Annotated in this window: 70 protein-coding genes, 1 tRNA gene and 1 pseudogene (1 of these 72 only partly in view); 43 read left to right on the forward strand and 29 right to left on the reverse strand. The window is 72.4% G+C overall.

The features are described from left to right. The 5 genes in view from OG403_RS28400 to OG403_RS28420 are tightly spaced (at most 22 nt apart) and all read right to left on the reverse strand, a layout consistent with a single transcriptional unit that may run on beyond the window. Positions 1-774 carry the 5' portion of a thiopeptide maturation pyridine synthase gene (locus OG403_RS28400; RefSeq protein ID WP_329569215.1) on the reverse strand. The gene continues 393 nt to the left of window position 1, outside the view, so the window shows 774 of its 1,167 coding nt (coding positions 1-774); its start codon is at positions 772-774; its stop codon lies beyond the left edge, outside the window. A gap of 22 nt (positions 775-796) precedes the next feature. Next, on the reverse strand, positions 797-1,687 hold the full coding sequence (locus OG403_RS28405; protein WP_329569217.1) for a lantibiotic dehydratase C-terminal domain-containing protein: 891 nt from the start codon (positions 1,685-1,687) through the stop codon (positions 797-799). Beyond that, positions 1,680-4,496: a lantibiotic dehydratase gene (locus tag OG403_RS28410; RefSeq protein WP_329569219.1), complete on the reverse strand. Its 2,817-nt coding sequence runs from the start codon at positions 4,494-4,496 to the stop codon at positions 1,680-1,682. The genes OG403_RS28405 and OG403_RS28410 overlap by 8 nt, the downstream gene beginning before the upstream one ends. Further along, positions 4,496-5,800 carry a hypothetical protein gene (locus OG403_RS28415; RefSeq protein ID WP_329569221.1) on the reverse strand — a complete coding sequence of 435 codons (1,305 nt, stop codon included), beginning with the start codon at positions 5,798-5,800 and terminating at the stop codon, positions 4,496-4,498. The genes OG403_RS28410 and OG403_RS28415 overlap by 1 nt, the downstream gene beginning before the upstream one ends. Then, the gene (locus OG403_RS28420; RefSeq protein ID WP_329569222.1) at positions 5,797-6,795 is read right to left on the reverse strand and encodes a hypothetical protein; all 999 of its coding nucleotides are present in this window, start codon (positions 6,793-6,795) and stop codon (positions 5,797-5,799) included. Before OG403_RS28420 ends, OG403_RS28415 begins: the two co-directional genes overlap by 4 nt. A 195-nt stretch (positions 6,796-6,990) precedes the next feature. Here OG403_RS28420 and OG403_RS28425 point away from each other — a divergent pair, with 195 nt between their 5' ends. Continuing rightward, positions 6,991-7,176: a thiomuracin/GE37468 family thiazolyl RiPP peptide gene (locus OG403_RS28425; RefSeq protein WP_329569224.1), complete on the forward strand. Its 186-nt coding sequence runs from the start codon at positions 6,991-6,993 to the stop codon at positions 7,174-7,176. 525 nt (positions 7,177-7,701) lie between these two features. Here OG403_RS28425 and OG403_RS28430 read toward each other — a convergent pair. Then, positions 7,702-8,256: a YybH family protein gene (locus OG403_RS28430; RefSeq protein ID WP_329569226.1), complete on the reverse strand. Its 555-nt coding sequence runs from the start codon at positions 8,254-8,256 to the stop codon at positions 7,702-7,704. A 670-nt stretch (positions 8,257-8,926) separates the two neighbouring features. Here OG403_RS28430 and OG403_RS28435 point away from each other — a divergent pair. The 4 genes from OG403_RS28435 to OG403_RS28450 all read left to right on the forward strand — a co-directional run bounded on the left by OG403_RS28435 (position 8,927) and on the right by OG403_RS28450 (position 13,059). Continuing rightward, entirely contained in the window at positions 8,927-9,379 is a 453-nt protein-coding gene (locus OG403_RS28435) for a DUF7144 family membrane protein (protein ID WP_329569228.1), read from the forward strand. 148 nt (positions 9,380-9,527) lie between these two features. Then, positions 9,528-9,767: a LapA family protein gene (locus OG403_RS28440; RefSeq protein ID WP_329569230.1), complete on the forward strand. Its 240-nt coding sequence runs from the start codon at positions 9,528-9,530 to the stop codon at positions 9,765-9,767. Between the two features lie 207 nt (positions 9,768-9,974). After that, positions 9,975-12,758, forward strand: a complete 2,784-nt coding sequence (locus OG403_RS28445; RefSeq protein WP_329569232.1) for a LuxR C-terminal-related transcriptional regulator — start codon at positions 9,975-9,977, stop codon at positions 12,756-12,758. Positions 12,759-12,858: 100 nt separating this feature from the next. Next, a complete protein-coding gene (locus tag OG403_RS28450) occupies positions 12,859-13,059 on the forward strand; it encodes a hypothetical protein (RefSeq protein ID WP_329569233.1) in 201 nt (66 codons plus the stop codon). Between the two features lie 236 nt (positions 13,060-13,295). Here the strand turns inward: OG403_RS28450 and OG403_RS28455 are convergent, their stop codons facing one another. Continuing rightward, entirely contained in the window at positions 13,296-14,660 is a 1,365-nt protein-coding gene (locus OG403_RS28455) for a hypothetical protein (RefSeq protein ID WP_329569235.1), read from the reverse strand. A 267-nt stretch (positions 14,661-14,927) separates the two neighbouring features. Here OG403_RS28455 and OG403_RS28460 point away from each other — a divergent pair, with 267 nt between their 5' ends. Both OG403_RS28460 and OG403_RS28465 read left to right on the forward strand, forming a co-directional pair. Further along, positions 14,928-16,280: a PP2C family protein-serine/threonine phosphatase gene (locus OG403_RS28460; RefSeq protein ID WP_442911003.1), complete on the forward strand. Its 1,353-nt coding sequence runs from the start codon at positions 14,928-14,930 to the stop codon at positions 16,278-16,280. A 69-nt stretch (positions 16,281-16,349) separates the two neighbouring features. Beyond that, positions 16,350-16,433, forward strand: a tRNA-Leu gene (locus OG403_RS28465). Between the two features lie 235 nt (positions 16,434-16,668). On the opposite strand, the gene OG403_RS28470 is transcribed toward OG403_RS28465, so the two are convergent. Beyond that, positions 16,669-17,238 carry a peptide deformylase gene (locus OG403_RS28470; RefSeq protein ID WP_329569237.1) on the reverse strand — a complete coding sequence of 190 codons (570 nt, stop codon included), beginning with the start codon at positions 17,236-17,238 and terminating at the stop codon, positions 16,669-16,671. Between the two features lie 394 nt (positions 17,239-17,632). On the opposite strand from OG403_RS28470, the gene OG403_RS28475 reads away from it, so the two are divergent. Next, positions 17,633-17,755, forward strand: coding sequence for a hypothetical protein (locus OG403_RS28475; protein ID WP_329569238.1), 123 nt, complete (start codon positions 17,633-17,635; stop codon positions 17,753-17,755). Positions 17,756-17,876: 121 nt separating this feature from the next. Here the strand turns inward: OG403_RS28475 and OG403_RS28480 are convergent, their stop codons facing one another. The 4 genes from OG403_RS28480 to eccCa all read right to left on the reverse strand — a co-directional run bounded on the left by OG403_RS28480 (position 17,877) and on the right by eccCa (position 25,838). Next, positions 17,877-18,464 (reverse strand): hypothetical protein, encoded by a 588-nt coding sequence (locus OG403_RS28480; RefSeq protein WP_329569240.1) that lies wholly within the window; start codon positions 18,462-18,464, stop codon positions 17,877-17,879. A 198-nt stretch (positions 18,465-18,662) separates the two neighbouring features. After that, positions 18,663-19,286, reverse strand: coding sequence for a hypothetical protein (locus OG403_RS28485; RefSeq protein WP_329569242.1), 624 nt, complete (start codon positions 19,284-19,286; stop codon positions 18,663-18,665). A 75-nt stretch (positions 19,287-19,361) separates the two neighbouring features. After that, positions 19,362-21,821, reverse strand: coding sequence for a hypothetical protein (locus OG403_RS28490; RefSeq protein WP_329569243.1), 2,460 nt, complete (start codon positions 21,819-21,821; stop codon positions 19,362-19,364). 39 nt (positions 21,822-21,860) lie between these two features. Continuing rightward, entirely contained in the window at positions 21,861-25,838 is a 3,978-nt protein-coding gene (eccCa, locus tag OG403_RS28495; RefSeq protein WP_442911004.1) for a type VII secretion protein EccCa, read from the reverse strand. A gap of 136 nt (positions 25,839-25,974) precedes the next feature. On the opposite strand from eccCa, the gene eccD reads away from it, so the two are divergent. The 13 genes from eccD (at position 25,975) to OG403_RS28560 (ending at position 69,272) form a co-directional block, all read left to right on the forward strand. After that, on the forward strand, positions 25,975-27,357 hold the full coding sequence (gene eccD, locus OG403_RS28500) for a type VII secretion integral membrane protein EccD (protein WP_329569245.1): 1,383 nt from the start codon (positions 25,975-25,977) through the stop codon (positions 27,355-27,357). Between the two features lie 53 nt (positions 27,358-27,410). Continuing rightward, positions 27,411-28,859, forward strand: a complete 1,449-nt coding sequence (eccB, locus tag OG403_RS28505) for a type VII secretion protein EccB (RefSeq protein ID WP_329569248.1) — start codon at positions 27,411-27,413, stop codon at positions 28,857-28,859. 84 nt (positions 28,860-28,943) lie between these two features. Next, a complete protein-coding gene (locus tag OG403_RS28510; RefSeq protein ID WP_329569250.1) occupies positions 28,944-29,294 on the forward strand; it encodes a hypothetical protein in 351 nt (116 codons plus the stop codon). Between the two features lie 28 nt (positions 29,295-29,322). Next, on the forward strand, positions 29,323-29,640 hold the full coding sequence (locus OG403_RS28515; protein WP_329569252.1) for a WXG100 family type VII secretion target: 318 nt from the start codon (positions 29,323-29,325) through the stop codon (positions 29,638-29,640). Positions 29,641-29,655: 15 nt separating this feature from the next. Continuing rightward, on the forward strand, positions 29,656-30,087 hold the full coding sequence (locus tag OG403_RS28520; RefSeq protein WP_329569253.1) for a hypothetical protein: 432 nt from the start codon (positions 29,656-29,658) through the stop codon (positions 30,085-30,087). A gap of 351 nt (positions 30,088-30,438) precedes the next feature. Then, positions 30,439-32,460 carry a hypothetical protein gene (locus OG403_RS28525; RefSeq protein WP_329569255.1) on the forward strand — a complete coding sequence of 674 codons (2,022 nt, stop codon included), beginning with the start codon at positions 30,439-30,441 and terminating at the stop codon, positions 32,458-32,460. A 159-nt stretch (positions 32,461-32,619) separates the two neighbouring features. Then, positions 32,620-33,060: a YbaB/EbfC family nucleoid-associated protein gene (locus OG403_RS28530; RefSeq protein ID WP_329569257.1), complete on the forward strand. Its 441-nt coding sequence runs from the start codon at positions 32,620-32,622 to the stop codon at positions 33,058-33,060. Then, positions 33,053-33,355, forward strand: a complete 303-nt coding sequence (locus OG403_RS28535; protein WP_329569259.1) for a hypothetical protein — start codon at positions 33,053-33,055, stop codon at positions 33,353-33,355. Before OG403_RS28530 ends, OG403_RS28535 begins: the two co-directional genes overlap by 8 nt. A 47-nt stretch (positions 33,356-33,402) precedes the next feature. Then, the gene (locus tag OG403_RS28540; protein WP_329569261.1) at positions 33,403-62,289 is read left to right on the forward strand and encodes an ADP-ribosyltransferase; all 28,887 of its coding nucleotides are present in this window, start codon (positions 33,403-33,405) and stop codon (positions 62,287-62,289) included. 128 nt (positions 62,290-62,417) lie between these two features. Beyond that, positions 62,418-62,852: a hypothetical protein gene (locus OG403_RS28545; RefSeq protein ID WP_329569263.1), complete on the forward strand. Its 435-nt coding sequence runs from the start codon at positions 62,418-62,420 to the stop codon at positions 62,850-62,852. Positions 62,853-62,924: 72 nt separating this feature from the next. Continuing rightward, positions 62,925-64,451 carry a hypothetical protein gene (locus OG403_RS28550; RefSeq protein WP_329569265.1) on the forward strand — a complete coding sequence of 509 codons (1,527 nt, stop codon included), beginning with the start codon at positions 62,925-62,927 and terminating at the stop codon, positions 64,449-64,451. A gap of 67 nt (positions 64,452-64,518) precedes the next feature. Then, positions 64,519-67,884 (forward strand): right-handed parallel beta-helix repeat-containing protein, encoded by a 3,366-nt coding sequence (locus OG403_RS28555; RefSeq protein ID WP_329569267.1) that lies wholly within the window; start codon positions 64,519-64,521, stop codon positions 67,882-67,884. After that, on the forward strand, positions 67,881-69,272 hold the full coding sequence (locus OG403_RS28560; RefSeq protein WP_329569268.1) for a S8 family serine peptidase: 1,392 nt from the start codon (positions 67,881-67,883) through the stop codon (positions 69,270-69,272). Before OG403_RS28555 ends, OG403_RS28560 begins: the two co-directional genes overlap by 4 nt. A 49-nt stretch (positions 69,273-69,321) precedes the next feature. On the opposite strand, the gene OG403_RS28565 is transcribed toward OG403_RS28560, so the two are convergent. Beyond that, on the reverse strand, positions 69,322-70,632 hold the full coding sequence (locus tag OG403_RS28565) for a MinD/ParA family ATP-binding protein (protein WP_329569269.1): 1,311 nt from the start codon (positions 70,630-70,632) through the stop codon (positions 69,322-69,324). A 245-nt stretch (positions 70,633-70,877) separates the two neighbouring features. Between OG403_RS28565 and OG403_RS28570 the strand changes: the two genes are divergently transcribed. After that, on the forward strand, positions 70,878-71,243 hold the full coding sequence (locus OG403_RS28570; protein ID WP_329569270.1) for a hypothetical protein: 366 nt from the start codon (positions 70,878-70,880) through the stop codon (positions 71,241-71,243). Positions 71,244-71,464: 221 nt separating this feature from the next. Beyond that, the gene (locus tag OG403_RS28575; protein WP_329569272.1) at positions 71,465-72,127 is read left to right on the forward strand and encodes a sigma-70 family RNA polymerase sigma factor; all 663 of its coding nucleotides are present in this window, start codon (positions 71,465-71,467) and stop codon (positions 72,125-72,127) included. Positions 72,128-72,207: 80 nt separating this feature from the next. Here the strand turns inward: OG403_RS28575 and OG403_RS28580 are convergent, their stop codons facing one another. Next, the gene (locus tag OG403_RS28580; RefSeq protein WP_329569274.1) at positions 72,208-75,078 is read right to left on the reverse strand and encodes an AfsR/SARP family transcriptional regulator; all 2,871 of its coding nucleotides are present in this window, start codon (positions 75,076-75,078) and stop codon (positions 72,208-72,210) included. A gap of 216 nt (positions 75,079-75,294) precedes the next feature. On the opposite strand from OG403_RS28580, the gene OG403_RS28585 reads away from it, so the two are divergent. The 8 genes from OG403_RS28585 to OG403_RS28620 all read left to right on the forward strand — a co-directional run bounded on the left by OG403_RS28585 (position 75,295) and on the right by OG403_RS28620 (position 86,480). Next, positions 75,295-78,312, forward strand: coding sequence for an AfsR/SARP family transcriptional regulator (locus OG403_RS28585; RefSeq protein ID WP_329569276.1), 3,018 nt, complete (start codon positions 75,295-75,297; stop codon positions 78,310-78,312). 241 nt (positions 78,313-78,553) lie between these two features. Next, complete coding sequence (locus OG403_RS28590; protein ID WP_329569278.1) at positions 78,554-80,947, forward strand: ATP-binding protein; 2,394 nt, start codon at positions 78,554-78,556, stop codon at positions 80,945-80,947. A gap of 176 nt (positions 80,948-81,123) precedes the next feature. After that, on the forward strand, positions 81,124-83,940 hold the full coding sequence (lanL, locus tag OG403_RS28595; RefSeq protein ID WP_329569280.1) for a class IV lanthionine synthetase LanL: 2,817 nt from the start codon (positions 81,124-81,126) through the stop codon (positions 83,938-83,940). Beyond that, a complete protein-coding gene (locus OG403_RS28600; RefSeq protein ID WP_329569282.1) occupies positions 83,934-85,805 on the forward strand; it encodes an alpha/beta hydrolase family protein in 1,872 nt (623 codons plus the stop codon). The genes lanL and OG403_RS28600 overlap by 7 nt, the downstream gene beginning before the upstream one ends. A gap of 77 nt (positions 85,806-85,882) precedes the next feature. Beyond that, positions 85,883-85,987: an ALQxL family class IV lanthipeptide gene (locus OG403_RS28605; RefSeq protein WP_329569284.1), complete on the forward strand. Its 105-nt coding sequence runs from the start codon at positions 85,883-85,885 to the stop codon at positions 85,985-85,987. Between the two features lie 53 nt (positions 85,988-86,040). After that, positions 86,041-86,151, forward strand: a complete 111-nt coding sequence (locus OG403_RS28610) for an ALQxL family class IV lanthipeptide (protein WP_329569286.1) — start codon at positions 86,041-86,043, stop codon at positions 86,149-86,151. Positions 86,152-86,203: 52 nt separating this feature from the next. Further along, positions 86,204-86,314 (forward strand): ALQxL family class IV lanthipeptide, encoded by a 111-nt coding sequence (locus OG403_RS28615; protein ID WP_329569286.1) that lies wholly within the window; start codon positions 86,204-86,206, stop codon positions 86,312-86,314. A 52-nt stretch (positions 86,315-86,366) separates the two neighbouring features. Next, complete coding sequence (locus OG403_RS28620) at positions 86,367-86,480, forward strand: ALQxL family class IV lanthipeptide (RefSeq protein WP_329569288.1); 114 nt, start codon at positions 86,367-86,369, stop codon at positions 86,478-86,480. Positions 86,481-86,575: 95 nt separating this feature from the next. Here OG403_RS28620 and OG403_RS28625 read toward each other — a convergent pair whose 3' ends face one another. The 4 genes from OG403_RS28625 to OG403_RS28640 form a co-directional block, all read right to left on the reverse strand. Next, positions 86,576-89,509, reverse strand: coding sequence for a helix-turn-helix transcriptional regulator (locus tag OG403_RS28625; RefSeq protein WP_329569290.1), 2,934 nt, complete (start codon positions 89,507-89,509; stop codon positions 86,576-86,578). A 77-nt stretch (positions 89,510-89,586) separates the two neighbouring features. Next, positions 89,587-89,796, reverse strand: a complete 210-nt coding sequence (locus OG403_RS28630) for a hypothetical protein (RefSeq protein ID WP_329569292.1) — start codon at positions 89,794-89,796, stop codon at positions 89,587-89,589. Between the two features lie 54 nt (positions 89,797-89,850). Continuing rightward, positions 89,851-92,811 (reverse strand): type 2 lanthipeptide synthetase LanM family protein, encoded by a 2,961-nt coding sequence (locus OG403_RS28635; protein ID WP_329569294.1) that lies wholly within the window; start codon positions 92,809-92,811, stop codon positions 89,851-89,853. A gap of 190 nt (positions 92,812-93,001) precedes the next feature. Then, positions 93,002-95,032, reverse strand: a complete 2,031-nt coding sequence (locus OG403_RS28640; RefSeq protein WP_329569296.1) for a S53 family peptidase — start codon at positions 95,030-95,032, stop codon at positions 93,002-93,004. Positions 95,033-95,312: 280 nt separating this feature from the next. Here OG403_RS28640 and OG403_RS28645 point away from each other — a divergent pair, with 280 nt between their 5' ends. From OG403_RS28645 to OG403_RS28655, 3 genes are all read left to right on the forward strand, one after another. Next, a complete protein-coding gene (locus tag OG403_RS28645) occupies positions 95,313-96,035 on the forward strand; it encodes a hypothetical protein (RefSeq protein WP_329569297.1) in 723 nt (240 codons plus the stop codon). Positions 96,036-96,195: 160 nt separating this feature from the next. Next, complete coding sequence (locus OG403_RS28650; protein ID WP_329572624.1) at positions 96,196-98,874, forward strand: ATP-binding protein; 2,679 nt, start codon at positions 96,196-96,198, stop codon at positions 98,872-98,874. 131 nt (positions 98,875-99,005) lie between these two features. After that, positions 99,006-99,827: an SAM-dependent methyltransferase gene (locus OG403_RS28655; protein WP_329569298.1), complete on the forward strand. Its 822-nt coding sequence runs from the start codon at positions 99,006-99,008 to the stop codon at positions 99,825-99,827. 91 nt (positions 99,828-99,918) lie between these two features. On the opposite strand, the gene OG403_RS28660 is transcribed toward OG403_RS28655, so the two are convergent. Then, a complete protein-coding gene (locus tag OG403_RS28660; RefSeq protein ID WP_329569300.1) occupies positions 99,919-100,368 on the reverse strand; it encodes a cold shock domain-containing protein in 450 nt (149 codons plus the stop codon). 290 nt (positions 100,369-100,658) lie between these two features. Between OG403_RS28660 and OG403_RS28665 the strand changes: the two genes are divergently transcribed. Continuing rightward, positions 100,659-100,862: a cold-shock protein gene (locus OG403_RS28665; protein WP_184941582.1), complete on the forward strand. Its 204-nt coding sequence runs from the start codon at positions 100,659-100,661 to the stop codon at positions 100,860-100,862. Positions 100,863-100,932: 70 nt separating this feature from the next. Here the strand turns inward: OG403_RS28665 and OG403_RS28670 are convergent, their stop codons facing one another. Continuing rightward, positions 100,933-101,619, reverse strand: coding sequence for a DUF2306 domain-containing protein (locus tag OG403_RS28670; protein WP_329569306.1), 687 nt, complete (start codon positions 101,617-101,619; stop codon positions 100,933-100,935). Between the two features lie 297 nt (positions 101,620-101,916). Between OG403_RS28670 and OG403_RS28675 the strand changes: the two genes are divergently transcribed. Continuing rightward, positions 101,917-103,056, forward strand: coding sequence for a sensor histidine kinase (locus OG403_RS28675; protein ID WP_329569308.1), 1,140 nt, complete (start codon positions 101,917-101,919; stop codon positions 103,054-103,056). Further along, positions 103,053-103,778 (forward strand): response regulator transcription factor, encoded by a 726-nt coding sequence (locus tag OG403_RS28680; protein ID WP_329569309.1) that lies wholly within the window; start codon positions 103,053-103,055, stop codon positions 103,776-103,778. The genes OG403_RS28675 and OG403_RS28680 overlap by 4 nt, the downstream gene beginning before the upstream one ends. Positions 103,779-103,806: 28 nt before the next feature. Here the strand turns inward: OG403_RS28680 and OG403_RS28685 are convergent, their stop codons facing one another. Continuing rightward, positions 103,807-104,316, reverse strand: a complete 510-nt coding sequence (locus OG403_RS28685; protein WP_329569310.1) for a DUF4188 domain-containing protein — start codon at positions 104,314-104,316, stop codon at positions 103,807-103,809. A gap of 92 nt (positions 104,317-104,408) precedes the next feature. Here OG403_RS28685 and OG403_RS28690 point away from each other — a divergent pair, with 92 nt between their 5' ends. Then, on the forward strand, positions 104,409-105,065 hold the full coding sequence (locus tag OG403_RS28690; protein WP_329572626.1) for a MerR family transcriptional regulator: 657 nt from the start codon (positions 104,409-104,411) through the stop codon (positions 105,063-105,065). Between the two features lie 69 nt (positions 105,066-105,134). Here OG403_RS28690 and OG403_RS28695 read toward each other — a convergent pair whose 3' ends face one another. The 5 genes from OG403_RS28695 to OG403_RS28715 all read right to left on the reverse strand — a co-directional run bounded on the left by OG403_RS28695 (position 105,135) and on the right by OG403_RS28715 (position 108,890). Continuing rightward, positions 105,135-106,469 carry a DUF5685 family protein gene (locus tag OG403_RS28695; protein WP_329569312.1) on the reverse strand — a complete coding sequence of 445 codons (1,335 nt, stop codon included), beginning with the start codon at positions 106,467-106,469 and terminating at the stop codon, positions 105,135-105,137. Positions 106,470-106,584: 115 nt separating this feature from the next. Continuing rightward, positions 106,585-107,544 carry a DUF4190 domain-containing protein gene (locus OG403_RS28700; RefSeq protein ID WP_329569313.1) on the reverse strand — a complete coding sequence of 320 codons (960 nt, stop codon included), beginning with the start codon at positions 107,542-107,544 and terminating at the stop codon, positions 106,585-106,587. A gap of 98 nt (positions 107,545-107,642) precedes the next feature. Then, positions 107,643-108,029, reverse strand: a complete 387-nt coding sequence (locus tag OG403_RS28705) for a DUF4258 domain-containing protein (RefSeq protein ID WP_329569460.1) — start codon at positions 108,027-108,029, stop codon at positions 107,643-107,645. A 181-nt stretch (positions 108,030-108,210) separates the two neighbouring features. Then, entirely contained in the window at positions 108,211-108,450 is a 240-nt protein-coding gene (locus tag OG403_RS28710) for a hypothetical protein (protein ID WP_329569462.1), read from the reverse strand. After that, the gene (locus OG403_RS28715; RefSeq protein WP_329569464.1) at positions 108,447-108,890 is read right to left on the reverse strand and encodes an ATP-binding protein; all 444 of its coding nucleotides are present in this window, start codon (positions 108,888-108,890) and stop codon (positions 108,447-108,449) included. The genes OG403_RS28710 and OG403_RS28715 overlap by 4 nt, the downstream gene beginning before the upstream one ends. 237 nt (positions 108,891-109,127) lie before the next feature. On the opposite strand from OG403_RS28715, the gene OG403_RS28720 reads away from it, so the two are divergent. From OG403_RS28720 to OG403_RS28740, 5 genes and pseudogenes are all read left to right on the forward strand, one after another. After that, positions 109,128-109,982: a DUF5753 domain-containing protein gene (locus tag OG403_RS28720; protein WP_329569465.1), complete on the forward strand. Its 855-nt coding sequence runs from the start codon at positions 109,128-109,130 to the stop codon at positions 109,980-109,982. After that, positions 109,979-110,182, forward strand: coding sequence for a DUF397 domain-containing protein (locus OG403_RS28725; protein ID WP_329569467.1), 204 nt, complete (start codon positions 109,979-109,981; stop codon positions 110,180-110,182). Before OG403_RS28720 ends, OG403_RS28725 begins: the two co-directional genes overlap by 4 nt. A gap of 57 nt (positions 110,183-110,239) precedes the next feature. Further along, positions 110,240-110,326: pseudogene (locus tag OG403_RS28730) on the forward strand (hypothetical protein); the annotation flags it as partial. Continuing rightward, entirely contained in the window at positions 110,293-110,559 is a 267-nt protein-coding gene (locus OG403_RS28735) for a DUF397 domain-containing protein (RefSeq protein ID WP_329569468.1), read from the forward strand. The pseudogene OG403_RS28730 and the gene OG403_RS28735, both read left to right, overlap by 34 nt. 144 nt (positions 110,560-110,703) lie before the next feature. Continuing rightward, positions 110,704-110,913, forward strand: a complete 210-nt coding sequence (locus tag OG403_RS28740; RefSeq protein WP_329569470.1) for a DUF397 domain-containing protein — start codon at positions 110,704-110,706, stop codon at positions 110,911-110,913. A gap of 54 nt (positions 110,914-110,967) precedes the next feature. On the opposite strand, the gene OG403_RS28745 is transcribed toward OG403_RS28740, so the two are convergent. The 3 genes from OG403_RS28745 to OG403_RS28755 form a co-directional block, all read right to left on the reverse strand. After that, positions 110,968-112,860, reverse strand: coding sequence for a DUF2075 domain-containing protein (locus OG403_RS28745; RefSeq protein ID WP_329569472.1), 1,893 nt, complete (start codon positions 112,858-112,860; stop codon positions 110,968-110,970). 196 nt (positions 112,861-113,056) lie between these two features. Beyond that, positions 113,057-113,836, reverse strand: coding sequence for a flavodoxin family protein (locus tag OG403_RS28750; RefSeq protein ID WP_442911095.1), 780 nt, complete (start codon positions 113,834-113,836; stop codon positions 113,057-113,059). Between the two features lie 206 nt (positions 113,837-114,042). Next, a complete protein-coding gene (locus OG403_RS28755) occupies positions 114,043-115,227 on the reverse strand; it encodes a hypothetical protein (RefSeq protein WP_329569475.1) in 1,185 nt (394 codons plus the stop codon). Between the last annotated feature and the right edge of the window lie 116 nt (positions 115,228-115,343).

Genomic DNA, 115,343 nt, shown 5'->3' on the forward strand with positions numbered 1-115,343 from the left:
CAGTGGCAGCCCGCCCGCAGCGTCCGACTCGCCTGCACCGCCGGTCGATTCGCCCGCCCGGTCGAAGGTGTCGACCACCGCGTGCACCTGCGCGATCAGCAACTCACGGTTGGCGGCGAACCGTTGATCGAACGCGGTGCGCACCGAGGGGTCGACGGTGCTCAGGAACCCGTCCGCGTGCGAGCGGAAGGAGATGAAGCCGCGCCGCACGGTCGGGTCGTCGGGGTGCCGGCACAGGGTGTGCGCGGTGGCCAGCATCAGCCGCAGGGCCAGCAACTCCCGGTTCTGCCCGGCCGCGACGGCCGCCAGGTGCGTGAAGACCAGCTCGTTGGTCCGGGTGTAGAAGGCGGCGAGTTCGTCGGCCGCCGTCTCGCTGCCCAGCACCTCGGTACGCCGGTCGTGCGCGGCCCAGCTGATCGCGTTGTCCGGGTAGAACGGCGTCAGCGACCCCTGCTCCGCCTCGCTCTCGGCCAACTTGCGGTGCACCGGAAGCAGTTCGGCCTCACTCGGTACCGGTCCGGCCGACGGGCAGCGCCGCAGGTACTCCCCGACCAGCTCCTCGACGGCGGGCTCGACGACCTCGCGGAACGCCTCGGTGGTGGCCTCGAAGACCACGCGCAGGTGCGGCCCGCGCCGCCAGTGCCGGACGAAGTACGCGGTGTCGACGTCGGGCGCCACCCGGGCCAGCAGCGGTCGCACCGCGCCGAGGATCAGCGCGTCGCGGTCCTCCTGGTAGTAGGAGATGTGGACGGCGCGCCATTCACGTGGGGTCATCTTCTCTGTCCGTTCCGCTCGTTCAGGGGTGTGCCGGGCCGTCCAGCTCGGCCACGGCGAAGGCGGCCAGCTCGCGCAGCAGCGCCTCCTGCGCGGGGGCGACGCCCAGCCGGTTGCAGGCCAGGTGCGCGCAGTGGTTCCCGACCAGGTTCGGCCCGGGGGCCGATTCGCCCGGCAGGCAGCTGAGTTGGCTCCCGAGGTGGCGCACCGACTCGGCCCAGCGGGCGGCCGGCGATCCGTCGGACGGCCCGCGGACGGCCGCCGCCACCGGCAGCAGGCGGGAGCGGTGCTCCTGGTACAGCCGCGCCGCCGGTGTCCCGGCCGGCGCACCCCGGGCAGCGGCGCCGGCCGCCACCAGCAGGGCGAAGCAGTAGGCCTGCCGGTCGGCGGCGGACCACCGGTCGGCGAGGGCCGCGAGGGCGAGTTCGCTGCACCGGACGAAGTGCTCCTCGACCTCGGCCAGGGCCCGCCCGGTGCCGTACTTGGCGTGCTCGGGCTGGTACCGGACGAAGCGGAGGCTGTCGTTGGGTGCCAGGGCAAGGGCTGCGGACTCCGGCTCCAGCGCGCTCAACCGCTCGGCGGTCTCCTGGTACTCGGCCTCGGTGAAGGGCCGGACCGAGGGACGGCGGCGGAACTGCGCGGCTCCGTGCCGGGCGAGCGCCGCCTGCACGGCCTGCACAGCGCGGCCGGTCCGGATGGCCCGGATGTGTTCGGGCGCGGCGATCCGCAGCCGCAGGCGCAGATGGGGCCCGGCCTGCCAGTGCCGGAGGAAGAAGAACCCGTCGATCAGTTCGGCGTCCCGCAGTTCGGCCAGCAACTCCGGGAGCAGCTCGGGGATCACCAGGTCGAGCGGGGCCGAGGTGAACAGGTGCGCGCTCACCCAGCGGCGGTCGGTGAGGACGGCGTCAGTCACGGGCGGCCGCCACTTCGACGATGAACTCCGCCACCCGCCGCTCGCCCGCCCCGCTTGTCCCGCCCGCCCTGCTTGTCCCGCCCGGCCCGCTTGTCCCGACCGTCTCGTCCGGCCCGACCATCGGGGCGTCGGACAGCTCGGGCAGCAGCTCGGTGAGCACCAGCGGGTGGCCGTGCGCGGTCATCTGCTCGAACACGCGCAGCAGATGGCGGCTGGTGAAGTCGAGGTAGACGGGCTTGCGGTTCTTCAGGTGCAGCAGGCCGCCGGCCGGGGCGGGCGGCTCGATGACCCGCAGGAAGCAGCGCTCGGGCAGGCCGTGCTCGCCGCGCCAACCCTGCACCCGCAGGAAGAACCCGGCCTCCGGTTCGCCCGCCCGCCGGACCGGTGCCGCGCCGGGCGCCACCGTCCAACTGCCGCGCCGCAGCACCACGGAGCCGATCTCGATCCGGGGCAGCCGGTGCACGGCTGCCCCGGTGGGACTCGGTGGCCGGAACCGTGGCCAGTCCGACCAGAGCAGGTAGGAGGTCTGTCCGAAGGCCTCGACCAGGAACCGGGGGAGCTGCGGGAGCAGCGGCGTGGCGAGCAACCCCAGGTGCAGCGGCCGCACTTCGCGGCCCAGCGCCGTGGAGTACAGCCGCAGGCGCGGCTGATCGGGCTCGGCGATCACGACCAGGTCGTCGAGTGCGATCCGCCGCTCGACCGGCCGCTCGGTGACCGAGCCGGGCAGCTCGATCGCGTACCAGGTGGCCGGCTCCCGCTGGTTGAGCGTGCCGCCGAAGCAGCCCTCGAACTCGGCGAGGACGACCGGTGCGCCCGGCTCGCCCGCCACATCTGACGTGGCGTCAGACCGACTGGCGCCGTCGGCGTCGGCGTCGGCGTCGGCCTCGGCGTCGGCGAGCAGCCGGGCGATCCTGGTCCGGCCGGTGCCGGTGCCGCAGGTCACGGTGTTGAGGACGAGGGAGAGCCCGGCCGGGCCGGGCCGGGGCTGGACGTAGCAGGCGTAGCCGTCCGCCGCCGTGGCCGGATCCAGCCAGCCACGGGTGAGTTCGCGCACCCGCGCGGCCGGGATCCGGACCACGCCGTCGGCTTCGGCCGGGCTCTCGGCGAACAGTCGCAGCACGGCGGCGCGCCGGGTGGTGACCGCTGCCGGGTCGACCGGGGCGGCGGCCCGCCACTGCTCGTCGTGGTCCGCCACGAACCGGGTGAGCGGCACCCGGAAGACCGGGCCGCGACGGGCCACCGCCAGCTCGTACAGCGCCTGTTGGGCGCCGACCGCCCGGTCGAACGGTGCCAGCAGCCGGGGCAGCAGCGCCAGCTCGGCCAGCGCGCCCTGCCAGGCGCGCGGATCCGGCCGGACGGTGTCGCGGGTCAGCACGGTGCTGTGGAAGAGCAGGTTGCGCCGGGACAGTTCGGCGCTCGGTCCGAGAATGCCGCCGTGGCCGGCCAGTTCGCCAACTGCCTGGTCCAGCAAGGCCGTCGCCTCGGTGATCTGCTCGGGCGTGCCGGTCGTGCGGCTGGCGGCGTCCAGGCAGCCGACGACCGTGCGCAGGCAGGCGCGGATCCGCCGGAGCACGTCTCCCTCGCCGTCCCCGGTGGTACCTGGCTGGGCGTCGAGCCAGGCCAGCAGCGTGCGTGCGTTCAGCCGCTGGTCCGGGACGGGGACGCGCACCTCGAACAGGCCGACCGCGACGAGCTGTTCGACCAGCCGCCAGGTCCGCTCGCTCTGCGCCTGGTCGGCGCTCTGGGCGCGCAGCGCCGCGCGCAGTCGGCCCGGGGTGCCGGCGGCCCGCACCTGGGCCAGCAGGGCCTGGAGCGCGGGGGAGTCCGGCAGCGACCGGACGGTGCCGAGCAGGTCGGACCCGCTGAACCAGAGCGCCGCGCCATCGCCGACGATGGACGGGTTCGCCCGCAGCTCGACCACGGCGGCCAGCTCGGGGCAGCGGGCCAGCGCCCTGGTGAGGTCCCGGAGCAGCAGCAGGCTCAGCTCGGCCAGCTGCCGTGGCGGCGAGGGCAGCAGCCACGCGGTCCGGGAGGCGGTGGACTCCCCGGTCGCCCAGTCGCCGAGGCCGCCGGCGGCGAACGTGGTCAGCGGGGTCGGCTTGGCGACGATCCGGGCCGCGTACTTGGCCAGCCGCACGGCGGCCGGGTCCAGCGGCCGGGTGACCGGACCGCCTCGGGCCCGCCAGCGCCGCAGGTCGGCGCTCAGGTCCGGACTGGCGTGGGCGAGGCCGACCGCGACCGGGGGCGACTCCAGCAGCCGGGCGAGATGCTCGGCGGCCTCGGCGCTCTCCTCGGCCAGTCGCTGCGCCAGCGCGGCGAAGGCCGCTTCGCGCCGTCGGCGCAGCGCCTCGACCTCGGCCAGCCGCTCGGGCAACTCCTTGCCCAGCGCCGCACGGAGGGCCGGGTCGGCCAGATAGGCGGCGATCGGCGCGGCGCGGAAGACCGCCCGGCGCAGCCCGACCAGCCGGGGCCGCAGCGCGGTGTTCCCGGCGTTCCCGGTGCTCCCGGTGCTTCCAGTGCTTCCAGTGCTTCCAGTGCCCCCGGTGTTCCCGTTGCTCCCGACACTGCCGACCGTGCCGATCAGCTCGTGGAGTCGCGCCGACAGCGCCTCGACCTGTTCGGCGATCTCGGCGTCCAGTGCGAGGACGGTCGCGGCCTGGGCCGCGCTCCGCTCCAGGCGCAGCCCGTCGAGCAGGTCGGCCGACAGGCCCGCGACCCGCACGCCGATGGCGGGCAGGGCGCGTGGCGCGAGGGCGGGCGCTTGGGCGTCGGCGAGGGCGGCGGTGGTGGGTGGCTGGGTCCTGGTCATCAGAACAGCACCGGGAGCTGGAAGGTCGGTGCCGGTGCGGCGAAGCCGATCGCGAGCTGGAAGACCACCGTGCTGCCGGTGCCCGCCAGCCCGAGCAACTCCTCGGCCCGGTGCGCCCGGTAGCCGTTGTGGATCCTGGTGGCCAGCCCGTGCCGCGCGCCGGCCACGCTGATCCGGTGCGCGGCGGTGCCGGCCGCGATGTGCAGGCGGCGGAAACTGTCGCCGCCGTCGGCCAGTTCGGCCTGCTCGCGCGGCACCGCGAGGTACGCCACCAGGCCGGCGGCGGCGTAGTTCATCGAGACCCGGCCGTCGATCTCCCCCACGTGCTGGAGTGCCGCGACCACTGGCCCCTCGCGCAGCGGCTCCAGCGCGCCGCTGGCCGGGTCGATGCGGTGGATGCCCTGCGCCAGGCCCGCCACCGCGCGCACCGCCACGAAGCAGCTGCTGTCCAGCGGTGTGGCCGCCACGGCCTGGGCGATGTCGTCCAGTGCGGCGCGCGGGGCGGGGCGCGGCTGCGGATCGAACAGCCAGCCACCGGAGTTGCGGGACCGCAGGACCTGCGCCAGCTCCACCGCCCCGGTGTCCGTACCGCCGCTGTCGCTGTCCGCCAGCCGCAGCACGGCCATCACCTGCTCCCCGACGGGCTCCAACAGCTCCGCCAGGTCCACCTGTTCGGGCCCCAGCGCGCTTGCCGCGTCGGTCCGTTCGTCCACGCTGACCCGCAGCCCCAGTGCGCGGCCGACCAGCTCGACGGAGCCGGCGACCATGCCCGCCTCCTGCGCGCAGAGCCGGGGCGCGTAGCGGCCGTAGCGGTGGCCGGTCTTCTCGAACCGACTGGTGAGCACTGCCATTGCTTCGGTCGCCGGACCGGACTGCTCGCGCAGCAGCACGAGTTGGTGATGCATCGGATCGAAGTAGTAGACCCCGGACGGGCGTTGTCGCCCGGCCGGCAGGCAGAGGTAGAGCTCGGTCGGGTAGAAGCAGCGCGCCGAGGCGACCGCGCGGTGGAACGGCCAGGAACGCGGGCCGAGGTCGTGGCGCACCAGCCCGAAGGAGTAGTGCAGCAGAGTGGCCAGCAGTTCACCGTCCAGGCCGTCCGCGCCGTGGGCCGTCCGCTCGAGCAGCAGGGCCGGTGCGGCCAGGTCGAACCGGGGCCGCCCCGGGTAACTCTTCACCGGTGCGGGCTGGGTGGCGTGGTCGGCGGGACGGGCGGTGCCCAGGTCGGCGGGCAGCAGGGTTTCCGGCCGGTAGAGCGCGGCCTGCCAGAACGCCGTGTCATAGGGAGTGGTGCCGGCGCGGGTCACCGGACGGCCTCCTGGGGCACGCCGGCGCCGCGCTCGCTGTCGTCCTCGACCCGGCTCGCACTGAGCAGGTCCAGGACCACCCGCGTGCTGCGGGCCCCGGTGCCGCCGCTCGTGTCGACCTCGTCCAGCCCGGCGAACTGCCGCAGCGCGTGCAGGCAGAGCTGGTTGGCCGCCAGCGCGGCGGTCGGGCCGCCGAGGTAGCGGCTCACCGGTCCGCTCCGCACGTCCGGCACGTCCGGCACGTCCGCCCGCTCGCCCGCCACCGGGACCGCGACCGGGCTGACCACCGCCCGGTCGCCGTCGACCACCACGCTGCCGAAGGCGATCCCCGCCCGCTGTGCTCGCGCACGCAGCCGCTGCGCCTGTGCGCGGTCCGGCGCGTCGCAGGCGTAGAGGACCAGCCGCGACCCCAACTCCGTGACGTCATCGGGTTCGTCGAGCAACTGGTCGACCCGGCTCTCCGGGTCGCGGGCCAACAGCGGTGCCACGCAGGCCCGCAGCCGGTCGAGGTCGGTCACCACTGCTGGCGAACCCCCGGTCGTCGGACTCACCCACAACCGCCGCACCCCGGAAGCCAGCAGTGCGGTCGTCACCGCCGCGAACAGCCGGCCCGCGCCCACGACGACCGGGGCGCACTCGCGGTAGGCCTGGAACCGGTACTCGGGAGAGTCGGCGCCCAGGCCGATGAAGGCGATCAGCCGGGCGTGCTCCCGCCGTACGGCCGGGGAGAGTTGGTGCGGCAGGTCGTCGGCCGCGTCCCGGACGTACGTCTCCCGGTGCAGCAGGGTGACCAGTGAGACGACGCTGCTGCGCTGGGCCGGTGCGAGCGGTGCGACCAGCTCGTCGAGTTCGTGGTGACCGTCCAGGTACGGACGGATCCGCTCCAGCCAGGGGTGCGCGGCGGCCGGCAGCACCAGGGATCGCTCGCCCGCCAGCACCGCCACGCCCTGCGGCGATGGGAGGAAATGGACGTCGTCGCGCAGTCTGGGTCGCACCCGAGCCCCTCTCGGCATGGTCAGGGAAAACGCCGGTCGCGCTATCGGAATCCGAACCGGCGACGGGCTTGGTGCCCCGACAGTAGAGCGGGATATCTGGTCTAGTCCAGTGGTTCACAGCGGCGAAATATTGGACTATCGTCGCCATCGGCTGCCGGTCCGGCAGTCATCCCAACCCTGTGAAAGGAGACCCGTATGCGTAATGACGGGCTGTCCGAGACGTCGCTCGCCGACGCGCTCGAGGGTCTTTCCCTCGACCTCGCCCCGCTCATCGGCGAGGGCGTCGACGAGTCGCTCACCTCGGGGCACGGCATGACCGAGGCCGGTGCCTCGTTCTGCTGCGCGCCGCCGCCCAACTGCTGCAACTGCAGCTGCTCCTGAGTTGACGCGGCTCGCGCCGGGCGAGGCTAAGACGCCCGGCGCGAGCCGCCCTCAGTATGCCATCCCGGGTGGGTCCCGACGGTGCCTTTCCGCTGCCCCGCGCCACGCGGCCGCTGTCCTTTCGGAGAGCCGGTTGCACCTTTGGGCAATTCATTGGTCCTGTTCGGGCGAGCCCCGGCCGCAGTCGGTCATTATGGCGGTCCGCCGAATTGGACGTTCTTATAAACCGGTGAGTATTGCGTTCGTCCTTTCGCTGCCGCAGTCGGGTCGATCGCCCGGCCGAAGCGACCGGCCGCCCCGGGGAATTGCCGCCGAAATCGCCGCAGCCCGCTGCGCGGCCGCCCGGAGCCGACGGTCCGCTCTTCGATGTCCGCCGCCCCCTCTCCGGTGACCGGGCACTGTCCGGTGACCGGTCACGCGTCGAGCCCATGGCCGCTCCTTGCGGAGTGGCCATGGGCTCGACGTTTTTCGCGGGATCGCCGTGGGGGTGGCTCACCCGAACTGCCGTCCGCAGTGGTGGACGGCTCAGCGGCGGCCCCAGCCGGCGGGCGGGTCGATCTTCCCGGTGAGGATCCGCGAGTACTCGATGTTGCGGGAACAGAGCGTGGGGGTAGCGAACTTGAGGACGTTCGTCTCGATCAGGGTGACCCACCCCATGGTTCCGTCGGTGTCGGACGGGACCTGCATGGTCACCCAGATCTCGATGTCCGCACGGTCGCCGGAGACCAGCGGCGTGCCGTACCGGCCCGACATCCCGGCCTGCGGAGCGGTGACGCCCGTCCAGTAGTCATGGATCTGGTCGTGGCCGTTGAAGGTCTGGTCGGCCACTCCCGGGACGGACTCGTAGAGGGCGTCAGGGGTGAAGAGCTTGACGACGGCGTCCGCGTCCTTGGTCTGCCAGGCCTTGAGGTAGGCGGCCATCCAGCGGGTCACGTCCTGTTCCCGGAGCGCGGGGGTGCGCGCTTCGGCCGAGGTGCTCGCTTCAGCCGGGCCTGCCACGCCGGCGACCATCGCCGCAGCGGGTATCGCGGTCGCCAGTCCCACGCGTAGCACGGCACGGCGGTCGGGGAGAGTGGGCATGTCGTGGTCCCTCCTGATAGGTGATCAACTCTCTGGAGCGGCAAGGCCGGAAGTCGGTGGGGCGGCGTCTTCCTGCGCCGTCGGTGGTCGCCCCGAGGCCGTCTTCGGTGCCCCGTGGCTCATCAACTCGCCACTCCCAGAGGATCGTTGAGCTGTCGCGCGGTGCGCTGGAACAGCCTAGGGAGGCGCCTGCCCCAGCTGAAGGGGCAACTTGGATCAGTAGGCATCGGTATTTTCTGACTGACAGTCAGTGGTGTCCGACCGTGAGGCCCCAGGAGAGCGTGCGGACCGGTACGGATGAGGCGAGCCACCCTCGGCCCGCACGGCTGCGGGGAGCCGGTCCGATCGTGCGTCCGCCACGACGTGGTGGACGCTGCGGCTCCCCGCCACGGGCGCCACGGGTGCCACGGGTGCCACGGGTGCCACGGTGCCGGGCAGCGCAGCCGCCTGGAAACGGGCCGGGCCGGGCACTGTTCACCCGCTTCGGGTGGTGCCACGCCCGCCACCCCGACGGAGCCTGGCCGGGTAGCAGGTTCCGCCCGGCCGTCGAGGCGTGTCCGTTGAGGCGTGTCCGTCGAGACGGGTCCGTGGCGGTGTGCCTGTGCAGGGCTGCCCGGCGAGGTCTGCTCGCGGAGCAGCTGTTCAGCAGCCCCAGCACGAAGGAGTCGTCATGTCCCAGGGAGTCGGGTCGAGCAGTTCGGCCAGCAGAGCCGGCGGCGGTTCCGCGCCGCCGGTCGAATCGCACCCCGTCGCCGGCGGTCTCACGCTGCTCGCCGGCGTGCTGCTGATCATCGGAGGCCTGCTGAACCTGTTCAACGGCATCGCGGCCGTGGCCAAGGACAAGCTGTACGTGGTCACCCCGAACTACGTCTTCAAGTACAGCCTCACCGGCTGGGGTTGGGTCCACCTGATCCTCGGCATCGTGGTGATCCTCGCCGGGATCGGGCTGATGATGGGCGCGTTCTGGGCCCGGGTGGTCGGCGTGCTGGTCGCCTCCCTCGGCATCATCGCGAACTTCATGTTCCTGCCGTACTACCCGCTGTGGGCGCTGGTCATCATCGCCGCCTACCTGCTGGTCATCTGGGCGATCTGCACCGCCGGGGTCCGCGACGAACGCGTGTGAGGCGGCCGGCTGCTGTCGGAGCCGGCCGCCCCGAACCGGTCACCCGCCGCCGCTCACCCGTGGCGGGTGATGGGCCGGCCCGCCCGATGGACTGGACTGGGACCGGGCGGCGACCGAAGCCGCCCGGGCGGAGCCGAGGAGCGTCGCGATGACGGAGCACAGCACCGAACAACGGCATGCGGGCAGGAAGCCGCAGTGGTGGCGCGCCGGTTGGTTCGTGCCGGCCGTGCTGGTGGCCCTGGCGGTCATCCTCATCGCGGAGAACACGGCGAGCGTGCGCATCCGGCTCTTCATCCCGGTCGTCACGATGCCGCTCTGGACGGCGTTGCTGATCGTCTGGGTGATCGGCGTGCTCACCGGCCTGTTCGTCGCCCGGCGGCGGCGCTGACCGGCCGGCTGCGGCGCTGACCAGCTGGCCGCCGATGCCGACCACCACGCGCCGGTGCTGACCACCACGCGCCGCCGGCGGCACCGGTCGGTCCTGGCGGCGGCTGTCCCGGCGGCTTGCAGCGCTCCCGGGGGCGCGCGAAGATCGAACGGGACCCGGTCCGGCGCGTAACAGGCGCGCCCGGTCCCCTCTCCCCGGGTGGGCGCGATGCCCCACAGCACGGCCGACCTGCCGCCGACGCCCGTGGTCGGCGGCAGTGGGACCACCACTTCCACACCGTCGCGGGCACTCATCCCGAACGGGGACCCGGTCCTCGCCGCCCGGTTCGCGGTGCCGACGCTCCCCACCACCTTCGTCCACCGGCCGCGCCTGACCGAGCGGCTCTCGCGGGCCCGCCAGGATCCGCTGCTGCTGGTGAACGGTCCCGCCGGCGCCGGCAAGACGCTGCTGGTGGCGGACTGGATCGCCGGCACGCCGCACCCAGGCCCGGTGGCCTGGCTCACCGTGGAGCGCGAGGACAACGCCCCGGGCGTCTTCTGGGCCTACGTGCTGGAGGCGCTGCGGCACCACGGCGTCGAACTGCCCGCCGACATCGGCCGGCCGGTGCGCGCGGAGAGCGTGGACCCCTCGCTGCTGGCCCGGCTCGCGGACCACCTCGGCCGGCTGCCCACGCCGGTGCTGCTGGTGCTCGACGAGTTCGAGCGGGTCGGTGCCGTGGCGGTGGCCGACGCGCTGCACAGCGTGCTGCGGCACGCGGGACCCGGCCTGCGGCTGCTCGTCATCAGCCGGACCGAACCGCTGCTCCCGCTGCACCGCTACCGCGCCGCCGGGCAGATCACCGACATCCGTGGCGCCGACCTGGCCTTCACCACCGAGGAGGCGCAGCTCCTGCTGGGCCGCCACCGGCTCTGCCTGCCCGGCGAGGCCGTCCGCACGCTGACCGAGCACACCGAGGGCTGGGCCGCCGGACTGCGGCTGAGCGCCCTGGCGATCCAGCAGGCGGCCGATCCGGAGGTGTTCCTCAAGGAGTTCGAGGCGGGCCACAGCACCATCGCCGACTTCCTGCTCGCGGAAGTCCTCGACACCCAGCCCACCGAGACCCAGGACCTGCTGCTGCGGACCAGCATCCTGGAGCGGATCCACCCCGCGCTGGCGGACGCCCTCACCGGGCGCCAGGACGCCGAGCCGATCCTGGAACGGCTGCAGCACGCGAACGCCTTCGTCGAGCCGATCGGACGCTCCTGGTACCGGCTCCACCCCCTGTTCGCCGAGATCCTCCAGGTCCACCTGCACGCCCGCCACCCCGGACTGGACGCCGAGCTGCACCGCCGAGCGGCCCGCTGGCTCGCCGAGGCCGGCCGGCTCACCGAGGCGCTGGCGCACGCCGCCGCGGCCGGCGACTGGGCGCACGCGGCGGACCGGTTCGTCGACGAGCCAGCGATCGGGCAGCTCTTCACCGGTCTCGACGCGGGGCGACTGGACGACCTCTTCGCGGCGATGCCCGCCGAGGTCGCCGGTCCCGCGCCGGACCTGGTCCGGGCCGCGCGGGCGCTGGCCCGGTACGACGTCGAGGGCGGACTGACGCACCTGCGGTCGGCGGAGCGGCACCTGGCGCGGCACGGCGCGCCGGCCGCCCGATTGAGCTGCGCCTTCCTGCGGGTGCTCGCCGCCCGGTTGCAGGGCGCCGCGGAGCCGGCGCAGACCGCCGCCGCACAGGCCGAGCGCCTGCAACGGGAGATCCCGCCCGAGCGGCTCGCGGCGCATCCGGAACTGCCCGCGCTGCTGCTGGGCAATCTGGGCTCGGTGCTGCTCTGGGCCGGTCGCTTCGATGCCGCCCGGACTGCCCTGAAGGCCGCTCTCCAGGCCTGCGAGGGTGCGACGACGGCCGCGCCGAGATACGACGCCCTCAGTCGGCTGGCCCTGATCGACTACCTGGGCGGCCGACCCGGCCGGGCGGCCGGGCTCGCTCGGCAGGCGCTGGCCGGGGCCACGCGGTGCGGCCTGGCCCCGGCCGCGCGGGCCGGCATCGGGCAGCTCGTCCTGGCCGCCGTCGCCATCGACCGCGACGAGCTGCCCGAAGCGCGCAATGCCCTGGAGCAGGCCGCGGTGTCCGCCGCCGCGCAGCACGAGCCGACCATGACCGTCGGGCTCGCCGTCGTTCGCTCCCGGCTGCTGCTGGCCGAGGGCGATCCCGCGGCGGCACTCGGTGCCCTCCCCTCGGTGGACCAGATGGCGGTGGGCCGGATGCCGGTGGCTGCCGCTGCCTCACCCTGGGCGGGTGATCTCGTCGCGCTGGCCGCAGCCGCCGCGCAGCTGGCCGGCGGCGACCCCGGGAGCGCCGTGCGGCTCCTGGAGCAACGCGGGGCCGGTGGGCCGCAGTGCGCCATCGCCGTTGCCATCGCGGTCGCCACGGCCCAGGCCCAGCTGGCCGCCGGGGACAGCCAGGCAGCGCTGCGGATCCTGGACTCGCTGTCCGGCGGCGGACCGGGCACCGCCGGTCACGGTCCGGCGCCCGGTCCGGCCGGTGCGGTCCTGGTGCTGCTGGCCAAGGCCCAGCTCGCCGACACCCTGGGCGACGAGGCCGCCGCGTACCGGCTGCTCGTCCGCGCCCTCGCCACCGCCCGCCCCGAGCAGCTGCGCCGCCCCTTCCAGCAGGCCGGACCGTGGCTGCGCCGCGTCCTGCGCCGCCGACCGGCGCTCGCCCACGCGCATGACTGGCTGCCGACCGAGCTGCTGGCCGAGCTGCCGAAGCCGGAGCAGGGACCGGGTCCGGGGCAGGCCGCCGAGGCGCTCCCCGTCGAGCCGCTCAGCGACCGCGAGCACGACGTGCTGGAACGCGCGGCCCAGCTGATGTCCACCGGGGAGATCGCCGCTGACCTCTGCCTGTCGGTCAACACGGTCAAGACCCACCTGAAGAGCATCAACCGCAAGCTCGCGGCCAGCCGCCGCGGCGAGGCCGTCCGCCGAGCGAGACAACTGCACCTGCTCTGACCACACCAGGTCACCTTGGCCGGGTGATGGCGTCCCGGCCACGAGCGGGCAGCATGAACGGCAGGGGGCGGTCGCCCCCGGTTGCGAGAGAAGCCTGCCCATGCGGTACGAGATCCGGGTCGCCGGGGTCATGTCGGACATGACACTGCGCGAGGCGTTCCCCGAGCTGGAGAGCTTCGCCATGGTCAACCAGACCGTGCTCTTCGGCCCGGTCACCGACGAGGCGCACCTCTACGGCCTGCTCGCCCGCTTCCAGTCCCTCGGGCTGCGGGTCGTCGAACTGCGTCAGCTGCCCGAGTGAGCGTGCGGGAGACCGGATGAACGAGATGCCCTCGCCGGGGTCGGGGTCGAAGGGGCGGCTGGTGCTGCCGACTCGGGGTGGCCTCGGCTGCTCGTCGCTCACACCGGCCGTCCGGGTCACCAGGACCCGGCGCCACAAGGTCCGGCGGCGGTCTGCGGCGGCCGATCGCGGGGCACTGTGGGTCATCCGGCACAGCCGCTGAAGACCACCTCACCCCGCACCGTCCGGCATGGTGATCATGCATCGCTGGTTCCGGAACCAGAACCGGAACCAGCTCCGGAACCGCCCTCGAGCTGCGCCAGCCCCGGCCCGGGCGCCAGGAACTCGCGGATCGCGAACGCGCCCAGTACCGCGACGGCGAACCAGAAGACGACCGTCCCCGTCGGGTGGTCCACGGTGACGAAGATGGCCGAGGCGATCAGCAGGATCGCGATCCCGATCCAGTGCTTGTGCCGGCGGACGAACGGCTCCACCGGTCCGGCCCGGAAGCCGACCGACTCCGCGACCGAGCGCACGCCCCCGATCCCAGTGCTGCCCGCGGTCCGCACGGTGGTCGCGACGCGGGACGGGCCGAGGAAGAAGGCACCGAGCGCCACCAGCACCGCCAGCACGCCGACTGACCGCACGGCCTGTCGCAGGAAGTGCACCAGCGCGTCGAAGACGGCCCCCGCCGCACTGGGCGAGGCATCGGCGGGCAGCTGGTCCAGGAAGTAGGAGCGGAAGACGGTCAGCACGACACCGAGCAGCAGCATCGCCGCCGCGACTCCGAGGGCGGCGCCGATCAGCGCTCGGCGACGGTTCGAGGCGAGGTAGACGCCGCCGGCCGCGACCAGCACCGCGATCAGCGGCAGCCAGTTGCCGAGGAGCTGCAGCAGCCGGAAGTACGTCCTGATCTTGCCGATCTCCGGCGACGCGAAGACGGTGAACTGGGTGTGGACGGTCGGGATGTTGGCGGCCAGGGCGAAACCCGAGTTGACCAGCTGGGCCTTCACCTGGTCGATCACCGGCCCCAGATCGATGGTCACCTCGTTGTTGGTGAGCTGGACGGTGCCGCCGCCCTCGCCGGTGAGCGCCTTCTCCATGGAGGAGTGGGCGGCCCGGATGGCGTTGGCCCAGATGGTGGCGAACGCGTCACTGGTGACGATCTTGTCGACCGCGCCGCCGACGAGACTGGTCAGGCCGCTGCCGATCGGCCCGCTGAGCCCTTTGATCAGGTTGGCCGCCGCCGGGGGGACCCCGTTCTGCGCGGCGGCCTGGGAGAGCTGGTTCACCAGGGCGGGAACGTTGATCTGCTGCACGACCGCGGTGGTGACCCGGTCGGAGACCGCGGCCTGCACCCGGGGATCGTGCGCCAGCGGTGCCATGGTGGCTACGAACCGGTTGGTGTCCGTCAGCTCGTCCCGGGCCCAGACGGAGAGCACGGCCAGCAGCGAGAGCACCGACGCGATGACGATCAGCAGCACCGCCCCGGTGGTCCGCAGCCGGTGGTGCTCGCGCGCCGGCGGTGCGTTCGTCGTCTCCAACTGGGCGACCCGCCGGCGCAGCTCCGCCAGTTCGTCGTCCTCCGGGCGGTCGGACGGCTGGTCACCCGTGGGCGGCATGGCGGACTCCCTGTTCTGGCTGCGCGCACTTCTCGCTGCGTGGACCGCTCGCTCGGCCGATCCGACCTGCGCCGTCCCGACCTGCGCCGATCCGACCTGCGCCGACCCGGTCTCCGCCCACCAAGCAAAGCCGTGCGGCCGATCAGCCACGACCGGTGCTACCCCAGCCGGGTGGAGCGGCGGCGCGTCCGGGGGCGAACTAGCGTGGATTGCGAGTTCGCCAGGGCCCAAGGGCCGAGGGCGGCCCGAGCGGTGCGGAGGCGACAGATGGACCCGCAGGACAGGCCGGACCAGGCCGCGACCGAGGACCGGCCGTCGGCGCACCCGGCGCCGCTGCACTCCATCGGCGATTCCGGCCTGACGGAGATGGCGGCGGAGCTCGCGGAGCTGACCCGCGCCCAGGCCCGGCTCCAGGGCCTGCTGGACGCGGTGCTGGCGATCAGCCGGGAGATGGAGCTGCCGGGCGTGCTGCGGCGGATCGTGACCGCCGCGATGGAGCTGGTGGGTGCCCGGTACGGCGCGCTCGGCGTGCTGGACCGGGACCGCGAGGGCCTGGCCGACTTCATCCCGGTGGGCCTGTCGGACCAGCAGATCGTCGACCTGGCCGGCGTGGAGCTGCCGCAGGGGCGCGGCCTGCTCGGGCACCTGATCCAGCACCCCGAGCCACTGCGGGTCACCGACATCCAGGCGCACCCGGGCTCCTCCGGCTTCCCGCCCGGCCACCCGCCCATGCGCAGCCTGCTCGGCATCGCGGTGACCGTGCGCGGCCAGGTGTACGGGAACCTGTACCTCACCGACAAACACGACGGCCGGCCCTTCGACAGGCATGACGAGGCGGTGGTCGCCGCGCTGGCCGGCGCGGCCGGCGTCGCGATCGAGAACGCCCGCCTGTACGAGCAGGTGCGCACCAGCGCCGAGCAGTTCCAGCGCCTGCTGCTGCCCCGGCTGCCCGACCTGGCCCCCTTCGCGGCCGCCGCCATCTACCGTCCGGCCACCGCGCCGCACCACCTCGGCGGGGACTGGTACGACGTGCTGCTGCTGCCCGACGGCGCCCGCGCGATGATCATCGGTGACGTGATCGGTCACGACCTGCCCGCCGCGGCGGCCATGGCCCAGGTCCGCAACATGCTGCGCGCCCTGGTCTACGACGAGCGGCGCACCCCGCCCAGCGCCGTGCTCACCCAGCTCGACCACACCCTGCGGGCGATCACCGAGGAACTCATGATCACCGTCTGCCTGGCCCGGATCGAGCCCGACCACGGCGCCTGGCGGCTGCACTGGAGCAGCGCCGGCCACCCGCCGCCCCTGCTGCTGACCACCGACGGCCAGGCCCACTACCTGGACGCCGACCCGGGCCTGCCGCTCGGCGTCGACCCCGACCAGCCCCGCCCCGACCAGACGCACCCGCTCCCGGCGGGCGCCACCGTGATCCTCTACACCGACGGCCTGGTCGAGCACCCCCACCGCCCGATCGACGAAGGCCTCGCCGCCCTGGCCGCCACCGCCGCCGCCCAGGCCGGCCAACCCCTGGACCGCCTCTGCCAGGCACTGGCCGACGGCCACCCCAGCGACGGGCACGACGACATGGCGATCCTCGCCGTGCGGCTGCCCGGCGGCTGATCGCGCCGAGCCGGACCGGGGTGGTGCGGAGCACCCCGGGAGATCGGCTAGAGTATGTCCTGCACTCATGCGCGGGTGGCGGAATAGGCAGACGCGCTGGATTCAGGTTCCAGTGCCCGAAAGGGCGTGGGGGTTCAACTCCCCCCTCGCGCACAGCGGGAGACCGATGAATTCGGTCTCCTAGAAGTGACGGAACGAGCTCCACCTAGATCATCTGGGTGGAGCTCGTTCCTTTTGTGCGCTCGTTGCGTGCCGTTCAGCGGTGGCTGGATGTCGGGATGGCGAGTCTGTCGAGCCAGTTGTCGATCTTCTGCCCGTTGACGTGTGCCAACTGGAAGGCCGGAAACCGGCGCTGGGCGGTGATGCCGCGGATCCTGTGGCGGCGCTGCTACTGCTCGTAGGCCCAGGCGCTCCCGGTCTGGCGGTACTCCTCGACAGGGATCGGATCGATGCCGGCTCGCATCCGCGCGACGTAGAGAAGCCCGTCGAGGTGGTCGATCTCATGGTGGACCAGTCGGGCGAGCCCGCGTTCGTAGGTGGTGGTTACGGTTGGGCCGTCCAGTGTCGTGGTCTCCACGGTGATCCGCAGCGGGCGCGGCACCAGGCCACGGACGTCGAAGAAGGACAGGCAGCCCTCGTACTGCTCATCCGTCTCCTCGGAGCCTTCGGTGATGCGGGGGTTCAGGAGGATGATCGCCGGCGCATCGGGTTCGGCTGGTTGGACGATGGCGGCGGCACGGCCGATTCCGATCTGTGGTGCGGCGATCCCCATACCCTTGGCGAAGGGGTGGACTTGCCCGACGCGGTCCATCGAGGCGAACAGCTTCTCGATGACCTGCTCGGCGGCTTCCCGCTCGGTGGGCAGGACGAAGGGGCGGGCTGGCTCGGCGAGAACGGGGGCGCCTTGCTGTACGACGCCGAGGTCACGCATCTTCTCGCTGGGCCGCACCTGGATCACCTGAACTCCCCTAGGGTCGTGTCGCGTTCGGGTTGTGCCCGAAAACGCCATTCCAGACGGTACCGGGCATGGAGTGCTGGCGTGGAGGTGGTGGTGAGGGGCCGGTGGCGTTCGGCGTTTGTGTGCGGGCGCCGTCGGTGGGGGGAGCGTGCTGCTCAGCCGAGGAAGTCGACGCGGTCGATCAGGCCTTCGCGCACCCGGTAGGCGACCAGGGTGCGGATCGGATCGTCGGTCACACCGTGGGCGAGTTCGTGGTCGACCACCCAGTCGCCTTCGCTGACCCGCCCCAGGATCTCGGCCCGGCAGCGGCCCTATCCTCTCCGTCTGGCAGCGCTCCCTCGCCGACGTTCAGCGGCTGGAAGCCGCTCTCGCCCGCAGGTTCCCCGACCTGCGGGTGGCCGAGCGCCGCGTCTCGCTGCGCACCGTGAAACGGATGGGCCGGATCCTCGACGCGGACGGACGCGCGGTCCGCGCCGTTCCGATGGACATCTGGCGGGACCCGGTTCCGGCCTCCTGACGGTGGGTGGCCTGCGCCCACCAGGGGTCGGCCCGCTTCCCCTCCGGACAAGCCGCGAGCGGTGGTGCGGGGGCCCTGCCCCCGCACCACCGCTCAGTTTCGGTCGGCCGACCGGTGCTGCTTACATCGTGTCCCAGTCGTTGTTGCCGGGGCTGTTGAGGGTCTCGATCCGCTCGCCCTGGCTGATGTCGAAGCTGTCGGTGCCGACCAGGAAGTCGCGGCCACCCGAGCTTCCATGGATCGCGACGTGGGCGGTGCCGTGCCCGTAAAGGGGGAACCAGCTGCACTTGTGCGGGGCGACATCGGCGGTTGTGGCCTTGTTGATGATCACGTAGGACGTGTACGTGCCGTGCGAGCAGAGTTCGAGGTAGCTCGTCGGGGACGCGCCGCCCGAGGCGGGCACGCCAGTGGTGGGGGTCCGCGGGACGGTGCCGGGGATGGTCGGCTGCAGGGGCGAGCCAGTGGAGGGGATCGCCGGGACGGTGCCGGGGGTGACCGGCTGCAGCGGCACGCCCGGGGTGACGGGGATCTCCGGGACGGTGCCGGGGACACCGGGGTTGTACGGCTGGCCGACGATCACGCCGGGGACCGTGCGGGCGACGGTGGCGGCCTGTGCGGCGGTGGCGCCGGTGGCGCCGAGGGCGAGGCCGGCGGCCACCAGGACGCCGGCGGCCCGCATCGTGCGGGCACGGGTGGTGATGGTGTGCAAGTCGTCCTCCAGGGGAGTCTCGGGCGGCTTTCCGCCCTGCCCCGGACAACGGCCTTGCCCTGAAGGCTGGTTCAGCCCGCCGACGGGTGGAGGTGAGTCCTGCCCGAAGGGGCAGCGGGGCGCGTCGCGCTGATCGGTGTGGTTGGCCGGGCAAGGCTGTCCTGTCCGACAGCGTTGTCCGGACCGTGCTCCGGCGGATCAGGCGTGCGGCAGTTCGCTGACGGCCCGCCGGCCTCCGTAGGAGGCGACCAACGCGTCTGCCACGATGGCCGCGTCTGCCTCGGCCACGTCCGCCGGGTACTCCGGCAGCAGGTCGTCCCAGATGGGCATCCACGACCCGTACAGCTGGGCCTGCCCCTCGGGACGGGCGAAGAACCAGACGTGCAGATGGGCGCCGCCGTCTCCGATGCGGTAGACGTGGGCCCGGGCGATGTGCGGCAGTGCTTGCACATGGCGGGCGATGTGCGTGGTGAGCACCCCCAACTCGGCTGCCAGTTCGTCGGACAGGTCCGCCAGGTCGAAGTGATCGCGTGGATGCAGCATCAGCACCAGCGGCACGCCGACTCCCGTGATCAGGGTGAGCCGCCAGCGCTCGTTGATCCAGATCCCTTCGTCCCGGTTGCGGCAACTGTCGCAGTCCGACGGGTCCTCGCCGTGCCGCGCGGGTTCGGGTATGACCGGCGGGCGCAGCGGCGCGACGCGCAGGCCGTCCGGCTCGAACGGACTGATCTCCCACCCCGTCATACGGGCCAGTGGGAGCCGTCGTTCACCATCCGCGGCGGTTCGGGCGTGGGCGTAGAAATCGTCAGGTCGCAGAGCCATGGCGGAAGACTACCTTTGGGCGTGGTGCTGTCCGCCGGCCCCGACGGCAGCCGAATCCCCGCTGGACGCACGGGGTCAGCTGCCGGTCCGGCCCGAGGTGGCGCCCAGGTCGAGGCGGAAGTGGGCGGGGTTCGCGAGGGAGATGCGGTCCGCCGGGATGATGGTGTCGCGGCGCTCCAGCCAACTGCGCAGGCGGCTGGGGGTCGGCCGGGCGCTGACCCGTTCGTGCAGCAGGACGCGGGCCGGGCGGCCGGTCTCGGGGTCGGGCGGGTCGACCTCCAGCACCTCGAAGCCGGTGCCCGGGGCGAAGACCACGGTGGGCGGGTCCCCGGGCTCGCCGAAGGCCGAGGTGCGGCGCCCGGTGACGGACCAGATGGCGAACTCCAGCTCGACGTCGGTGCCGAAGTCGGCGGTCAGCGTGCTGAGTCCGCCGACCGGTGCGGGCTCGGTGAGCACCGTGCCCGGGGTGAACCGGGCCAGGTCGGCCAGGCCCGGCGGCGCCGCGAGCAGCACGGCGCCGTGGTGGCTGGGCAGTCGGCGCAGGCCGGCGGTGAGGCAGCGCAGGTACGGGCGCAGCGGACCGTGCGCGTCGCGCCGGGCCGCGGTGACGAGCTCGGCGCGGGAGGCCGGGAGCGCGGCGTCGGCGTGGTGGAGCAGCACGGCGACCAGTTCGGGGCGCGGGTCGTCGCCCGCCGCCGCGCGCAGGCCGGGCAGCCGGGTGGCGACCTGGTCGGCGCGGCTGGCCCAGCGCTGGTACACGGGACCGAGCAGCGCGACCATGTTGGCGCGGTCCTGGTCGGGGTTGCTGGGGCCGGCGGGGGCTGCGGGCGCGACAGGGGTCGGCGGGGTGGGCGGAGTCGGCGGGGTCGGCGGGGTGACCGGCACGGGCGGGGTCGGCGGGGCGACCGGTACGGGCGGGGCGACCGGACCACCGGAGGAGACCGAGGCGATGGGGGCGGGCGGAGCGATGGGCAGTGGTTCAGGCAGTTCCACCTCGGGCGCAGGCAGTTCCGCCTCGGGCACAGGCAGTTCCAGCTCGGGCGCAGGCAGTTCTGGGTCCGGCGCAGGCAGTTCCAGCTCGCACTCAGGCAGTTTCAGCTCATTCTCAGACTCGGACTCGGACTCGGACTCGGACTCGGACTCGCGGACGGTCGCAGGCTCAGCCGCCGGCTCGACCGGTCCCGCCATGACGGCCACCCGGGTCGCCGCCGGAACCGGCAGCTCCTCGACCACCGGTGCTTCCTCGAGCACCGGAGCCGCCGGAGCCACCGCCTGCGCCTCCGGCTCCCGCTCCGCCCCCAGCCAGCCGAGCTGGTGGATCCGTGCGCTGAACCGCCCCACCGCCCGCGACTCCACGTCCATCGTCCCCGCCACCACGAGCGTGAGCCGCGGCGTCCTGGCGGGGTCGGTGCCGAGCGGCGGCAGCCCGGCGAGCAGCACGCCCAGGTGCTCCCAGACCTCCTGGGTCACCGGCACCCCCCGGGCCCCGATCACCAGCACCGGCTGCACCGGGTCCGGACGGCGCAGCCGGGGCGCGCGGTCCACCGTGGCGGCGGCCGGGCGCAGCCAGAGGCCGGCCGAGATCGCCTCCAGCTCCCAGCCGGGGAGCGCGTGGAAGCGGGCCGGTCCGGCGGGCGTCCAGCCGCCGGGGTGGCTGCGCCAGCCGACGGCGGTCACCGAGCGGGCGACCGGGCAGGCGACCAGTTCGGTCAGGTAGGGCTCCCAGCCGGGCGCGCCGTCGGGGCCCAGGTGCACGCTGCCGCGACCGGTCGCGCCGTGCAGCGGCAGCCCGATGGCGGCGTGCACCTGACGGGCCAGCGAGGCCGCCAGCACGGCGGCGAGTTCGACCAGTTCGAGCGGGTCGGCCCAGGGCGCGCTGAGCAGCAGCCGCCCCTCGCCGGCGGTGCTGAGCACCAGGGAGGCCGCGGCGGCGAGTTGCACGGCGGTGGGCAGCGGGCCGCCGGGCTCGCCGAGCACCAGCAGCAGGGTGCCGAGCGGGCCGGCCGCCAGCTCGAGCACCGGTGGCACGGCGGCCGGTGCGGTGGGCGTCACCCAGAAGCCGCCACCGCGCAGCGAGCTGATCGCCGGGCCGCCCGGCCAGCGTTCGCCGACCGGCTCGGTGCGGCCGTCCGGTCGGCAGCGCCACCAGGAGCCGCCGGGCGCCAGCAGCGTCCCGTCCGCCTCGACGGACACCACCGCGTCCGGCGCGATCACGGCCAGCCCCAGGCGGCGGGCCAGCAGTTCGGCGGGCCGCCGGCCGTCGGCCGCGGCGGCGGCCAGTCCGGAGGCGGCCAGCACCAGGGTGTCGGCGCCCCGCTCGTCCGCGATCCGGGCCAGCTCGCCCAGCGAGGCCCGCAGCACGGGTGCGGCGTCCGGCGCGGCGGCGAGCAGCACCAGGGTCCGCGGCTCGACCCGCACCGGGTCCAGTGCGGCGGCCAGTCCCGCCTGCTCCGCGCCGGGCGGCGCGATGACCAGGTGCGGGCCCACCGCGCGCAGCGTGGCACGCTCGCTGTCCGGGAATACTGCCAAGTCCATGGCCCGGCCTCCGATCTGATGGGTGGGCCCCCGTCGGGACTACGGGCCCGTCAGCTCCGGCGGTTCACCGCCCTTGCCCAGGTGCCCGGTCTGCACCTGCACGGTGCGCCGCCGGGTGATGTAGAGGCCGCGTCCGGTGGGCAGCTGGCGCGGTTTGATGTTGCCGAACAGGTGCCCCTCCGAGGGCGGGCAGGAGAGCAGCAGTGCGGGCGAGTTGACCTCCTGGAGCTTGCGCAGCAGCGGGTCGTTCAGCGCCCGGCCGATCCCGTTGGCGCCGCGTGCCACGATCAGGTGCAGGCCGATCTCGGCGCCCTGGGCCAGGTCGTCGAGGACCGGTGCGAACGGGTGGCTGCCCGAGCCGGCCGCGACCAGGTCGTAGTCGTCGACCAGGATGAACAGTTCGGGTCCCTCCCACCAGTCGCGCAGCTTGAGCCTGGCGGGGCTGATGTCGGCGGCCGGGATCCGGTTCTTCATCGCGCGCGCCGCACCGTCCACGATCTGGCGCAGCATGTCGACGGCGACCGCGTAGCCGAGCTGGTACTCCTTGGGCACCACGTCGTACAGCTCGCGCCGGTAGTCGACCACCATGATCCGGGCCTCGGCGGGTGTGTAGCCCCGGGTGATGGACTGGACCATCAGCTTCATCAGGTTGGTCTTGCCGGACTCGCTGTCGCCGACCACCAGCAGGTGCGGGTTCTCCTCGAAGTCGTGCCAGAGCGGCGCGATCTCGGCGTCGTCCACGCCGATCGGCACCCGCAGTCGCCCTTCGGGGGACGGCAGTTCGGCGGCGTCCAGGGTGAGCGGCAGCATCCGCACCACGGGCGCGCGCGGCCCGGTCCAGTGCGCGGCCACGACGTCCACCAGGTCGGCGATGCCCTCGGCGAGGTCGTCGGTGCGGCCCGAGCCGTCCAGCCGTGGGAGCGCGGTCAGGAAGTGCAGTTGCTCGTCGGTCAGACCGCGGCCCGGCACCTTGGGCACCTTGCCGGCCGCCCGCATGTTGATCACCGAGTCGACCGGGTCGCCCAGCCGCAGCTCGAACCGGGTCTGCAACTGGTCGCGCAGGCCGCCGGCGATCTCGCCCCAGCGGGTGGTGGCGATCATCAGGTGCACGCCGTAGTTGATGCCGCGCTGGGAGATCAGGGTGAGGTGCGGCACCAGGTCGGTGAACTCCTGGCGCAGCGTGTTCCAGCCGTCGATCACCAGGAAGACGTCGCCGTGCGGGTCCTCGGTCAGTTCGCCGGCGGCCTTGCGGCGGCGGAAGTTGGACACCGAGTCGATGCCCAGCTCGGCGAAGTACTTCTCCCGCCGGGTGATGATGCCGTTGACCTCGGCGACGGTGCGCAGCACCCGCTCGCCGTCGTGCCGGCCGGTGACCCCGCCCAGATGCGGCAGGCCACGCAGGGTGGAGAGCGTGCCACCGCCGAAGTCCAGGCAGTAGAACTGGACTTCGCGCGGGGTGTGGGTGAGCGCGAGGCCGGTGATCAGGGTCCGCAGCAGGGTGCTCTTACCGCTCTGCGGGGCGCCCGCGATGCCGACGTGACCGCCGGCCCCCGACAGGTCGGCGGTCATCAGGTCGCGCAGCTGCTGGAACGGGCGGTCCACCACGCCGACCGGGACGGTGAGCGAACCGTGCGCCCCCGACTCGGTGGTCAGGCCGCGCTCGGGGTGCGGGGTGAGCGGTGGCAGCAACTCGTCCAGCGTGGGCGGCACGTCCAGCGGCGGCAGCCAGACCCGGTAGGCCGGCGGGCCGACGTCGTAGAGCTTGGCGGCGGCGATCGCCAGCAGCGAGCCGGCCGACTCCTCCTCGACCGGTTCCTCGACCACGGCCGGGAGTTGACGCGGCGTCACGTATCCGGTGCCGTAGGCCACCACCTGCCCGGCCACGACGGCCTGCTGGGTGGCGCGGCGCTTGGGCCGGTAGGGGCCGGAGACGTAGGCGGCCTTGAACCGGGTCAGGGTGGAGGTGTCACTGCGCAGGAAGCCGTTGCCGGGCTGCGAGGGCAGCTGGTAGGCGTCCGGGACGCCCAGCACGCCGCGGCTCTCCATCGCGGAGAAGGTGCGCAGACCGATCCGGTAGGACAGGTGGGACTCCAGGGCGTTCATCCGGCCCTCGTCCAACCGCTGCGAGGCCAGCAGCAGATGGACCCCGAGCGAGCGGCCGAGCCGCCCGATCATGACGAACAGTTCCATGAAGTCGCGGTGCGCGGCCAGCAGTTCACTGAACTCGTCGACCACCACGAAGAGCACCGGCATCGGTTGCAGCGGGGTGCCGGCCTCCCGGGCGGTCTCGTAGTCGAGCAGGGAGGAGTAGTTGCCGGCCGCGCGCAGCAGCTCCTGGCGGCGGACCATCTCGCCGTGCAGCGCGTCGCGCATCCGGTCCACCAGCGCCGCCTCGTCGGCCAGGTTGGTGATCACGGCGGAGGTGTGCGGCAGCGCGTCCAGGCCGAGGAAGGTCGCGCCGCCCTTGAAGTCGACCAGCACGAAGTTGAGCACCTCGGAGGAGTGCGTCATGGCCAGCGCCAGCACCAGGGTGCGCAGCAGCTCGGACTTGCCGGAGCCGGTGGCGCCGATCAGCATGCCGTGCGGGCCCATGCCGCCCTGCGCGGACTCCTTGAGGTCCAGGTCCACCGGACGCCCGTCCGGCCCCAGGCCCAGCGGCACCCGCAGCCGCTGCGGGATGCCGCGCTGCGCCCAGAGCGCGGGCACGTCCAGCGCGTTGAGGTCCGGGATGCCGAGCAGCGCGGTCAGGTCGAAGTCGGTGGCCAGCGGCTCGGCGGCCTCCACCGCGTCGCTGATCCGGTAGCGGGCCAGCCGCACGGCCAGCCGGTCGGCCTCGCGCACGGTCAGCGCGTCCGGGCGGCCCAGATCGGTGACCACGTCCTTGCGGTTGCGGTCCGCGCCGATCATCGCCAGCTTCCCCTCGGCGATCCGCAGCCGCAGGGTGGCACGGGACGGGCGCCACTCCAGGCTCTCGGCGAGGTCGATCAGCACGGTGTTGCGGTAGCCGGTCAGCGCGGCCCGGCTGCCCGGGTGCGCCCCGGGGCCGTCCAGCACCAGGACGGTGAACGGCTCGTCGCGGTCCGGCACGGCGTCCGGCTCGTAGGGCGGGCGGCCGGTGAACTCCTCGCCGAGCAGCTGCTCGGCCTCGACCAGGCTGCTCGCCACCAGCCGGACCGGTCCGGCGCCGTCGCTCTCGGTGGGGTGCAGCGCGTGCGGCAGCCACTTGGCCCACTCCCACTCACCGCGCCGCTCGGGGTCCACCACGATCGCGACCCGCAGCTCGTCCGGGCCGTGCACCACCGCGAGTTGGGCCAGCATCGCCCGCACCAGGGCCCGGCCCTGCGCCAGCTCGTCGGCACGCAGCAGCAGTTGGGCGAAGCCGCGCAGGTGGATCGCGATCGGCAGGGCGTCCACGGTGCCGTAGGCGTGGATGAAGCGGCGCAGCGCGTGCGCGCAGAGCGGCTCCAGGTCCTCCACCGGCTTGGTGGCCAGCGGCGCGAGCGGGGTGGACAGCCGCTGCGGGCCCAGGCCGAGCCGCACGTCGCTGAAGTCCGGGTGGGTGGCCCGCCGCTCCCAGAGCCGGGTGGTGCCCACCAGCGAGGCCAGCTCGCCCGGCTCCGGGTGCCGCCAGGCCAGCGCCGCCTGCTGCTTGACGATCGACTTGCGCACCTGGCGGCGGACCTGCGCGAGGTAGCGCAGGTAGTCGCGGCGCTCGGCGCGCAGCAACTGCTTGCGGTCGCTGGAGCCGCGGATCAGCTGGGTGACCAGCATGCCGATGGAGGAGAGCGCCATCATGCCGATGCCGACGTAGCTCATCGCACCGCCGCCCTCGCCACCCGGGCGCAGGAACATGAAGACCATGGAGAGCGAGCCGAGCGCCATCGGCGCCATGCTGATCACGCTCGCCATGCCGCTCTGCTTCTCCGGCAGCACCGGCGGCTCCTGCAGCTGGACCTCGCCGTCCGGCATCTCGGGCCCCGGGCGCCGCGGCGTTCGGTTGACCAGGACCACGCTCACCTAAGGGCTCCTCACTCACGCCTGCGTCCCTTCGGGGTGACGGACGGTGGGGCGGGACGGGTTCAGCCGACCGGTGAACGCTTTCGGCGGCCGGGTCCGTAGACCGGGAAGAGGCCGATCGTGGATGGGGAGTCGCGTGAACAGCAGTGCCGTCGCCGGGCTGTGCCGGTTGAGGTTCAACGCACCGGGCACAGCGTTCGAACTGGCCGTCCCGTCCGACGTGCCGCTGGCCGACCTGCTGCCGGCCGTGCTCGGCCACGCGGGCGAGGAACTGGCGGAGGCAGGCCTGGAGCACGGCGGCTGGGTGCTCCAGCGGCTCGGCGGGGAGCCGCTGGACGAGGAGCAGAGCACCGAGGCGCTCAAGCTGCACGACGGCGACACGCTCTACCTGCGCCCGCGCCGCGAGGCCCTGCCGCCGGTGCACTTCGACGACCTGGTGGACGGCGTGGCCACCGGCATGAACGAGCGCGGCGACAGCTGGCGGCCCGCGCTGACCCACCGGCTGGCGCTCGCGCTGACCATGCTGGCGCTGGCCGGCGGCTGGGTGCTGCTGGCCCTGCCCGGCGCGACCGGTCCGCGCGTGGCGGCGGCCGCCGCCACGGCGGTGCTGCTGCTGCTCGGGGCCGCCAGCGCCGCCCGGGCGATGGCCGACCCGGGCGCGGGCACCGCGCTGGGCGCCGCCGCCGTTCCCTACCTGGCGCTGGCCGGGCTGCTGCTGCCCGGCGGGCCGAGCGGCGACGTGCTGCTCGGTGCCCGGGTGCTGGCGGCGGCCTCGGCGGCGGCGGGTGCGGCGGTGCTGGCCCTGGCGGCGGTCGGCGGCTCGGCGCCGCTCTTCCTCGGGCTGGTGCTGGTCGCGGTGCTGGGGGTGCTGGGCGGCGCGCTGGTGCTGGGCGGACTGGCACTGGATCAGCTGGTGGCCGTGATCGCGGTGGCCGCCGTGCTGATCGGCTCGTTCGTCCCCTCACTGGCCTTCCGGCTCTCCGGCCTGCGGCTGCCGATGCTGCCGCGCAACGCCGACGAACTGCAGGAGAACATCGAGCCGTTCGCGGCCCCCGCGGTGCTGAGCCGCAGCCTGATCGCGGACGACTACCTGATGGCGCTGTACGCGGCGATCAGCGTGGTCTGCGCCCTCTGCCTGAGCCTGCTCGCCTTCACCCGCGGCTGGGCGGCTCCGGCGCAGGCAACCGCGCTGAGCGTGCTGCTCCTGCTGCACGGCCGGGCGATCGGCAGCATCCGCCAACGGCTGACCGTGCTGCTGCCGGGGGTGTACGGCGTGGCGCTGCTGCTCGCCAGGCTGGCCGTTGCCCAGCAGGCCGGCGGTCACCTGCTGCTGCTGGGCGCGCTGCTGGCGCTGAGCGCGGCGCTGCTGGTGGTGGCGTGGACGGTGCCGGGGCGGCGGCTGCTGCCGTACTGGGGGCGGTTGGCGGACATCCTGCACACCCTGAGCGCGATCGCGCTGCTGCCGCTGGCGCTGCTCGCCTGCGGTCTGTACCACGCCCTGCGGGCGATGAACGGCTGAGCTCCACCGGTTGGTTGAGCGTTGAGTAGGGCCGAACCAGGAGGAGAAGCAGGATGCAGTCCCGACGCGACCAGGTGCAGGCGCACCTGTTCGTGATGAGCAGGCTCGCCTCCGGCATGCTGCGGGCCGAGCCCGACACGCCGGACACCCCCACCGGGCGTACCACCAGAGGCGCCATGACCGGCCTTCTGCTCGGCGTGCTGATCGCCCTGGTGGTGACCGTCTACGGGCTGATGAAGCCCGGTGGCAGCGTCGGCTGGCAGAAGCCGGGCGCGCTGGTGATGGTCAAGGAGAGCGGCGCGCGCTACCTCTACGCGGGCGGGCAACTGCACCCGGTGCTCAACGAGGCCAGCGCCAAGCTGCTGGCGGGTGACCAGATGTCGCTCCAGCAGGTCAGCGAGGCCTCGCTGAGCGGCGCCCGGCGCGGCGCCCCGGTGGGCCTGGTCGGCGCGCCGGACGCGCTGCCGACGGCGGACGAACTGGTCCGGGGCGCCTGGCTGGCCTGCGGGGTGCAGCAGCCCGCGGTGGCCCCCGCGACCGGCGGCAAGCCCCAACTCGCCCTCAGCATCGCCCCGGTGGACCAGGGCACCGCGCTGACGGCCGATCAGGGGACGCTGGTCGCCGCCCCGGACGGCAACAGCTACCTGCTCTGGCAGGGCCGCCGGCTGCGGGTGGACCGCCAGAACGACGCGCTGCAGGCGCTCGGCTACCCGACCGCGGCCGCGTTCCCGGTCACCGCCGCCCTGCTCGACACGCTGCCGGTCGGCCCCGACCTGGCCGCCCCCGACATCCCGGGGCGCGGCACCCCGGGCCCGACGCTGGCGGCCAGGCCCACCCGGCTCGGCCAGCTCTTCACCGACCCCAGCGGCGGCCACTACGTGCTGATGTCCGCCGGCCTGACACCGCTCACCACGCTCCAGTACGACCTGTTGCGCGGTGACCCGCGCACCCAGAGCCAGGCCTACGCCGGCGCGGCGGGCGACCCCGCGCCGATCGGCCCCGACGACCTCGCGGCGCACACCGCCCCCGGCCCCGGCCTGCCCACCGGCCTGCCCAGCACGCCGCCCGCGCTGGTCAACCCGGGCCCGGCGCAGGCGGTCTGCGCCGACCTGCTGCCGGGCACCGGCGGCAACCCGGTCACCACCGTCACCGTGCTGTCCGCCGCCGCCCTCGGCGGCCTGGCCCCGGACGCCGAGCCCGGGGTCGCTCCCGGCTGCGCGCCCGCCGACCTGGTCGCGGTGCGCCCCGGCGCGGGCGCGCTGGTCCGCGCGCTGTCGGGGGCCGGCACCGGGACGAGCGAGTACCTGGTGGCCGAGAACGGTGTGAAGTACCCGCTGCCGTCGGCCGCGGCCGTCAAACAGCTCGGGTACACGGGTGCGCCGGCCCAACCGGTGCCGCAGGCGCTGCTGGCCCTGCTGCCCAGCGGGCCGGGGCTGGACCCGGCGGCGCTGACCGGCGGCGGCGTGGTGGGACCGGCCGCAGCCGCCTCGCCGTGCGGCTGAACCCCGCCGCGGAGCAGGGACGTTGAACCGAGTAACGCGTCTCCGGGCCAACCGCGGTCCGGCGGATCGAAGGGAGGAGCAGCGGTGAGCACACCGATGCTGAGCAAGGACAGTGGGGCGTTCCAGCAGGCGATCGCCACGCTGGAGGACTACACGACGCAGATGCGGCTCGACTACCTGCTGGTCGAGCGGATCAACGAGGAGGTCCAGAAGGGCTGGATCGCCGGGGCCAGTACCGCCTTCCAGGGTCGGATCTCGGACTGGCTCACGGGCTACAACGCCATCATGACGGCCTTCCGGGCCTTCACCGAGAGCACCTCCAGCACCGCCCAGATCCTCGACAAGGCCAACGAGGACGCGCTCGCGGAGGTGCACGGGGGCGGCGGCGCTTCCAACGACATCGCCAACATCCTGTCCGGCAAGTCCGGCAGCTGACCGGCAGACAGAACGAAGGAGAAATTCCATGGGATCCAGTGACGGTCTGCCGTCGGACATCCAGCTCCAGCACGAGTCGATCGACCAGGCCGCTGACGAACTGAACAGGGCGGCGGCCAACATGGACAGCAACCTGACCGAACTGTCGGGAAAGCTGCAGCAGTTCGTCAACAGCGACGCCTTCCAGGGTGCGGCCGCCACCGCCTGCCAGGAGGTCATCAAGGTCATCCAGCAGCGGCAGAGCGGCATGCTCTCCGACCTCCAGGGCAGCGCGGCCACGCTCAACTCGATGCACGAGACGATGAAGCGGGCCGACGGCGCGGCAGCGGCGGGCTACGGCCAGTAAGGGAGTTGAGCGCTGATGAGCGAGGCCAAGCTGGTAGCGACGGACGCGGGCTTCACGAGCTTCGTGGTGAACTTCCAGGCGTTCATCAACGATACGACCGGCGGCAATCGCGACATCGCCAACCTCCAGACCATCGCCACCGGTGACGCGAAGGCGGGCAAGGAGTCGGACCCGACTCGATTCGACGCCCTGCTGCCGGGCAGCGGAGTGGTCGGAACGGCGCTGGCCGCGAAGTACAAGTCCTTCTGCGGCGATCTCTACGGCGCGATCTCCGGCATGGGGAAGACCTTGAACGGGATCTCGGCGGACATGATCGACGCGAAGGGGAAGCTGCACAACGGTGAGACGGACGCGCTCACTGCAGCCCAGGTGATGTCGCTCCTGAGCGACGTCCTGGGGGGCGGGTCGACCGTGCCTCCCGTCAACCCGCCCGGCGCGGGTAGCTGACGCCCACCGCCGGTGGGGGCGCGGCACTTCCTCCACCGGCGGTACGCCGCCCGACGCAGAAACAGGCAAGCCAGGAGGTCCGGTATGAGCACTCCCCCCCAACCCCCACCCGACCAACACCCACCCGACAACTTCAATCCGCCATACAAACCGCCAACCGGTGGGTCGCTCCCGTCCTACAAATGGGAGAACGCGCTGAAGGCCTTGGCCCCCTCCACGTTGACCGATGCGGTCGTGGACCGGAGCACGGTCGCCGATCCGACGAAGCCGTGGATCGGCGGCCACGACCTTGTGTGGGACAGAGCCCTCAGCTCCGGTGATCTCGGGGTGGCGGACCTGTGGGCGACGTGGGTGAACAAGAATGGCAAGACCGTCGCCGCTCTCTACGCCACGCTGGACTACACCACGTGGGACGGGACAACGGGTGCGGTAAGCAACTACACGCACTTCTTCAACAGCCCTGGCCAGATCCTGGGGGCGCTACCGGCGCAGATCGACAACGACACCGCGAGCGAGCTCAGTTTCACGGCGGCGCACACCCTGGTGACCAACGTTGAAAATTGGCTCGACACGCAGAGCGGTGTGGTCGGGAGCTGGCTCAAGAACATCGACGCCGACGACAGTGACCTGCAGGGGTCGGCCGCCGGTGCGCTGAAGGGGGTTCTGGAGAGCTTCCAGGGCCAGATCGACTCGCTCCGCACCCAGTTGACGATGCCAATGCCCGGGCCCAACGGCAGCACGGACCTCATCAACATTCCGCAGGCGATGACCGACGCCGGCGCAGCGCTGCACACTGCCGCGACCGGGCTGTGGACTGATTTCCAGCAGTGGCGGGACGGGGCGAGCGCCGGCTCGAAGTGGACCGGGCAGCAGGAAGGCTCGTGGACCGTCCTCGAGCCGTCCACCGCCACGGAGGCCACGCCGATCGTCGCCTCCCTGAGCGCCTTCAAGGCGGCGGTGGCCAAGCTGACCGTGCACACGGATGCCAACGGCAACTTCGCCTGGATCAGCGGCGGCCCGTCGATTGATCCGAACTGGTGGTCCGAGATGAACGCGGCCGCCATGAGCACCTGGCTGAACTACGTCGGCGTGCTCGACATCATCGCCGGCAACTACATGACGCCGCTGGAAACCCAGTTCCAGACCACCACCGCCACGATGCGTACGCTGGTGGTGCCCCCGCTGTCGGCGCCGTCGGGCACCACGCCGCCCGGCGGTGGTGGCGACACCGGCGGTGGCACGCCGCCGCCGGTGGTGCCGCCACCGGGCCCGAACAAGGACGACGTCATCCCGCCGCCCAAGACGGGCGGCGGTGGGAACGGCAACCTGGGCCTCGGCGGTGGTGGGAACGGCAACCTGGGTCTTGGCGGTGGCGGCGGCCAGGCACCGCTACTCGACAAGAACGGCAAGCCGCTGCTCGACAAGAACGGCCAGCCGGAGTTCGTGCCGCCGGGCACCACGATCAACAGCAAGGGCGAGCTGATCGGGCCCGACGGCAAGCCGCTGCTCGGCCCGGACGGCAAGCCGCGCTTCGTGCCGCAGGGCACCACGGTCGGCCAGCCGAGCTCGACCGGTGGTGGTGGCTCCATCGGCATCGGCGGAGCCGGCGGACTCGGCGGCAACTTCAAGGTCCCGGTCGGTTCCAAGATCAACGCCGACGGCACGGTGACCGGGCCGGACGGCAAGCCGGTGCTCGACGCGAACGGGAACCCGGTGGTGCTCGCGAAGGGCTCCACCATCGACAAGGACGGCACCGTCCTGGACGCGAACGGCAAGCCGGTCCTCGCCCAGGACCAGCTGCTCACCGACGAGGAGCACGCGTTCTCGCAGCCGAACGGCGGGCTGCAGCTCGGCGGCGGTGGCACGGGTGGCGGCAGCTACCTGCCGCCGCTCACGCTGGGCGGGTTCGGCACGTCCGGCGACCTCGGGCTGGGCGGCCTGGGCAGCGGCTCGCTCGATTCCTTCGGCAGCTCGGGCAGCGGACTCGGCGGTGGCTCGGGACTGCTGTCGGGCGGCGGCGGTGGGACGACCGCCCTGGGCCCGCCGACCATCGGCACCGGTGGCCGGCTCCCCAGCACGGTCGTCTCGGGGGACGAGAGCGGCGCACCGGGGGCGCTCGGGGAGGAGCCGGGCGCGCTCAACGGCGAGCAGGCCGCCGCCGAAGCCGCGGCCGAGGAGGCCGAGCTGACGGGCCGTTCGGTGGCGACCACCGGCGGCGGCTCGATGATGCCCCCGATGGGCGGCATGGGCGCCGGGGCGGGCGGGCAGGCCGGCCAGGGCGGGCAGGAGCGGCAGCGCACCACCTGGCTCAGCGAGGACGAGGAGGTCTGGGGCACCGACTCCGGCGCGGTGACCGGGGTGATCGGTCGCTGAGCGGCCGCGTGGTCGACCGCTACGGGGCGGACCTCCGAGGGCTCGAACCTCGGGGGTCCGCCCGTCCGTAGGAGTCAGTGACGACCACAGGCCGACCTGCTCGGGCCCGACGCCCGAAGGGTCCGGAGCAGGCCACCCGAGAACACGGAGGTACCGGCGATGACGTCCTCGCTCACCGAACAGATCGAGCAGGCGATGGCCGAGCTGCAGGAGCAGCAGACCAGGATGGCCGAGACAGCCAGGGAACTCCAGTCCGCCACCGCCACGGTGACCTCCAAGGACCGGATGGTCACCGCGAAGGTCGGAGCACAGGGCCAGGTGGTCTCGCTGACCTTCAACAGCACCGCCTACCGCTCGATGGCCCCCGCCCAGCTGGGCGCTCTGCTCACCGACCTGCTGAACGAGGCGCGCGCCGAGATCGGCGACCGGGTCATGTCGTCGATGAGCTCCTTCCGCGGGATCGGCGAGGCGCTGCGGGCCTCGATGACCGACGGCACCGAACTGGACGAGCTGCTGGCCCCGTTGCGCTCGATGCGGCCGGGCTTCGACGAGGAGCAGGCCCGGCGCAACCGCCAGCGTCAGGAGGAGTTCCGTGGCTGAGAAGCTCACCGCGCTCAGTGACCTCAAAGCCACCTTCGCGAAGAACTTCCCGCTCATGACGCAGAAGCTGGACGAGATGCAGGAGAAGGTCACCTGGGTCAGCCAGAACAACGACAAGGCGGCCGGCGACGACGACCTCGGCAAGCAGTACAAGTCCCAGGTCACCGCGCCGACCAAGAACCTGAGCGACCTGATCCAGCAGCTCAACACCACCTTGCAGAGCGCGGGCCAGGAGGGCCAGAACACCTCCGACGTGCTGAACAAGGGCGACCAGGACGCGAAGGACCAGGTCTGACCTCGGTTCGCCCCGAGCTCTGACGATACGACAGGAGTGCACACGGCATGTCGATCATTCTTCCCGAGGGAGTCGCCAAGCTCTTCTCGATCCTGACCGGCATGAAGTGGCCCCAGTCCGACGAGGACATGCTCCGCACCGCCGGTGACGACTACCAGACCATCAGCGATGACCTGCTCTCCGTCAGAGACTACTTCAGCAGCCTGGTGACCGACGCCGGCAACCATTTCTCCGGCACCGCGGCCAACGCGTTCACCGGGCAGATGAGCAAGGTGATCGGGAACACCGGTGGCACCGACTACCTGACATCGGCCAGCTCCACCGCGAAGCAACTCGCCGACTTCGCCCACCAGGTGGCCAACCAGGTCGAGTACACCAAGTGGATGACGATCGCCCAACTCGTCCAGTTGGCAGCCGAGATCGCCTGGGCGATCGCGCTGGGGCCGATCACCTTCGGCACCTCGCTGACGGCGATCCTGGCCGAGGAGCTGCTGGCGGCCGAGCTCATCAAGAAGCTCTTCGGCTGGCTGATCAGGCAGATCATCCTGCACGAGTTCCTGAGCATCACGGGCGGCCTGCTGCTCGACGTGATCATCCAGAGCATCCAGATCGGAGAGCACCACAAGACCAGCTGGGACTGGAAGTCCACCCTGCAGGGCCTGGAGTTCGGCGCGATCAACGGTCTGCTGGCCGGCCCGCTGGAGCTGTTCGGGTTCGGCTTCGGCAAGCTCTTCGGGAAGATCTTCGGCGGCGGGATCGGCAACATCCTGGCGAAGGACATCGAGGGTCTGGCGGGTGGCGCGCTCAAGGACGCCATCAAGGACGCCGAGAAGTTCGCGGCGGAGGCTGTCGACGGGGAGGAGAAGAACCTCCTGGAGGACGGCCTCAACCTGCTCGAGAAGGAGGGCGAGGGCGGGCTCGAGGGCTTCGAGAAGGAGGTCGCCGAGAGCCTGGCCGAGGACGGGGCGGAGAAGCTGTCGAAGGTCGACAAGTTCGCCGAAGAGATGGGCTCCCTCTTCGAGGAGCGACTCGGCGGGATCCTCAACTCGTCCCTGACCCGCGAGCTCGGTGAGGACGCCGCCAAGGAGATCGCCGAGGACGCCGCCAAGAAGGCCCTGGGCAACGCGGCCCGCACGGCCGGCCTGAAGTTCGCCAGGTCCCTGGCCGCGCACGACGCCCGCTATGCCGTCGACCAGCTCGCCGTCATCGACCTCCTGAAGAAGGCCCTCGGTGTGCTGCCGAAGGCGATGGAGAAGTCGGCCGAGCTGACGGTGGAGCAGCTGGCGGAGCTGGAGACGCACCGCGAGATCATCTTCAAGATGTCGGAAGAGGTGATGGGCCTCGCCGGCAAGCTCGCCCCCCAGACGTTCCACCAGGTGCTCTTCAAGCTGGGCGAGGGGATCGGCGGTTACCTCAAGGGTGGCGTTCACAACATCCTGACCGAGGGCTTCTACAACCTGATCTTCGACGACAGCCACTCGTTCTCGGTCACCGCCGACACCTTCTTCGCCGGTGTCGCGATGGGCGCGCTCGGTCACATCGGACACATGGCGGTCGAACCGCTCCAGGAGGAGTACCAGGCGCTGGTCGCCAAGTGGGACCGGGCGGAGTCCGCGAAGTTCAGCGCGCAGGAGGCCGCGGACCTCGGCCTGTCGGAGTACTACCCGCCGTGGAGCGGGCGCGTGCTGCTGGCCCTGGCCTCGAACCTCACCGGGCACGCCACCCCACTGCTGATCCGCCGTCCGAAGTACACCGGCGCCGGTGCGCCCGACGTGTCGGAGCTCAGCGAGCCGACCCGCACGCCCACGGTCTCCAGCGAGTCGCAGGAGACGGAGTCCGGCGGTGGCAAGACCACGCCGAACACCACGCCGAACACCACGCCCAGCAAGGCGCCGATCAAGGTGGTCGGTGGCCAGAGTGAGGAGTCCGAGGGCTCGTCGTCCAGCTCGTCCAACTCGTCCAGTTCATCCAGCTCGTCGAGCACCTCCACCGGGGAGTCGGTCCAGGCGCCGCGCCAGGTCTCGACGGTGTCGTCGGGCGGCGGGGACGGGGCGACCACGGAACTGACGGTCGAGCCGGAGCACCTGCCGTCGGAGCCGGGCGCGAGTGACCTCCCGCCCGAGGAAACCGCTACGGCCGGGGCTGCCGGGGCCCTCACGGGCCGTCCCGTGACCGTGCCCGCGCCCGTCCCTACCGAGAACAGTCCGTCGGAATCCGGCGCGAGTGTCCGCCCGCCCGAGGAACTCGCGACGGCCGGGGCTGCCGGGGCCCTCGCGGGCGGTCCCGTGGCCGCGCCCACGCGCGTCCACACCGAGAACCGTCCGTTGCCTCCGCTGCCGGACGAGTCCCTCGACAAGGCCCTGCCTCCGCTCCCGCCCCGGACCGTCCCGAGCCCCTTGCTGGAGCAGGAGGATCCGCGTAACGCGGTCTGGACGCAGACCCTCGGTGACCTTCACGACCACTACGACAAGAGGCTTGCCGACCCGGTGGGGCCGGCTTCGTCCCGCGCCGAGGTACCGGAGCAGGACGCCCCTGGTGCTACCCCGGCCCCGACTCCTGTCCCGCAGGCCGAGCAGGAGGTGCGCGACGCTCGGGCCGGGGCGTTGGCCACCACGGTCGAGAACGCCTTCGCGACCTGGCGGCTCGAAGGCTTCAGCGGGCTCGACCCCAGGGTCGCCGCCGGGCTCGGCCTGGACGGTGGGTCGGTCGTCCTGACGCGCGAGGAGGCCCGGAAGGTCCTGGCGGACGTCGGCAGTGACCTGGAGGGGGAGCTGGACCGTGCGGCCGACCCGGAGAAGGTGCTGGCCGAGATCGGGGCCCCCGGCGCGCTGCACGGCCGGATCACGCTGAAGGCGGCCCGCGCGCTGCTCGCCGCGGGGGCAAGGGCGAAGGTCCGTGGGACTGTTGACGATCGCCAGCGATCCGGGAACTGGCTCGCCCCTGCCCGGTCGGCGGTCGACCGGGTGGGTGAGGGGTATGCCGAGCGGCAGCTGAAGGCCTTCGACGAGGCGTTCGGCGGGCCGGATGATCTGGTCGGCTCTGACCTGGCGGAGAAGCTGGGGAAGTGGGCTGCCCGCCGTGGGCAGGTCGAGGAGTCGCTGATCCGGCACATCGAGTTCGAGCCCGAGGTGACGCGGGCGCTGCGTGACGCCTCCTTCGAGTTCGACGGCTGGGTCGGCAGGCGTGGCCTGGACGGTGCCGGGATCGCCGAACTCAAGGAGGAGTACGGCGCCAACTTCTTCGAGCAGTACGCGAAGGTGTGGGGTCCGTCCGATCTGGACCCGGCCCACTGGCTGGCGCACGAGGCCGCGCACGAGAACACCTTCGGCCTCCGGGAGGAGCACCCGGCCACCGCCGAGGGTGAGCGTGCGTTGCCTCCGCTTCCTCCGTGGACCGTCCCGGGCCCCGTGCTGGAGCAGCGGGACCCGCGTGAGGCGACCTGGGAGCTGGCCCGGCGCGGCCTCGAGGAGGACTACGCCAAGAGGCTCGCCGACCCGGTGGGGCCGGCTTCGTCCCGCACCGAGGTACCAGAGGAAGAGGCCCCGGCCCCGACTCCTGCCCCACAGGCCGAGCAGCAGGTGCGCGACGCTCGGGCCGCGGCGGTGGTCGCCGCAGTCGGGAACGCCTTCGAGACCTGGCGGCCGGAAGGTCCCGGCGGGCTCGACCCCAGGGTCGCCGCCGGGCTCGGCCTGGACGGTGGGTCGGTCGTCCTGACGCGTGAGGAGGTCCGGAAGGTCCTGGCGGAGGTCGGCAGTGACCTGCAGGGGGAGCTGGACCGTGCGGCCGACCCGGAAGGGGCGCTGGCCGACATCAGCGACCTCGCCGCTCTCCGGGGCCGGATCACGCTGAAGGCGGCCCGCGCCGTGCTCGCTGCGGGGGCAAGGGCGAAGGTCCGTCGGACTGTTGACGATCGCCAGCGATCCGGGAACTGGCTCGCCCCTGCCCGGTCGGCGGTCGACCGGGTGGCTGAGGGGTACGCCGAGCGGCAGCTGAAGGCCTTCGACGAGGCGTTCGGCGAGCCGGATGACCTGGTGGGCGAGCGCCTGGCGGAGAACCTGGGGAAGTGGGACGCAGGCCGTGGGCAGGTCGAGGAGTCGCTGATCCGGCACATCGAGTTCGAGCCCGAGGTGACGTGGGCGCTGCGTGACGCCTCCTTCGAGTTCGACGGCTGGGCCCGCGGGCGTGGCCTGGACGGTGCCGGGATCGCCGAACTCAAGGCGGAGTACCGCGACAGCTTCTTCGAGCAGTACGCGAAGGTGTGGGGTCCGTCCGATCTGGACCCGGCCCACTGGCTGGCGCACGAGGCGGCGCACGAGAACACCTTCGGCCTCCCCGAGAAGGAGCTTCCTCCCGTCCCGGAGAAGGAGCTTCCCCCCACCCCCGAGCAGCACGGTCCGACCGAACAGACCGCCCACGAACAGACCGATCAGCAGGCTGCCCACCCCGCGCACGCGGACCAGGCCGCCGTGATCGAGGATGTGCTGAACGCCGCCCCGCCGGCGCATCAGGCCTCCTGGCCCCACGTCGGCCTGTGGATCCCGCACCCGGACATGACCCCGGGCGAGCGTGTCCGGATGGAGAAGGCGCTGGCCGGCTTCCCGAAGGACGATGACCATTTCGTCGTCGCGATGGCGGTCCGCGCCGACGGTCCCGGGCTCTCTCCCAAGGAGATGATCGAGAAGCTGCGCGCGGAGGCGCTCCGGGAGGACGGCTGGGACGGCAAGAAGCCGATCCGCTTCGTCGCCTGCGGTCTGGCCGACGAGCTCGAAGCGGACTACGTCCGTCAGGTGGTCGACGGCTTGGCCGAGCCCGATGCGGACTCGGGCGCGCCCGCACACGCCGTTACCGCACTCGCGGCGGACGGCCCGGTCTGGTTCGTGCCCGGCAAGGACGGGGGCCCCGGCGACCTGGTGGTGGCGAAGCACTTCGGCTTCGACGAGCGCGGGAACCCGGTGGTCTCCGGTGTCGGCGACTGGCTGGAGTTCAAATCCGACGGGCTGTTGGTCAACGTGGTCACCCCCGAACTCCCTTCGCACTATCGCGCGGTGGACGACCCGAAGGACATGCCCAGGAACCCTGACACCGGTGAGGTCCCCACCGGTGATGCGGTCCATTTCGGACCGGGCAAGCTGAAGCTCTACGGCACCGACGAATACCAGAAGTTCGCCTCGGACTTCGAGATGAAGGTCGGCGTCCACGCGTACAACCATCTGCGCGCCAAGGAGGCCGCCAGCCGCAGCCTCTCCCGGCTCTACGATCTCCTCAAGGTCGCGCACAACGACCCGACGGGCGAGGACGTCTACCGCGTCTTCCTGAGTGACGAAACCACCTCGGCTGGGCAGGTCGGCAAGGACCTCACGCTGGAGGAGTTCCACGAGCTGGTGGAGTCGGGCAACCTGCGTGAGCAGATGACCGCGTTCTACAACGCTGCCTACGGGAACGGGAAGGACCCGCACAGCCTGAAGTCGCTGCTGAACGAGATCACGGACAGCGGCAACTACGCGCGAGCCGAGGAACTCGGGATAGACCACCAGCTGCTGCGCAGCGAGGCGGAATTCCTGAACGACGCGCCGCGCACGATCCTCGGAAGCGTGCGGAACCACGAGGTTTTCGGAGACGGGCTGAAATGGTTCTTCGACAAGGACTTCTTCGCTCCCGGCACCATCGTCAAGCAGTCGGCCGACCCGGTGAAACTCGCCTGGGAGTACCACCGAAGCTCCACCAACCGGATGGGGCAGCTTGATCTCGTGCCGCTTCCGCTGCACGAGATCGCCATCAGCATGCCGCTCTCCGGTCGAGAGACCAACTTCCAGAAGGACCCGGAAGGTCTGAAGTGGAAGACGGGCAACATGCTGTACATGCTCAACCGCAGGTCCAGCTGGTACAGCAAGAATTACGAGAGGAACGGGAATCCGGATAAATCCGGTTACTCGGGCACCACCGCGCGGATGCTCAACGCGTTCCGCCTGGCCGACGTCCCCGACACGTCGTCGGAGGACATGATCCTCGCCCTGACGGGCTGGATGCTCCCGCTCGGTGACCACTCCCTCTTCGAAATCCTCAAGGGTGCCGAACTGCTGGACGAGCTGCCGCCGATGCCCGAGGAAGCACTGACCGACGCGGCGACCATGTACCGGCACATTCCGGGAATCCCGGAAGCCGAGATCCGCCAGCAACTGCAGACGATGCTGCCGCACGAAGCCGCCTACCTGGAGCTGCTCCCGCACGAGCGCAGCCTCGACAACTACCGCGAGCCCGAGCCGTCGGAGCTGCGGGAGATCTGGGATCGCCTCGAATCAGTGACCCCGGACCCGAGCGAGCGGAGCTGGCTCGAGCAGAACAACGCGACTGCCGAGCGACTGGTCGACAAGCTGAGCGTCGCCCACGTCGAGGCCCTCAAGATCTACGCCGGTCCGACCCACCCGCTGATCAACGTGCTGCGGCAGCACGACGGTGTGCCGCAGCAGCGGGAGGCGCTCTCGGCTGAGGTCAAGGACCTGCTGGAAGGACCGCTCGAGCAGCTCCCGCCGATTCTCGGCGAGCACGAGGCCCTCAAGCCGCTCATCGACGGCAAGGAGCCGGCGGACCGGCCCGAGCAGCAGCAGGCCGAGCTGCTGGTCAAGGCCGACGAGCTGGTCCCGCAGCTGGAAGGGGAGTTGCGGGTCCACACGGAGATGATCACCGAGGCGCTGGACCGGATGTCGGCCACCGCCGGCGGGGTCGGGCACGGGCACCAGGAGGAGGGCGGCGAGCCCCTGCTTCCGCCGCCGCCGGCTGGCTCCGACCATGGTTCGGAGTCGCTCTTTCCGCCGCCGCCTCCGGCTGGTGCGCTCGACCCGCACAGCTGGGGCGGGCGTATGAACGCGCGGGTCGCTGATGTCTTCAGCGCGCAGCACTGGGAGTTGACGCGGGAGCAGTTCCAGCGGATGCCCGTGGATTTCCAGGCGCGGTACGCGTTCCTGGGTCCGGAGACGGCCAATCCGAGGCATGCTGTCGAGCTCGATGAGGCTCTCGCGACGATGCGGGATCTCGTCATGGAGATGCCTCCGGAGTCTGCTGAGCGGGCGATGCTGGCTTTCTACACTCAGCCGAGTGAGTCGGGGGAGGGCGAGCATGAGGACGAGCTGACCTATTACCAGGTGAACGCGGCGCTGCGTGGGCTCGCCAATGAGGTGCCCATCGAGGGTCCGCACGCCGGGGAGATCGACAGCATCATCACCGTCCTTGATGAGGGCATCAAGCAGTGTCCGGTGACGAAGGAGCTGGTGGTCAGTCGGGGTACCAGTGCTGTCGGGCTCGGGCTGGCGCCGCAGGCTCTTCAGGTGGGTGTGCGGGTCGAGGAGCCGACGTATCTGTCCACGTCGGTGGGCACCGTGCTGCCCGGGGCTTTCGCCGGTCAGCTCGTGCAGCTGCATCTTCGTCTTCCCGAAGGTCTGAAGGCGGCCTTCGTCGAGGGCGTCTCCGACAGTCCGGACGAGCATGAGCTGCTGATCCGTAGGGGCCTGGTCTGGACACCGGAGATCATCGTTCCCCCCGCCGACCCGGCCCACCAGGGCGAGTACACGGGTGATCTGTTCGAGGTTCCGGAGGCCATGCGGTGGACCGTCTACGGGCGCGCGGAACTCTCGCCGGAAGAGCGGGAGCTCCAGGAGCAGTACTCCGACGACGGCGATGAGGAGATGTACTCCGATGGCGGGTACGTTTCCCCGCCGCCGCCGGCGGCGGCCACCGGGCTGTCTGCGGGCCGTTCCGATGCGCCGGTTGTTCCGTCCGTTGCGGATGGGGTGGGTGAGCGGCCGGCCGAGGTGGATGCGGTGGTCGGGCGGTTGTCGGGGATGTCGCCTGTGGAGCGGGAGTCGGTGTTCGCGCGGTTGTCGCCGCAGGGTCGGCGTTGGCTGGTGCGGGATCGGGACTTCGTGGCGGAGTTGCGCGGACTGTCGGATGAGGATTTCGTCCACGGTGCGGCGCGTCTGCTGGTGGATGTGGATCCTCGGGCGGATCGTCCGGTCTCCTCGCGGGTGGAGGCGTATGCGCAGGTCGAGCGGATGCTGCGGGATCCGGCGACGGCCGAGCGGCTGTTGGCCAGCCGGGTGCAGATCGTGGTGGTTCCGAAGGACCATTCCATGACGAGTGTGGAGGCGTTGCTGAGTCATCAGGGTCAGCGTTTCGGTGGTGAGGCTGGTGGCGGGCGGTCGCTGGACGATGTCCGTGGTTTGGGTGGTCGGATCACGGCGATCACGGAGGAGAACCTGACCGGTGAGCACACCGGTATCGGTCTTCAGCCGCATTACCCGGACGGGTACTCGACGACGACGCATGAGTTGGCGCATGCCGTGCATCTGCACGGTGTGACCGAGGATGACCAGGCCCTGATCAAGGGGGTCTTCGAGGCGAAGGGGAAGGCGGGGGCGTCGGCGGTCTGGCCGGATGGTCCGTTGCGGGCGGCGGGCAAGGGTGAGGCGGGGCCGACGAACTACAGCTCGCGTGATGAGTTCGAGTTCTTCGCGCAGTTGACCAATGCCTATCTGGGGACCAATCACGGCAAGGACCCGTTCACGGAGGAGGTCCGCAACAACGGGCGGGAGTGGGTCGAGGACAACGAGCCGGCGTTGCTGCCGCTGCTGGAGAGGCTCTACGGCAAGGACCCGGCCGGGTTCCATCCGGAGAAGTCCAACCCGGTCGAGGAGACCCAGCGCGAGACCGAGTCCTACGCGTACGCGCAGACCCTCTTCAACGAGCACCAGACCGAACCCGAACCCGCTACCCCTGCGGCGAGCAGGGACGACAACACCCCCCGGCCGCCGGAGCACCAGGACCCGCAGCCGGACCTCGAACCCCTGCTGCCGCCCCCGCCCAAGCTCACTCAGACTGCTCCTGCTGCCTACCTGAACCCGGACAACTGGTTCGGCATGTCGGGTCGCCAGATGGCCGAGGCTTTCGTCCTTCAGAGCGCCAAGCTGACGCATGACGAGTTCGCCGCGTTGCCGTACGACTTCCGGGAGCGGTACGCGGAGCTGGAGTTCTTCGGCTGGGAGCGCCACCGGGAGTCCACGCCCCCGGAGGCTGTGTTCGACAAGTTGAAGGACCTCACCGCCACGCTGCCCAAGGAGCAGCGGCAGGCGCTGTACTTCTACACGCAGGGGCAGAAGGGGCTGAGCTACCTCGAGCTCAAGGCGGCCCAGCGGCACCGCGAGCAGGACGGCTCCATCGGCGAACTGCCGGACGGCGCGCAGATCAAGTGGCTGCTCAAGAAGATCAACGATTCCATCTCGCAGTCCCACGTCCCGGCGGATCTCGTGGTTACCAGGGGAACCACGGACGTGGGTGACCGCCTGCGGCCGGAGGACCTGCAAGTGGGCACGTCCGTCAGGGAGGTCACCTACATCTCCGTGAAGGTCGGTGACGAACTGGCCGGCGCCTTCAGGGAGAAGGAGATCCGGCTGCACCTTCGCGTGCCCAAGGGCGTGCGGGCGGCGTACCTGGAGGAGGTGTCGGCCTTCCCCAAGGAGCTTGAGCTGCTGTTCCGGCGCGGACTGCGGTGGACGCCGACCAGGATCGTCCAGCCCGAGCACCAGGGTGAGCAGTGGACCGTCTACGGCGAGGTGGATCCGCCGAGGCGTCCCGACCAGGGTGACGACTTCGACCCTGCGACCTATACGAGGCAGTTCCACGCGGACTTGAACGAATTGTCCAATCTGGACCTGGACAACCCCTCTGACGTGGAGTCGGACACGCTCTCCGAGGCGGACCCGGACGAGGGGCACGAGCCCGAGCTGCCGCCGCCGCCCGCAGGCCCCGGCCATGGCTCCGAGCCGCTGCTGCCGCCCCCGCCGCTCTTCCGCCCGTACCCCCAGCGGCCGACTCCGCCCTCCGCCGCCGAGCACGGGGAGGAGATGGCCGCACAGGGGATCCGGCTCACCCCGCAGGTGTTCGACGCGATGCCCCCCGCATTCCAGAAGACCTACGCGAAGCGGGAGTTCTTCGGGGCGGAGGAGACCTACCAGGCACACCAGGTCACCGTGGAACACGGACTCGCGGAGATGGGGCGCGAGCTCGACACGTTCCTCTCCGCGAACGAGGACATCCATGAAGACCTGCACTTCTACACCCAGCCGGCTGCGAACCAGGACGGTGAGGTCCAGACCGAACTGAGCTACCACCAGGTCAAGGACGCCCAGCGCGACCTCGCCGGCAACCCGAACCTCGACATCACGGACCGCGAACACGGCCCGGAGATCCAGCGCATCATCACCCACATCGACAAGGCCATCTCCCGCTCCTACGTCCGCGAGACCATGGTGGTCAGCAGGGGCACCAAGGATGTCGGGCTCGGCCTGCACCCGGAGACGCTGCGGGTGGGCACACCCGTCGAGGAGGTCACCTACATCTCCACCATGGTCGGCCGCGAGCTGCCCAACAACCTCTTCAACAACCGCCTCATCCGCCTGCACCTGAGCGTCCCCCGGTTCAAGCGAGCCGCTCGCCTCGAGGGCATCTCCGAGCTCCCCGAAGAACGCGAGCTGCTCTTCGCGAGCGGCCTGCGCTGGACACCCACCCGGATCGTCCGGCCTAGTGACTCCAGCCCCCATGAGGGAGACCCCAACGAGGTCCCCGCCACGAAGCAGTGGACCATCTACGGCACCGTAGAACTCACCCGGCCGGCCCCCGCAGTCGCGTTCGACCAGCACAACTGGCCCCCGGACGCTTCGGGGGCCCAGATCGCCGATCACTTCAGTCGGCAGAACTGGGGGTTGAGGTGGGAGCAGCTCCTGCACATGCCCGAGGACTTCCAGGCGCGGTACGAGTTCCTGCTTCCGGACACGGCAAACCCGAAGCACGCCGTCGACCTCGGTGAGGCGCTTGCGGAGATGCGGGGTCTTGCCGCGGAGCTGGAGGTAGAACCCCAGCTGGCTGCCGCGCTGCGCCTCTACACCGGAGCGGGCACGGCCGGTGAAGGGGAGAGCCAGCGGAGGCTGAGGGACCAGGTCGAGCTCGCACAGCGTGCGATCGGCGACGGCCGCCCCGTCGGCGGCCCGCATGCCGAAGCCATCAAGAACATCATCGCGAACCTCGATGAAGGCATCGACCAGTGCCCGGTGACCAAGGAACTGGTGGTCAGCACGGGCACCGAGAACGTCGGACGCGAGATACCGCCGGACCACCTCGAAGTCGGCGTTCCGGTCCAGGAGGTCACCTACCTCTCCACCACGGTGGGCACCGAACTGCACGGGGCTGCCGGTCAGCGCCTCATCCGCCTGCACCTTCGCCTTCCCGAAGGCCTGAAGGCGGCTTCCCTCGGCGAGCACCCCGACAGTCCGGGCGAGCACAAGCTGCTGGTTGGCAGCGGCCTGATCTGGACACCTACCAGGATCGTCCGCCCGGTCGACCCGATGCCGCACACCGGTGACCCGCTGCAGGTCCCGGCGGAGAAGCAGTGGACCATCTACGGCCACGCGCACCTTCCGGAGCAGGAGGTGCACTCCGACGACGAGGCGATGCCCTCCGACGAGGAGTACACGTCGTCCGGCGATGAGTCCTTCCCGCCGCCGCCCGCCGCGCCCGAACTCCTGCTGCCCCCACCGCCCCCAGCAGCCTGGCTCAACCCGGACAACTGGCCCGGTGATGTCCCGAAGGCCCAGATCGCTGATGTCTTCAGCGCGCAGCACTGGGAGTTGACGCGGGACCAGTTCCAGCAGATGCCCGTGGCTTTCCAGGCGCGGTACGCGTTCCTGGGTCCGGAGACGGCCAATCCGAGGCATGCTGTCGAGCTCGATGAGGCTCTCGCGACGATGCGGGATCTCGTCACGGAGATGCCTCTGGATTCTGATGAGCGGGCGGTGCTGGCTTTCTACACTCAGCCGAGTGAGTCGGGGGAGGGCGAGTATGAGGACGAGCTGACCTATTACCAGGTGAACGCGGCGCTGCGTGGGCTCGCCAATGGCGTGCCCATCGAGGGTCCGCGCGCCGGGGAGATCGACAGCATCATCACCAAGCTTGATGACGGCATCGACCAGTGTCCGGTGACGAAGGAGCTGGTGGTCAGCCGGGGTACCAGTGCTGTCGGGCTCGGGCTGGCGCCGCAGGCTCTTCAGGTGGGTGTGCGGGTCGAGGAGCCGACGTATCTGTCCACGTCGGTGGGCACCGTGCTGCCCGGGGCTTTCGCCGGTCAGCTCGTGCAGCTGCATCTTCGTCTTCCCGAAGGTCTGAAGGCGGCCTTCGTCGAGGGCGTCTCCGACAGTCCGGACGAGCATGAGCTGCTGATCCGTAGGGGCCTGGCCTGGACACCGGAGATCATCGTTCCCCCCGCCGACCCGGCCCACCAGGGCGAGTACACGGGTGATCTGTTCGAGGTTCCGGAGGCCATGCGGTGGACCGTCTACGGGCGCGCGGAACTCTCGCCGGAAGAGCGGGAGCTCCAGGAGGAGTACGCCCCTCCGCCGGCGGCTACCGGGCTGTCCGCGGTCCGTTCCGATGAGCCGGCCGTCTCGCATTCCACCGCGCCCACCGGGGACTCCGGGGTGGGTGAGCGGCCGGCTGAGGTGGATGCGGTGGTCGGGCGGTTGTCGGGGATGTCGCCGGTGGAGCGGGAGTCGGTGTTCGCGCGGTTGTCGCCGCAGGGTCGGCGTTGGCTGGTGCGGGATCGGGATTTCGTGGCGGAGTTGCGTGGACTGTCGGATGAGGATTTCGTCCACGGTGCGGCGCGTCTGCTGGTGGATGTGGATCCTCGGGCGGATCGTCCGGTCTCCTCGCGGGTGGAGGCGTATGCGCAGGTCGAGCGGATGCTGCGGGATCCGGCGACGGCCGAGCGGCTGTTGGCCAGCCGGGTGCAGATCGTGGTGGTTCCGAAGGACCATTCCATGACGAGTGTGGAGGCGTTGCTGAGTCATCAGGGTCAGCGTTTCGGTGGTGAGGCTGGTGGCGGGCGCTCGCTGGACGATGTCCGTGGTTTGGGTGGTCGGATCACGGCGATCACGGAGGAGAACCTGACCGGTGAGCACACCGGTATCGGTCTTCAGCCGCATTACCCGGACGGGTACTCCACGACGACGCACGAGTTGGCGCATGCCGTGCATCTGCACGGTGTGACCGAGGATGACCAGGCCCTGATCAAGGAGGTCTACGAGGCTAAGGCGAAGGCGGGGGCGTCGGCGGTCTGGCCGGATGGTCCGTTGCGGGCGGCGGGCAAGGGTGAGGCGGGGCCGACGAACTACAGCTCGCGTGATGAGTACGAGTTCTTCGCGCAGTTGACCAATGCCTATCTGGGGACCAATCACGGAAAGGACCCGTTCACGGAGGAGGTCCGCAACAACGGGCGGGAGTGGGTCGAGGACAACGAGCCGGCGTTGCTGCCGCTGCTGGAGAGGCTCTACGGCAAGGACCCGGCCGGGTTCCATCCGGAGAAGTCCAACCCGGTCGAGGAGACCCAGCGCGAGACCGAGTCCTACGCGTACGCGCAGACCCTCTTCAACGAGCACCAGACCGAACCCGAACCCGCTACCCCTGCGGCGAGCAGTGACGACAACACCCCCCACCCGCTCGAGCACCAGGACCCGCAGCCGGACCTCGAACCCCTGCTGCCGCCCCCGTTCCTGCCCCTGCCCCTGCTCGAGCGACCCCTTGATGACTTCTCCTTGCTGGACCCGGGGAGGTGGGTCAACCAGCCGCACCTTGGTCGTGTGATGGCCGAATACTTCATCGGTGAGGGCTACAAGCTGACGGATGATCAGTTCACCCTGTTGTCGCACGACGGCCAGCAGCGTTACGCGGAGCTGGAGTTCTTCGGCTCGGAGCGCCACAGGGCGGCCAGGCCCCCGGTGGGCGTGCTCGACATGGTGAAGGACCTCACCGCTGATCTGCCTCTGGAACACCGGCAGGCGCTGCACTTCTACACGAAGCCGAAGAGCCTGACCGAGCTGAGCTATGACCAGCTCAAGGAGGCCCAGCGGTACCGGGAGCAGTCCGGCTCGATCAGCGACCTGGATGACGGCCGGAAGATCAAGTGGCTGATCAACAAGATCAACGAGTCCATCTCGCAGTCCTACGTTCCGACGGATCTCGTGGTCACCAGGGGAACCACGGACGTGGGTGACCGCCTGCGGCCGGAAGACCTGCAAGTGGGCACGCCGGTCAAGGAGATCACCTACATCTCCGCGAAGATCGGTGACCAACTGGACCCCGCCTTCGCGGACAAGCAGATCCAGTTGCACCTGCTGGTGCCCGAGGGCGTGCGAGCGGCGTACCTGGAAGAGGTCTCCGTCTTCCCCAGTGAGCGCGAGCTGCTGTTCCGGCGCGGCCTGCAGTGGACGCCGACCAGGATCATCAAGCCCGAGCACGACGGTGGCCAGTGGACCGTCTACGGCAAGGTGGATCCGCCGAGGCGTCCTGTCGAGGATGACGACTTCGACGCTGCGACGTACACGAGGCAGTTCCACGGGGGCGGGGACGACCTGTCCGATCTGGACCTGAGCGGCGTCTCTGACGTGGACTCGGACGTTCTCTCCAAGACGGGATCGGACGACGACCTCGACCACGACGACATGTTCGAGATGCTTTCGCCGCCGGCGGGTCCTGGCCGTGGTTCGGAGCCGTTGTTTCCGCCGCCGCCTCCGGCTGGTGCGCTCGATCCGTTGAGTTGGGGTGGGCGTACGGGGGCTGAGGCTGCTGATGTCTTCCATGATCAGGGTTGGGAGTTGACGTCGGAGCAGTTCGACGGGATGCCTCATGATTTCCGGGCTGCTTATGCGGAGCGGGAGTTCTTCGGGACGGAGGAGGAGTTCCAGGAGCGCCAGGTCGTGGAGGAGGCGGCACTGGCGGAGATGGGGGGTGAGCTGAACGATCTCCTGAGCGCGAATTCGGAGCTCTATGATGCCGTGCATTTCTATACGGAGCCGGCTGAGGCGGAGGATGGTGAGGAGCAGCCTTCGCTGACGTATCACCAGGTGAAGGAGGCGCAGCGGGATCTGTTCCGTCATGCGGGTGATCCGTCCTTCGACATCACGGATCGTGAGTACGGTCCGGAGATCAAGAGTGTCATCGACCGTATCAGCGAGGTCATTTCGCAGTCCCCGGTCACGGAGCATCTGGTGGTCAGTCGGGGGACGAAGGATGTGGGGGATCGTCAGCGTCCGGAGACGTTGCGAGTGGGTGTGCCGGTCGAGGAGGTCACGTTCCTTTCGACGATGGCCGGTCGTGGTCTGCCGGACAATCTTTTCGAGAATCGTCTGATTCGGCTGCATCTGAGTGTTCCGCAGTTCAAGCGGGCTGCTTTTATCGAGGGTGCCTCGGAGGTGCCTGAGGAGCGTGAGCTGCTGTTCGGTGCGGGGCTGCGGTGGACGCCGACCAGGATCGTGCGTCCGCTGGATCCGGCTCCGCACACGGGGGATCCGAACGAGGTTCCCGCGGACAAGCAGTGGACCGTTTACGGGACTGTGGAGCTGACGCACGAGGAGTCCTCTTACGACAGTGGCGATGAGGAGATGTACTCCGATGACGGGTACGTTTCCCCGCCGCCGCCGGCGGGCACCGCGCACCTGGTGACTCCTGGGTCCTCTGCGGGCCGTTCCGATGCGCCGGTTGTTCCGTCCGTTGCGGATGGGGTGGGTGAGCGGCCGGCCGAGGTGGATGCGGTGGTCGGGCGGTTGTCGGGGATGTCGCCTGTGGAGCGGGAGTCGGTGTTCGCGCGGTTGTCGCCGCAGGGTCGGCGTTGGCTGGTGCGGGATCGGGATTTCGTGGCGGAGTTGCGCGGACTGTCGGATGAGGATTTCGTCCACGGTGTGGCGCGTCTGCTGGTGGATGTGGATCCTCGGGCGGATCGTCCGGTCTCCTCGCGGGTGGAGGCGTATGCGCAGGTCGAGCGGATGCTGCGGGATCCGGCGACGGCCGAGCGGCTGTTGGCCAGCCGGGTGCAGATCGTGGTGGTTCCGAAGGACCATTCCATGACGAGTGTGGAGGCGTTGCTGAGTCATCAGGGTCAGCGTTTCGGTGGTGAGGCTGGTGGCGGGCGGTCGCTGGACGATGTCCGTGGTTTGGGTGGTCGGATCACGGCGATCACGGAGGAGAACCTGACCGGTGAGCACACCGGTATCGGTCTTCAGCCGCATTACCCGGACGGGTACTCGACGACGACGCATGAGTTGGCGCATGCCGTGCATCTGCACGGTGTGACCGAGGATGACCAGGCCCTGATCAAGGGGGTCTTCGAGGCGAAGGGGAAGGCGGGGGCGTCGGCGGTCTGGCCGGATGGTCCGTTGCGGGCGGCGGGCAAGGGTGAGGCGGGGCCGACGAACTACAGCTCGCGTGATGAGTTCGAGTTCTTCGCGCAGTTGACCAATGCCTATCTGGGGACCAATCACGGCAAGGACCCGTTCACGGAGGAGGTCCGCAACAACGGGCGGGAGTGGGTCGAGGACAACGAGCCGGCGTTGCTGCCGCTGCTGGAGAGGCTCTACGGCAAGGACCCGGCCGGGTTCCATCCGGAGAAGTCCAACCCGGTCGAGGAGACCCAGCGCGAGACCGAGTCCTACGCGTACGCGCAGACCCTCTTCAACGAGCACCAGACCGACACCACCACCACCACGGTCGCGGGCGCGGACGACAACACCCCCCGGCCGCCGGAGCACCAGGACCCGCAGCCGGACCTCGAACCCCTGCTGCCGCCCCCGCCCAAGCTTGATAACCCCGTTTCCCAAGATTTCCTGGACATCGTGGAGTGGAATGGCCCGCAGGCCCGTGATATGGCCGAGGCCTTCATCGACAACGGCTACAAGCTGACGCAGGATCAGTTCGCCGCGATGCCGCACGAATTCCAGACGCGGTACGCGGAGCTGGAGTTCTTCGGCGAGGATCGCGCCGACGAAGCCGATCCCGGGAAGGGCGTTTTCAACAAGCTGAAGGACCTCACCGCCGATCTGCCTCTGAAGCACCGGCAAGCGCTGTACTTCTACACGAAGGCGAAGAGTGACAAGCGGCTGAGCTACGACGACCTCAAGGCGGCCCAGCGGGTCCGTGAGAGGTCTGGCCACATCGGTGACCTGGATGATGGCGCGAAGATCAAGTGGCTGATGAAGAAGATCAACGAGTCCATCTCGCAGTCCTACGTCCCGGCGGATCTCGTGGTCACCAGGGGCACCACGGACGTGGGTGACCGCCTGCGGCCGGAGGATCTGCGGGTGGGCACGCCCGTCAGGGAGGTCACCTACGTCTCCGCGAAGATCGGTGACCAACTGGCCAAGGCCTTCGACCAGAAGCAGATCCAGCTGCACCTGCTGGTACCCGAGGGCGTGCGAGCGGTGTACATGGCGAAGGTCTCCAAATTCTCCGACGAGCGCGAGCTGCTGTTCGGGCGCGGCCTGCAGTGGACGCCGACCAGGATCGTCAAGCCCGAGCACGACGGTGGCCAGTGGACCGTCTACGGCGAGGTGGATCCGCCGACGCATGAAATCGAGGGTGACGGCGCCCCCCTCTTCGGGTACAAGCGGCAGGTCCAGTCGAACAAGGACCACAAGCTCCCCTTGGACTTGGACAACATCTCTGACGTCGACTCGGATGATCTCTCCGAGAAGGAATCGGTGGACCAGCAGTACTCCGGCGACGAGGAGATGTACTCCGGCGATGAGTACGCGTCCCACGACGATGAGGAGATGTACTCCGGCGATGAGCAGATGTCGTCCGGCGGTGGCTACCTCGCACCGCCGCCGCCCGCGGGTCCTGACCACGGCTCGGAGCCGCTGCTTCCGCCGCCCCCGCCGGCCTGGCTCAACCCGCACAACTGGCCGGAGGATCTCGCTCAGGATGTGATCGCTGATCATTTTCTGGATCAGGGTTGGGAGTTGACGTCGGAGCAGTTCGACGGGATGCCCCATGATTTCCAGGCTGCTTATGCGGAGCGTGAGTTCTTCGGGACGGAGGAGGAGTTCCAGGAGCGCCAGGTTGTGATGGAGGTGGCGCTGGAGGGGATGAAGAGTGACCTCCGCGACCTCCTGCGCGCGAATCCGGAGCTCTATCGTGACCTGCGCTTCTACACGGAGCCGGCTGAGGCGGAGGATGGTGAGGAGCAGCCTTCGCTGACGTATCACCAGGTGAAGGAGGCGCAGCGGGATCTGTTCCGTCACGCGGGTGATCCGTCCTTCGACATTGCGGATCGTGAGTACGGTCCGGAGATCCAGCGCATCATCGGCCATATCGATGAGGTCATCTCCCAGTCTCCGGTGGCGGAGCATCTGGTGGTGGGTCGGGGGACGAAGGATGTGGGGGATCGTCAGCGTCCGGAGACGTTGAGGGTGGGTGTGCCGGTCGAGGAGGTCACGTTCCTCTCGACGATCGTCGGTCGTGATCTGCCGGACAGTATTTTCGAGAATCGTCTGATTCGGCTGCATCTGAGTGTTCCGCAGTTCAAGCGGGCTGCTTTTATCGAGGGTGCCTCGGAGGTGCCTGAGGAGCGTGAGCTGCTGTTCGGTGCGGGGCTGCGGTGGACGCCGACGAGGATCGTGCGTCCGCTGGATCCGGCTCCGCACACGGGGGATCCGAACGAGGTTCCCGCGGACAAGCAGTGGACCGTCTACGGGACGGTGGAGCTGACGCACGAGGAGCAGTACTACGACGACGGCGATGAGGAGATGTACTCCGATGGCGGGTACGTTTCCCCGCCGCCGCCGGCGGCGGCCACCGGGCTGTCTGCGGGCCGTTCCGATGCGCCGGTTGTTCCGTCTGCGGTGGATGGGGTGGGTGAGCGGCCGGCTGAGGTGGATGCGGTGGTCGGGCGGTTGTCGGGGATGTCGCCGGTGGAGCGGGAGTCGGTGTTCGCGCGGTTGTCGCCGCAGGGTCGGCGTTGGCTGGTGCGGGATCGGGATTTCGTGGCGGAGTTGCGTGGACTGTCGGATGAGGATTTCGTCCATGGTGTGGCGCGTCTGCTGGTGGATGTGGATCCTCGGGCGGATCGTCCGGTCTCCTCGCGGGTGGAGGCGTATGCGCAGGTCGAGCGGATGCTGCGGGATCCGCAGACGGCCGAGCGGCTGTTGGCCAGCCGGGTGCAGATCGTGGTGGTTCCGAAGGACCATTCCATGACGAGTGTGGAGGCGTTGCTGAGCCATCAGGGTCAGCGTTTCGGTGGTGAGGCTGGTGGCGGGCGGTCGCTGGACGATGTCCGTGGTTTGGGTGGTCGGATCACGGCGATCACGGAGGAGAACCTGACCGGTGAGCACACCGGTATCGGTCTTCAGCCGCATTACCCGGACGGGTACTCGACGACGACGCATGAGTTGGCGCATGCCGTTCATCTGCACGGTGTGACCGAGGATGACCAGGCCCTGATCAAGGGGGTCTTCGAGGCGAAGGGGAAGGCGGGGGCGTCGGCGGTCTGGCCGGATGGTCCGTTGCGGGCGGCGGGCAAGGGTGAGGCGGGGCCGACGAACTACAGCTCACGTGATGAGTTCGAGTTCTTCGCGCAGTTGACCAATGCCTATCTGGGGACCAACCACGGCAAGGACCCGTTCACGGAGGAGGTCCGCAACAACGGGCGGGAGTGGGTCGAGGACAACGAGCCGGCGTTGCTGCCGCTGCTGGAGAGGCTCTACGGCAAGGACCCGGCCGCGTTCCATCCGGAGAAGTCCAACCCGGTCGAGGAGACCCAGCGCGAGACCGAGTCCTACGCGTACGCGCAGACCCTCTTCAACGAGCACCAGACCGAACCCGCTACCCCTGTGGCGAGCAGGGACGACAACACCCCCCGGCCGCCGGAGCACCAGGACCCGCAGCCGGACCTCGAACCCCTGCTGCCGCCCCCGCCCAAGCTCGATAACCCCGTTGTTGATCCTTCCTTGCTGGACCCGGCGACCTGGGGCACCGGCTCGTTCGCCAGTCGTGATATGGCCGAAGAGCTCTTCCGCGACGGCTTCGGGTTGACGCAGGATCAGTTCGCCGCGCTGCCACACGACTTCCGGGAGCGGTACGCGGAGCTTGAGTTCTTCGGCTGGGATCACCCCAGCGAGGCCGAGCCCCTGGACAGTGTGTTCGACAAGCTGAAGGACCTCTCTGCCGGGCTGCCTCTGGAACACCGGCAAGTGCTGCACCTCTACACGAAGCTGAACAGTGAAACCCGGCTGGGCTACGGCCGGCTCAAGGCGGCTCAGCGGGTCCGTGAGGCGTCCGGCCACATCGGCGAATTGCCCGACGGCGTGGAAATCAAGTGGCTGCTCAAGAAGCTCAACGAGTCCATCTCGCAGTCCCCCGTCCCGGTGGAGCTCGTGGTCACCAGGGGAACCGAGGACATGGGCAACCACCTTCAGCCGCAGGACCTGCGGGTGGGTGAGCCTGTCAGAGAGGTCACCTACATCTCCGCGAAGGTCGGTGGTGAACTGGCGGCCGCCTTCGCCCAGAAGCCGATCCGGTTGCACCTTCGCGTGCCCAAGGGCGTGCGAGCGGCGTACCTGGAGGAGCTTTCCCAGATCCCCAGCGAGCACGAGCTGCTGTTCAGGCGCGGACTGCAGTGGACGCCGACCAGGATCGTCGAGCCCGAGCAGGCGGGTGGCCAGTGGACCGTCTACGGCGAGGTGGATGAGCCGAGCCGTGCCATCGAGGGTGACGACTTCGACCTGGAGGAGTACACGCGGCAGTTCGACGACGGGAACGAGGACCACGAGCTCCCCCTGGTCCTGGGCACCATTCCTGAGGTGGACTCGGATGCCCTCTCGGACGACGACTTCGGGCCCCTGCTGCCGCCCCCGCCCCTGCCCGCCGGCCCGGTGCCCCGGCCTGAGGCGGTCCCTTCCGGCGGACAGGGAACCGACCACGGCACCGTGGCGGTCGCGGAGAAGGCCGACGCCACTGGAGACGAGCACACCGACCCGCCGGTCGATCTGGCGCGGCCGTTGGTGGATCCGGCGGTGGCGCATCTTGACCCGCTGACCGAGCCGACCTGGTCGCCGGAGCGGGAACGGGAGCAGGAGCAGGAGCAGGAGCGCGAGCAGTCGGAGTCCCAGCCTGATCTGGCGCGGCCGTTGGTGGATCCGGCGGTGGCGCATCTTGACCCGCTGACCGAGCCGACCTGGTCGCCGGAGCAGCAGCTCTCCACCGAGGGACAGCAGCCCGCTCAGGAGCAGACCCATACCCACCTCCAGGCGGACACGCAGGAGCAGCCTGTTCCTCAGGCCCAGGCCCAGGTCGAGGCGCAGGCGCCGGAGCAGCCCGTTTCCCAGGCCCAGGTTCAGCCCCAGGAGCACGAGCAGCTCACCGTTCCGCAGCCCCCGGCCGTTCCCCACGACCAGGTGGCCCACACCGCGCCTGCGGTCGCCCCCGCCCCCAACCCCGAGGCGCCCGAGCGCTTCAGGGAGCACCAGCTCGCCGCCTACGACGTGCTGCTCGGCCTCGACCACGACGAGACCAGGGTCCTGACGGAGCTCACCGACCGCTTCACCCGGGCTCTGCACGGAGACGAACTGGCTGCCCGGACCCTGGCCCAGAGCCTCTTCGGCAGCGAGACCCTGCAGCCGAAGCTGTCCGCACTCTCCCGGGGCGATGTCTGGTACGTGCCCTTCGCAGCCGGCGACTGGTCCGGCACGGTGCGGGTGCGGGCCGCTGTGGAGCATGGCGAGTACGCCGAGACGGTCGACAAGTTCGAGTTCGAGTACGGCTCGGAGCAGCAGTCCTCGGTCGGTGTCACCGGTGACCGGCTCTGGCAGTTGAGTCTGGGCGGGCAGGCGAAGTTCAAGTTCGGCAGCAGTGGCGACCTGACCGAGGCGCTCGCCTACCAGCACGGCTGGATGCGGGGCCGGAGCAGTGTCGACGTCAGCCGGACCATCGCGCGCGGCAAGACCGTCGAGCCGGCCGCGCTCTTCGACACCACGTTCAGGCTCTCGGTGGATTTCCTCGACTCCCACCATTTCGGCGTCCCCACGAAGGTGGCGCCGACTGGTCGGGAGCCGCTGGAGCTCTCCGGCCAGGTGGCTGTGCCGGTCCGTGAGACGTCGGCGCGGCAGCAGGAACCCGATCTGCACGTTCACGTGCCGGACCAGGTCGCGACCCAGCTCCGGCTGGCCGGCCAGCACATCGTGAGCAACGTCTGGATCCCCAGGTCCCGTCCCGAGACCACCGGCACCGAGCCCGAGATCACCCAGGCCGAGGTACCCGAGCAGCGCCAGATCGAGGACTTCGTCGCCGAGTTCGACACCCAGGCCCGGGAGTTCTTCGGCAACCAGTGGACCGACCTCAAGGCCAAGCTGATCGACGAGGTCGACCTCGTCACCCTGCACCAGGAGCTCAAGGGCCTGATGTCGGGGCAGGAGCTCTCCGTCGAGCTGGTCGGGCCCGCCCTGCTGGGCAAGGACGGGATGGCCGGGCTGCCCGGGGACGTCCAGGGCCTGCTGCCGGGCGGCGACCGAGGCGTTGCAGGGGCCGGGCTCAACCGGCCGAGTTCGGTGATCACCTTCAAGCGGGCGACGGTCAGGACGATGGCGCCGGTGGACCGGCTCCCGACCACCGAGTTCAACGTCGGTACCGGCACCTCCCGTTCGCAGACGGAGCAGGTCACGGACAGCGACACGCTCCAGGTCCCGCTGCCCGCCGGCGGCAACGGCTACCAGGGCACGGGGACCGGCGGCGCCACCGGCGGTGCTCAGTTCGGCCGGGACAAGGTGCGCCTGAACGGCACCGGTGACGACCTCTCCCTCACCAGCAAGACCAAGTCCTCTGCCGTGGTCTTCGAGGGCACGGCCAAGCTGCAGATCGAGTTCCGGCAGACCTCGCGGTTCGGTGTGGTCGAGACCGGTGGCGGCGACGCGCGGGCCACCCTGGGCTTCCGGGCGGTCATCGACCAGAACGAGACCAGGCCGGCCGAGTTCACCGTCGATCCGGTGACCAACCAGCGCTCCGCACCGCCCGTCTTCACCGCGCCCGACGAGCCGCCACACCTCGCGAACGAGTCGGAGCACACCGAGTCGGAGCAGGCCGAGCCGCCGGCGACCCCGCAGGCGCCGGTCGGCATGGAGCCGACCGACATCGAGCTGCCCGAGATCCACCCGGCCCCGTCGGCTTCGACCCAGCACGTGCCGAGCGAGACCAGCGAGATCAGCGAGACCGGTGAGACCGGTGAGACCGGTGAGACCGGTGAGATGACGCCGGGCGAGGCGGCCGCCGCCCAGCCCGTCACGTATCCGAGCCCGCCCAAGGAGGTCTGGAGCACGAACGCCGCGCAGACCGGCCTGCCCGACACCACCACGGTCCGCGACCTGCGGGACATCGCGCCGCTCCACGCCGAGCTGGACCGGATCGGCCCGGAGCTGCTCGGCGGCGAGGGGCCGTGGCGCGAGGTCCGCGAGGAGGTCCTGCAGACCTTCTCGCACTCGGCGGTCTCCGCCCATCTCACCGCGATGACCCGCAAGGTGGAGCTGCGTACCCAGGAGGTGACCTCGGGTCCGCTGAAGGACGTGCACATCTCGGTCGTCGCCCGCGTGCAGCGGATGGCGCACAAGCGGCAGCAGGGCGAGGCCGACCTCAACACCGTGCGGGAGAGCAGCACCTTCGAGTCGGAGCGTCGTCTCCTCTCCGACAGCAAGAGCCTCCAGGGCGTCGGCGGCGGCAAGGTCCTGCTGCACGAGGAGGCGGTCAAGGACGGGGTGGGCAAGGCGCTCAAGGACACCCTCCAGCTCACCCCCTCGGTCAGCGGCGAGATCCGCGACCGCGACGGCTGGAGGGGCGGCGAATCCACGAAGAGCTACGCCAGTGGCAAGTTCCGCAGCGCCCAGGAGCTGTACGACTCCGAGGTCGATCTGGACGTGGTGTTCACCGTCGGCGACCGCGTGGTGCTGGTGCCGTCGGTCCGGGTGCAGGCCGAACTCGGGCTGGAGCACAAGCTCACCGCCGCCCACCCGGAGGGTGCGGAGAACCAGGGCAGGAACGGCGTCTTCACCGGCCCGGTCACGGCGGAGCCGCCCGCCGTCGACGACTCCGCCGTGGCCGCCCCGTCGCGGCTGGCCACGGGTCGGATCGGCCATTCCGATGTGCTGATCAGCCTCGGCGCCGGTGACACCAGGGTGCTGACCACCGTCAAGGAGGCCCTGGCGCCCCTGGGGAAGATGCCCACGGAGCTGGCCGGGCGGCTCGCCCAGCGGCTCGACCCGTTCGCGCTGAAGTCGGGGCTGGCCCGGTTGAGCCGGGGCGGGGAGATCCGGGTGGCCGTGGACCACGGCGGCTGGAGCGGCGATGTGGTGGTCAAGGCCCGGTTGGGCGACTTCAAGCATCAGGGGTCGGTGGGCTTCGAGTTCGAGCTGGGCAGCCAGCAGCGCACCTCGGTCGGCTTCACCTGGGACAAGCTCACCCGGATCCGCAAGAAGTTCGCGTTCAAGGCCACCGTGCCGCACGCGACCGTCAACGGCGACTACACCCGCACCACGGACACGGTGCGGGGTCTGAGCGTCGACCGGGTCGGCGGCACCGGGAGCCGCGGCAAGAGCGTCGAGCCGGCCGACCTGTTCGAGGGTAAGGCGACGTTCGACATCACCTTCCAGCCCGGCACGCGCAGCCGGCTCCTCTCGCCGAAGGCCCCGCACACCGGGGTCGAGCCGGTCGAGGTGACCACCGTGGTCGCGGTGCCGCACCGGGATCTGCTGCGCAGTGGCAATGCGGCGGACGACCAGGGCGGCGTGGACCTCGCCGGCCGGCTGGACCACCGGCTGGGCTCCTCCGACGTCGTCGCCAGGGTCTTCGCGCGCACCGAGGTGCCGCAGGGGCAGCGCGAGGTGCACGCGGTCGTCGACCAGTTGGCGCCGCAGGGACGCAAGGCGCTCGGGTCCGACTGGTCGGGGATGGCGCAGAAGCTGACCGAGGCGCTGGACTTCGAGCGGCTGCACGCGCTGGTCAAGCCGATGATGGCGGGCCACGAGATCCTGGTGCGGCACCGTGGTGCCAAGGCCTGGATCTCGGCGGACCTGACGAGGCTGCGGGAGGTGGACTCGGCCCCGGAGGTCGAGTTCAACCTCGGTACCAGCGCCCAGACCTCGTTGACCAGTTCCGACGGTGGGACCAACACCGGTGGCGGGAAGGCCAACTCGGTCACCGTCGGCGCGCTCGCCAGCGGCGACCCGCTGGGGATCGCCAGCGTCGGCGGCAGCGTGACCGGCGCCTGGGGGGCGGACCACCTGGAGCAGCAGAGCTCCTCCGGGGCCACCGGCATGGCCGTCAAGGCCAAGCAGCTCGCCACCGCGCTGGACGGCACCGTGCGGCTGAAGGTGCGGCTGGAACGCAGTCCGCTGGTCAAGGTGCTCGACGCCGACCAGGTGCCGCCCGCCTGGGCGCGACGCTCCCTGGCCAGCCGCGACCAGGCCGGGCGCGACCAGGCCGCCGCGCAGGACGGGCCGAGCACGCCGCGGCCGCCGCGGAGCGCTTTGGACCGGGTGCGCCAGACGGTCTCCGACAGCGCCGCCTGGGTGAAGGACACGGCCGTCGACGGGGTCGTGCGGCTCGGCTACTACCGGCGTTCGCTCGTCACGGCCGAGCTCGGCATCGACGTGCTCACCGAGAACCGCCGGATCACCGATCCGGCGGTCCACACCCGGCAGCAGGACCACCAGGCCGAGCCGCCCGCCCCGAAGGTGGTGCGGGTGCCGCCGGAGTCGGTCTTCACCGACGGCCTGCGGAACATCGACGTGCTGCGCTGGCTCGACGATTCCTCGGGCGTGCAGGACCTGCTGAGGTCCTTCGGGTCGGACTTCTTCGGCGGGTCGGCCTGGGACCGGATCGAGGGGCTCGCCCGCAGGTCGCACAGCCACGCGCTGCTCTCCTCCCAGTTCGGCCCGGTCACCCGGGCCCACGACCCGGCCCACGACTCGGCCCACGACCCGGCCGTCGACCGGCCCGACTCCGCCGACGGGGCCACCGGTCAGGAACCGGCCGTCCGCCGGCAGATCGGGACACCGTCCTCGGGCCACCGCCGACTGGTCGACGACGTGAGTGTCAACGCCTCGATCAAGGTCGTTCGCCTGGAGTACACGGGCGACAACGACAGCGCCGCGCTGAGCCCGGCGAACGAGAGCACCAGCGGCGGTCAGCACATCCGGCTGGACATGCGGCAGTTGGGCGCGCAGTTGCAGGGCGGGGCGCAGCTCGACCTGCACGAGGGCGACGAGGCCACCGTGCTGGGCAGCGTCGGCCTGTCCCGCCGCCTGCGCGAGGGACCGAGCGCGGGCACCGGCGGCAAGATCGTGGCCAACGCCAAGGTCCCGACCAAGATGGCCCGTTACACCGGCCACGCGCAGGTCGAGATGACCTTCAAGGAGGGCGACCGGGAGCGGACCGAGCGCGGCCTGGTGCGGGTCGAGCTGGAGGTCCCGAAGGCGGACACCCGGGAGATCCGGGTGGCCGAGGACCGCTCCGTGTCGTTCAGCTCGGACAACCCCGGCGGCGCCCCCGCTTCCGCGCACATGGCCGAGACCATGCGGGCGAACCACCGGGACTTCGGCGTCCACTGGCTGAGCGACCCGTCGATGGACGCGGCCGCTCGACACGCCACCGAGGACGCGATCCGGCACATCCCGATCGACCCGGCGTTCGTCACCGTCGCCTACCACGCCACGACCACCAACGGCGCGCCGACCTGGCACGGGCGACCGCAGCTTCCGGGCGAGTTCGCCGAGTCCCTGCTCACCCTGCGCGACCAGGAGGGTTGGGACGGACGGCCGTTGCGGTTCGTGGTCTGCGGTATGGGCCGCGGGCGAATGAACTCCTACGCCGTCGATGTGCTGAAGGAACTGCAGAAGCGGCGCCCCGGTGAGACGTTCGAGGCGTACGCGCCGACCGGATCGGTCTGGGTGGCCAGGCCGCAGAACCCGGCGGAGGGCCACCAGGGCCACCTGCTGGTGGCCGAGAGCGTCAGCTTCGATGCGAGCGGTCGGCCGCGGCTCTCAGGGGCAGGGGGCTGGCAGCACATCACGCTCCCCGCGCACGGCGGTGAGCCGCAGCTGGCGGGCCACGATCAGGAGGGGTCCCGGGCGGAGCCTCCCGTCGCCACGGAGCACCTGAACCTCGGCCCCGACGCCGTGGCGACGGCCTTCGGCCCGCACGACGCCGACGGATCGCAGCCGCCGCACGAGGTCCCGCAGGACATGCCGGTCGGCCACCAGCAGCTTCCGGCGGACTCCTCGCACGACCGGGACCCGCTGCCGCCCGTGACAACGGAACGAGCCGAGGAGCTGTTCCGGCAGATCGCGGACCGCAGGTTCACTGAGCTCACCAGGGACACCATCGGCACCCTGCACCCGGCGCAGTGGACGATCCCGTTCGACTTCGCCGAGAACGGCTGTTACAACCGGGCGGACCAGATGTCCGCGCACCTGCACAACCAGGGCGTCGCGAACAAGAAGATCTGGGTCACCCACGTCATGGCCTACGGCCCGTTCGGGTTCCCGCTGCTCAAGGTGAAGTCCGGCAACGCCCTTGGCGCACTTCCGGGGCAGCCCCGCGAGCTCGCATGGACGCACCACGTCGCGGTGGTCGTCCACGTGCCGGACGGGGACGAGGGGCAGACCAAGGAGATGGTCCTCGATCCGTCGCTGCATCCCGCAGGGCCGGTGACCACGGCACAGTGGTTGGAGTCCATGGGCGTGGACGTCTCGGCCTCGGACCGGATCGGCGAGTCCTACGGCGAGGCGATGCACAATCTGCGCCTGCGGTACATCGAACAGTCAGTGGACACCGTCAACGGGTACCCCTCCAGGAAGGCGGTCGTCTGCACCACCGAGTCCTACGTCTACCAAAGGCCAGCGTTCGATGACGAGGACAGGCCGATCCCACTCGTCGCCCTCGGCATGCCGACAGCCGAGGACGCGCGGACGAAGTTCCGCACGGAGACGCTGGAGCACGCGCAAGAGGCCAGGACCAGAAGGACGCTGCTGGCGGCCACCAGCGTGCCGGGGGAGAACAGCACCCCCGTGCTCCTCGACCACCTGGGCCGCCCCCTGCAGTTGGTCAGTACCACGACCACGCTGTACAAGCGCGTCGGCAATCGCAACGAGCCGGCCGCCAGCTCGCTCTCGCTCTACAGCCACGCGGCAGGACCGTCCGAGCTGTACAGCAGCAACGGCAGGCCCCTGCGGACGGAACGCGTCGGGGTCGACATGGCGGTTCCGCCTTCCGCGCTGGCCACGCTCTGGACCACCCAGGGCCAGCCCTTCCACCCGACGGCTCAGACCACCTTCACGATCTACGACCAGCACGGCGAGCCCCTGCGCTCGGTCACCACGGCACTGACGCTCTTCAACGAGCGCGGCGAGCTCCTGATGCCGGAGAGCGTCGACATCAGCGTCCACGACCGGACCGACGTCGAACTGCCGTCGCACGCCACCGCGCGGGTGTCCTACTTCGGTTCGGGCGTTGAGCCTCTTGCCTCCGCGGTGTACGGGCACAACGGTGCGCTCCAGGACACCACGTCCACGCGGGTGGCCGTCAGCGCCCGCACCAACCCCAGGGTGCCCTACCTCGAGGTCGTCGGGACCCCGCGCCCCGTCCCGGTGGGTGGGTTCCGGGCTGCGCCGGCGCCGGATCATTCCGGGGGGCTGGTCGTTCCGGTCGGTGTGTCGGGTACGTTGCACGGCGTCGTGGCGGCGTATGAGGCCTCCGAGCGGGCGCGTCCGGCGGAGCAGCCGGTCATGGCGGGGCAGTGGCGGCCGCATCGTGAGTTCGCGCCGCCCGTCGACGCTTCTTCGGACACGCGTGGCACCGTTCCGGACACCGCCGATCCGCAGTCCCCGACGCGCGAGCCGGACAACAGCGGGTGGCACAGCGACAGCGACGACAGCAGCAGTGGCGACGACGGCTCAGCCGGGGAGTACGAGGGGCACGGGGACCCCGCGCACCAGGAGGAGCAACTGGCGCCCGCGTTCCACCACCTCACCGTCGACGACATCTTGAGCGCGCTGAATCCCAGTACCGACAGCGGTGCTGAGGAGTAGACGGCTTGGCAGGCGGAGCCGACCGCTCCGGGGCGCGCCCGGCCCCGGCGCCCGGCCGGTGAACCCGGGGGTGGTCGCCGCCCGTCGGACCAGGTGAAGGCGGGCGGTGACGTGCGAGGAGCGAGCGGATGAACGAGACGGTGCACAGCGGGTTCCGGCTCGCGGCGGTGTTCGACATGGTGGATCCGGTGACCGGGCCGGGGTTCCGCGAGGACCACCTGCGGCTGGCGGACGGGTCCGAGCGGGCGGCCGTCGCCGACTACCTGCGGTCGGCGGCGGCGGTGCTGCTGACCCCGATGCTGATGGACGACGTGCTCTCGCCGGAGCGGCGCGGGGTGGTGCCGATGGGCTTCCGCACCGACGGGGAGTGGATCTGGACCGACACCATCACGTACTACCTCGACGAGTACGGGCTGGCCCCCGAGTCGGGCCTGCTCGCGCACGTCCGCACGCGTCTGGAGGCGCCCCGGGTCGAGCCGAGCGCCGAGGTGCTGGAGCGGGCGGTCGACTTCGTCCTGACGCCGCCGGAGCCGGCGGGCGACCCGGTCTGGAACATCGGCTAGCAGCGGGGCTGAACCCTGGCCGCCCTGCCGTCCGTCACTCCGGGCAGGAGCGTTGTCGAGGGGCAGGGGACGATGGTGGGCAAGGAAGAGAGCGGCGCGGGTGAGCAGGCCGGTTCCGGGTACCGGCTGCCGGCGGTGAGCTGGGCGTTCGAGGAGGAGGGCGAGCCGGAGGCGGAGCAGGCCGCCCCCGAGCGGCCGCACGCGGAGCCGGCGGTGCCCGCCGAGCCCGCGGCCGCCGCGCCGCAGGCCGCCGAGCCCGAGCCTGAGCCCGAGCCCGAGCCCGGGTCCGCCGAGGCCACCACCGGCGTGCTCGGACGCATCGTCCTCGGCGGTGCCGGGACGGCGTCGGCCGGCGGCCCGCCCGCGGCCGGGGTGGTCGCGGTCGTCGGCGCGAGCGCCGAACTCGGCGAGCTCGAAGCCGTGTCCGAAGCCGCCCCCGACTCCGCAGCCGAGGCCGAGGCGCGGCCGGGTCGCGTCTCCAAGCCGATGATCGCGGCGGCCGTCGCGGTGGGTCTGGTGCTGGTCGGCGTGCCGCTGGTGATCAGTCAGCTGGGCGGCCCCACTCCGCCGCACCGGCCGACCCAGGGCGGTGCCCCGCTCGGCTACAGCCAGCAGGGCCCGAACGGCGGCAACGGCTTCGTGCCCGGCTTCGACTCGCACGGCGACACCGGCGGCTCTCCGATCCCACCCGGCCAGCCGGCCGGCGCCGCGGCTCCGGTGGCGGCGACCGACTCGGGCTCGCCCAGCCCCTCGGGCCAGCCGGCGAACGGCTCCGGCGGCGGCTCAGGTGGCTCGGGTGGTTCGAGCGGTGGTGGCGGCACCGGGAGCGCCGGGCAGCCGCAGTCCAAGTCGGTCGGCGGGTCGAAGCCCGGCGGCGGCTCGGGCGGCTCGGGCGGCTCGGGCGGCTCGGGCGGCTCGGGCGGCTCGGGTGGTTCGAGCGGTGGTGGCGGCACCGGTGGTGGCGGCGGTACCAGCGGCGGTGGCGGCACCGGTGGCGGCGCCCCCCAGCAGCAGTCCGCCCCGCAGCAGCCGACCCAGCCCGCCAGCCCCAACCCCAAACTGCCCCCGATGGGCCCCGGCCCGGTGGTCCCGCCCTCGGCGCCCGCCCCCGTGGTCGCGGTGGCCGGCCCGTTCTGCGGCGGCAGCGGCGTCAAGTACCGGACGGACAACTGGTACACCCAGGGCCAGTCCGGCTGGACGACCAACTCCGGTGGCTGGAGCGGAAACGGCTGCAACGGCCAGTACAACTCGATGCCGATGTCGGGCTCGCACGGGGACTACGGCAACGACGCCGTCTGGACCTTCCAGGTCGGCTCCGTCAAGAGCTGCGACCTGGCCGTCTACATCCCGGCCAGCGGCGACATCATGAAGGTCGGCGGCAACCCGTCGTTCTACACGGTCAACAACGGCGCCGGCAGCATCGGCTCGTTCTCGATCAACCAGACCGCCAGCCAGGGCCAGTGGGTGGACGAGGGCAGCTTCCCCTACAACGGCATGATCTACGTGACGCTGCACGACCGGGGCATCGACTGGACCGACACCGCCAAGACCTACGCGCACCACGCCGCCGACGCCATCAAGGCCACCTGCACGTCCTGACCACCTCCCCAGCTCCACCCCCATCACCACCCGAGAACACCACCCCGAACGAAGGGAACCCCTGGCCATGTCGCGCCCGGTGCTGACGGTCTGCGCGGAGCAGCGGGAGTCCGGCTCCTACCGCACGATCGGTGAAGCCCTGCAGGCCGCCCGCAGCGGTGCGGTGATCTCGGTGCGCCCCGGCCGCTACGAGGAGAACCTGGTGATCACCAAGATGGTCACCATCACCGCCGAGGACGTGCGCGGCAGCGTGCGGATCAGCCCCAGGCGCGGAGCGGTGGTCCAAGTGGTGGCGGAGGCGGTGCAGTTGAACGGCCTGGTGCTGCACGGCCAGGACGACGACCTGCCGACGGTGGACGTGCCGCGCGGCCAACTGGCGATGCAGGACTGCGAGGTGGTCGGCAACTCGTGGACGGCGGTGCTGACCCGCCAGCAGGGCGTGCTGGCGATGCGCGGCTGCCGGGTGATCAACGCGGCCGGCGCCGGGCTGGTGGAGACCTCCAGCGGTACCAGCGTGATCGAGGACAGCGTGATCGAACACCTGGGCACCTCCGCCCTGGTGATCGGCGAGCGGGCCAACCCCACGGTGCGGCGCTGCGTGCTGCGTGACGCGCGCGGCAACGGCGTCTGCGCCAACGGCGAGGCCCGCGGGGTGATCGAGGACTGCGAGATCTCGGCCACCGACAAGCCGGCCGTGGCGCTGGAGGAGAACAGCACCACCCGCCTGCTGCGCACCGAGATCCGGGACAGCGCGCTCGGCGTCTACATCTCCTCCAACTCCCGGGTCGAGCTGGAGGAATGCACCGTCACCGGGGTGCGCGGGCACGGGATCGTGCTGGCCGGCGGCACCGACCCGGTGCTGCGCGGCTGCCGCGCGGTGCGCACCCAGGGCCACGGCCTGCACATCGGCGGGCGTTCCCGGGGCACCTTCGAGAACTGCGAGGTGGTCTCCGCCGCCGAGGTGGGCATCCACGTCGGCGAGTCGTCCGGTCCCACGCTGGTGCGCGTGGTGGTGCGCGACAGCGGCACGGACGGCGTGGAGCTGACCGGCGAGAGCAGTGCCGAGTTCGACCGCCTGGAGGTGTACGACGCTTCGGGCGCGGGGGTGGTGATCCGCGAGGGCGCCAACCCGCTGCTGCGCCGGATCACGGTGACCGCCGCGGCCGGCAACGGCGTCGAGGTGCTGCACGACGGGCGCGGGCGGCTGGAGGGCGCCACCGTGCTGGACGCCGGCCAGGCGGGCGTGCGGATCCACGACGGCGGCAACACCTACCTCGGCGGCTGCACGGTGCGCTCCAGCGTCGCCGCCGGGATCTCGATCGGCGCGGAGGGCATCGCCACGCTGCGCGACTGCGAGAGCGCGGAGAACGGCTTCGACGGGGTCAGCGTGGAGCGCGGCGGCGAGCTGACCGCGACCAGGTCCAGGCTGCGCTCCAACCGGCGGCACGGGCTGCACCTGCTGGCCGGCTCCCGGGCGACCCTGACGGACTGCCAGCTGATCGACAACACGGTGGACGGCGCCCGGGTGGAGTCCGCCGAGCCGGTGCGGCTCAACGACTGCCTGGTCGCCGAGAACCAGGGCTCGGGGCTGCGGCAGAGCGAGCCGAGCGAGCGGCTCTCGGTGGAGAACCTGGAGAGCCGGGACAACCGCTCGACGGACGCCTACGGCACCGCCACCGCCGCGCCGGCCACCGCCGAGGACGGCACCGAGCAGGACGACGCGGAACCGGGCGCCCAGCCGGTCCAGCCGGGGCCCGAGGAGCAGGGCCCGCAGGCCGTGCTGCAGACGCTGATCGGGCTGGAGGCGGTCAAGGAGCAGGTCGCCACCCTGGTCAACCTCAACAAGCTGGCCAAGCGCCGCGAGCAGGCCGGCATGCCGGCCCTGCCGATGAGCCGGCACCTGGTCTTCGCGGGCCCGCCCGGTACCGGTAAGACCACGGTGGCCCGGCTCTACGGCGCGATCCTGGCGGAGCTGGGCGTGCTGCGCAGCGGCCACCTGGTCGAGGTGGCCCGCGCCGACCTGGTCGCCTCGATCATCGGTGGCACCGCGCTGAAGACCACCGAGGTGGTCAAGGAGGCGTTCGGCGGGGTGCTCTTCATCGACGAGGCCTACACCCTGTCGGCCGGCTCCGGTGGCACCGGACCGGACTTCGGGCGGGAGGCGATCGACACCCTGGTCAAGCTGATGGAGGACCACCGCGAGGACCTGGTGGTGATCGTGGCCGGATACGAGGCGGAGATCCGCGAGTTCCTGGCCTCCAACCCGGGCCTGGCCTCCCGGTTCAGCCGCACCGTCGAGTTCGAGAACTACAGCGTGGAGGAACTGGCCACCATCGTGGAGCGGGCGGCGGTCGGGCACGGCTACGAACTCGCCGAGGGCACCATGGAGGTGCTCGCCGTGCACTTCGAACAGATGCCCAGGGGAGCCGACTTCGGCAACGGCCGGGCCGCCCGCAAGGTCTTCGAGGAGATGGTGGACCGGCAGGCCTCCCGGCTCGCGCTGCTGGAGAGCTTCAACAACGCCGAACTCGCCCTGCTGCTCCCCGAGGACGTCGACGAGCAGGCGGCGGCTTCGCTGGCCCGCGCCGCGGCCGGCGTCGAGGAGCCCGAAGCGCCCGGTCTGCTGGAGCAGTTGCGCGACATGGTCGGCCTGACCGAGGCCAAGGAGCAGGTCGAGGACCTGGTCAACCTCACCCTGCAGACCCGCCGCCGGGTCGAGGCCGGGCTGCCCGCCCCGCAGATCAGCCATCACGTGGTCTTCGCCGGCCCGCCCGGTACCGGTAAGACCACGGTGGCCCGGCTCTACGGCCAACTGCTCGCCGAACTGGGTGTGTTGCCGACCGGCCAGCTGATCGAGACGGCCCGCGCCGACCTGGTCGGCCGCTACATCGGCCACACCGCCCAGTTGACCCGGGACGCCTTCGAACGGGCCCGTGGCGGCGTGCTGTTCATCGACGAGGCCTACACCCTGACCCCCCGCAACGGCAGTGGCAGCGACTTCGGCCAGGAGGCGGTGGACACCCTGATGAAGCTGATGGAGGACCACCGGGACGAGGTGGTGGTGATCGTGGCCGGCTACCAGGAGGAGATGGCCGGCTTCCTGGCCTCCAACCCGGGCCTGGCCTCCCGGTTCTCCCGGGAGATCACCTTCGCGCACTACGCGGACGAGGAACTGGTCACCATCGTGCGCAAGCAGGCCGAGTCGGCCGGCTACCACTGCACGCCGGAGACCATCGTGGCGCTCGGCGAGCTGTTCGCCTCGGTGTCGCGCGACCGGACCTTCGGCAACGGCCGGTTCGCCCGGCAGACCCTGGAGTCGATGATCACCCGGCAGGCCGGCCGACTGGCCAAGCTGGACGTGGCGGACCTGGCGGAGCTGAGCGCGCTGCTGCCGCAGGACCTCCCGGTGCAGCGGATCGGCAGCCTGGCGTGAGGGGTTCGCGGCGCCGGCGGGTCGGGACGCCGGGCTCGGCGGCGACGGCGGGCACGGTCGCGCTGCTGGTCGGCGGTCTGCTGCTGCCGGTGGCGGCGGGTGCGGCGTGGGCCGACGGGTCGGGCGGCGGGTCCGCCACGCTCTCCGGTGCGGCTCCGACGTCCGGTTCGGCCGCGCCGTCCGGCTCCGCGTCGCCGGCGCCGGGGGACACCCTGCCCGGGGTCACCCAGGTGCTCGCCAGCGCGAACGGGCAGCAGCCGGCCTGCCTGACCGCCTCGACCAAGGACAACCGGCTCACCCCCTGGCCGCAGACCTTCCTGCGGCCCGACCAGGTCTGGCCGCTGACCCAGGGCGCGGGGGTCACCGTCGCGGTGCTCGGCTCGGGGGTGGCCGACGGCACCGGGCTGCTGTCCGGCCGGCTCGACCGCGCCGCCAAGCTGTCCGGCGGCGGCGACCCGGCGCAGGACTGCGTCGGGCACGGCAGCTTCCTGGCCGCGCTGATCGCCGCCGGCCAGCGCCCCGGCGTGGGCTTCGCCGGTATCGCGCCGGGTGCCCGGATCCTCGCGGTGGGCGTCACCGACAACACCGGCGCCAGCACCGCCGACCTGCTCGCCCAGGGCATCCGGGCCGCCGCCGACCAGGGCGCGCGGGTGATCGACGTGGGGGTGACCGTCCCGGCCGGCAGTGACGCGCTGGCGGCGGCGGTGCACGAGGCGGTCGGCAAGGGTGCGCTGGTCATCGCTCCGGCGGCGCCGGACCCGGTGCCCGGGGCGCAGGCCGGCGGCGCCTCGGCAGCACCCGCGCCGGTCTTTCCGGCGGCCTATCCCGAGGTCCTCTCGGTGCGCGACCTGGGCCCGGGCGGCACGCTGGCGCAGAGCGGGGGGTCGGCGGTGGGCGGCCGGGTCGACCTGGCCGCCCCCGGCGACGCGGTGATGGGCGTCGGGCCGAGCGGCGGCGGCTACTACACGGGGGCCGGGCCCAGCTTCGCCACCGCCTTCGTGGCGGGCTCGGCCGCTCTGGTGCTCGGCTACCAGCCGAAGTTGACGGAGAGTCAGCTGATCGGCCGACTGGAGGCCACCGCCTACCGGTCGGGGGGCGCGGTGCCCGACCCGCAGGTCGGCTACGGCTCGGTGGACCCGGTCGCGGCCGTCACCACTGTGCTGCCCCAGCCGCAGTCCACACCGTCCGCCGCCCCCGCCGCGTCCCCCTCCCCGCTCGCCGTGCCGCCCGCCCGGCCGGCCTCCGCCGCACCCCGCCAGGCCGGGGGCGTGGCGCTGGGCGCGCTGGGCGTGGTCGCGCTGGTCGCGCTGGGCGCGGTGGTCGTCCCCCGGGGCCGCGCTCGCGGCTGGCGCCCGCCGCAGACCGGTGCGGACGGGGAGCCGGAGTAGCTCGCGCAAACGCCCCCGGCCGGCGGCCGGGGGCGCCGACTCGGAGACCCTACCGGCCGGCCGGGCCCCAGGGGACGGGCAGCAGTTGGGGGTGCCCGGCCATCGACTCGCCGACCAGGGCGGCCAGTTCCAGGCAGGCCTGGCGGGCCTTGGGGCGCAGCCGGGCCGGGTCCAGCTCGTCGGCCGAGGTGAGGTGGCCGTCGGCGGGGAGCAGCACGACGGACCGGCAGCGGGCGCCGAAGTGAGCGGCCAACTCGGGGGCGGACAGCGGGCGATCGGACCCGCTCGCCGTGGCGGTCCGGATCACGGTGATCGCGGTGCGGAGCAGCTCCGCCTGGCCCTGCGCGATCAACTCGTCCAGCAACTGGTCGGTCTGCGCCGCGCCGGCCACCGAGGCGCTGGTGCAGATCACCAACTGGTCGGCGAGTTCGACCGCCGCCCCGCGCACGCCGTCCGCCGCCGCGCCGGCCTCGCCGATGATCACCGGGTACTGGCTGCTCAGCGTCGCCATCACCTGCCGGTAGCCGTACTCGTCCAAGCCACCCGGCACACCCGGCAGTTCGGCCAGCACCTCGAGGCCGCTGGCGGCGCGCGAGCTGAACCGGCGCAGCTCCGGGTAGCTGGTCAGTGCGGGGAGCGCCGCCAGCAGGTCGCCCAGCGTGTGCGGGTGCTCCCGCCGCACCCGGGCGCCCAGCGGCACCGCCGACGGGTCGCCCGCCGGGTCGCCGGCCGGGTGCGGCGCGGCGAGGTCGAGGGCGATCACCCGGTCGGGCCGGTGCGTGGCCAGCAGGGTGCCCAGGGCCAGGGTGACGGCGCTCCGCCCGGCCTGCGCCGACCGGCCGAGCACCGCGATCCGGTGGCAGCCGAACAGCGGGGTGCGGATCCGCTCCAGCCGCTGCCGCTCCTCCTGCCCGCCACCGGTGAACGGCAGCCGCAGCGAGCGGGGGCCGCGCGAGCCGGCCCGGCGCAGCAGCCGCTCGGTGGACAGCTCCAGCGCGGCGGCCCGTCCGAGCGTGGGATCGGCGGGCGGGACGGGCTGGGCCGCCGGCGACCCGGGTGCCGGCAGCGGCGCCGGGCCCGATCCGGCCGGAGCCCCCGGGATTTCTCCCGGCCGGGCCGTCGGCACAGTCCGTTCGGCGGGCGGGATGAGCACGGTGCCCAGCGGGTTCAGCGCCGGCCGGGCGGGCAGCGGCACCGGCTCGGGCCAGCTGGCGGGGGTGTAGTCGGGCGCGGCGTCCGGTCCCTGGTCCGGCCCGGGCCGCAGCGCGCCCATGGCCGAGCCCATGGCGCCGGGGCCGCCGTTGCCGGGGGTACTGCCCGGGCCCGCCGACCGCGCGAAGCCGTCGAAATGAACCGTCACGTGCCCTCCGCCTTCCGGTACGTCCAGCACCCCCGTCCACTCAGGGAGAACGGGCCTGCGGGCCTTGCCGGTTCATTCGAATATGGCTGGTCAGCCTGCTGAACCCGACGACCACCCGCTACCGTCACTCCTGGGTGGCACTCCTTACCGGATGCCATGACAGGTCGATAGGTCGACAGGTCGACAGGGTCAGGCCCGCAGCCGGGCGGAAGTCCCGCCACGGGACAGTGGGGAGAGAGGCACCGATGTCACCGGACGATTCGTCCGCGAGAGCGCGCCAGCTCATCGCGTCCTGGCTGGAGGTGTCGCCGGACAGCCGGCCGGGGCCGCCCGCGCTGCCGGTCCCGCAGGGCGCGGCAGCCGAGGTGATCGCCACCGCCCGGCGGATCGCCCTGCCCGACCTGCCGGACCTGCCCGCCGAGCACTCGCACCCGAACGCGCCGCCCGAGCTGCTGCGGCTGGCGATGGCGCTGGTGGTGGACGAGCACCCGTCCGCCGCCACCTGGTTCGCGGCGGACCGCACCGAGTTGGCCCGCTGGGTCGCGATGCTGATCGAACACCGGGGGGAGGACGGCGTTCAGGACCTGGTCCGGGCGCTCAACCAGGGCTGAGCCGATCCGTTCGGGCCGTCGGGCCATTGGGGCGTTGGGCCGTTGGCCGGACGTTGGTGGCTCCTTGGTGCAATCTTGGTGTTCTCCGGCAGTGTGGATGTCATCGAGGCCGGCACGTCTGTCCGGTCTGGTCAGGCGGTCTGCCTGGCCCTGTCAGGCCCGCATCGAGGCCCGCCGGATCCGAGAGGTAGTGCGTGTCCACACAGTCCGTCGTTCCGCCCGTGCCCACAACCCTGCCGCTCGCCGACCCGTCGGCCGCCGAGCCCTCGTCGACGGCGCCCCAGCCGGCCGCCGCGCGCCCCACGCTCGACCAGGCCACGCTCGCCGAGCTCTACCGTCTGCACGGCGGCTACCTGCTGCGCGCCCTTCAGCGGGTGACCAACGGCGACCGGGGCAAGGCCGAGGACATCCTTCAGGAGACCCTGCTGCGCGCCTGGCAGCACCCCGAGGCGATCGCCAACGGGCCCGAGCAGAGCCGCCCCTGGCTCTTCACCGTGGCCCGGCGGATCGCCATCGACCACTACCGGATGGCCGCCGCCCGGGCCCAGGAGGTCTCCGGCGAGATGCTGGAGGACCGCCCGCTGGCCGAGGACCCGTACGAGCGGGTGCTCGCCTCGCGGGACATCGCCAAGGTCCTGGAGCGGTTGCAGCCGAACCACCGCGAGGTGCTGGTCGAGCTGCACCTCAACGACAGCTCGGTGCTGGAGGCCGCCAGGCGGCTGGGCGTGCCGCCGGGCACGGTGAAGTCCCGCAACTTCTACGCGATCCGGGCGCTGCGCCCGCACCTGGCGGAGCAGCGCGAGTACGCGCCGACGGGCGAGCCGGCCAAGCGTTCCGCCCCCGCCAAGGGCGCCCGGTCCGCGCTGCCCGGCACGGCTGCCTGACGGAGGTCCCCACCGGAGCGTCCTGGCCGAACTCCTGGCAGAGCTCCCGGCTGAACTCCCGGCCGAGCTCCTGGCAGAACTCAGCTGAGCAGCGGCTGCTGCCGGTCGGCCGGTCCCTCGGCCGGCCGGCGGGGCTGCTGCTGCGGGACGGTGGCCGGGCGCGGGCGGGCGGCCTCGCCCGGCGCTCCGCGCAGGCCCTGCTGGAAGGCGAGGTAGCAGCGTTCGGCGATGGCGTACAGCTCCGGCGACTCGGCCTCCCGGCAGCTGGCCAGCAGCCGGGGCCAGGCCAGCGCGGCGGCCGCGGTGTGGCCCAGCCCCTGCAGGGCCTGCGCCTCGGTCAGCATCAACCAGGTGGTGATGGTGGTGGCCGGGCGCTCGGGCAGCAGCGCCCTGGTGGTCCGGGCCAGGCGCAGGGCGGCCGCGAAGTCGCCGGTCACGAGGCTGATCGCGGCCGAGTGGCTCAGGATGTGGCGCAGCTCTCGCGGGTCGCCGGACGACTCGCTCAGCTCGGTGGCGGCGTCGATCAGCCGGCGTGCTTCGGCCGTGTCGCCGAGCGTGGCGTAGGCCGTCGCCAGGACGGCCAGCGCCCGGCTGTGCGCGACACCGTCCGCCGGGGTGGTGTCGGCCACCGCCCGGCCGGCTGCCTCGGCCGCCTCCTGGGGGCGTTGCAGGCAGAGCAGCGCGTTGCCCTGGGCTCCGCGCAGCAGCGCGGTGCCCAACCGGTTGCCGCACAACCGGGCGGCGCGCTCGCCCGCCCGCGAGCAGTCCAGCCACTCGGTCAGCCGGCCTGAGGCGTAGAAGAGCGTGCCCGCCGCCAGGGCCAGCCGCCAGATCCGTTCGGGATCGGTGGCGGCGGCGGTGTCGAGCAGCAGGCGGATCGTCGGTTCCTCGGCCCGGAACCAGTCGAGCGCGGCACGGGCGTCCGCCGGTGGCAGCGATCCCGGTGGACGGGTCGGGCCGGACCGGCGGTCCTGCCCCGGGTTCACCTGCTCGCCGCAGTGCCGGGCCGCGGCGAGGTAGTGGTCCAACAGCTGTTCGGTGCAGCGCCGTTGGACCGCGGGTGGCCGCTCGGCCAGCAGTTCCACGCTGAACAGCCGGACCAGCTCGGGCCGGTGGTACCGCCCGGGTGTGCTCTCGGCGAGCAGGTGATGGGTGGCCAGCTCGCCGAGCGCGGCGCGGGCGGCGCCGGTGTCGTCGGCGCCGAGCAGGGCGACGGCGGTCAGGGCGTCCACTTCGCGGCCCGGATGCACGGCCAGGAAGGTGAGCAGTTCGGCCGCCGCAGAGCCGAGCTGACGGTACGTCAGCATCAGGGCGGCCCGCACGCCGGTGGCCCCGGAGGCTTCCAGGGCGGGCAACCGGGTCCGCTCGTCGGCCAGTTCGCCGACCAGGGTGGCGATCGTCCAGTCCGGCCTGGCGGCCAGCCGGGAGAGCGCGATCCGCAGGGCCAGCGGCAGTTGGTCGCAGAGCTCGATCAACTGCCCGGCCGCCGCCGGCTCGGCCCGGACCCGCTCGGTGGTCAGGGCGCGCTCGAGCAGCCGCAGCGCGTCGCCGTGGGGCAGCGGTTCCAGTCGCAGCAGGGCCGCACTCTCGGTCACCATCAGGTCCTCCAGCGTCCTGCGGCTGGTGATCGCGGTGGCGCAGTCGGGCCCACCGGGCAGCAGGTCGGCGACCTGGTCGGCGCTGCCGGCGTTGTCCAGCAGTACCAGCAGCCGCAGGTCGCCGGTCCGGGCCCGGTAGAGCGCGGCCCGGCCGCTCCGGTCGGCGGGCAGGGCGGCCTCGGGCACGCCCAGGGCGAGCAGGAAGTGGCCGAGCACCTCGAACGGGTCCGCCGGGCCGGCCGGATCGAAGCCGCGCAGATCGGCGAAGAGCTGGCCGTCCGGGAAGGCGGCGGACACCCGGTGCGCCCAGCGGACCACGGTGGCGCTCTTGCCGACCCCGGCCGGGCCGACCACCAGGGCCAGCCCGTCACCGTCGCGGTGCGGGCCGCACTCCCGGTCCAGCCAGCAGGACTCCTCCCCCCGGCCGACGAAGCCGGCTGGGGGGCGCGGTAGTTGACGGGGTGTCAATAGGGTGGTGCCGCGCTCCGGCGTGCCGGGCTCCGTGGCGGCGCGGGACGGCTCGACCGCCGCTGCCGTGGTGCTCGCCGCTGCGGTCCTCGCCGGCGCGCGCCCGGCTGCCGTGGCTCCCGCCGGCGCGGTCCCGGGTGGCCGCTCGGCCAGCACCTCCGCCAGGGCCGCCCGCAGTTCGGCGCCGGGCCGCAGGCCCAGCTCGCGGTCGAGCAGCGTGCGGGCCTGGTGGTACGCCGTCAGCGCGTCGGAGGGCCGGCCGGCCTGGTGCAGGCAGCGGATCAGCAGCGCCACCAGCTCCTCCCGCAGCCCGTCGGCCCGCACCCCGAGCTGCAGGGCCGGCACGGCCGTCGCGCCGATGCCCTGGCGCAGCCGCAGCTCGGCCCAGTTGATCAGTGCCTTGGTGCGGTCCTCGGTCAGCCGGCCCGCCACGGCCCGGCGCAGCTCGGTGTCGGGCAGGTCGGACAGCGCGGGGCTGCGCCACAGGCCCAGCGCCTGCTCCAGTTCCGCGATCGCCTCGGAGTCCTGGTCCTGCGCGGGCCGCTCGGCACGTTCCTGGGCCCGGGCGACCAGTTCCGCGAAGCGCAGCGCGTCCACCTGGTCCGCCGGGCCGGTCAGCAGGTAGCCGGGGGCGCGGGTGTGCAGCACGAACGGGCCCTCGGCGAGCAGCTTGCGCAGCGCGGCCACGTGCCCTTGCAGCGCGGCCCTGGCCTGGGCCGGGGGTTCCTCGCCCCAGAGCAGCTCGAAGAACTGGTCCACCGCGACGACCCGTCCCAGCCGCAGGGCGAGCAGGGCCAGCACGGCGCGCCGCTGGGCTCCGGGCAGCATGACGGGCAGGCCGGCCGGGTTCGCCAGCTCGACCGGACCGAGGAGCCGGATGCCCATATGTCCCCCCACAATCGTTCGTGCGGTGGCTGGGACTGCCACCGGTCACGGGGTAAACCGTGCCATATGTCTACGATGGACCGCTCCAACGGACGGGTCGGACGGGCGGGGCGGCCGCCCCGTCGCCGCCCCGGTGGGGTGGCGGCCCGTACTCTCTGACGGGTCGGGCCGGGATATCGGTTGCACGTCCGACCGTCTGACTGATCGAAGGGGCGCATGCGGATCGAGCTGCTCGGCGCGGTTACTGTCCGTAGCGAGGATGGTGCGGTCGTCACACCCACGGCACCCAAACGCCGCGCGCTGCTCGCCACCCTCGCCGTGCAGCTCGGTCACGTGGTACCCACCGAGCTGCTGATCGAACTGGTCTGGGAAGGCGCTCCGCCGCCGACCGCCCGCGCCGCGCTGCAGGGTCACATCGCCGCGCTGCGGCGGCTGTTGGACGGCGGGCTGGTGCTGACCACCCGTGCTGACGGCTACCTGCTGGCCGGGGCACCCGACCAGGTGGACAGCGCCCGCTTCGAGCAGCTGTGCGGCGAGGCCGGCCTGCTGGGCGTCAACCGCGCGGACCCCGCCGACGCCGTCGCGCTCGACCTCCCCGACGGGGACGAGGACCGCGTCCTGCCGACGCTGCGCGCGGCGCTGGACCTGTGGCGCGGCCCGGCCCTGACCGACTGCGGCTCGACCCTGCTGCGCGAACAGCTCGCCCCGCTCCTCACCGACCTGCGGCTGCGCGCGCTGGACCGGCTGGCGGCCGGTCTGGCGCGGCTGGGCCGTGGCGCCGAGCTGGTCGCCGAGCTCACCGGGGCCGTCTCGGAGCACCCCTCGCACCAGCAGCTGACCGTTCAACTGCTGACCTGCCTGGAGCAGGCCGGGCGCCGGGAGGAGGCGTTGGCCTGGTACGACCGGGCGATGGCGCGACTGCCCGGCGCGCCGGGCAGCGCGCTGCGGCTGGCCGGCGAACGGCTGGCGCGGTCGCCGCGGTCGCCGCAGGGCCCCGGGTCGACCAGCCCGCCGGCGCCGGCCGGCCCGGCCCGCGCCGCGTCGCCCGCCGCGCCCCGGCCGCCCGTGGCCGCGCCGCCCGTGGCCGCGCCGACTACGACCGCGCCGCCCGTGACGCCGCCGCCCGTGACCGTCCCGTCCGCGGCCGCGCCGCCCGCGGCCCGGCCGTCGCGGCCGGTGCCCGAGCAACTGCCGCGCGGCGAACGGCGGTTCGTGGGCCGATCGACCGAACTCGACCGACTCGACGCGGCGGTCGCCGTCGGCCGCGAGGTCCGTCCGATCCTGGTCAGCGGCCCGGCCGGGGTCGGCAAGACCAGCCTGGTGCGGCACTGGGCCCACCGGGTCGCCGACCGCTTCCCCGACGGCCGGCTCCACGCCGACCTGCGCGGCTTCGACCCGGCCGGGCCCCGTGACCCGGCCGAGGTGCTCGTGGGCTTCCTGATCGCGCTGGGGGTCGCCGAGAGCGCCCTGCCCGCCACGCTCGACGACCGCGCGCGCCGCTACCGGGAGCTGCTGGCGGGCCGTCGGCTGCTGATCGTGCTGGACAACGCGCGCAGCTACCGGCAACTCGTCCCGCTGCTGCCCGATCCGGCTCCCGAGGCGCCGGAGGACCCGGACGGCGGCGAGGCCGTGGCAGCGCCCGTCGCCGTCGTCACCAGCCGCAGCCGGCTGCGCGACCTGCTGGTCCACGAGGGCGCCGTGCCGCTCTCGCTGGACGTGCTGCCGCCGGCCGACGCGCGGGAACTCCTGGCCAGGGCGCTGGACCCGGCCCGGGTGGCGGCCGAACCGCAGGCGGCCGCCGAACTCGCCGAACACTGCGACCGGCTGCCGCTGGCCCTGCGGCTGGCCGTCGTCCGGCTGGCCGCCCGCCCGGGCTGGACGCTGGCCGAGCTGGCCGCGGAACTCGCCGACGAGCCGACCAGGCTCGCCGCGCTGGCCGGTGGTGGCCACGGCTCGCTGGGGGTCGCGGCCAGCCTCGAACTGACCTGCCGGACGCTGTCACCCGAAGCGGCCCGGCTCTTCACCCTGCTCGGCCTGCACCCCGGCACGGTGATCGACCCGCCGACCGCCGCGGTGCTCGCCGACCTGCCGCCGGCCACCGCCCGCGACCTGCTCGGCCGGCTGGACGCCGCCCACCTGATGGAGGAGAGTGCACCCGGCCGGTTCGCCCGGCACGACCTGGTACGCCTGTACGCCGCCCAGCTGGCCGACGAACTCCCGCACCAGCAGCGGCTGGCGGCGATGGAGCGGCTGGTCGGCCACTACCTGGCCGCGACCGCCGCGGCCCGCGCCGCGCTGCCCGCCGACAGCCTGCCGCCGACCGACCCCGAGCCCGTCCCGGTCTCGGCTGCGGCCGGCCTCCCGTCCCCGGTCGAAGCGGTGCGGGCCGCCGACTGGTTCCGCCGCGAGGAGCGCGCGGTGCGCGCGGCGGTCTGCTGGGCCGAGCGGCAGGGCCGGTTCGCGGTGGCCTGGCAGCTCGCCCACCAGGCCGCCGCGCTCTACCGGGCCACCGCCGCGCCGCAGGGCCGGGCCACCGCCGCCCAGCAGACCGCCGGACCCGGCGACCCCGAGTGGCGGGCCACCGTCGAGGCCGGGCTGCGCGCCGCACGGGCCGCCGCCGACCAGGGCGCGGTGGCCCGGCTGCACCTCGACCTCGCGGTGCTGCTGCTCGACCAGCGGCAGCTGCCGGCCGCCCTCGAGCAGCTGGGCCGGGCGCTGGCCGAGGCCGACCGGCTGAGCGACCCGGTGCTGCGCCACCGCTGCCGGGTCCGGTCGGCCGCCCTCCTGCTCAGGGCCCGCGCGGGCGATCGGGCCGTCCCGCTGCTGACCGTCATCGTGGCCGGCGCCCGCACACTGGGCGACCCGCTGCTGCTCGCCCAGGCGTTGGACGGCCTGGCCAACGCGCTGGTGATCGCCGGCGCGCCGGGCCCGGCACTGGCACACGCCGACGAAGCGGTGCAGCTGCTCGCCGCCCACCCCGACGCCGCCGAGACCGTCCTCGCCACCCACACCCGGGCCGCCGTGCTGTACGCCCTCGGCCGTCCGGGCGCCGCGCTCGCCACCGCCCGGCTGGGCCTGGCGCTCGGCCGGGCCCAGGGCAACCGGCAGGCCGAGTCCCGCTCGTACGCGCTGATCGCCGTGCTGCTGCACGCCCTTGGCCGGACCACCGAGGCGCTGGCGGCGGAGCGCCGGGTGGACGACGGCGAGAACGGACCGGCGACACCGGGGCCATGACGCCGGGTCGGCCGTCGGACAGGCCCTGGTGGCAGCGGCTCGATGACGCCAACTCGGCTCCGGTGCGGCAGGATAGGCAGAACCACCGGCAGAAGTAGCCGGCGGGCCGGATATCGGGGAAAGCTCCGTCAAGGGGGCGTGAAAGCGCCCGGCTGTCACGGAAGCACCTCGTTGACCAGGCATAATCGCTGCCCGGACGTGTTCGGCGCAGGAGTCGGCACGGTGGGTGGCAGGGGCGGAAATGGGTGCTGCCGGGGCATCGGCGGAAGAGTTCGGCGCGGCGGGAGAGTTCTGCCTGCTGCTGGCCCGGTTCAGGGTCCAGGCCGGGCTGACCCAGGACGAGCTGGCCCAGGCGGCCGAGATCAGTCTGCGCGCGCTGGGGGACATGGAGCGCGGCCGTACCCGTGGACCGCAGCGGCGCACCGTGCGGGCCCTGGCGACCGCGCTGAGCCTCACCCCCGCGCAGGCCTCCGCACTCGAACAGGCCGCGCAGGCCGGCCGCCCCCGCCGGGTGCCGGCGGTCGCGGCGGCCCCGGCGACCGGGCAGAGCGCTTCGGCGGCGGGAGACCAGGCCGCCACCGACACCGCCACCGACCCCGGCGACCCGGCCGCCGCGCAGCCCCAGGAGGCGGTGCAGGCCGCCCTGGCGCTGCCCCGGGACATCGCCGACTTCACCGCCCGCGAGGACGCCATGGCCCAGCTGCGCGCGCTGGCCGAGCAGGCGGACCCGGCGCACCCGCGCGTCGTGCTGGCCTGCGGGCAACCCGGGCTGGGCAAGACCGCCTTCGCCCTGCACGCCGCCCACGCGCTGGCGCCGTACTTCCCCGACGGCCAGCTCTCGCTGGACCTGCGCGGCATGGCCGAACAGCCGCTGACGCCCCGTGAGGCCCTCGCCCAGCTGCTGCGCGCGCTGGGCATCGCCCACACCGCGGTGCCCGCCGACACCGAGGAGCGCGCGGGCCTGTACCGCAGCCTGATCCGGGAACGGCGCCTGGTCCTGGTGCTGGACAACGCCGCCGACGAGGCGCAGGTCCGGCCGCTGCTGCCCGGCTCCGGCCCGGCGCTGACCCTCATCACCAGCCGGCACACCCTGCCCGGCCTCGAATCGGTGCACCGCTTCCCGCTGGAGGTGCTCGCTCCCACCGAGGCCGCCGACCTGCTGGCCCGGATCGCCGGCTCCGAGCGGATCGCCGCCGAGCCCGCCGCCACCGCCGAACTCGCGCGCCTGTGCGGCCATCTGCCGCTCGCCCTGCGGATCGCCGGACAGCGCCTGGCCGCCCGCCCGCAGCAGCAGGTCAGCCACCTGGTGCGCCAACTCACCGCCGAGGAGCACCGGCTGGACCTGCTGCAGGCCGGTGACCTGCGAGTCCGCGCGGCCTTCGCGCTCTCCTACCGCAGGCTGCCGGTCGAAACCCGACTGGTGCTGCGCCGCTGCTCGTTGACCACCGGCGACGACTTCGCCGCCGCCACCGCCGCGCTCTACGCGGGCCTGCCGAACCACCGGGCCGAGCGGCACCTGGAGGAACTCGCCGACGCCGGACTGCTGCAGCCCGGCGCCGACGCCGACCGCTACCGGCTGCACGACCTGGTCCGCCTCTACGCCGGCGAGGAGTTGACCGCCGAGGACGACCCGGCTCTGGTCGACGCGGCCCGCGACCGGGCCACCGACTGGCTGCTGCGCCGCGCCGCCGCCGCCGGCCTGCTCTTCGACCCCGACTACCGCGAGGGGAGCGACCTGGGCGATCCCGATCCGGCCACCGCCCCCGCCACGATCTCCGAGGCCCGGCAGTGGCTGGAGGAGGAGCACCCCGAGTGGCTGGCCGCGCTGCGCCGCGCCGGCGCCACGGGCAGCCACCAGCAGGTGATCGACACCGCCGAGGCCATGCACTGGTTCTCGGACAGCCTGCTCTACTGGGACGTCTGGGCCGAGGTCTTCGAACGCTCGGTGGCCGCCGCCCGCGCCGTCGGGGACCGGCTGGCCGAGACCGTCCACCTGAACTACCTGGCCTGGACCCAGAACACCTGCCTGCACCAGTACCAGCAGGGCCTCACCTTCGCCCGCGAGGCGCTGGACCTGGCCCGCGAGATCGGGGACACCCAGCAGGAGGCCTGGGCGCTGACCTACAGCGGTACCGCGCTGCGCCGGCTGCTCCAGGCGGAGGAGGCCATCGACTCCTACCAGCAGGCCGCGGCGGCCTTCGCCACGCTGGAGAGCCCGAGCGCGCGGATCGGCCGGCTGGTCGCCATCCGGTTCGCCGGTGCCTGCCTGCGCGAGTCGGGCCGGGCCCAGGAGGCGCTGGCGGCCCACCGGACGGCGCTGGCCGACGCCGGCGAGTGGCTGGAGCAGGAGCAGGGCTACGTACCGCACCTGCTGTCCGCCTTCACGGCCCATGAACTCGGCCTGGACCAGGCCGCGCTGGGCCAGTGGCAGGCAGCCGAGCAGGCCTTCCGGCAGGCCCTGGCCCACTACGAGGCGATCAACCGGCCCGACAGCATGACCCAGACCCTCACCGAGCTGGCCACCGCCCTGATCGAACAGGACCGGGCCGAGGAGGCCCGCGAGATCCTCTCCAGCGCGCTGACCACGCTGACCGACGAACCCGGCGGTGCCCGCCGCCGCCCGAGCAGCCGATGAGCGTGCGCGCACCCGCCCGCCGCACGGATCGTGGGGGCCGCCGCGAAGATTGGTCGGGTCACCCGCCGGAACGTACGCGTGCTGCCCTGATGTGACGCCCGCCGATCGCCGGAAACATTGTCGATGCACCCGGAGCAGCGCCCAGCCGCTGCTCCTCCCCGGCATCGGAGGCGGCGATGACAGAAACGAGCGCGACCCGGAGTGGACCACCTGATGAGGACGGCGAGTTGCTCCCCGGCCTGGTCAGGTCGGCGCTGCGCCGGCAGGGCGCGTTCGGCTGGGAGGTCGACCCTGGGGAGTTCTGGTGCCGGGTGGTACCGGGCGGCCACAGCCCCCGGGCGCAGGGGTGGAAGCTGCACATCTCGGCCACTCCGCTCTCGGCGCCGGTGGTGCTGGCCCAGGCCGCCGAGGTGCTGGTCGCCGAGCGGGCCGCGTTCAAGTTCGCGGGCACCCTCGGCCGGGTCGCCGACCTGGTCTCCCCGCGCTACGACCGGGGTGGGGGAGGCAAGTTCATCACCGTCTACCCGGACGACGACGATCACTTCCGGCGGCTCGTCGAGGAGCTCCACCAGGTCACCCGGGGGCTGCCGGGGCCGGGCATCCTCTCCGACCGGCCGTACTGCCCCGGCAGCCTGGTGCACTACCGCTACGGCGTCTTCCACGGGGTGACCCGGCTCGGCAACGACGGCACGGTCGAGTCGATGCTGCGGGCCCCGGACGGCGGCTTCGTCCGGGACCGCCGCCAGGCCTGGTTCAGCCCGCCGGCCTGGGCCGGGGCACCGCTGCTGCCCGCGCCCACGCCTGCGCCCACGCCCGCACAGTCGCAGCCGCCGCAGGGTGCGGCGGCGCAGGGGAAGGCCTCCGCCCGGTCCACCGGGGTGCTGCTGGACGGCCGCTACGCCGTGCGCAAGGCGATCCGGCACGCCTACAAGGGCGGGGTGTACTTCGCCACCGACCAGGAGACCGGCCGACAGGTCGTCATCAAGGAGGCCCGGCGGCACGTCGGGGCGCGGCTGACCGGCACGGACGCCGGCGACCTGCTGCAGCACGAGGCGCGGATGCACGCCGCAATGGGCCCGCTCGGCGTCTGCGCCGAGGCGCTCGGCGTCTTCACCCAGGGCGGCAACCTCTACCTCGTGCAGGAGCGGATCGACGGGCAGACGCTGCGCGGTTGGGCGGTCGCCAACCCGGAGCCGACCCGGGCGGCGCTGCTCGACCTGGCCGAGCGGACCTTGACCGTGGTCGAGCGGGTGCACCGGGCCGGCCAGGTGCTGCGGGACCTGAACCCGAACAACCTGATGCTCACCAGCGAGGGTGAAGTCCGGCTGATCGACCTGGAGATGGTCGCCCGACCGGGCGAGCAGGTGCAGCGCGCCTACACTCCGGGATACGCCGGCCCCGAGGTGGTCGACGCGCAGTTCCTCGGCCCGGCACCGGAACTCACCTCGGACCTGTACAGCCTGGGTGCCGTCCTGTTCCATCTGGCCAGCGGCGCCGAGCTGTTGCTCGCGGCGGACCAGCCCGCGTTCCGCACGGCGGACGAGCGGCTGGCCCACCTGGTCACCCGGACCCTGGCGGACAACCCCGGCGGGCGGCCGTTCGCACCGCTGATCCTCGGGCTGACCGCGCAGGCCGCCGACCGGCGCTGGAGCCTGGAGCGGGCCCGGGAGTTCCTCGCCGAGCTGCGCGCGGACCGGCAGGTCGTCGCCGTAGATCGAGCTGATGATCCGTCAGAATTCGTACTGTCGAAGGAGATCGAGGATCAGCTGCTGGGCGACGGGCTGACCCACCTGCTGGAGTCGATGACGGCGACCGGTCGGCCCAGGCTCTGGCCCGCCGATGGCTTCGCCGCCCTCAACGACCCGCTGAACGTGCAGTACGGCGCCGCCGGGGTGCTGGCGGTGCTGGCCGGAGCCGCCGGCGTGCGGCTGGACCTGCGGCTGCGGTCCGGGGTCGTCGAGGCGGCCGAGTGGATCGCGGGCCGGCTGCGACTGGACGAACCGCAGCTGCCCGGCCTGTACTTCGGCCGGGCCGGGACCGCCTGGGCGCTGCTGGACGCGGCCCGGCTGCTGGCCGACCGGGCGCTGCTGGAGACGGCCTCGCAACTGGCCCGGCAGTTGCCGGTGCGCTGGCCGAATCCCGACGTCTGCCACGGCGCGGCCGGCGCCGGCCTGGCCCAGCTGCACTTCTGGCGGGTCACCGGTGCGCAGGACTTCCTGGACCGGACGGTCGAGATCGGTGAGGGGCTGCTGGCCGCCGCCGGCACGGGCCGGGCCGGAGTGATCTGGCAGGTCCCGGCCGACTTCGACTCCGCGCTGGCCGGCGCCCGCCACCTGGGCTTCGGACACGGCGTGGCCGGCATCGGCACCTTCCTGCTGCTGGCCGGCCAGGCCGCCGGCCGGGAGGACTTCCTGGAGCTGGCCCGGCGCGCCGGCGAGACGCTGGTGACGGCCGCCCAGGTCGAGGACGGGGCGGCCTGGTGGCCGACGGAGGACAAGGCGATCGGCGCCACCGGCGCCGGTCCGGCCTTCCAACCACCTTACTGGTGCAGCGGATCCGCCGGGGTCGGCAGCTTCCTCGGCAGGCTCTGGCAGGCCACCGCCGACCAGCGCTACCGCGACCTGGCCGAGCAGGCGGCCGCGGAGGTCTACCGCCGCAGGTGGCAGCTCTCGCCGGCGGCCTGCCACGGACTGGCGGGCAACGCCGAGTTCCTGCTGGACCTGGCCGCCGTACTGGAGGAACCGCGCTACCGGGGCTGGGCGGGCGAACTCGTGGCCTGCGCCCACGCCCGGCACACGCTGCGCGAGGGCCTGATGCTGCTGCCCGGCGAGTCGGGCACCGAGGTGACGGCCGGCTACAGCACCGGGACGGCCGGCATGCTGGCCGTGCTGCTCCGGCTGCGCTACGGCGGCACCCGGCTCTGGCTGCCCGAGGGGCTGACGCTGCCCGCTCCGGCGGGCCGGCTGATCGGAGCGGAGGCCGGCCCGTGCTGACCCGCACCCGCACCCGCACGCGCCTCGGCGTCGGCCTCGGTGCCGGCGCTCGCACCCGGACCCAGGCCCCGAGCCCGCGTCCGATCGCCGCCGGCCGCACCCCGCTCGGCGCCAGGACCAGCTTCGCCTTCGCCGCGAACGCCGAGTACGCCGCCTGCCTGACCACGGATCGGCGCGGCGGCCTGGTACCCGAGCACTGGTCGTTCGACGGACCATCGGCCCGGCGCCGCGCGCTCCCGCTGGACGAGACGGTGCGCACCCAACCGCTGCCGACCGAGGACGGGCGGCTCCTGCTGCTGCGCGGCGGGGCCGGACGGCACGAACTCGTGCTCGCCGACCCGAGGTCGGGGCCGGTCGGCGAACCCCTGGTCGTCGCGGGTCGGGCCCTGCGCCTGGTGGCCACCCCCGAGCCGGGCAGCCTGGCGCTGGCGATCGGCGCCGACGGCCCGGGCCACTCGGTGCTGCACCGGGTGCTCGACGGCCCGCTGCGACTGGCACCGGCGGCCACCCTGCCCGGCGCGGTCGGCGCGGTCTGCCGGCTGGATCCGGTCGGGCGGTTGCTCGGCGTCGCGCTGCGGTCGGACGGCAGGACCCGTGCGGTCATCGTCGATCTCGGCGACGGCAGCCACCGGCCGCTGTCGGACGAGCCCGGCCAGCAGGGCCTCGGGCTGCTGCTGGCAAGTCCCGCCTCCGGTCTGCTGCTGACCACGCTGCCCACCCCGGACGGGCCCCGGCTGGCCTGGGCCACCCTGGCCGACCCCGCCGAGGGGCGGGTGCCGCAACGGCTGAACGCCATCGAGGGTGCGGTCCGGCCGCTGGCCTTCGACCCCGCCGGTGAACGGGTGGCCCTGCGGGTGGTCCACGGCGCGCGGTCCCGACTGCTGGTCCACGAACTGCGCACGGACCGGATCACCGAAGTGCCGCTGCCCGAGGGCGCGATCCATCCGGTGGCCGGCTGGGGGCGGACCGGCCTGCGGCTGCCGGTCTCCACCGCGGAGCGTCCCGCCGAGATCGCGGTGCTCACGCCCGATGCCAGGGCGGTGCGGCGCCCGGTCCGCCGTCGCTCGGCGACCGCCGCCCGGGTGGAGCGGTTCCACGGCCCCGCAGGGGAGTTCGAGGCGGTCTGCCGTGGCGACTGGCGCGGTGCTGCCACGGTGCTGGTGGCGCTGCACGGCGGACCCGAGGCGGCCTGGGACCTCGGCTTCGATCCGCTGCTGCACCGGCTCGCGGCCGCCGGCATCGCCGTCGTGGCCCCGAACCAGCGCGGCAGCATCCGCTACGGAGCCGCGCACGCCGAGGCGATCCACGGCGCCTGGGGCGGTCCCGACCTCGCCGACATCCGCAGCCTGCTGCGCACCCTGGTCGCGGCGCGGCCCGGATCGGCGCCGGCCCCGATGCTCTACGGGGGCAGCTACGGCGGGTATCTGGCGCTGCTCGCGGCTGCCGCTGACCCGCGGTCGTGGTCCCGCTGCGCGGCGGTCGCGCCCTTCCTGTCCGGTGCACGGCTCCACGAGCAGGCGACTCCCGCGGTGCGGGCGCTGATCGACCGGCTCGGCGGCCGGACCGAGCCGGCCGCCGTCGCGGACGACGAGTTGGGCCCGCGCGACGTGTGGGCGCTGGCCGACCGGATCCGGGCCCGCCTGCTGATCATGCACGGTGCGGACGACCCGGTGATCCCGGTCGACCAGACCCGCCAACTGCGGCAGCGGCTGCGCGATCTGGGCCGCACCGAGGGCACCGACTTCCACTACGCCGAGGTACCCGGCGGCGGGCACTCCCCGCTGGAGGGCTTCGCGGGCGCGCCGCTGCGCGAGTACCTGCTGGAGTTCCTCACCGCGCCCGCCGAGGACCGCTCGGCCCACTGACTCGCGGCCAGCCGGCCGTGCGACGCCGGGACCGCCGGCGCCACCACTGACGACCACGCGGAACGGAGGTGATCACGATGACGATCGACGTTGACGCTCTGCAGATGCTGGAGAGCGAGCAGGAGACCGCGACGGACCCGTGCTGGTTCAGCTGCCAGTACACCTGTGACTACACCGGCTGACGCCTCTGTGGAACGGATGCTGACGACTACTCAGAAGAAGGGAGGTGATCACGATGACGATCGAGGTTGATGCTCTGCAGGAGTTGGAGAGCGAGGAGGAGGTCGCGGGGCTGAATTTTGTCTGCACCTTCACGTGTGAGAACACCTGCTACATCACCGGCTGACGCCGCCTTCCCGTAACAGGTCTGACGATGACTCAGGAGGGAGGTGATCACGATGACGATCGAGGTTGATGCTCTGCAGGAGTTGGAGAGCGAGGAGGAGGTCGCGGGGCTGAATTTTGTCTGCACCTTCACGTGTGAGAACACCTGCTACATCACCGGCTGATGCCGCTTCCCCGCAACACTTCTGACGATAACTCAGGAAGGAGGTGATCACGATGACGATCGACGTCGATGCCCTGCAGGAGCTGGAGAGCGAGCAGGAGGCCGACGGCCTGGACCCGCTGCCCTGCTGGTTCAGCTGCCAGGCCACCTGTGCCTACACCGGCTGACGAATCACTCCTCGGATGCGGCCGGGGCCCTGCGGGGCCCCGGCCGCCGCGCCGACCGGCGGGCGAGCGCCACGATCTCGCGCGGCGCCCGAGGGTCACGACTGCGGGCCGCCCTCGGCGGCGCAGATCTCGACCGCCAACTCGCGCAGTGCCGCCCGGTCCTGGCAGCCGGTCTTGCCGATCAGGTTCGCCATGTGCTTCTCCACCGTGCGGGGGGAGATGGACAGTTCCCGGGCTATCTGCTGGTTGCCCGGCCCGTCGACCAGCAGCGTGAACACCTCGTACTCGCGCAGCGTGACACCCACCGTGCGCAGCGCCGCCGGGATGCGGTCCCGGCCGCCGCGGTGCTGGGCCACGCTGACCCCGGTCTGCCGCAGCAGCGTTCGGCAGGCGCGCGCCACGGCCGGCACCTCGACGGCGTGGAAGTACTCCTCGGCCGTCCGCAGCCAGGTCACCGGGTCGCCCCAGCCGTCGCGCACCGCCGCCTCCGCCACCAGCCGCAGGCCCAGGTGCCGGGCCATCGGAAAGAGCACGGCGCACTTCTGGGCCGCGGCGACGGCCAGCTCCGCCTCCTCGCCCCGCCCGTCCCGGCCGAGCAGCACGGCGCGGGCCAGCAGCAGGAACTGGCGGTTCCAGGTCAGCGGCGCGGCCGGACCCGCCTCGACCTGCTGGTAGCGGTCCCAGCCCGCCTCGCCGGCCAGCGTCTCCAACAGGGGGTGCAGGCCGTGCTGCCCGGCCAGGTAGTAGAGGTTGGGATTGCGCTGCTCCCAGTCCCGGGCCGCCGCCAACTCGGCGGTGGCCAGCGGGCGGTCCTCCTCCAGCAGCGCGCAGAGCGCGCGGCACAGGCCGAGCAGCACCGGCATCAGGAAGAAGTCCTCGCCGCCGATCTGGCTGAAGGCCAGCAGATCGCGTTCCATCTCCCGGCGCCGCCCCTGGTGCGCCGCGAGGGTGGCGGCGGTCAGCAGCAGGTAGCGGTGGGTGGCGAGGTTGCCGAGCCGTGCCGTGGCACCCAGGCAGCGGTCGATGATCTCCTGCGCCTGCTGCGGCCGGCCCCGCAGCACCGCGTTCATCGCCAGTGGGCCGTCGGCGGACTGCGTCTCGAGCACCGAGCCCAGCTGCACCGCGGCCTGCCGGGCCTGTTCGAGCCGGTGCGGGTCACCGGTCCGCATGCACTCGTTCATCCCCAGGCGCAGCAGCGCCTCCACCCGCCAGTTGCCCAGACCGTGGATCTCGGCGACCTCCAGCATCCGGACCAGGTAGCTGTCCGCGTGGTCGAAGCCCTGCTCGCGCGCCAGCAGGGCGAGCAGTTGCCAGGCCTGGCAGGCCACCACCGGCAGCGGCACCTGCTGCGCCACGTCCGCCGCCTGGCGGGCCAGCCGCTCGGCGTCGGCCAGCCGGGCCTGCCGGTCACCCGGGCCGGGCAGCAGGGCCAGATGCGCCTCGACGGCGGCCAGCGCGGCACTCTGCTCGGGCGCCGCGGCGTCCGCCAGCAGCGCCCGGGCGGCGGCGACCTGAGCGGCTGCCTGCTCCGGGCGTTCGGCCGCGACGCCGGCCCAGGCCAGCCGGGTGTGCAGGGCGACCCGGGGAGCGCTGCCCGGGGAGGCGGCCGGGGCCGGCGGCAGCGCGGCGACCAGGCCGAGCGCCCGGTCGAGGTGGCCGGCCTCGGCCAGCGCGTTGATCAGCGACTCGGTGACGGCGGTCCGGTCCGTCCTGGTGGTGAGCTGCTGCGCGCGCTCCAGCAGCACCACGGCCGAGGCGGACGCGCCGGCGGCGAGCGCCCGGCGCCCGGCCTCGGCGTAGTGGACGGCCGCGCCGCTCGGGTCGTCGCCCGCCAGCCGCAGATCGGCGGCCAGCTGGCACAGGTCGTCGCGCAGCGCGGGGTCGGCCCGTTCCAGTTCGGTGGCGGCGTGCCGGGCGAGCGCCGCCCGTTCCAGTGGCGGCATGGTGGCCAGCAGCGCCTCACCGGTGAGCGCGTGCCGGAACGCGTACCAGCCCGGCGCGGCCGGATCGGGCACGATGAAGCCCGCCTCACCGGCGGAGCGCAGACCGGCGAACAGGCTCCGCTCGTCGTACCCGGTGATCAGCTGCACGGTGTCGACGCAGAACCGGGGGCCGAGGCAGGCCCCGATCAGCAGCAACTCGCGGACCTGCGCGCCGAGCAGCTCGATCCGGTGGTCGTAGGACTGGACGATCGTGGCCGGCACGCTCGCGCCGAGCTCGCCGACCACCTGCCAGCCGCCCTTTGCCTGCCGCAGCGCCCCGGAGCCCACCAGGTCGCCGAGCAACTCCTCGGCCAGGTAGGGGTTGCCGTCCGCGTCGGCGATCAGCCGCGCCACCACGGCGTCGGGGACGGCCGTGGCCGCCGTCTCCAGGCAGCCGGCGACCAGTGACCTGACCTCCTCGGCGACCAGCGGCAGCAGTTCGGCGAGCGTGGCCCCGCGCCGCCGCTCGGCCGCCCGTGCCAGGTCGCGGCCGGGGCCGGGCTCGGGCCGCAACGTGGCCAGCAGCAGCACGGGCACCTCGGCGACGTTGTCGACCAGGTACTCCAGCACGGCGGTGGTCTCCGGGTCGGCGTCGTGCAGGTCCTCCAGCACCAGCACGCAGCCGCTCTCCCGGCCGATCACGGCCAGCAGCCGCAGCAGCGCCTCGGCCAGCTCCACCACGCACCCGTGGCCGGCCGGGTCCGCCGTGGTCCGCCACTCGGGCACCAGGCGGGCGAGCGCGGGACGGTAGGGCTGCAACTCCGGGTCGGTGGGCGGCCCGCCGACCCGGAACCGGGAGGCCAGGGCCTCCCGGAGCGGGCGGAACGGGGTGCCCGTCCCGCCCGCTCCGGCCCGTCCGCGCAGCACCGGCATGCCGCGTGCGCCGGCCTGCTGCGCGCAGTCCCCGGCCAGCCGCGACTTGCCGATCCCGGGCTCGCCGATCAGGAACACCGCACGGCCCAGGCGCTCACCTACGTCTGACAAAGCACCGTCAAGCAGGGCGAGTTCACTGGTACGGCCGACGGTGATCGGAGAGGTGGTCCGCATATCCGCAGGCTATCCGACGCCCCTGACGGCTGGTAGTGATCATTTACCGGCCGGTAACGGCCGGATTCGGACAGACCTCACGCCGGGCAGGTGTAGGTACCGGTGTCGGGGATGGGGACGTCGGTGACGCAGCTGCCGGCTGCGGCCGCCACACCGGAGAGCAGGGCCGCGCGACGGCCCAGCGCGCCGCCCGCGCCCAGCATGATCTCCCCTGACGGGTGCCCGCCGTGGCCACCCTGACGCGCCTTCGGGTCCTTCCACGACCTGACGAGTTCTTCCCTGTTCATGGGCTCAGTGTCTCCTTGGGTCGGTTGATCTCGGTGTTTCTCGGTGCTGCTTACTCACGGCCTCGATCCGGACGGCCGCTCGGAAACCGGCGACCGCAGCAGCAGCGCCGGTGGTACGTGGTCGGCGAAGCCGAGTCGCAGCAGCCCGTGCCCGATGCCGGCCAGGCCGGTCAGCAGGCCGGGACTGGCCACCGCGCCGGGGGTGCCGCAGCGCGGGCCGTCCTGCTCGACGGCGGCCAGCAGCCGGGCCGCCCGCCCGGCCCGCGCCGGCTCGGCGCGGGGACCGGCGGCGGCGAGCAGCTCCAGCACCGCGAGTTCGCCGTGGCACAGGCTCTGGTCGGCCGCCGGCCCGCGCTCCGCGAGGCCGCGCAGGCTCCGGTCCAGCGCCGCCGCCAGCAGTGGGTCCTCGGCCGCGAGCGGGCTGTCGGCCACGGCCAGCGCCACACCGGCCGCCCCGTGGCACCAGGAGTCGCCGGCCGGGCCCTCGGGCCGGGACGTCACCGCGGCCCGCAGGGCCGCCAGCCCGGCCCGCGCGAAGCGCGGACCGCCGTCAGCGGAGCCACCGGCACTGGCAGCGGCGAAGGCGAGCAGCGCCCACCCGATCCCGGCCGTCCCGAAGGCGAAACCGGCCCGCTGCGGCAGCGGACGGTCGATCAGCCGCTCCGCGCAGGCCCGCGCCGCCCGCCACGCCTCGGCCGAGCCGGTGGCCCGGTGCACCGCGAGCAGGGCCGCCAGGCCACCGGCCGTGCCGGTGAAGACCCCTGACTCCGGTTCGGCGGCCACCGCCGTGGCGGTCAGCCGGACCACGGGGTCGACCCAGGCGCCGATCGCGGCGTCCTCCAGGGCCACGGCCACCTGGGTCAGCGCATAGGCGATGCCGCCCAGTCCGGCGAACCCGCCGGTGCCCACGATGCCGAGCTGGTCGGGTTGCCGGTCCAGCGCGGCCAGCAGCTCGGGGACCGGGCGCAGCGCCTGCCGGGCGGCCCGCGCGTAGCGCGCCGAGCCGGTGATCCGGCTCAGCTGCGCGAGGAACAGCGCGATCCCGCCGTAACCGTCGGCGAGATCGGCGCCCAGCGGGGCGAGGCGCCAGTAGCGCTGGTCGATCAACTCCAGGCCGAGCCAGTTCGTCCGGTGCTGGCCGTGGTGGGCCAGCGTGATCAGCTGGTCGCCGATCCGGCGGGCGGCGGCGAGCAGGCGTTCCGGGTCCGGCAGGCGTTCCGGGTCCGGTGGCCGGTCGGGGTCCGGCAGTCGGTCCGGGCCGGGGCGGCGGCCGGGTGCCGTGGTCGACCCGCTGAGCGCGGCGTCAAGTCCGGTGTGCCGAGCGGCCATCGCGGCCCGGATGATCCACTCCTGGCCACGCCGGTTCGCCTCGTCCATGGCGTCGATCCGGGCGATCGCCCGGCGCAGGCCCGGTGTGCCGAGCACGCCGGGCAGCCGTTCGCCCCGCCCGTTCCACAGGTCGGCCGTGCCGGGGCGGCTGGTGAACAACGGGATGTCACCGGACCAGAGTTGGTCGATCTCGTCCTCGGCGAGCCGGCTCAGCAGGCCGCCGTCGGCCGGCTCGTCCCGCAGCAGGTCGAACAGCCGGTCACGCTCGGCCGCGTCGCGCAGCACATCGGGGTGGCTCGACTCGTCCAGCAGCCGCGCGTAGCCGTGCGAGGAGCGGACCACCACCCGCACCTCGTCCTCGGCGAAGCGGTGCAGCAGGCCCAGTGGGCCGGTCAGTTCGTCCCGGTGGTCGGCGATCGCCCGGTAGCCGGCCCGGAAGCCCGCGAGCAGCGGTTCGGTGAACGCCGCCGGGTCCGCGTCCTGCCCGGCCAGACCCGGCCGGTTCCGGGCGCCCGGGAAGAGCCGGGGCCGCCGGACCAGGCGCATCCCGTCGGTGCCCGCCGCCGCGAACTCGACGCCCTCGAAGGGCAGCGCCGCGTCCTTGTCGCCGCCCAGCCCCGACATGTCCCAGGCGCTCTCGTCGCCCAGGCGCAGCCGGGGGAGCAGCCCGGTCCGGTGCACCGAGGACTCCAGCGCCTCCGCCGCCGGATCGGTGGGCCCGGTGCCGGGGCCGACCGGGGCCGGGTGGAACAGGGTCTCCAGGTCGACCAGGACCGGATGGTCGGCGCAGGCGATCAGGTTCTCGTGGTGGACGTCGGTGGCGTCCAGCACGTGCAGCAGGGCCAGCAGGACGCCCTGGCGGTAGTAGAAGCGTTCGAGCTGCGCCGGTGTGCCGCAGGGCCGCTGCTCGACGAACTCCACCCAGCCGTACCCGGGCCGCTCCAGCAGCGCCAGGGTCCGCAGCTCGGGCCGGTCGAGCCGGGCGTCCAGCCAGCGGGCCAGCTCGTTGAAGTGCCCGTGCGCGGCGAGCGGGCGCGGCTTGTAGACCACCCGGGCGCCGGTGGCGAAGCGCAGCATCGAGACCGTCCGGCCCTGCCGGTGGCCGTCGCCCGCGCCGGTGTCCACCTCGACCAGCGGACCCGGGTCCAGCCCGGCCAGCAGGCCGTCGACCAGTGCCGCCCGGTCGGCGGCGAACCGGCCGAGCAACTCGGCCGTCGCCGCGCCGGCCTGCAGCGCGGTCTGCGCCAACAGCCGTGCGAGTACGACGTATTCGCTGAACAGGCGGGACAGTCCCGGCCGGCCGGAGGTCTGCCGGACGAAGTCGCCGAAGCGCTCGGCCGGGGTGTCGCCGGTGAGTTGCCCGGCCACCCTGGCCACGTTGAGCTCCAGCACCAGGGTGCGGGCGGCCGACCGGGCCAGCCGCCCGGCCAGCCGGTCGGTGAAGCCGGCCCGCAGCGCCGCGAGGTCCAGCCCGGCCGGCCCGGCCACCCCGGCGACCTGCGCGACCTCGGCGGCCCACCGGTCGGCGGCCAACTCGGCCAACGGCGCCAGGATCAGCGCGAACCCGGCCGTCCCCGGCAGCTCGGCAGGCGGTGGTTCGGGTGCCGACGGCGCCGCCGCGACGGCCGCCTCGATGAACCCGACCCAGTCGGGAGGCTGCGCGGAGCACGGCTGACCTGGCGTCAAACCCGCCTTCCACCACGTGTTTCCGTCGATCCCCGGGGGAGTCGACGCGCGTGTCCCGATCACGGACAGAGCCTGTCAGTGTGAGGAGGTGGTGCGCAAGAGTGGGAGGAGTACGGCGTTCCGGTGACCGGACGTCGGCGCCGGGCCGCCGCCGTCCGGCCGTCGGCAACGGTCCGTCAGCCGGGTTCGGTCAGTGGCGGGCGAAGGCGCGGACGAAGTTCGCCGTGGGTGCGCCGATGCCGGTGACGTCGTCGAAGCCGGGCGTGGTCTTCAGCGTGCCGTCGTGGTCGAGCAGCAGCAGGAGGTTGTCCGGGGTGGGCCAGTCCGGCTGAGTGCTCACCACCCACTGGGAGGTTCCGGCCGGGGCGGGGAGCACGTCGTGGATCGCGGGGGTGCTGCGCAGCCGGTAGAGCAGCGGGTTGGCGAAGCCGAGCGCGTGCCCGGCGGCCTGGGCCGCGTCCGCCTCCAGTCCGGCGAGCAGCGGAGCGGAGCCGCTGGTGCCGGCCTCCTTGACCTCCACCCAGTTGTCGCCGCCGGGCCCGGTCCAGCCGATCAGCCAGCCGCTGGCGGCGTCGCCGTCGGCGGCGATGTCCGGCACCGCGCGGCGTGCCGGGCCGGTGCCCGACGCGGTGGCCAGCGCCGAGGGCACCACGCCCCGCTGGTACCAGGGCTGCGCGAACTGGTCGCTGCGGCCGCCGCTGGAGCCCTCCATGAACTCCCCGGGCGGCGGGGTCTGGTAGCCGGTGCCGTCCGGCTTGAGCAGCGTCTGGTCGAAGCCCCAGCCGAGTTCGCCGGTCACGTTGCCGTTCTTGCCGATCTCCAGGGTGGTGCCGCCCACCCCGGTCGCCCAGGGGTCCGAGGCGGGGAAGAGCACGCCCGGGGACGGGTTGCGGGAGAAGAACCCCGAGACGCCGTCGCCGGAGTCGCCGGAGTCGAAGTTGAACCCGATGCCCTCCAGGGCGCCCTGCTGGAACATCTGGTCCCAGGCCGCCGTCAGGTCGGGCGTGTTGTCGGACTCCTGGGTGCTGAAGGAGTCGGTGGACACGTCGGCCAGGTGCTGGTCCACGATCCGGGTCTGGGCGTCGAGGAAGGGCAGCGCGCCGCCGCCGAGGCCCGAGTCCTGGGTGCAGTCGGCGCCGACGTAGACCACCTTGGCGTCCGGGGCCGCGATGTGGACCGACTCCACGTCCAGCGGCTCCTCGGGCAGGTTGGGCTGGGTGTGCTGGCAGCTGGCGGCGAAGTCCGGGCCGAGGTTCTCGCTGTACTGGCCGGGGGCGAAGCCGGGGACCCCGTGGGCGGCGAAGAACTTGTCGGCGTCGGCCTCCATGGTGGGCAGCCTGCTGTTCAGCACCACGGCCACCGTGCGGCCCTTGCCCGTGTAGGGGCTGTCGGTCACGCCGTAGGCGGAGCGCAGCTGCTGCGGGGTGTAGCCGCAGACCGCGTCGATGGCGCTGGTGGTGCCGTCGACGGCCGGGATCGGGGAGCTGCTCTGGCCCCACCACTGCGAGCAGGGCGGCGCGGCGGGGGTGGCGGGCGCGGGGGTGGGTGCGGCAGCCGTGGCGGTCGCGGTCCCCGGGGCCGCCGTGCCGCTCAGCGCCGCCTTGGCGGCGGCCGGGGTCGACGGGCTCACGCTCATCATGCCGACGACGGTGCTGATGTCATGCCCGAGCGCGGCCGGCACCGACATGCCGCCCACCGGGGCGACCACGCTGGTGGGCGTCCCGGCCTCCCAGGTGTAGCCGTGCATCGTGGTGGCGAACGCCTGCTGCGCCTCGGCCACCGTGGCGCTCACCGCCAGGTAGTGGGCGTTGCTTCCGGTGACGTGCATGCCGAACCCGCTGAGCCAGGCGCTGACCTTCGCCGTCTGGGCCGGGGTGGTGCCGTAGCGCCGGACGAACTGGGCGGGCGTCAGATAGTGCGCGTAGTCCCGGCTCGCGGGGTCCGAGACCTGCCGCGCCGCCTCGGCCAGGCCGACCGGGTCCTGTCCGCCCAGGTAGACCCGCAGGGACAGGCTCCAACCAGCCGGCGCCGCACCGGTGTCGATCGGCGCGAACGGGCCGGTGGGCCAGTTGGGGACGGCGGACGGCAGGTCGGCGCGGCCCGGCGCGGCGGCGTCGGCCTGCGGTGCCACCGCACCCGTCAGCACCAGCGCGGCGGCAGCCGCGGCGGCGGTCAGCGCGCCGGCTCTGGCCCGGTGGCCGGTGGGGGGAGAGGACTTCAAGATCGCACGCTCCGTTCGACGGACAGCGGCCCGCCCGGGAACGGAACGGACCGGCGGCCCAGGGTCGCTCAGCCGCTAGGACGGGTCAGCCTGGTGCTTTGGTCGCAGCCGACCGTTCGCCCCTCGGCCCGGCGGCGGTGCTCGCCTCCCGGGATGACTCCCCGGGATGACTCCCCGGGGCGACTCCCCGGGGTGACTCCCGGGCCGGTGTCGGTCAGGATGGGTCGGGGGAGGACAAGTCGGCCATGGTGAGCGGCGATTCGGTGGGGAGGTGGCGCGCATGGCTTTCGGGGAGCGGACGCCGGTCCGGTGGAGCCGGTTCCAACGGTGCAGCGCCTGGGTGGGCGTGGCGGCCGCGCTGGTGGTGGCGGTCGCGGGCGGGCTGATCGTCTGGTCCTGGGCTCTGGGCGGGGGCCTGCTGGACGACCGGGTCCGGGTGCTGGGGGGAGCGGCGGCGGTGGCGCTGCTCAGCCTGCTCCCCGTGCGGCGCGACGCGCAGACGCCCCTGGCGCTCCTCGGCGCGGCGGTCCTGCTGCCGGTGATCATGCTCACCGTCGCCATGTCGGCCAAGATCACCCAGGGCATCAGTGACTGGGTCGCCACCCCCGAGAGCGTGCCGGCCACCGTGACGGGCTGTCACAAGACCGGAACCGAGGCGGAGGACGACGACCGCGCCGGCATCAACATCTACGACGTCTTCGGCTGCACCTACCACTGGAGTGTCAACGGGCAGACCTATGCCCAGGAGCGGCAGTCGGCGGACGGCGAGTCCCACCCCGACGGCTACCGGACCCGGGTGTGGGCCGACGGCGCCACCGGTGCGGTGGCCGAGCACGACCCGCTCTCCCTGGCGGTCCTGGGCATGTTCACCCTGGGCGGCGTCGCCGTGAGCCTGCTGGGCTGCGCCGTGGCGCTCTCCGGACTGCACGACACCGGTCTGATGTCCCGTCAGGTCCCTGATGCGCGAGGCCGGGTGGGCGAAGTGGCCGCGGGCCGGCGATAGGCCCCGCGCGGCGCGCCGGGTGCCGTACATTACCGATCGGCAAGTGCCGCTGTCCCGTGCCACGACCGCGCGGGCAGGGCCGAGCGGAAGGGGGCGGGCGGTGGCGGAGCAGGGCCCCGAGCCGCGGGAGCGGGAGCAACGCGCCGGGCGCACCGGTCCGGTGGACCCGGACCGCGGCGACCCGGCGAGCAGGACCCTGTACGAACGCGACCTCGAACTCCGCGCGGCCGAGGCGGCACTCGCCGCGCTCTGCCGGGAGCGCGAGCCGGGCGGCGCCGGGATCGGCGAGCGGCTGGTCTTCGTCGGCGCGCCGGGACTCGGCAAGACGGCGGTGCTCACCGAGATCCGCCGACTGGCCAGGAAGCGCGGCGACTGCACGGTGCTCTTCGCCCGGGGCGGCGAGCGGCAGCACAACGAGCCGTTCCACGTGGTGCGCCAGCTGCTGCAACCGGTGCTCGGCGCGCTGCCGCCGCAGGAGCGCCGGCAACTCCTCGGCCACTGGCACGACATCGTCGGCCCGGCGGTGGGCCTGGTGCCGCCCGCCGGGCCGCTCGACCCGCAGGGCGTGCGGGACGGGCTGGACTTCGTCCTCAGCCAACTCGTGGCACGAAGCGGGCCGTTGCTGGCGATGGTGGACGACCTGCACTGGGCGGACCTGGAGTCGCTCGGCTGGCTGGCCGCCTTCACGCTGCGGGCCCGCGAGCTTCCGGTGCTGCTGGCGTTCGCCTGCCGCGAGGAGTTCCCCGAGGCCGCCTCGGCGTTCCAGCAGGCCCTCACCGGCCAGGTCGAGCACCGCCACGAGCTGCACCCGCTCAACCCCGGCTCGGTGGCCGAACTGGTCCGCGCCTCGCTGGGGGAGACCTCCGAGGAGGTGTTCTGCCGCCAGGTCTGGGCGGTCACCGGCGGCAACCCCTACGAGACGACGGCGCTGCTGCGCGAGGTCCGCGACCAGCGGCTCGACCCGTCCGGGGACAACTCCGCCCAGCTGGGCGAACTCGCCTCCCGGGCCCGGGGAGTGACCACCAAGGACTGGCTGGAGCGGCTGGGACCCACCGTGCTGCGCTTCGCCTGGGCGGCGTCGATGCTCGGCACGGACATCGACCCCGACCTCGCGGCGAGCATCTGCGCCCAGGGCCCGGCGGCGGCCGCCGAGTCCGTCACGGAGTTGCGCCGGCAGCGGGTGCTGAGCAGCACGGCCAACGGGCGGCTGGAGTTCGTCCACCCGCTGATCGCCAGCGCGGTCTACCAGTCGATGCCCAGTGGCGTGCGCACCGGCATGCACGGCGTGGCGGCGACGCAGATCGAGAACGCCGGACTCGGCCTGCTGCTCGCCTCCCGCCATCTGCTGGAGACCCAGCCCGAGGGCGATCCGCAGACCGTGCTCAAGCTGCGCAGGGCGGCCGGCGAGCACCTGGCGATCGGTGCGCCCGAGGCGGCCCAGCGCTGCCTGCGGCGCGCGCTCAGCGAACCGCCGCCGGACCGCGACCGCGCCGAACTCCTCTTCGAGCTGGGCTGCTCGGCGCTGCTCACCAGCCCGGCCAGCACGGTGAACCAGCTGCGCCTGGCCCTGGACGACGAGTTCGGGCTGCGGCCCGAGCTGCGCGTCGACGCCACCTTCCGGCTCGCCCAGGCACTGGCGCACAACAACCAGCTCGCCGAGGCCGCGGCCAGCTGCGCGCAGGAGGCGGCGCGCACCCCGGCCGGCCCCGGCCGGGTGCGACTGGACGTCGCGCACTTCATGTTCGCCACCTTCCAGGCGAACGACGAGGACGGGCCCGGCCGTTCGCGCCGGCTGGCCGCACTCGCGGACTCGCTCGGCCGGGCCGACGACGCGATCAGCGCGGTGCTCGCCCTGCGGTGCTGGGACCTCACCCTCCAGGGCGGCCCGGCGAGCGAGGCGGTGGCGCTGGCGGACGCCGCGCTGGTGGACGGGCACCTGCCGCCGAGCCTGGGCTGGACCAACACCACCTGGGGCTTCGAGCTGCCCGGGATCATCGGGCTCAGCTACCTGTACGCCGACCGGCTCGACCAGGCGCAGGAGCTGTTCAGTGAGGCGGTCTGGGCGTACGAGACGGCCGGTTGGAGCGGTGGCCACCTCGGCTTCGCCCACTTCCTGATGGGCCTGCTGCAGTTCCGGCGCGGCAACCTGCGCGAGGCCGAGGAGTACCTGCGGCGCGCCCTGCGAGCCGCCGAGCGGATCGCCCCGGGCATCCCGTTGCAGTGGTTCGCCGTCGGCGTGCTGATCGACACGCTGCTGGCCCGCGGCCGGCAGCGGCAGGCCGGCGAACTCGCCGCCAGGTACGCGTTCGGGCCGCCCTACGCCACGGTCATCGTGCTGCCGCACGCGCCGACGCTCTACGGCAGGCTGCTGCTGGCCCAGGGGGACCGGGCGGGCGCGGCCACGGTGCTGACCGGGGCGGGCGCCGCGCTGGACGGCCGGGGCTGGGGCAACACGCTCTGGGCCCCCTGGTCCGGTCAGCTGGCTCTCGCCCTGGCTCCCGAGGACCCCGACCGGGCGGCGGCGCTGGCCGAGCTGGCCCTGGGCCGGGCCCGGCGGTCCGGGACGGACTCGGCGATCGCCGCCGCCCTGCGACAGTCGGCCGCCGTGCACGGCGGTGCCACGGCGGTGGAGCTGCTGCGGGAGGCGGTGCACCGGCTGGAGCACTCCCCGGTCGGCTACGAGCAGGCCGGCGCCCTGGTGGACCTCGGAGCGGCGCTGTGCGGGGCCGGCCGCGCGCCCGAGGCCCGGGAGCCGCTCACCCGGGGGTTGGCGCGGGCCGAACGCTGCGGGGCCGACGCCTTGGTGGCGCGGGCGCGGGCGGCGCTGCGCGGGTGCTGACCAGAGCACTGACCGGGGGTCGACCTGCGGGGTGGGTGCCGAGCTGACGTGCGATCAACCGCTGTGGTTGAGTTGGCCCGACAACTAGCGTGGAGGTTCGAGGGGTGGAGCAGTTCGAGGTTGCCTCCTGGATGAGGCCGACCCAGGACGACCGGATACCGACGGTCGATCTGCAGACCGACCGCGCGCACCCGGCCCGGGTATACGACTATCTGCTGGGCGGGAAGACCAACTTCGCCGCCGACCGGGTGGCCGGCGACCTCATCGTCGAGGAGTGGCCGGGCTCGCTCGCCTCCGCCCGCGCGTCCCGCGCCGTGATGCACCGGATGGCCCGCCGGCTGGCCGAGACGCACGGCATCCGGCAGTTCCTCGACGTCGGCACCGGCATCCCCACCGAGCCCAACCTGCATGAGATCGCCCAGCGCGTCGATCCGGCCGCCCGGGTCGTCTACGTGGACAACGACCCGATCGTGCTCGCCCACGCGCGCGCCCTGCTCACCAGCACGCCGCAGGGCCGCACCGCCTACATCGACTGCGACCTGCGCGACCCCGAGAAGCTGCTGGCCGACGGGGCCCTGCACGGCACCCTCGACCTGGACCGCCCGGTGGCGCTCACCCTGATCAACATCGTGCACTTCCTCTCCGACGAGGCCGTCCAGCCGCTGGTCGCCCGCCTGCTGGACGCGCTGCCCGCCGGCAGCTTCCTCGCCCTGACCGCCGGCACCGCCGACTCGGCCCCCGAGCAGGCCGAGGTCGCCTCCCGCCGCTACCGCGAGGCGGGCATCGAGAACCACCTGCGCACCCGCGCGGGAGTGGAACGGTTCTTCGCCGGCCTGGAGCTGGACGACCCGGGCGTGGCGCTGATCAACCGCTGGCACCCGGAGCTGGACGACGGCCCGCGGCTGGCCGACCACGAGGTGATGGCCTACGCGGGCCTGGCCCGCAAGCCGTAGCGCCCAGGGCCGCGCCGGGGAACTCCTCGGCGCGGCCCTCTGCTCAGCCCTCGGTGTGACCCGTGACTCAGTCCTCGGCTCAGTTCTCGGCTCAGTCCTCGGTCCAGCCGTGGTCCTTGCCGAACCGCAGCAGGCCGGCCCGGATCTGCAGGATCTGGGCCCCGGTCAGCGTCGGCGCCGCCGCCAGCAGGACCTCGGTGACCTCCTGGGTGTACTCCTCGGCGCTCAGCACGTCGCAGAGCGAGTCGTCGGCGGGCGCCCGCCGGACCGCGCCGATCGCGGCGGCGGCTGCCGGGGCGGACCCGGTCGGCGCGGCAGCGCCCTCGGGCAGCCGGACGAAGGACGCCTTCGGCCCCCGGTCGCCGTCCTCCACCTCGAACTCGACCACCAGGCCGGGGCGGATGTACGGCTCGGGAATCTGCAGGTCGTTCACGTGCAGGAAGACGTCCTCCCCGCCCTGCGCCGGCGCGATGAAGCCATAACCCCGAGCAGCGTCGAAACGCACCACACGACCGGAAACCACACCAACCCCCAAACACATCGGGCCCCTTGCCCGAAACATCTGAGCCGAGAATAGACCCGTCACGGCAGGTCGGGCGAGTGTGCGGCGGGGCCGGCGGCCGGTTCACCGCGACGCGCCGGGCGAGTGCTCTGGCGGTGGGCGCCTGGGAGGAGTAACGTTCTGGTTAAGCAGTCGTGGTTCCGAAGTTCTCGCCCGCGGTGATACGCCGTGGGCGTTTTTGCTGTCCAAGCGCCTCTCCGGACCAAGGCGATCATCTCCGGGCCCGCATCCCCGCGGGACCCGTTCCGTTCCCCTTGAAGGAGAAGAGTATGGCTACCGGCACCGTGAAGTGGTTCAACGCGGAAAAGGGCTTCGGTTTCATCGAGCAGGACGGTGGCGGCGCTGACGTGTTCGCCCACTACTCGAACATCGACGCCCAGGGCTTCCGTGAGCTGCAGGAGGGCCAGAAGGTGACCTTCGACGTCACCCAGGGCCAGAAGGGCCCGCAGGCGGAGCACATCCGCCCGGCCTGATCCGCAGCGCACCCGAGCGCCCCGCACCGGAGACTCTTCCGGTGCGGGGCGCTCGGGCGTTGCCGACCGGTCAGCGTGGGGTGAGCGGTCGGCCCAGGCGGGCGATGACCTGCTCGGCCACCAGCAGGTTGATCAGCCAGGACGCCCAGGCGCCGCTCCCGTAGGCCTGGTCGAACGGGATTCCGGCTCCTGACAGGACACTCAGCCACAGGCGGAAGGTCACCGCGGCGAAGATCAGGGCGTAGGACCTGATCATCCAGACCTGATGGCGGGCCACCGACCGCCGCCGGATGGTGACATAGGCCGCCGTGGAGGTCAGCAGGAGCAGCACGGCGAGCGCGGCGAACCCGAGCGGCGCGATCGGGCCGGCCAGGCCCTTGGGCGCCAGCGCGAGGCCCCCGAGCCCGGCGGCGAGCGCGCTCAGCAGGTAGACGCGGCCGATCAGCCGGTGCGCCGCCGGATATCGAGTGCGCAACCGCGGCCGGAACTGCCATGGCCCCAGCGCCAGGGCCAGCACGCCGCCGCCCACGTGGAGCAGGAGCGGTGCCAGCTCGGTGAGGTAGACGGCGCGCTGCTGGGACAGGAAGGTGTCCGGATCGAGGGTGAAGTAGCGGGCGGCGACCACGGCGGTCGCGGTGGCCGGCACGGTCATCGAGAGCCACCCGTAGCGCCGGCGCCGGCGAGCGGGCGTTATCGGCGGCTGCCCCTGCTCGTCCGTGGCGACCCGGTAAGTACCTTTGGTGGAAGAGGGGTTCATGTCCGGTGACGCTACGGATCCGGCCCGCCGCGCCGCGTCCACCGGCCGGGGTGGGTGGCCGTCCCCCGGTCGGGGTACCGGGTGGGCGGGATCGTGCCCGTACCCCTGTGGGGTGATGCGGCGGTGTCCCCGGCCTCGCTAGCCTCCGGGGGTGTCACCACGTGGTGGTGGCAGCGAGCACCCGGAGCTGCGATGAGCCGTGCCACCCCGACCAGTACCCGCTCGCCGGGATGGCACCCGCGCCCATGGCATCGCCCCCGGTGGCACGGCCGGTGGGGCGCCCGGCCGAGTGCCGCGGTGGTCGACCGCGCGCTGGCCGGGGTGTTCCTGGCGGCGATGGCCGTCGAGCGGCTCGGCGCGGCCTCGCGGCTCGGCGGTCGGCTGCCGCCGGCCCTCGCGCTGAGCGCGGTCATCGCCGGCGCGCTCGCCGTGCGGCGCACCGCACCACTGGCCGGGTACCTGGTGGGCTCCGCCGCGCTGTCGGCCGAGGCGCTGTTCCTGCTCCCCAGCCCGGTCTCGCCGTACGCGAACCTGATCGGCCTCTACGCGCTCGGCCTGTACGGGACGCGGCAGCGCGCGCGGCTGGGCCCGGTCGTCGTGCTGCTCGGCATGGTCGCCTACTTCACCGGAACCGCCCGCACCTACCCGGTGATCCCCGCCGGGGTGCTCTTCGTCTGGCTGCTGGCCTGGGCACTCGGCTACACCGGTGCCCGCCGGCAGGAGGAGCGGGAGGCGGCCCGGCTGCTGCTGCGCCGGCAGGTCGCCGCCGAGGAGCGGGCCCGGATCGCGCGGGAGTTGCACGACCTGGTGGGCCACACGCTCACCGTGCTGCTCGTCCAGGCCGGCGCGGCCCGCCGGCTGCTCGGCCGTGATCCGCAGCAGACCGGCGAGCTGCTCTCCGGCATGGAGCACACCGGTCGCGAGGCGCTCGACGAACTGGACCGGGTGCTGGGCCTGTTGCGCCACGGCGGTCCGGCGCTGCCGGGGGGCGAGCAGGCCGAGCAGGCCGAGTCGGACGGTGCGGACCTGGCGGCGGCTGCCGCCGCTCCGGGGCCGCAGCCCGGGCTGCGGGATCTGGACCGGCTGAGCGGGCAGCTGGCGCGGGCCGGGGTCCGGGTCAGCGCCCGGATCGACCCCGCCGTCGAAGGGATCCCGCGCAGCATCGACCTGTCCGCCTACCGGATCGTCCAGGAGGGCCTCACCAACGCGGTGAAGCACGGCCGCGCCGACGCCGTGGAACTCACCGTCCACCGCGACGGCGAGGTGCTCGACATCGAGGTCAGCGACGACGGGCGCGGCGTGGCCGGCGGCTACCTGCCGGGCCGGGGACTGCTGGGGATCACCGAACGGGTCGCCATGTTCGGCGGCAGCGTCGCGCACGGAGGGGGTGAACGGGGCGGCTTCCGCCTGCACGTGCGGCTCCCGGTCCCGCGGTGATCCGGGTGGCGATCGCCGACGACGACGCGCTGCTGCGCACCGGCGTCGCCCTGGTGCTCGGCAGCGAGGACGGGATCGAGGTGGTCGGCCAGGCGGCCGACGGCCTGCTGGCGGTCGACCTGTGCCGGTCGGTGGTGCCGGACGTGGTCCTGATGGATGTGCGGATGCCCGGCATCGACGGCGTCGAGGCGACCCGCCGGATCGTCGCCGCGGGCCTGGCGACGCGCGTGCTGGTGCTGACGACGTTCCACCATGACGACTACGTGTGGGGCGCGTTGCGGGCCGGTGCCGCCGGGTTCCTGCTCAAGCGCGCCTCGCCGGAGCGCCTCATCGACGCCGTCCGCACCCTCGCCGCCGGGGAGGCGCTGCTGGACCCGGCGGTCACCCGCGACCTGGTCGCCCAGGTCGTCGGGCGCGGCCGAGGCCCGGAGCACGGTGCGGAGTTGGCGCGGAGCTCGGACGGACGTGGAAGTGGAAGTGGACGTGGGGGTGGGCGCGGGCCGGGTGAGTCGCTGCTGGCGCGGCTGACCAGGAGGGAACGGGAGGTGCTCCGGCTGGCCGCCGAGGGGCTGTCCAACGCGGAGATCGCCGCGCTGCTGGTCGTCGCCGAGTCCACCGTGAAGACCCACATGAAGCGGGTGCTGGCCAAGACCGAGGTGCGGGACCGCGCGCAGGCCGTGGCGTTCGCCTACCGGAACGGGCTGATGACCGGCGCCTGGTGATCCTGGTGATCCCGGTGGTCCCAGTGGTTCAGGCAGCTGGACGGTCGGATGCTCGGCGCAGGTCGAGCCGCTCGGCGGCGGTGTTGCCGCGGCGGGCGATCGGGGCGGTGCCGGTGGCCGCGGCGAGGCCGTGCGGCGGCATGTTGAGGTAGATGACCTCGTGCGCGCCGGCCGGGACGACGTAGGTCTCGTGCCAGATGCCGACCTTGTCCCGGCCCGCGCGCGCTCGGCGGTTGAACTCGGTCCAGGCCGGGCGGTGCAGGTGGTCCGCCGCCGTGGCGTAGGCGAGCAGCTTCTCGTGCGACTCCCAGTACTGGACCACCTCGATCGAGCGCGGCAGGCCCAGCCGGATCCGGCTGCCCAGCAGGCCGCTGTCCGGGTCGGCGGTCAGCTCCCGGATCATCCGCGGCATGGCGCGGGCCGTGGGCCACCAACTGCGCAGCGCACGGAAGCTGTTGATCCGCATGCCGATCAGGAAGACGACCGCGCCGCCCTCGGTGGCGGCGGTGATCCGGCCGGGTATCGGTGCTGCAGACATGCAGGTGCCCCCTTGGCGATCTCGCGGCGACTCTAGGAGAGTGCCGCTATCCTTATAAGATAGTGGCACTCTCCTAGATGGGACGCAAGGGAATGCGGTTGGCGGAACTCAGCGAGCGGAGCGGCGTACCGGTCGCCACGATCAAGTACTACCTGCGCGAGCAACTCCTGCCCCCAGGTGCGCTGATCACCGCCAAACAGGCCGACTACGGAGAGGACCACCTGCGCCGGCTGCGCCTTGTCCGGGCGCTGATCCAGATCGGCCGGATGCCCGTCGCCACCGCCCGTGAGGTGCTCGCGGCGATCCAGGACGAGAGCCAGGACCAGAACTCCCGGCTCGGCGCGGCCGTCGGCTCGCTGCCGACCGGCCCGCAGCCCGACCCCGAGGATCCGGCCACCGTGGCCGCCCGGCGCGAGGCCGACCGGCTCCTCGACGAGCTGGGTTGGGACTGCGGCCGGCTGGCCGAGTATCCGCCCTACCGGACCCTGGTGTCGGCGCTGGCCGCGCTGGCCCGGCTCGGCTACCCGTACGACACGGTGCACCTGGCGCCGTACGCCCGCGCGGCGGAAGCCCTCGCCGTGTGCGACCTGGACCTGGTCGAGGAGTACCAGGGCACGCTGGAGCAGGTGGAGGCGGCGGTCGCGCTCACGGTGCTCTACGAGCCGGTGCTGCTGAGCCTGCGCCGGCTCGCCCAGGCGCAGGAGTCGGAGCGGCGGTTCGTCATGGTCAAGGCCGGGGGGCGCGGCTGACCGTCGCCGTCGCCGTCGCCGTCGCCGTCGCCGTCGCCGTCGCCGTCGCCGTCGCTGTCGCCAGCGCTGTCAGCCGCAGTCGCAGCAGCTGCAGCAGTCGCAGGCGTCGCAGCCATCGCAGGCGTCACAGCCGTCGCAGCAGCACTGGGTGCAGTCACAGCAGTCGGTGCAGCCGTCGCAGCAGTTCTCGCCGTGCCGGCTGCACCAGCTGCGGCGGGGCTCGTGGGTCCACGGGTCGTTGTGGTCGCAGCAGAGCAGCCGGCAGGTGCAGGCCATCAGCGCCCACATCGCGCAGCCGGCCAGGATGGAGCGCTTGGGCGGGCGCTTGCCGTAATCGCCGCCGCCCGGGCCGCCGAAGCCGGGTCCGCCGGGCCACTGCGGCCCGCCGGTGCCGCCCGCTCCGAACGGAGGCTGCTGGTAAGGGTTCTGCTGCTGCCCGTACTGCTGTCCGGACTGCGGCTGTCCGTACTGGGGCTGCCCGTACGGCTGTTGGTACGGGTTCTGCGGCTGGCCCTGGTACGGCCCCGGGTAGGGCGTCTGGAGCTTCGGGCCGTGGAAGACCCGGTCCACCGCCCGTTCCGTCTCGTGCGCCAGCAGCACATGCGTCAGCGCGCGGTCGGTGAACTCGGCCTCGCGCAGCGCCAGTCGGATGCCGTGCACCGCGTCACGGCAGAGCCGCTCGGCCTCGGCCCGGTCGGTGCCGGTGGCGGTGAGCGGGTTCCAGGCGCCGGTGGCGGCGTCCTCGTCCTGGTCCTCGGCGGCGTCCAGCAGGTGGGCGAGCCGCCCGAACAGGCGGCCGGCCTCGGCCAGCGCGGCGGCGTTCCGTGGCCGGCCGGCCAGCGCCGCCGTGTGTGCGAACGCGGCCGAAGTCGCGCTCTCGGTGGGCTCGGTGACCAGCAGCACCGGGCTGCCCGGCGCCGCGTCGCGCTCCAGTTCGACCTGACGGGCGGCGGCGGTCAGCAGCACTCCGGTGTCGAAGCCGACGGCCGACCCGCTGCCCGTGCTCTGCCGGTCCCAGCGCCGCGCCACCGCCCGGGCGCCGACCGCGACCGGCCGCCGGGCGAACACCCCGTCGCCGTCCGCCACATGGTCGCGCACCTTCACCGAGGCCAGCGCCAACGACACCGACGCCGCCAGCCGTGCCCCCTCGCCCCGCGCCACCTCTGCGGTCCGCATCCCCCGCAACGGGCACGGCCCGGCGGTCCGCCGCCCCGCCCTGTCACCGGCCGGGCGCTGCGCCTCGACCAGCACCGAGATGATCAGCCCGTCGTAGTTGGTGGCGGTGCGCGCCAGCTGGCCGTGGTCGTCCCGCAGCGCGAGGCAGAGGCCGCAGAGATGCGCCATCCAGGAGGCCCGCAGCCGCTCGGACAGATGGTGGCTGCACGGCCTGATGATTCCGAACACGATCCCCCTCGTGAGCAGGGGTCCTGGCGACCCGAGCTGATCGTCCAAAATCCTACGACCCGACCGTCGGATCGGTGGCGAGGGGGCTTGGCGGCGCCGGCGGGCGGTGCGTGACTCAGACGGCAGCGGGCGCGGCGCTGTCCTCGGGCAGCGGTGTGTCGGACGGCTGGTCGCTGTCCGGGTCGCCCGGCTGGTCCTCGCCGGGCAGCGAGAGGGCCTGGCGGGCGACGGCCTCGGCGATCGCGGGGGCGCTGGTCCGGACGGCCGCCTGGAAGGCGCTCACCGGGTCGGCGCTGGTACGGACGGCGTTCCAGACGGTCGCGTCGGCCTCGAGGCTGTTCACCAGTGTGCTGATCGGGCCCTGGACCCCGGCCGGCCACTGCGTCTGCTTGAGCGTCTCGGCGGTGTCCGTGAGCGCTTGGGCGACGCTCTCCGAGGACTCGACCGCCATCCCCGGGTCGGTCACCGGGATCTGCAGGATCGAGTCCTGGACTTCGAGTTCGGCGAGGTCCTGTAGGAAGACCTGCTGGCTCTGGGCCAGATCGGTGGGGTTGCCCGGGGTCTCGGGGGTGTCACCGGGCGGCGGCAGCGCCGGCATCGAGGTGGTGGCCGAGGTGGAGCCCGAATGGAAGTGCAGGTTGCCGTTCACCGCGTTCACCGCCCCGAAGACCAGCCCGAGCATCCCGAGCACCACCCCCGCGATCGCGAGCCCGCGCCCACGTTGGCGCCGCCGCCGGAGCTGCACCAGCGCGGCGATCCCGAAGCCGAGCGCGGCCGGCCAGAGGCAGCAGGTGAGCCCGGTGACCAGCGCGGTGATGGCCAGCCCGTTGGTGCCCTCGACCGCCGGGCGCCCGTCGTACTGGTAGCCGTACGGCCCGGCCTGCCCGTACGGGGGCGCGGGCGGGTAGGGGTACGGGCCGACGGGGCCGGGGGCGGCGCTGCCCGGTACCGCCCACGGATCGGCGGGCCGGGCATCCTGCGGCGGGGCCCACGGATCCCCGAGACCGCCCGACTGCGGCACGGCATCCTCCGGCGTGCCCGCCTCCCCACCCTCCGGCCGCGCTGCGTCCGTCATGCTCCCCGCCCCCCCAGACCCGCTGCCCGCGCAGCAGTTCGATCGCGCCCGGACTCTAGCGGATCACGGGGACAGGGGCGGCCCCAACGCGATGACGGTCAGTTCCACCAGGCGGTGATCGCGACCCAGCCGCCGTTCCCGAGGCCGACGACGACCGTCAGCCAGCCCCCGTCCATGCCCAGCGTGTAGCGCCAGTTGCCGTTCACGCACTGGGCCGTCCTGGCACCGATCCGGATGGCCTTGTCGAGCTCATCCCGGGTGATGTCACGCTCGTTCATGCGGTCCTGGACGTGCTGGCTGAGCACGTCGATCGCCCCGGGCGCCCCGTCGTCGCCGCAGTTGTTGACGCGCGGCGGGTTCGGCAGCCCCCAGCCGTCCGTGGCGGCCGGCGCTACCGAGACCGGCGATGCGGCCGGTGCCGGTGTCGCGGCCAGTGCCGGAGTCGCCGAGAGCGCCAGCACGGTGGCGAGGGGCGCGAGGAGCATGAGGGCGACCTTCTTCGAGCTGAGCAACTGATACCTCCGAGGAGCGATTCGGGTGAACGCCGGGGTACGTCGGCGAACTGGTTTCAGCGTGCTGCCGGGTGGTCGGATTTCGGTATGTGGGAGGTCTTGATCCGGTACAGGGAAAGCAATTGTTTGGACGAGCTACTTCGCCCTGTACAGGTCAGCTGCTCGGGTGCCGCGCGTTCCGCCGGCCATTGCGCTCCAGCGCCCGTGTGATGTGGTCCACGGCCTCCGGGCGGGTGAGGTAGTAGCCGAACCAGTCGTGCTGCAGGTCGCTGAGCGGCAACCACCGCATGGACTGCCAGAGCGCCGCGAGGGCGTCCGACAGATGGACGAACGTGGCCGGCGGCGTGATGTCGGTCAACTCCACGACGAACGAGCCGGGTTCGTGCGCGCTCACGAGGAGGGCTCCTGCTCGTCCGTTCTGGGGCCGATCACCGCCCAGACGCGCTTGCCGATGCCGTTGCGCGGGCCGCAGCCCCACTCGTGGGCGAGCTGCTCGACCAGCAGGAGTCCACGGCCGCACTCCTGACGGTCGGTCACATCCTTGAGGACGGGCTTGGTGCCGCTGGCGTCCTCGACCGCGATGAACAGCTGGTCCCGGTCGACCTCGAAGCCGGCCCAGATGAGCTGGCCCGGCGAAGTCCCGTGCTGCCACGCGTTGGTCACCAGCTCGCTCAGCAGCAGCTCGCCGACCTCGGCGAAGCGCGAGCCGCCGTCGACCCCGGCGAGGAACTCGCGCAGCTGACGGCGCGCGAGGCTGGGCGAGCGCCGACTGTTGGGGAGCCAGCAGTGGGTGGCGGCGGGGGACTCGGGGGGCTTGTTGGTCATTTCGGGCATGGCTTTGCTACCTCCAGGCGGGCATGGGGTGTTGGCCACGTCAACGGGATGATCACCGCAGCGTGATGTTCCGCATACTCAGGGTGGCAGCCGCGGTAGCTTTGTGCAAGAAAATCTGGGGAATTAATTCCCAAGAGTTAAATGATCTTCTTGCGCGGCCTGCTTGCGCACGGGCAGACTGGTGCGACTCTCCAAGGAGGCGCAGGGGTGGCTACTCGGCCAGCATCATCAGGGCGCATGTCTACGGTCCTTGGGCGCAAGCTTGGCGGCATACTGCTGGAGCTCCGGGAGGCCAAGGGGCTGACGCAGCCCCAGGCGGCAGCTGCGCTGACGGCAACTCAGACAAAGATCGTCAAGATAGAGCGTGGGTTCTCCCCCGTGCGAGATCCGGATCTTCACGCGCTCTGCGATCTGTATGGGGTCGAGCGTTCGGATTCAGTACGCCAGCGCCTCCTGGCTCTCGCGCAGGCGGATCGAGAGCGTCGACGCGCTTCGGGTTGGTGGCGGGAGTACACCGAACTGGGCGATCTGGTCGAGTACATCCAGCTTGAGGACGCCGCATCCTCGATCCGGACCTTCCAGAATCAGCTGATCCCAGGACTCTTGCAGACGCCGCAGTACGCCCGCGCGATCGCTGTTGCTGATGACGCGTGGCAGGATCCGGATGAGATCGAGCATTTCGTTCAAGCGCGACTCGCCCGTCAGGCGCGGCTGACCGACAGCAGGCCGCTGGAGTTGTGGGCAGTTCTGTCCGAAGCTGCGCTTCGCCAGCAGGTGGGCGGCCGAGACGGCATGAGGGAACAGCTGGAGCATCTTCTCGATGCGACAGCTATGGCGAACGTGAAGGTCCAGGTGCTTCCATTCGCTGCCGGGGCCCATGCGTCGATGAACGGCCCGTTCGTGATCGTTGGCTTCGATGAGCCCGCTGCGCTGGACGTGGTCTATCTGGAGACTGCCAGCTCGACCCTCTGGCTGGAACGCGATCAGGATGCGCATCGGCATCGCGGCCTGTTCGACGGAGTGCGACGATCCGCGTTGTCCCCCGAGGCGTCTCGTGTCCTGCTGAATGACCTGATCAAGGAGTACAGATGAGCAACCAGACAGTGTTCGATTTCCGCAAGAGCAGTTACAGCGGCTCGCAGGGGGAGTGCGTTGAGGTGGCGATCAACGTTCCTTCGAATACGGCAGTTCGCGACTCGAAGAATCCGGCGGGACCCGAGTTGGTCTTCGGCTCCGGTGCCTGGTCGGCGTTCGTCGCCGGGGTCAAGGCTGGAGATCTCGCCTCCCGCTGACCCGCCAGGTGCGTGGCGGGCCCAGCCGAGCCGGGCCCGCCAACGTCTTGATGCGCAGTGGCGGGTACCTCTCCTCAGGCCCTGCTCGCCACGAGCGACCCCCTTCAGGTGTGGGCGATCGTGGGCGAGGCAGCCCAGCAGCGGAGAGTTGGCGGACCCGAGGTCACGAGTGCTCAACTGCGGCGTCTTCTGAGCCGGAGTGGCGGAAGAGCTCCTACAGCAGCGGCAACGGCCAATGCGTTGAAGTGGCCTGCCTGAGTGCACTGGTGTCCATGCGTGACTCAAAGGATGTCGGCGGGCCGGCGTTGCTTGTTCGCGCGGACGCATGGTCGGCGTTCGTCGCTGTGGTCAAGGCGGGAGACTTCCCGGCTCTCTGACCACGTCAGGTGCGTAACAACCCGGGCTGTGGGCTCGCTGAGCGGGTTGTTACGCACCTGGGACGGGCAGCCTTCTCCCGGTGTGCAGATGCCCTGCAGCGTCTCGCGCCACTTCGTTGCCCTATCAAGTGATTGAGGTGGACGATGGCCGCCCCTGACCTGTCCCGCGCCCGCTGGTTCAAGAGCACCCACAGTGGCGCCGAAACCAACTGCATCGAGGTCGCGGATGGCTTCGCCGAGGTCGTCCCCGTGCGGGACAGCAAGAACCCGAGCGGCGCGGCGCTCGTCTTCCCGGGCGGCGCCTGGTCGGCGTTCGTCGCCGGGGTCAAGGCCGGAGACTTCCCAGCCTCCTGATGCACTCGTGTTGCAGGCCGACCCGGAGCCTCCCGGCCCGGTCCGGCCTGCGACTCAGCGCGACTGGGCTGCGGCCACCCGGTGAGCCGAGCGCCCGGATGCCAGCTCGCGCAGTTTGGCCTGGGTCTCCTCGTCCGTCGAGTAGAGAACCGTACCGACCATGCCGCGGGTGAGGAGAACCTTGTAGGTGTTCCGGATCAGGCGGTCGACGTCGTCGTCGCTGGTGGACTTCCGGAAGACCGGGTCCTTGGACTCCGTGCGGTCACAGCGCCAGCGGTCGGTGCGCCAGACCAGGTCGGGTCCGAGAATGACACCGCTCCAGTCGTACTCGAAGCCTTGGGCGGTGTACACGCAGCCGACCTGGCCGAACCCGGCAGGGACGGTGGCCCACAGCGCGGCCGGCGGGGCCCCCGCAACCGAGCGGTCCCCGTAGACGTTCCACGGCCGCGCCCAGTCGCCGATCCGTACGTCCTCGGGGAGCGGCCCTCCGGCCGGGACCTTCTTCGTCCACTTCCAGCAGTACCCGGCCGATATGCGGGCGCTGTAGCCCGCGCCCCGCTGGGCGTCGAGGAAGTTCTCCAGTTCCCAAGGGCTGTCGGCCACTTCGAGCAGCATCTTGCCGTCCGGCTCCCAAGGAATCGGGCCGCCCTCCTCAAGGCCCAGCAGCCGCACGACCCAGTTCAGGTAGGCGTCGCTGCCGCCACAGCGGAACTGGCTGTCCAGCTCTACTACTTCGCAGCTCAGGCCCTTCGCTGCGGCGGCGGCCTGGATCTGTGCCACGGTGCCCATCTCACCAGGGCGGACCACCTGGTGCTCGTCCAGCAGGAACACCGGCACCCTGGCAGCATCGATCAGTTCCTCGATCTGCGCCTTCCCCGTGCGCTGCGTGGCCTGGGTGAAGCGGTTCGCCGAGGTCTTGCGGATGCGGTGGGCCTCGTCGCAGATCAGCACGTCGAGGCTGTTGCGCTCTGCCGTCATGAAGCTGTTGAAGTACTTGAAGAGGTCCTTCACCGCGCGCTTGCGCTCCCCGACCACCTGGCGCATGGTCGTGGTGAACGAACTGGACCCGGTCGCGTGAAGAGCCGTGACGCCGCGTCGGTACAGCTCACCGAGGAGTGAGAGCGCGATGACGCTCTTCCCGGTGCCAGGCCCACCCAGGATGACGACCACCTCCTTGTGGTCGGCCTGCTGCGCCCGGCGCACTGCCCGCAGCACCGTCTCGTACGCCACCCGCTGCTCGTCCAGCAGGACGAACTGCTCGCGCTCGCGGACCTCCTCGGCAGCGACAGCCATGAGCTGCTTGGACGGCCCCACCTTTGCGGCGAGCAGTTGGTCGGCGGCCTCGGCGCCGGACACCGGCTTGAACTTCGTCCGGAGGTACTGGATGAGCTCGCCGCGACGATCGCTGGTGAAGAGTCGGCCGCGTTCGTTCTGCTCCACGTCGTACAGGCCGCGGACGCTGAGTTCGGTCGCGTTGTGGAGGTAGGCGACACCGGAGATCCGTTCCGGGTTCGCGGCCAGGGCCCCGTTGAACGAGATGAGGTAGTCGCAGTAGCCGCGGACCTGCTCGACGGGATTCAGCACCGGTCGGCTGTACGACGCGACCTGGCAGAGCAGTGGGTCCTCGTCCGGCAGCGCGCTGTTCCACTGCTTGAGTTCGACCACCACATAGGACGGCTCGTCGGTCGTGGGGTGGACACCCGCGAGGACGACGTCGGCGCGCTTGCTGTTGAGCGGGAGGGAGTATTCGATCAGCACCTCCACCATGCCGAGTCCGGCGTCCAGCAACGTGCGCGTCAGGACCGGGATGCTCGCCTTCCAGGAACGGACCTCGGCGGGGCCGGGTCGGTAGCCGTGCATGTGGACGAACTGGTCGATGAGGCGCAGCGACAGTGTTTCGGCCAGGCTCTCGGCGGCGACCGCGGATGCGGAGTCGCGGAACAGCAAGACATGCTCCCAGACAGCACGAAGTGACTCGTGCGGGTGGGGGCATGTCCGTAAGGGGAAGCCCGGCGGGCCGCGCTGATGACGGTACGAACCATACCGTCAAGGCAGCGGGGCCGGTGCTCGATTGCTGCCGGGGACGTCGATCAAGCCAGCGGCCGGCGCCCAGCGACCGGAGCCCGGCCACCTCTGTCCAGGCTTAGCGGTGCTCCGGGTTCTCCGAGTCGGAGCGGCATCCCGAGTCCCACTCCGAGCGCTGGTTGCCGTGGGCCGGGATGCCGCCGGCGTCCTTGAGCAGGCGGGCCAGGTGGAGCAGGTTCCAGGTCATGAAGGTGGTGTTGCGGTTGGTGAAGTCGTTCTCCGGGCCGCCGGAGCCCGGGTCCAGGTAGGACGGGCCCGGACCGGCCTCGCCGACCCAGCCGGCGTCGGCCTGCGGCGGGACGGTGTAGCCCAGGTGCTGGAGGCTGTAGAGGACGTTCATCGCGCAGTGCTTCGCGCCGTCCTCGTTGCCGGTGATCAGGCAGCCGCCGACCCGGCCGTAATAGGCGTACTGCCCGGCCTCGTTGAGCAGGCTGGAGCAGGCGTAGAGCCGCTCGATCACCCGCTTCGTCACCGAGCTGTTGTCGCCGAGCCAGATCGGCCCGGCCAGCACCAGGATGTCGGCGGCCATCACCTGGGGGTAGATCTGCACCCAGTCGTCGCGCTCCCAGCCGTGATCGGTCATGTCCGGCCAGACGCCGGTGGCGATGTCGTGGTCGACGGCCCTTAGCTGGTCGACCTGGACGCCCTGGGCCGTCATGATCCGTGTGCTCAGGTCGATCAGCCCCTGGGTGTGGCTGCGTTCGGGGGAGCGCTTGAGCGTGCAGTTGATGTAGAGGGCGCGCAGGTCGTCGTAGCGCGGGCGGGGTGGGCCGGACGGGTCGGTCACGAGTGCTCCTCGGGGGGCGGCGGCGGGGACGCGGGGCAGCGCCGCCAGCATCGTCACCCGGCACCCGCGGTGACCGGCCGCGCCACGCCAGCCCGGGGCGCGCTGCCACCTTGGGGGAGCAGCCGCGGGGGCGGTGTTCGACGTGGCGGCGGTGCGGTCGCTGAAGGGTGCGGTCTCTCGAAGGCTCGCGCAGCAGGTGCCGCGGTGAGTTGACGAAGTGACACGATCTCGCGTGATCGCTCACCGGCCGCACGGCCTCACTTCCCGGCGGGGCCGCCGTGTCCGCCGCAGGTCGTGTTCGGGTAGTTGTTGGCCTGCTGGGGGACGCCGTCGCGGGCACGGGTGATCTGCGGGGTGAGGACGGCGACCTCCTTGGCCAGCTGCTGGTAGGTGGCCCGGACGTGGAGGTCGGCGACGCCGGGGCGGTCGACATTCGCCAGTGGCTCGTGCGTGGCCGCGGCCAGGGAGTCGAGGGAGTCCGGACCGTACGTCGCGACGATCTGCTCCAGCGAGAAGATCGGAATGGTCTTCTGGCCGAGCGTCGCCAGCAGGCGTACGTCGTGCACCAGCGGTGCCAGGGTGGTGTACGGGGCAAGGCCGGCGACGCCGATGGTCAACTCGCCCGCGTCGCCCAGGTGCTGGTGCGCGGACTCGTAGTACGAGGTGAGCAGGCCGCTGCTGGTGGCAGGTCCGAAGTCGTGGGTGAAGTCGGAGCGGTATGCCTGGAAGTAGTCGGCGTCCCAGGTCGCCGGCGGGTTGCTGGTCGCGTTGAGGGTGTCCTGGAGGGCCAGGGTGCCCGCGTCGAGGTCGTCCAGCGACTGCGGCATCGGGGTCACGTCGAGGGCGAGGCCGTCCCGGTGGGCACGCTTGATCAGGGCCCTGTCGGCGGCGATGGCCTGGCACTGCTGGGCCGGGTCGATGTTGGCGGTCAGCAGCTGCTGCTCGGCGTTCTGGTCGCCGGCCATGGCCTCGCCGACCAGGGTCATGGTCTGCGCGGTGCCCTCGTCATCGATCACTATGTCCTGCGCACGCAGCTGGTCGGTCCTGAGCCAGGTGTGGATCCGGTCGACCTCGGTCCGCGACTGCGCGGTGGTGGTGTCGTTCCCACCCGTCCAGATGGTGACCGGCAGGCCCAGCCGGTTGGCTTCGCCGATGATGTGCGTGGCCCAGGTGTCGGCGTGGGGGCCGAAGTCGCCGTCGTCCACCTGGACGAACAGGCCCACGCGGTCGCGGGCCAGGGTCTGCCACAGCTGCGGGGTCCAGATCGTCATGGTGTGCGAGGAAGTCCACACCGCGAGCCGGGCGTGGCCGCCGTCCATGGCCGCGGGGGTGGTGCGCGGCACGCTGTCGCGGGGCGCGGCGGCGGCCGGGGTGCTGATGACGGCACTCAGGGCGAGGGCCGTCGCGGCGAGGACGGCGGCGCAGGGATACCTCTTCTTCACGGGGCTCTCTCCAGGGATGGCGGCGTCCTCGCCGCACGCAGACAAGTCCGGCAGCTGCCGATCGGACTGACATGAGAGGTGCTCATATTTAATCTACTTCCCTTGCAGGCAGGACT

It is taken from the genome of Kitasatospora sp. NBC_01266 (genome assembly GCF_036242395.1).
Classification (GTDB): Bacteria; Actinomycetota; Actinomycetes; order Streptomycetales; family Streptomycetaceae; genus Kitasatospora.

Excerpts from the sequence above, each read along its gene's own strand:
- OG403_RS28670 (WP_329569306.1), bottom strand. The coding sequence starts at position 101,619 with ATGAACCCCTCTTCCACCAAAGGTACTTACCGGGTCGCCACGGACGAG.
- OG403_RS28615 (WP_329569286.1), top strand. The coding sequence starts at position 86,204 with ATGACGATCGAGGTTGATGCTCTGCAGGAGTTGGAGAGCGAGGAGGAG.
- OG403_RS28485 (WP_329569242.1), bottom strand. The coding sequence starts at position 19,286 with ATGGCTCTGCGACCTGACGATTTCTACGCCCACGCCCGAACCGCCGCG.
- OG403_RS28700 (WP_329569313.1), bottom strand. The coding sequence starts at position 107,544 with ATGACGGACGCAGCGCGGCCGGAGGGTGGGGAGGCGGGCACGCCGGAG.
- OG403_RS28705 (WP_329569460.1), bottom strand. The coding sequence starts at position 108,029 with ATGCTCCTCGCGCCCCTCGCCACCGTGCTGGCGCTCTCGGCGACTCCG.
- OG403_RS28725 (WP_329569467.1), top strand. The coding sequence starts at position 109,979 with ATGAGCAACCAGACAGTGTTCGATTTCCGCAAGAGCAGTTACAGCGGC.
- OG403_RS28580 (WP_329569274.1), bottom strand. The coding sequence starts at position 75,078 with ATGGGCATCCGGCTCCTCGGTCCGGTCGAGCTGGCGAACCCGGCCGGC.
- OG403_RS28425 (WP_329569224.1), top strand. The coding sequence starts at position 6,991 with ATGCGTAATGACGGGCTGTCCGAGACGTCGCTCGCCGACGCGCTCGAG.
- OG403_RS28690 (WP_329572626.1), top strand. The coding sequence starts at position 104,409 with ATGCGGTTGGCGGAACTCAGCGAGCGGAGCGGCGTACCGGTCGCCACG.
- OG403_RS28610 (WP_329569286.1), top strand. The coding sequence starts at position 86,041 with ATGACGATCGAGGTTGATGCTCTGCAGGAGTTGGAGAGCGAGGAGGAG.
- OG403_RS28605 (WP_329569284.1), top strand. The coding sequence starts at position 85,883 with ATGACGATCGACGTTGACGCTCTGCAGATGCTGGAGAGCGAGCAGGAG.
- OG403_RS28445 (WP_329569232.1), top strand. The coding sequence starts at position 9,975 with ATGCCCCACAGCACGGCCGACCTGCCGCCGACGCCCGTGGTCGGCGGC.
- OG403_RS28430 (WP_329569226.1), bottom strand. The coding sequence starts at position 8,256 with ATGCCCACTCTCCCCGACCGCCGTGCCGTGCTACGCGTGGGACTGGCG.
- OG403_RS28645 (WP_329569297.1), top strand. The coding sequence starts at position 95,313 with ATGGCTTTCGGGGAGCGGACGCCGGTCCGGTGGAGCCGGTTCCAACGG.
- OG403_RS28570 (WP_329569270.1), top strand. The coding sequence starts at position 70,878 with ATGTCACCGGACGATTCGTCCGCGAGAGCGCGCCAGCTCATCGCGTCC.
- OG403_RS28455 (WP_329569235.1), bottom strand. The coding sequence starts at position 14,660 with ATGCCGCCCACGGGTGACCAGCCGTCCGACCGCCCGGAGGACGACGAA.
- OG403_RS28665 (WP_184941582.1), top strand. The coding sequence starts at position 100,659 with ATGGCTACCGGCACCGTGAAGTGGTTCAACGCGGAAAAGGGCTTCGGT.
- OG403_RS28440 (WP_329569230.1), top strand. The coding sequence starts at position 9,528 with ATGACGGAGCACAGCACCGAACAACGGCATGCGGGCAGGAAGCCGCAG.
- OG403_RS28715 (WP_329569464.1), bottom strand. The coding sequence starts at position 108,890 with ATGCCCGAAATGACCAACAAGCCCCCCGAGTCCCCCGCCGCCACCCAC.
- OG403_RS28750 (WP_442911095.1), bottom strand. The coding sequence starts at position 113,836 with ATGCTGGCGGCGCTGCCCCGCGTCCCCGCCGCCGCCCCCCGAGGAGCA.
- eccB (WP_329569248.1), top strand. The coding sequence starts at position 27,411 with ATGCAGTCCCGACGCGACCAGGTGCAGGCGCACCTGTTCGTGATGAGC.
- OG403_RS28720 (WP_329569465.1), top strand. The coding sequence starts at position 109,128 with ATGTCTACGGTCCTTGGGCGCAAGCTTGGCGGCATACTGCTGGAGCTC.
- lanL (WP_329569280.1), top strand. The coding sequence starts at position 81,124 with ATGACAGAAACGAGCGCGACCCGGAGTGGACCACCTGATGAGGACGGC.
- OG403_RS28590 (WP_329569278.1), top strand. The coding sequence starts at position 78,554 with ATGGGTGCTGCCGGGGCATCGGCGGAAGAGTTCGGCGCGGCGGGAGAG.
- OG403_RS28435 (WP_329569228.1), top strand. The coding sequence starts at position 8,927 with ATGTCCCAGGGAGTCGGGTCGAGCAGTTCGGCCAGCAGAGCCGGCGGC.
- OG403_RS28740 (WP_329569470.1), top strand. The coding sequence starts at position 110,704 with ATGGCCGCCCCTGACCTGTCCCGCGCCCGCTGGTTCAAGAGCACCCAC.
- OG403_RS28545 (WP_329569263.1), top strand. The coding sequence starts at position 62,418 with ATGAACGAGACGGTGCACAGCGGGTTCCGGCTCGCGGCGGTGTTCGAC.
- OG403_RS28450 (WP_329569233.1), top strand. The coding sequence starts at position 12,859 with ATGCGGTACGAGATCCGGGTCGCCGGGGTCATGTCGGACATGACACTG.
- OG403_RS28625 (WP_329569290.1), bottom strand. The coding sequence starts at position 89,509 with ATGCGGACCACCTCTCCGATCACCGTCGGCCGTACCAGTGAACTCGCC.
- OG403_RS28685 (WP_329569310.1), bottom strand. The coding sequence starts at position 104,316 with ATGTCTGCAGCACCGATACCCGGCCGGATCACCGCCGCCACCGAGGGC.
- OG403_RS28540 (WP_329569261.1), top strand. The coding sequence starts at position 33,403 with ATGTCGATCATTCTTCCCGAGGGAGTCGCCAAGCTCTTCTCGATCCTG.
- OG403_RS28630 (WP_329569292.1), bottom strand. The coding sequence starts at position 89,796 with ATGAACAGGGAAGAACTCGTCAGGTCGTGGAAGGACCCGAAGGCGCGT.
- OG403_RS28515 (WP_329569252.1), top strand. The coding sequence starts at position 29,323 with ATGGGATCCAGTGACGGTCTGCCGTCGGACATCCAGCTCCAGCACGAG.
- OG403_RS28660 (WP_329569300.1), bottom strand. The coding sequence starts at position 100,368 with ATGTGTTTGGGGGTTGGTGTGGTTTCCGGTCGTGTGGTGCGTTTCGAC.
- OG403_RS28655 (WP_329569298.1), top strand. The coding sequence starts at position 99,006 with ATGAGGCCGACCCAGGACGACCGGATACCGACGGTCGATCTGCAGACC.
- OG403_RS28555 (WP_329569267.1), top strand. The coding sequence starts at position 64,519 with ATGTCGCGCCCGGTGCTGACGGTCTGCGCGGAGCAGCGGGAGTCCGGC.
- OG403_RS28460 (WP_442911003.1), top strand. The coding sequence starts at position 14,928 with ATGGACCCGCAGGACAGGCCGGACCAGGCCGCGACCGAGGACCGGCCG.
- OG403_RS28520 (WP_329569253.1), top strand. The coding sequence starts at position 29,656 with ATGAGCGAGGCCAAGCTGGTAGCGACGGACGCGGGCTTCACGAGCTTC.
- OG403_RS28530 (WP_329569257.1), top strand. The coding sequence starts at position 32,620 with ATGACGTCCTCGCTCACCGAACAGATCGAGCAGGCGATGGCCGAGCTG.
- OG403_RS28550 (WP_329569265.1), top strand. The coding sequence starts at position 62,925 with ATGGTGGGCAAGGAAGAGAGCGGCGCGGGTGAGCAGGCCGGTTCCGGG.
- OG403_RS28620 (WP_329569288.1), top strand. The coding sequence starts at position 86,367 with ATGACGATCGACGTCGATGCCCTGCAGGAGCTGGAGAGCGAGCAGGAG.
- OG403_RS28410 (WP_329569219.1), bottom strand. The coding sequence starts at position 4,496 with ATGACCAGGACCCAGCCACCCACCACCGCCGCCCTCGCCGACGCCCAA.
- OG403_RS28490 (WP_329569243.1), bottom strand. The coding sequence starts at position 21,821 with ATGGACTTGGCAGTATTCCCGGACAGCGAGCGTGCCACGCTGCGCGCG.
- OG403_RS28585 (WP_329569276.1), top strand. The coding sequence starts at position 75,295 with ATGCGGATCGAGCTGCTCGGCGCGGTTACTGTCCGTAGCGAGGATGGT.